We start from the raw sequence: 100,189 nt of genomic DNA on the forward strand, positions 1-100,189 counted from the left end.
CGAAGGCGGGCACATCATCGTCTCCTTCACCATCAACACCGCAGCTCAGCGATACGAGATCAATACACTGTTCCCCGTGCCACCGAAACAGCAGCCAACGGCGCTGTGATCCGGAGAGGATCCATATGTCCGACATCGATATGTATTGGCTGACAGACAAAGACGTGCCATTCGCAACGTTTCTGAATGTCGTGCAGGCGCATTACCATCCAGAGGTTCGCAATGACAACTATCGACTGCTCGTTCGGTGGGCTCGGGATGCCGGCCCGGACGACGTCAGGATGGCGACCTTCAAGTCGGAGCTGACTCAATTGCTGCAGGGGCAGCGCGACGGCTTACGTCCGGGCGCGATCGACGTCGCCGCGGCGTACGACGACTGGGACACGGACGACGAGTTTCTCGCTTGGCTTTGGCGTGAGCTCTACCCGAACGAGCCGGTTCCGACGCCGGCCTCGTCTGAGTGATGGCAGGCGTCAACGGCGGGAATGGTTGGGTGCCGCTGGCTGGTGCAGGTCGCGGATGCCGCGGGGCGGTCGTACGGCGGTGATAGCCGCGCTGCGCGGGCCTGCGCGCGGGTGCGGTGGGGGTGAGGCGTAGCTAGGTGGCGGATGAGCCGTGCGTGGTGCCGCGTGGGATGTTCAGGTTTCTTCTTGCCGCGCGGATTACAGTGTGCGGCATGGCGGAGTTGGTCGGTCTTTCGAGTGGGCGGACTGACTGGCGGCGGGGGTTTGCGGCGCCGATGCGGGCGTTTTTGCGGACCGAGGCGGGTAGTTCGGGGGTGCTCGCGGGTGCGATCGTGCTGGCGTTGGTGTGGGCGAACGTGTCGCCGGGGACGTACGACGAGGTGTGGCGGACCGATCTGTCGATCGGGCTCGGGCACGACGTACTGAGTCTGGATCTGCAGGAGTGGATCAACAGCGGGCTGATGACGCTGTTCTTCCTGGTGGTGGGGCTGGAGGCGCGGCGGGAGTTCGATCTCGGGGATCTGCGGGAGCGCAGCCGGTTCGTGTTGCCGATGCTGGCCGGGGTCGCGGGGATGGTCGCGCCGGTGCTGATCTACCTGGCGTTGAACGCCGGCGGTCCGGGGTCGCACGGCTGGGGTGTCGCGATGTCGACCGACACCGCGCTCGCGCTCGGTCTGCTCGCGTTGGTCGGCCGTGGCGTGCCGGATCGTGTGCGGGTGTTCCTGCTGACGGTGTTCGTGGTCGACGATCTGCTCGCGCTGGTGGTGATCGCGGTCGTTTACAGCAAGGACATTCAGCTGATGCCGCTGGCTGCGGCGATCGTCGCGTTCGCAATCGTGCTGACACTCTCGCTGTTCCACGTCCGCAAGGCCTGGGTGTACGTGATCCTCGGCGTACTGATGTGGGCCGCCCTCCTGAAGAGCGGCGTGGACCCGGTCGTCGCCGGGCTCGCGATCGGGCTGACGGCGCCGGCGTACTCGCCCGGTCGTGAGCAACTGGAGGAGGCGACCGGTCTGTTCCGGTTGTTCCGTGAGCAGCCGACGCCGGAGCTGGCACGGTCCGCGACCGTCGGACTGACGACGACGATCTCGCCGAACGAGCGCCTGCAGTACCTGTACCACCCGTGGACCAGCTACCTGATCGTCCCGCTGTTCGGCCTCGCGAACGCCGGTGTCACGATCGACGGGGCGTTCCTCGGGCAGGCGTTCACGTCGCCGATCACGCTGGGCATCCTGCTCGGGTACGTCGTGGGCAAGCCGCTCGCGGTGACGACGGTGTCCTGGCTGCTCGAGCGCGTGAGCGGCGGGCGGATCCGGTCGGGGGTCGGCTGGGCCGCGGTCATCGGCAGCGGGACGATCGCCGGCATCGGGTTCACGGTGTCCTTGCTGATCGCAACGATCGCGTTCGACGGGCCGCGGCTGGCCGAGGCGAAGGTCGGTCTGCTGTCCGCCGTGATCGTCGCGTCGGCGCTGACCTGGGCGGTGTTCCGCGCAGCCAAGCTGCTGTCTCCGCCGAAGAAAGCGCTAGCACTGCTAGGGGACGCGGAGCAGTTGGTCGACCTGACCGACCCGGTGGATCCCGAGCGGGACCACATCCGCGGCCCGGAGAACGCGTCGGTGACGCTGGTCGAGTACGGCGACTTCGAGTGCCCGTACTGCGGGATGGCCGAGCCCATCGTCCGCGACATCATGCAGGACGACGACCTGCGCTTCGTCTGGCGGCACCTGCCGCTGTCCGACGTACACCCGCGCGCCCAGATCGCCGCCGAGGTGGCGGAGGCGGCCGCCGCGCAGGGGGCGTTCTGGGAGATGCACGACCTGCTGCTCGCGAACCAGGAGAACCTGCAGCCGAAGGATCTGATCGGGTACGCGGAACGGCTCGGTCTGGACGCCGATCGGTTGCACGATGACGTGAAGCGGCACGTGGCGGCGGCGCGGGTCGCGCAGGACGTGGAGTCGGCCGACACGAGTGGTGTCTCGGGTACGCCGACGTTCTTCGTGAACGGGCAGCGGCACTACGGGGCGTACGACGTGGAGACGCTGAAGCAGGCGATCAAGGTGGCCCGGGCGCGAGCCAAGATCACGTCGCGCCGCAGCTGAAGCGGTGCAGCTGAAGCGGGCATGAGGTTTGGCGGAATCTTGATGTACTACGTCATTTCCGCCACTGTCGCCGTACGGGGTGGATCGCCGACGCTGGTGGCTCCCGATCATCAAGGAGGCATCACATGACGACCTCGGCCGTACTGCGGACCCCGGCTGCCGGGCGGGACGACGCCGTCGCACATTTCGCCGGCCGGCTCTCGCTCGAAGTGGACGCGGCCGATGTCGCCGCGGACATCGGCGCCGGCGTCACCGGCTGGGTGCTGATCGACAGCCGGAGCCAGGAGAGCTGGGACCAGGGGCATGTGCCCGGTTCGATCCATCTGCCGCATCGCGAGATCGCGCCGCGCGCGGCGGACGTCGTACCGGACGGAGTGACCGTTGTGACGTACTGCTGGGGTCCCGGTTGCAACGGTGCGACGCGGGCGGCGCTCGCGTTCGCGCAGCTCGGGTATCCGGTGAAGGAAATGATCGGCGGATTCGAGTACTGGGTGCGCGAAGGCGGGCCGATCGAGACCGCGGACGGGATCGAGCGCCGGGAGTCCGACCCGCTGACAGCTCCGCGCGGTGTCGCCTGCGCATGCTGAAACCCCTGCACCCGTTGAGGTTTTACACAGATTGAACTCGCCGTGGTGAAACGCTGACTCTGTGTGCGTTACCCTCGTAGTGAACGTGTGCCCCCGCGTCGCGAGGAGACGGTGTGACCGATCAGCCGATGTACGACGGTGGGCTGATCGCGCACGGGATCGACACCACCCGGCCGAGCGTCGCCCGCGTCTACGACTACGCGCTCGGCGGCAAGGACAACTACGAGTCCGACCGTGAGCTGTACCGGCAGATCATGAAGATTGCGCCGGAGACGCCCGTGTGGGCGCGGGCGAACCGGCGCTGGCTCAGCGAGGTGGTGACCTGGCTGGCCGACGAGGCCGGCGTACGGCGGTTCATCGACGCGGGCTCCGGCCTGCCGACCGTCCAGAACACGCACCAGATCGCGCAGAAGGTGAGCGCGGACGCCTCGGTGTTGTACATCGACAACGACCCGGCCGTGGTCGCCCACGGACGGGCGCTCCTGCTGGACAACGACCGGACCCAGTTCACCGCGGCGGATCTGACCAAGCCTGACGAGGTGCTGGCGGACCCGGCGGTCGCGGGCATGCTGTCCGACGGCGAGCCGGTCGCGCTGGTGATGGCGCTGATGCTGCACCACATCGCCGACTACGACGAGACGCTGGAGATCGCCGGCAAGTACGTCGACGCTTTGCCGCCGGGCTCTTATCTGGCGATCACGCACGCGTGCAACCCGGGCGACGGCGGGGCTGTCGACGTGCTCGTGACCGAGCTCCTCGAGAAGGTCAAGGACGCTTTCCCGACCTTGGCGTTCCGTTCGGTCGAGCAGATCTCGTCCCTGTTCCACGGGCTGGAGATCCTCGAGCCGGGGGTCGTCCGGCTGGCCGATTGGCACGTTCCCGGCGGCCGCGTCGACGACGACCCGCAGGTCGGCGTCCGCGACGCCATCTACGGCGGCGTCGCGCACAAGGCCTAGCTGCACACCTAGCTGCACGCCTACCTGTACACCTAGCCGAGGCCCGCCAGGTATTCGGCGTTGCCGCGGATCGCGGCCTCGTAGCGCTTGATCTCGGCGGAGTCGACCTTGTCGGCGATCACCAGCAGGAGCGTCGCGAGCGCCTTGTCCTTCATCCCGGCCGCGTGCAGGGTCAGCGCCTTGAAGACCCGGAGCGAGTCCGACTCGGGGAATTCCGCGCAGGCACCCTTGAATACCGCGAGCGACTCGTCGAAGCGGTCGAGGTTACGCAGCGTGCTGCCGTACTGCAGCAGGCACTTGCGCCGGGTCTCCCCGGTCAGCCCGGGCAGTGCACGCTCGTAGTACGCGACCGCTGTCTCCTCGTCGCCGGCGGTGTCGTACGACCCGCCGACCTCGTACAGCACGTAAGGATTGTCCGGGTGCTCGGTCAGCAGCTTCTCGAAGAAGGCGATCGTCGGGCCCATGTTCTCGCGGTCCCGCCGCGCGAACGCCGCATCGATCGTCGCCGCCAGTTCCGGCGTCAGCTCAGTCGTCACAGTTCCATCATGCCGCGTCGGCCCGGCGCTTCTGCCACGGCCACGATCCGGAGATCTCCACTTCGAGCGCGAAGCTGAGCACGGTCCGGATCACCACGATCAGGCCGAGCACCAGCACACTCTGGACGGAGGTCTCGACGATGATCGTCCGGATGATGTCCCCGACGATCAGGATCTCCAGCCCGAGCAGGATCACCCGCCCCAGATTCACCCGCAACTGCTGGTAGCTCCCGAGGCCTTCGGCCCGGTTCTCCGACGAGCTGGGGCCCCGGCTCGGGCGGACGACGTCGTAGCAGTACCGCACCAGGACGACGGCGAGGCCGATCGCCATGATGACCACGCCGGCGCCCTCGATCGTCCGGGCGACGTCCGCGAAGACCTGCTCGAAGTCCATTCCTCACAGTTACCAGTCAGGCAGCGGACTCCGCGGTCGGCTCGCCGGGCCGGATGTTCTGGTTCAGGTGGAACACGTTGGCCGGGTCGTACGCCGTCTTCAGCGCGACCAGCCGCTCCAGCGTCGCGGGCGGAAATGCGCGGTGGATCGGGTCGTCGTTCAGCGTGTTCACGTACGCCCCGCTCGCGTACGGCGCCAGCGTCGCGGCGTACCCGCGCAGCCGACCGATCCACTCCTCGTCCTCGGCCGGATCCTCCCACCGGGTCGCGGTGACGAACTCGAACAACGTGTCCCGGTGACTGAATGCAGCGTTTTCCGTGGGTACGTCGGCGATCGCGCCGCCGTACGCCTGCAGACTCGCGGACACCCCCGGGTTGTCCAGCAACGCGCGGATCGCCTGGTCGGGCAGCGACTTGAAGTAGTGCCCCTTCCAGTACCGCCGAAAACGGTGTCCTTGGACGTTGTCGTCCCGTGTCTGCAGCTTCAGGTACGTCGTTTCCTCGACCAGCTCGTCGCGCACCGGACCGAGCGCGCGGAACGCCGGCAGCAGGCCGTACCCGCCCTCGCCGACCCACACGTATCCAACCGTCAACGAGTTCGCCGTGATGTTGGCGGTGAACGTCGCCTCCCGTGGCGCGTCGGCGTTCAGCTCCCGCCATCCGCGCAGTACGTCGAACCCCGCCGACACCGGGTACGTGAACTCGACGATCAGCGCCCGCGTCCCCACCTGGTGCAGCTGGAACTCGAACGACGTGACGATTCCGAAGTTTCCGCCGCCCCCGCGCAGCCCCCAGAACAGCTCGGGGTTCTCGTCCGCACTCGCCCGTACGACGTCACCGTCGGCAGTCACGACCTCGTACGAGATGACGTTGTCGCAGGCCAGCCCGAATCGCCGTGCGAGCCAACCCATTCCGCCGCCGAGTGTCAGCCCGCCGACCCCGGTGTGCGAGACGTTCCCGGCCGTCGTCGCGAGCCCGTACTCCTGCGCCGCCTTGTCCAGCTCACCCAGCAGCGCGCCGCCTTGCACCCAGGCGCGCCGCGCCGAGGGATCCACGCGGACCGCGTTCATCGGCGTCAGATCGATCATCAGCCCGCCCTCGGGCACGGCGAGACCGGCGATGTTGTGCCCGCCGCAGCGGACCGCGATCTCCAGCCCGGCCGCGCGCCCGAACCGGACTGCCTCGGCCACGTCCTCGCTCGAGGTGCACCGGGCGACCACGGCGGGACGGCGGTCGATCATCGCGTTCCAGACGGTGCGCGCCTCGTCGTACCCGGCGTCGCCGGTGCGCAGAAACTCGGTCATCTCAGCTCCCTGGTGGTTTCGTCGTCTCCACCACCCTGACAGCGAAGCGGTACGTCGATAAGGTCCAGTTCTGTGAGCCGAATGAGGACCAGTTCCGGAGCAGGCGAGCTCCTGGTCGAGTTGCAGCGCGACAGCGGCGTCCCGCTGCACCAGCAGCTCGAGAGCGGAATCCGGACCAGGATCCGGGCCGGACTGCTGCGCGCCGAGACCGTGATGCCGTCGACGCGCGCCCTCGCGCAGGACCTCGGCCTGTCCCGCGGCGTGGTCGTCGAGGCGTACCAGCAGCTCGTCGCGGAGGGGTATCTGATCAGCCGCGCCGGCGGGTACACGCAGGTCGCCGACGTCGCCGTGGTCGAGGCCGCGTCCGCCGCTCACACCGCGAGCGGTCCGCCGCGGATCGACTTCCGCTACAGCCGTCCGGACGTCTCCCAGTTCCCGCGCGCCGCGTGGCTCCGATCGGTACGGCGGGTGCTCAACGAGACGCCGTACCGCAGCCTCGCCTACATCGACGGACGCGGCACGATCGAACTCCGTACAGCGCTTTCCGACTACCTCAATCGGGTCCGCGGTACGGCGGCGCGCCCGGAAAACATGCTGATCTGCAACGGGTTCGCGCAGGGCTCGCGGCTACTGCTGCAGGTGCTGGCCGCGCACGGGCGTCGGCGGCTCGCGGTCGAGGACCCGTCCGACAACGACCTGCGAGAGGTCGCGCGCGCGGCCGGGCTCGAGGTGGTCGGCGTACCGATGCTGGAGACGGGCATCGACGTCGACGCACTGGAACGATCCGGCGCGGACGTCGTACTCGTGACTGCCGCGCATCAGTTCCCGACCGGAGCGGTCGCGTCGGCGGAAACGCGGGCGGCGCTGGTCGCGTGGGGCGGGCTGGTGATCGAGGACGACTACGACGCGGAGTACCGCTACGACCGGGAGCCGATCGGTGCGATGCAGGGGCTCGCGCCCGATCGCGTCGCGTACGCCGGAACCGCGAGCAAGACGTTGGCGCCCGGGTTGCGGCTGGGATGGCTGATCCTGCCGTCGTGGCTGGTCGAGCCGATGGCGCAGGCGAAGCTGATGGACGATCGAGGGTCGCCGGTGTTCGATCAGCTGGCGTTCGCGGACTTCGTGGCGCGGGGCGAGTTCGACCGGCACCTGCGGCGGATGCGGCCGCGGTACCGGACGCTGCGGGACACGCTGGTCGAGCGGTTGGCGGTGCGGCTGCCGGAGCTCGAGCCGGTCGGCGTCTCGGCCGGACTACACGTGATGACGTGGCTGCCGCCCGACCTCGGCGAGGATGCGCTGCGCGACGCGGCGTTGCAGCGGGGGCTCGGCGTGTACGGGCTCGCGCCGTATTGGGTGTCCGGAGAAGGGCCCGCCGGGCTGGTGTTCGGGTACGGCTCGCTCTCCCAGAAAGAAGTTGTCGAGGGCATCGAGTTGCTCGCGGACGTGGTCGCGACGATCCGCAGTCGATGAATAACTATCCTATCAATTGCATTTCGATCCGGGCGGTTCTAATCTTGGTGAGTGATCGCCACAGCTAGTATCGACACCCTCATGAACCAGGGTTGGCCCGCCGCGGACAGCACCGAGCTCGACGGCTGGCTGGTCCGCCGCAGCGCAGGCGTCACCATGCGAGCCAACTCCGTCCTGCCCGCGAGTGCACCGTTCGACCTCGACAGGGCCTTGGAATACGTGGAAAACCTGTACGCCGCGCACCAGATCGCGCCGTCCTTCCAGATGGGTCCGGCGGCCCAGCCCGGCGACCTCGACGAGTACCTGGCGGCCCGCGGGTACGAGCTTCGCACACCGACCCTGGTGATGTGCGCCGAGATCGTGGACGTGCTCGCGAAGCTGCCCGAGCCGACGAGCGCAGTGAATATTTCCTCGGCGCCTGACGACGCCTGGATGGACTTGTGGTGGACGGTCGACGGCCACGGCGGACCGGCCGCGCGGCCCGTTGCCCGGCAGATTCTCGACCGCGGTCGTGCGCTGTACGCCACGATCTCGGCCGGCCGGCAGACCCAGGCCGTCGGCCGCCTCGCTCTGGTCGACGACTGGGCCGGCCTCTACTGCCTCGCTGTCGATCCAGCCCACCGCCGCCAGGGCCTCGCCCAGGCGACCATCCACGGCTTGTTGCAGAAGGCAACAACTCTCGGTGTCAACCGTGTCTGGCTCCAGGTGGTCGAGGCCAACGCCCCGGCCCGCATCCTCTACGACCGCTTGGGTTTCCAGGCCGTCTCGCGCTACCACTACCGCGTCAAAGCGTGACCTGCTGCAGGTGATCGAGTACGACGAACTCGGCGCCCGTCTTCTCGACGGATGTGCGGAGCGGGGTCAGGTCGGTCCATGGGATGCCGGGGTCGTCGAGCGGCTTGTCGAAGTCGTCCCAGTGGGTGGCGATCACCTTCCGGACCGGCTTGATCGTCTGCAGCAGGCGATCGGTGATGCCCGGCTCGCCGCCCGGAGCCGCCAGTACGACGTCGACCTGGAGGCCGCGCAGTGCGTTCGGGTCGAAGTTCGCCGTACTGAGGCTGAGGATGCGCAGGCCGCCGATCGTGATCACGAACGCGAGCGTGCCGCCCTCGACCAGGTCCTCGATCACGCGCGGGCGCGGCGGGACGTCGTACCGGTAGCCGGGGTACGCGTACGTGTGCCGCTTGCCGCCGCAGGAGTGCAGCGATGGGAACACCTCGATCGCGAAGCCCTCGAACGGCAGGTACTCGCCGCCACGGACCGGTGACAGCAGGCCGTTCGGCGTCTTCATCGCGCGCAGCAGGTTGGCGTGCGTCTCGGTGCAGAGCACGGTGGCCTGCGTCTTCGTCGCGACGTACGGTACGTCGGCCATGTGGTCGTAGTGGCCGTGGTGGACCAGGATCGCGTCGGCGGTGCTCAGGTGCCGGTCGATCACCTCGGGCTTGATCACCAGCTTCGTCTTCGGATCGGCGCCCTCCGGGGTGAACGTCCCGGTGTGGAACCGGGTCAGCCACGGATCGGTCAGTACGACGCTCTTGCCGCACCGGATCTGCCACGCGTGCGTCCCGAACCAGGTCAGCTCCACCGACTCCCGGACGGCCCCGCCCACCTCCTCGGCCCTACCCGCTGCCTCGGTCCCGCCCGTCTGCGCGGTCGCCGCCTCGCTCCGGTTCTCGAGGCCGATCGCCCCCGCCACGCCCGCGGCTCCGGCGGCCGCTGCTCCTGCCAGCATCCCTCTCCGACTCACCTTCACGCTGTCTCCTCTCGTCGTCGCTGAGGCCTCAGTCAAGGCGAGGTCGCGAGGGCATGTCGAATATGCTCTTGCGCATGGAGCGATTGGCTGGACATATCACCGCAGGTCAGTCACGTCATGATCACTGAAAGGCATCTGCAGATCTTCATCGCGCTCGCCGAGGAGCAGCACTTCGGCGACGCGGCGCGGGCCGTAGGCATCACCCAGCCGCCGCTGTCCCAGGGCCTGCGCCGCCTCGAGGCTCTGGTCGGCGCGAAGCTCTTCGAACGCGGTGCTGGTGGCGTCGAACTCACGCCCGCCGGCGTCGCGCTGCTCCCGTACGCGCGGCGCGCACTGACCTCGATCGAGGAGCTGCACCAGGCGGCCGTCGCGCGTGATCCGGAAGGACCCGAGATCCGGATCGGTCTGGCGCCCGAGGTGCCGCCATCGGCGGGCGCGGCAGTGGCTGCGGCCTGCGGCTCGGTGATTCCGGGCAGTCGCGTGACGGTGGTGACCGCGCCGACGAGTTCGCTGGTCAATCAGGTCAGCACGGGCCGCTTGACGTTGGCCGCCGTACAGCATCCCGTCGTACTGGACGGTCTGGAGGCTGGACCAGTAACGCTCCTGCCGACCTGGGCGCTCGTTCCGGCCTCGGCCGTGGACGGTGAGGTTGTGGCGTTGCGGCAGTTGAAGGGGCTGCCGATCGCGGTCCGGCCGCGGGCCGAGGCGCCGGCGGCGCGGGACCTGTTCCTCGATACGCTGGCACTGCACCGGCCCGACGGCGGCACGGTCGTGGTGACGGACGAGCGCGCTGGATTGGCGATGGCGGCAGCCGGTCAGGCGATCGTGGTGACCGCCGACCCGGCACTGATCGCACCGGGCGTCGGGCGCCACCGACTGGCCGACGATCCGTTGCCGTTGCGTCTCCGCCTCGTCTGGTCGAGGACGCGTACGCCGTTCCTCCGCCCGAACGATGTGATGGCTCGGCTCACGGAAGCGCTGGCGTCGTGAACGCCCGGATCCGTGGGATCTTCGAGGACGCCGGTGTCCGCGGCTGGATGCATGCGGTCTCGCTGGACGAACCTGAGCTGAGCGTCGAGCTCGATGCGGATGTCGTCGTCCCGCTGGCGTCGGTCTACAAGCTTCCGCTGCTCGTCGGATTCAGCAAGCTGGTGGACCAGGGAGAGCTGGATCCGCGCGAACGGGTGACGCTCGAGCCGTCGGCGCGAACCGCTGGACCGACCGGGCTGTCCGCGTTCGCGGACCCGGTGACGGTGTCCCTGCGCGATCTGGCCCTGTCGATGGCGACGGTGTCGGACAACGCGTCGGCCGATGCACTGCTCGACATCGTCGGACTGCGCCGGCTGGCCGGAATCCTGGAGTCCTTCGGCCTGCGCCGTACCTGGGTCCGGCGCGGTACGGCGGCCAACCTGCGAGACCTGCAACGCCGTACGGGCGCGGACGATGCGGATGCGGCGCTCGCCGTACTCGCGGACAACGATCGGACCGATCCGGTCGGCGTGTACGAGGCAGCGAACGGGTCAGCGGCCAGTGCCCGCGACCTGACCCTGTTGCTGCGGCGGTTGTGGGCGGGGGAGTTGCTGTCGGCCGAGCAGACCGAGTTCGTGAAGACGACGATGCACCGGCAGGTCTTCCTGCACCGGTTGGCGTCCGGTTTCCCGCACGACGGCGTACGCGTCGCAGGAAAGACCGGAACGTTCGGTGCGTTGCGGCACGAGGCCGGCGTGGTGACCTTGCCCGGCGGGGCGGCGTTCGCGATCGCTGTCTTCACGCTCGCCGCCCGCGGCGACTTCCGCCAGCCCCGCGTCGACGCCGCGATCGGCGAGGCCGCTCGAGTAGCGGTCGACGTACTGCGCTAAATGATGGCGAAGGCCTCGATCTCGATCAGGGCCAGCGGGCTGAACAGGGACGCCACTTGCACCGCCGAACTCGCGGGCTTCGGACCCGGGACGTACTTGTCGCGGATTACGCGGATTTCCGGCAGGTGGCTGATGTCGGTGACGAAGTACGTCAGCTTCACCACGTTCGCGAACGTCGCGTCGACCGCTGCCAGGCAGCGCTCCAGGTTCGCGAACACCTGTTCCGCCTGCGCTGACGGATCATCGCGGCCGACGAACTGCCCGGCCTCGTTCAGCGCCACCTGCCCGGAGATCGCGACCCACTGGCCGGTCCCGGTCACCACGTGGCTGTAACCGTTGCCTGGGGCAACGCCTTGCACCTGCGGATACTCCAGCTCACTCATGGACCAGATATACCGCGGACAGGGGTTGAGAAACCGGTTTCCATCGGGAGAGGATACGGGGGTGGGACGGACACCGAAGGACTCGATCACGATTGCCGACGTCGCGCGGGCGGCGGAGGTGTCGCGAGCGACCGTGTCCCGGGTGATGAACGGGCGCCTCAGTGTCGCACCCGAGATCGTCGCCCGGGTGCGCGCCGCGGCGGAGCGGCTCAACTACCGGCCGAGCGACCTGGCCCGCAGCCTGTCGTTAGGCCGGACGAACATGGTCGCGCTGGTCGTCCCGGACCTCGGCAACCCGCTGTTCCAGCAGATCCTGCGCGGTATCACGAACGCGTCCGCTGCGGCCGGGTACAAGGTGCTGGTCGCCGAGACCGACGAGGACCCGGACGCCGAGGCGGCGATCGCGATCGAGGCCCGGCGGCGCTGCGACGCCTTGATCATGGTGTCGCCACGGATGGACGAGGAGCGGCTGCTCGAGCTCCTGCCGCAGGTGCAGCCGGTGATCCTGGTCAACCGCCAGGGGCCGGCGGAGGTAGCGTCGGTGGTGGTCGACTACGGCCGCGCCGTACGGATCGTCGTCGATCACCTGGTCGGTCTCGGACACCGGCGGCTCGCGTTCCTGTCCGGCCCGGCGGCGAGTGCGTCCAACGTGCTGCGGCTGCAGGCGCTCGCGGTCGCCGAGCGGGAGATCCCGGGACTGGAGCTCGTCCGGCTCGAGTGCGGCCGGTCGATCGAGGACGGGTATGCCGCGGTGGAGCGGGTGCTCGAAGCTCAGGTCACCGCGGTCGTCGCGTTCAACGATCTGGTCGCGTTCGGGTTGCTGGCGCGGCTCAACGAGGTCGGGGTCGCCGTACCGGCTGATCTGTCGGTGACCGGGATGGACGACATCGGGCTCGCGCGGTTCGCCGTACCGTCGCTGACGACTGTGCGGGTGCCGCAGAAGGACCTCGGGGAGCTTGCGTGGCAGCGGTTGCATGCTTCGATCACGGCTGGGGCGGGCGAGGCGGACGCCGTACCGGAGCTCCGGCTGGCGGTTCGGGCGAGCACTGGTCCGGTGCCGCAGGAGCCGCGTTCGCAGGCGTCAGCTGATCAGATCGGGTGGCAGCAGCAGGGGGACATCTTCGCGCTCGAGAGTTCGGCTGGGTTGCTGGCGCGGTACGAGTTCGGACGGCGGATGCCGCAGGTGCACGCGCCGCGGCCGTACCTGCATCCGGTCCGGACGCTCGGCGGCCACCCGCTCACCGAGGTCAGCCCGGTCGACCATCGGCATCACTACGGCGTCTCGCTCGCCGTCGCGCAGGTCAACGGCACGTCCCATTGGGGCGGGCGGACCTACGTGCGCGGCCAAGGCCCGACCCTCCTCACCAACCACGGTCAGCAACGCAGCCGCGGCGTCACCGTCAACGACCATGAGCTGGTCGACGACATCACCTGGTACGACGAACAAGGCCGACCGCAACTCGTCGAACGTCGACGCCTCACCGGCGATCTCGCCTTCGGTGGTTGGCGACTCGACTGGCGCAGTGTCCTCACCGCCCGCTACGGCTCGATCCAGATCGAGAGCCCGGCGACTTCGGGTCGGGCCGAGGCGGGGTACGGCGGTCTCTTCTGGCGACTGCCGGCTGCGGAGACGACTGTGCTCAATGCCGACGGTGACGGGGTGGATGCCGCCTTCGGGTCTTGTAGCCCATGGCTCGCGTTCGTGCAGGGTGATGTCAGCCTGCTGTTGCTGCAGCCGGATCAGGTGTGGCCGTGGTTCGTGCGATCCGGTGAGTACGTCGGCGCGTGCCCGGCGCTCGCGTGGGACCAGCCGTTGGTGCTCCAACCGAATCAGGACCTGACGTTGTCGCTCACCGCGCTGCTGCTGGACCGGGCGGTGGACGCGGCCGAGGCTAAAACGCTGGCAGGCCAGTTGTAGGCGACGACGCCAGCGCCGACTGCCATCTCTTCGGCACGCGGCCGGCGAGGCGCGCGTTCCGGCCGGCGGAGACGGCGTCGCGCATCGCGGCGGCCATCAGGGCAGGCTTCTCTGCGCGGGTGACCGGGGTCGCGAGCATGACCGCGTCGCAGCCGAGTTCCATCGCCAGCGCGGCGTCACTCGCCGTACCGATGCCTGCATCCACGATCACCGGGACGTTGGCCGCCTCGGCGATCAGCGCGATGTTGTGCGGGTTCCGGATGCCGAGCGCCGAACCGATGGGTGCGGCCAACGGCATGACGGCCGCGCAACCGGCCTGCTCGAGACGGCGGGCGAGGATCGGGTCGTCGTTCGTGTACGGCAGCACGGTGAAACCGTCCGCCACCAAGGCTTCCACGGCATCGAGCAGCTCGAACGGGTCCGGCAGCAACAAGTGGTCGTCGGCAACGACCTCGACCTTGATCAGGTCGGTCTCGAGCGCCTCGCGGGCCAGCTTCGCGGTCAGCACGGCCTCGGCGGCGGTGTGGCAGCCGGCCGTGTTCGGCAGTACGGCGATGTTGTGCTTCTTCAGTACGTCGAGCACCGAGCCCTCGTGCCCCGTACCGAGGCGGCGCATCGCGACCGTGGTGAGTTGGGTGCCGGAGGCAATCAACGCCTCCTCCAATACTTCCAGGTTGGCCGAACCGCCGGTCCCCATGATCAGCCGCGACGTGTACGTGCGCCCGCCGAGCTCCAGTGGATCATCCATGTCAGCCTCCCTGCGTCGCGCTGACGATCTCGACCCGGTCGCCCGCGCGCAGGGTCGTCTGCGCCCACTCGGCCTTGGTCAGCACGCTCTGATTCACCGCGACCGCGATCCCGGTGGCGCGATCGGAGTACTCCGCGATCAACTCGGCCACCGACTTGCCCGGCGGTACGTCGACCGCCGCACCGTTCACCCACACGGACTCCATCGCTTCCTCCCTACGCCGGAATTACCCGATTCAGGTTCAGCGGTCGGTGACGGATCGGTCACCCTCTCAGCCCACTTCCTGCGAGCTCCCGCGGACGTTTCGACTATAGCTGACGGCTCAGTCGACTTGCGTGCCGGTCAGGAGCGCTGCGAGTTCCGTCGGGCGGTAGAGGACCTGTTTGCCGGTGCGTTGCGGTTCGACGAGTCCAGTACGGCGCAGTAGTTGGAGGTGCTGGCTCACCGCGGACGGCGTCACCTGCAGTTCGCCGGCCAGATCAGTCGTCGTACGGGGATGGGTCAGGAGCTGCAGGATGTGCGCTCTCGGCGTACCGATCAACTGGGCAAGGTCGTCGCGCGACGGTGGCTCGACGACGGACCACAGGTGGGCCTGGCCTCGTGGCGGGTAGCCGAGGAGCGGTTCGGCGCCGGGGTCGAACGGGATGACGGCGTGCGGTCCGAACAGGGTCGGCTGCAGGACGAGCCCGCGGCCGTCAACGTGCTCGGTGCGGCTCTGCTCGGCGACGCGGTCGACCTTGAGCAGCCCGTCGGCGTACGTGATCGCGGGGCCCAGCCCGTTGAGCATCGCGCCGGTTCCTTGCTGGGTGACGACGTGACCGCGGTAGCTGATGTCGGCGGAGAGGAGGGTGCGCATGCGGCTCCAGTACGGCGCCATCACAGCGTCCCAGTACTGGTTCAACGCCACGACCACCTTGTCGACAGTGAGGTCTTCTGGCAGCTCTCCGTTGACTGCTACGAGTTGCCGTTCGAACGTTGGAGCGGTGACGTTGGCGATCACGTCGAGCTCGTCAGAGAGTTGGGTTAGCGGCGAGGTCGGTCGCGGGGTCAGGAAATCCGGGCTGCCCATGGTGTCGTTGACGAGCCAACGCAGTACAGACCAGTCGAGGGCGGCGACCTGCGGCTGTACGGCGCGGACCCACCCGAGCTGCAGCGGGAAGCGCCCGGGATCCCGGAGGGCCCGCAACGACAGGACCATCTCCGCCACTGGCGACACCGCGAACCGGACGTCCGCCAGATCCTGCGAGTTCAGGACGTACGTGAGCACCGCGCCTCGCTTCCCGTCACGACACATCAGTATGGCGGAGTTGTGTCGGTGGCTGGTGGGAACGTGGTTCTCATGGGTTTTCGAGCGATGGACGACGACGAAGTAGCAGAGTTCCTGGCGCGGCCGCTGGTGGCCGTGCTGGCGGTCGACGACCCGGGCTGGTCGCCGCACGTGACGCCGGTGTGGTTCCGCCACCTGCCTGACGACAACAAGTTCCAGGTGATGACGCCGGCCAAGTCGAAGAAGACCAGACTGCACCGGACCGGCACAGGTCAGCTGTCGCTCTCGATCCAGACCGCGGACGGGCCGACTGCGAAGTACGTCAACATGCAGGGTGTGGCGCGGCTGCTTCCGCTCAGCGCCGACCTGCTGAACGCGATGGTGGAGAAGTACCTCCCGGAGGAGCACCGCGCGGCATACCTGGCCAACCCACCCGAGGACTCGATGTTCGACATCACCCCGCGACGCATCACCACAGCCGTCATCGACTAACAGCTCGCCGCGCCTTGTATGAGCCCGAGGTGAGTGACCTACTCGCAGGCGATCCCGTCATGGTCGGCGTCGAGGCGATAGATATCGGAGCCGACGACCTCGATCGGACCGTCGACGTACTCAGGCCCGTTACCGCTCCCGCCCGAACAGTCGACGTCACTGGCGATCGGAACGCAGCCCGAATAATTCGGATCGCACCCACCCGACTGCTGCGGCTCCTCGACCTTCGTACCCACCGCCGTCACCTGCGAACGCGGCTCCTTCGCCACCTCCTGCCGAACCAGCCGCTTAGCCGTCTGTACGCCGTTCACATGCGTGACCCGATAAACCAGCCGCCGCGTACCGTCCACCCCCACGGTCCGGACCTCCTTCTCGCCCTTCGGCAGCGAACTGTCCGTCACCGTCTTCTTCTTGAACGGAATCACCCGAAACTCCACAACCTCCTTCGTCGTGGTCACCGACGGCCTGACGCTCACCTTCGGAGCGGATGTGGTGCCCCGCGTCGCCGTGCCGCTCGGCGTGGGCGTCACACTGACCCGCACGCTCGCGATAGCAGCCGGCTCACCCGCCCCCGACGTACCCGGATCCGCCCCGCACCCTCCAACGACCGCCACCACCGCAACCGACCCCAACGCAGCACGCAGCAACAACACGATGTATCCCCCCAAACCCGCCGTCGGTTCCCCCCGCGGCAGGACTTGTCAGCACCCGGACAACCCGAGCGAATTCCGATCTGTACCACCACCCGCCGCCCCACGCAACCCCTCGCCCCAACCCCCCCACCAAGCAAACCCCCACCAAACCTGACACACTGTTCCCCTCACCAGATGAGGGCCTCTAGCTCAATTGGCAGAGCAGCGGACTTTTAATCCGCGGGTTGTGGGTTCGAGTCCCACGGGGCCTACAAGTTTCCGCAGGTCAGAGGCAGATCGGCGCCTCGACCTGGAAAGTTGGGTCTGCGCAAACTCTGCCAATACTCAGAGTGGCCGATGCATGCCCGTCTGAGAGGACTCGGCGGCTCCACGCAGCCAGCTGGCTGCGCGTTGCTGAGCGACGTTTCGCATCGCGTCGCACTGCTCTCGTTTCGCCCGATCTCCGGCCCGCCCAACCGTTGAGCTCCCACGTGCAGCTGGACTGTGGACGGCTGAGATGAGCAGACCGCACCTTCCGATCGGAACGTGGGGCAACGTCCGATCCCCGAGCCGAGAGGAAGGACGACAAAGGCAAAGTGGTCGCCTGGCGCGCCGCCGCGTACTTTCGTGACCACGACGGGCATACCTGTGAGGTCACCGCCTCCGCCAAGACCAAGACCGCAGCCGAGCACCGCCTACTCACGAAGCTGCGAGACCGCGCAAAGCTCACACAGTCCGGCGAGCTGAGCCCAACGGACAAGGTCAACGACCTCATCGACCTCTGGATCGAGAAGTTCGAGGAACGCATCGCCGAGGGCCGGCGAACACCGACGACGTACCGCACAGCCATCAAGAATCACGTACGGCCCGCCCTCGGCGAACTCCTGATCGGTGAGGCAACCACACCCCGCATCGACAGAGTGATCGGAACCATCAAGCGCAACGCCGGCCGATCTACAGCGAAGACCTGCCGCGCAGTCGTCTCCGGCATGATGCAGCTCGCCGTCCGGTACGGCGCCCTGACCGTCAACCCGGTCCGCGAGGTCGAAGCGATCGAGGCCCGCCCGAAGGACCCGCCCCGAGCACTCACCAACGAAGAGATCGCCGGCCTACGGCAACTCCTGACCACCGACGAAGCCGCCGAACGAGCCGACCTGCCGGACCTCGTCCTCTTCATGCTCGGCGCAGGCGTCCGAATCGGCGAGTCGCTCGCCGTCCGCTGGTCACAGGTCAACCTCGAGTCCGGCGCCGTTGAGATCACTCACACCATGGTTCGCGTCCCAGGCCAAGGCTTGATCCGCAAGGCCCCGAAGTCCAAGGCCGGCGAACGCGCTCTACCCCTCCCAGACTGGGCCGTCGCCATGCTCCGCCGACGCCACGCAGCCGGCGTCCGCCTCGACGAACCCATCTTCGCCGACTCCCTCGGAAGTTTCCGAGACCCCTCCAATGTCCGCCGAGCCCTCCGCCGAGCACTGTTCCCCGTAGCCAGCACCGCCCGCCGCGACCTAGGCAAGACCCTCCGATCCGCCCGCCTCCAAGCCGGCCTTACCCGCAAGCAGGTCGTCATGAAGCTCGGCTGGCCAAAGACCAGACTCGAGCTAATCGAGAACGGCCGCATCAAGCTCGACCGCGAACTGGTAGCCACCCTCGTCAAGACCTATCGCATCAACCTCGACACATCACCCGCGCTCAGCGCCCAGGTAGACCAAGCATCCCAACCCTCACCCTCAGACGCCCTAACCTGGATCCGCTCCCACACCTTCCGCAAAACCACCGCCACCGCCCTAGACCGCCGAGGCCAATCCGCCCGCCAAATAGCCGACCACCTAGGCCAAGCCCAAGTCTCCATAACCCAAGACGTCTACATGGGCCGCCGAATCCACAACCCCTCAGCAGCCGCGGCCCTAGACCAAGAATTCGCCAACCTCGACCTCTGGTGAGAGCCGGATCGCATCGCCGAAGCAGGCGGAGACCCACCGCGGTCCGAAATTTCTGGAGACTCGGTGTCACAGACCGACCCAAGTTTCGGCCTTCTTTGGATAGCAGCCCGAGATCAACAGGATCTCGAGTGCGAACCTGGAGGGACGATCTATGTCGACGACTGACCGGAGGCCGACGTCGAAGAGGACGCGGCGGTCCGCGCGAGCGCGGCTCAAGGACGTGACCATGCTGATCAGCGCGCTCACCCCGCTCCTCACGGCGCTCGCCCCGCTGATCCGGGCACTCACCTCGCTGGTCGTGGCGGCCCTACGCTGATCGACCAGGTTCCACGCCCAGCAACGAACCGATGATCGCCTTGCGGGAGGGTACGCTCCGGTCGCCCTCCCGCAACGGTGGCCTCAGTTCGGCTGCACAGTAATGCCGACGACCAGCTGTCAGGACCCGCAGCGCGGCTGCGGCCTAGTCCTGATTGTGAATGGTTCACATAGCTGACCGTAACGAAGTGGGAACTTCCCGCGATTGAACAGGCGACGAGTCCGCCCTCTCTGTCAGGAGCCTGTTCTGTGAGAAGACTTCGCATGGCCGCAGGTGCCCTACTGTTCGTTTCCGCCTCCATTGCGAGCGCGTCGACCACCTCGGCCGGGGCCGAGCAGGCTCCGCGTCAGGCATCTGCCTCAGTAGTTACGGCACCGCAGCCGGTCGCGCTGGCACCACCAAAGCCGGTGCCGTCCATGAAGAAGCTGCCGGCCGGGGCGACCGCGGAGGACTTCCAGCGCGCCATGAATGCGTACGCCGCTCAGACGGTGCAGAGCTACAACGTCGATGCGAGCTCCGTTGATCCAGCGACGGCAGGGAACAGCAAGTTTGCCGCGGCTAGCGAACCCGACGTCCCAGACATCTTTACATACCTAACAGTCGATCAGTGCCGCCGTCTCGGTCAGGGGAGTTACTGGGCGTGGCAGTCCAACAACGGACCCGGGCGGATCTACAACCACTACCAATGGTGTACCTGGACCGAGGTCGACCTGTACAAGTACGAGACCATCAACAACAAGACGTACGAAACTGGCAAGGTCAGTTACCGACTCACAGTCATCGGATGGGGATCGAAGAGCACCAACGAGGTCGTCGTCCGCATCTACGTCGACCAAGCCCATTCCCCAGAACGCAGCAAAGTCACACCTGGCACCACGACACTGATCGCCAGGCTCTCTTGTGACTTTGTGTACGGCCACGAGGGAGACGGCGCAAGCTGCGGCAGCCAGCCCAGTTCATCGCAAGACGCGATCTTGGCCGATCTTGATGCCGGCCAGATGCTGGAGTTCAAGACGACCGTCCCATTGCCGACCGAGACAACAGACAATCCGGACCGAAAGACCGGACTCAACCTTCGGGTGAAATTCGAAGCGACGAACCCGGCGAACCCGGGAGCGATCGCAAACCTGGGTACTCTGCAGACCGTCGTCAGATGCGATGGCTCTCAGCGGTCTGACTTCACTCCGTCTGCGTGCATCTTCGCGGGCGTGGTTCCCACCTGGTCGCTGTCGAAGGCCGACCCTGTCGTTGACGAAGTCGCCAAGCATATCTACGACGCGCTGAACAACCCGAACTCAACCGCGCCGCCGCCGAACCCGCCTGGCAGCAACAAGATCATCCCGTACAACCTCACACGAACCGTCGACGGCAACCTGAACAAGGCCCAACGTGATCGTGCGGTGTATCAGTGCTCGAAGTGGTTCCCGAAGCAGTCCGACGAATCCTGTGATGAGTATCCGTTCGCATCAACGTACGAAGGAACATTCAACGACCCGGAGACCAACTACTCGGTTAAGTACATCACCGCGAAGAAGAACACTGACGAAGGCAGGTTGCGCGGCACCTGGTACCACTATGACCGCATCCTTGAGATGGACGGGTTCAGGGTCTTCGTGTACTAGGGGTTAGAGATGAGCATCCAATCAGACTGGCAAGCAATCGAGGGCGAGCTCCGTCAGAGGAGCCCGCATATCCTGGCAGACCTCCGACCGCCGATCACAGAGAGCGAAGCGCTCAGGTGGGCCGCAGCGGTCGGCGACCTGCCAGCGTCACTACGTGAGCTATACGATCAGCATGCCGGCACAGGAACCCGCGGAGCCGGAGGATTCTGCTTCATCGGCAATTGGTATCCGCTCACGATCGACGAGGCTCTTGTCCGTTATGAAGGCTGCCGGACAATGACCGATCTCTGGGGACGCGATCCGCTCATACCGTTCGCGTTCGACCCAAGCGGGTGCCACCTGGGAGTCCGCCCGGGTGGCGACGGCGGCCTCAACATCATGTTCGATGACACGCCCGAGATCCCCCATGAGACCTACCAAGATGTCGAGACGCTCGTCGCCGCGACAGTCGCCGGACTCCGCGGCAATAGCACGGAGTACCGCGCCGAATTGACGGATCAGTACCTGGACTGGATCAATCTGGAGGAAGAGGCGGATGACCTTGGTTACTAGGCGCTCGAAGGTGATCGCGCGGCCCACTGCCCTACTGCCTCTGACGGTGCTGCTAGCTGCAGGGCTCCTGTCCGCTGACGTGTCTTCCAGTGACGCTGTCGGACAGCGGGCAGCCGCAGCGTCGTGCACCCTGAATGTGCCCACACGAGTGCACATCTCAGCTCCTCAACAGTCCCCGGCGGTCACACTCGGCGCGGACTGCGCTGCAGCTGGTGTCGTCGACGCACGGTGGGAGGCGAAACGCGCGGACGGAGTCGTGACGAACAAACTGTTCTTCAACTTCAACTATCCCGAGTCCTGGAGCGTCTACGACAACGCGAGTCTCGCACCAGTGACCTGGCAACCCGCAGGGGCCCTCTCCCCGACGAACCCAGCGATCGCCGTGCGGAGCGAGACCCCTGCAACCGGGACCTCGACACCAGCCGAGAACCAGCCAGCCGACGCATCAATCCCCCAGAACGCCCCCACAACCGACATTCGCATGATCTCGAAGGTTGAGGGACTGCCGACCACCGACGACGATTGCGCTGCCGGCGTCAACTCCGATGTGTTTGCACAGCGCTACGCCATAGCGCCGCATGGGCTCATCAACTATGGCGGACGCACCGGCTCCGTTCAGCAACTAAATACGAGCACGGGGGGATGGTTCGTGCTGCAGAGCTTCACGACGGACAGCACAGGTCGTTGGAGGGGCAACACGAAAACTCCGAGCCCCGTTGGGTCAACGGTTTCATACCGCGTTGTGATCTACGACGGGCAGTACATCTTCGGCAGCATTAGCCCCACCTATACAGGAACCGTTTTGCCACCTTGCCCGACCGTCGCGCCGGCGAGCAGCAGCGATCGGCCAACGAGCCTCGGGTTGATCGATCCGAAAGTCGAAGCCAGCAAGGAAGATCCCGGCCCACTCCCTGAGCCGTCTGAGCGATAGGCGCCGCAGACAAGCTAAACGAAACAAGGCAGAGCACACCCGCTCGCGGTCGCTGACGACTCACGGTCGATAACGGAGCGATATACGGCGGTCAGCGTGACGCCAACTCCGTCAGCGATGAGACGCGAAGCATGTGGCTGTCTCAGTGGCACGGTCTACCTACACGAGACGCGCAGCCGTCGACTCCTGCTGAACCAGTTGTTTCGCGTGAGACAGAGCAATCTTATGGAGGCGCGGTCAGCCCCAGGAGATGCTGGTGGGGTCGCGGTCGATCTCGGTCAGTAGGTCGTCGATGCTCTGAGACGGGCCGACTTGGTCGTAGGCGTAGAGGCGTTGGTGCTGGTCGGCCCAGTACAACGTCCAGGACTTGTCGGTGGCGTTGTAGCGCAGGCGGGCGATTGCGGAACTGGTCCAGTCTGGCCCGGGATCCTCGCGCCAGGATGGGCGCCGTTCAACGATCGTTAGGTGCCGCGGAGCGAGCTCGCATTCGACGCGTAGTTGGTCGCGAGCGTGCTCAGAGACCCTTGCGGCGCACCATCGTTGTACTCGTGCGACCCGTCGTAGAGCCCGTCGAGACGCCCATGGCGACCGCCTCCTCGAGAAGTGCTGGGACAACTACGCTACGTCATCGGAATGTCTCTCGCAGCAGTTCGCGTGGCGCAGGCGGCTCCCAGCGACTAAGGATCTGGCGGGGGGCATCTCTGCCGGGCGAAGGCGTCTGATTTTGACGCTGTGCGCAGTGTCGGAAGCTAGCGTCCTAGGGACGTCAGCGAAGATCCGCGTGGTGAGGCTGAGGGCGGGTTGCGAGTCAGTGCAATTCTGCGCCGTGAGACCTGAAGCATCGCCTCCGGCCCTGGCAAGGGGAGTCAGGGCATCGTCATGATGCGGGCCCCAGTGACTGCTTCGAAGGACGGCTTGATCCAGCGTGGTGAGCCGAGGGCTGTGAAGTGCAGCATGCTCGGTAGGAGGATGATGTCGACCTGGTCGCGGATGGTTGCTTCGAAGAGGCGTTCGAACGCCGACAGGCACAGCCAGTCGTCCTCGACGAAGACCGCGGCGAGTTCGAGGCCTGCGTCGGCCGCGTAGGTTGTCAGGTGCTCTCTGATGCGAGTGATCTGGGGTTGGCAGATGAGGAGAGGCCCGCACACGTAGGCATAGGCGCGTGGTCCTTTGACTGCTTGCTTGCGGTCAGCGGGTTCACAGTTACAGGTCAGCGAATAGCAGTTGCCGGCGGTGTGGACGCGCCGACTGCGCGCACTTTGCTTGGCAGCCGATCCGTCGGCTGTGCGGTCGCGACGTCGTACTGGCTGGTCCATCGGGATGTCAGCGGCTCGGGTCAAGGGATGCGTGCGCGACAAAGCCTTGTGCGATTGCGGCTCCTGCCGTGCGGGCGTGCTTGTGGTCGAAGAGGGTGTGCTCGATCGCCCCGATTGTGTGGACCGTGAACTCGCGCCACCAGTGGTCTCCGACCACGGTCGTGGGCAGATCGGTTGGTGATATCACGCCTGCGCCGAACGAAACGGTCCGCGGTAGGCCCGCGCACAGCTGGTCGCGCAAGCCTCCGACGTGGGAGAGAAATGATTGCTCATCCGTCGTCGTCGCGAGGAGAACGATCTCGTCGCCCCCGAAGGTGGCCAGGCAGCTGTGTTCGAGGCTCGAGCACCAGAGCCAGTTGCGGGCCAGGGTACCCAGGCGGCCCATGAAGGCATTGCCGGCCAGGTGGCCGAAGGACTGGGCGTCGACGGCCTTTGCGCCTTCGACATAGTCCTTGAGATTGTCGACATCGCCGATCGCCAGGCCCACCCTGTCGCCGTGACCGATGGCGTCGGCGATCAGGCCGGGCAGGCGGGTGAAGAAGCCGGGCCAGGCGACCAGACCTGTGATCGGGTCGTCGCGCGCGTCTTCGCACCAGCCGCCAACGGTCGGCGGAGGGAATCGATCGTGCCGAGCGTCAGCGGCCGGTGCGGGCTGGCTCAGTCGGCCCGGAAGCCACGTCGGGGTGCTCATCGGCCACCCCAGCTACCCGGAGCTCGTCCATCGAGCCGATGGCGAGGGCCGCGAGCACTGGGTCTGCCTCCGGCAGTGGGACCGCAGGAAAGCGCGGGCTCCAGAGCCATCGCAGCCTTCGGCCATTCGGTCCTCGTGACGGTGGTGCAAGGACCGGCGCATCCTCGAGGACCAGTTCGACGTCGGCGAGCGCAACGCGCTGTTTGGTCGGTGCCGTGCAGAAGATCCAGCCTTGGTCCGGTAGCCGCATGACTGGCGGCCAGATCGTCAGGCGTTGCTGCTCGAGTCGACGCATTGCGTAGGAGCCGGGCGCGAGTGGAACTCGCCAGATAGCAACCTCCGGGCCCGACGCGATCAGGAGGTTCGGAGTGGCGGCTACGTCGTAGGCGGCCGATACCTGCCTCAGCTGAGTCAGCGGTTCTGTTTTCAGTGGGTGTGCGCCAGGAGTCTCGCAGTACCGGTCGCCGCAACCGCACATCCACGTGGTACGCCAACTGGTACCAGCTGGGTCGGGCACCATGGGCGATGCTGGCATGACGGCGATTCCACGCTCGACGTACGCGCGTGCCGCCATGAGCAGCCTGTTTGTTCTGCGAACCATCAAATACACCTCCAGTGGGAACCATCATGGCCCACTGACCCCCGTCGGCAGACATCTGCCTCACGAAGTCCTCCTTGAAATGGAGCGCCGTCGTTGGTTGTTGGTGGGCGCGACCGGCGCGGGCTCAGGGATCTGCCAGCACGCCGGCCGCGCTGTCTAGGTGTGACGCTTGCCGGCTGCCGTCAACGCACCGTAGCCCTGGTGGCATTGGGTGGTTTCGGCGCTGGACTCCTCGGATTGGTCGGCCTCGTCAGGGTCGAGCCAGAGAACCTCGGCGGCGCCGAGGTGGCCATGAACCTCGAGAAGATCGTCAACGCTCGGCCAGAACGCGATGCCTGGATTTGCGCCGAGCCACTTGAGCGCAACCCAGGCAGTGCCCTGCTCGTCGCTCGGGAACTCGACGCCAATGGCAACAATCCCCGTTCCGACACCGCCGGAGGGATCGCGCTTGCTGAACAGCTCGAATCGACGCATCAGTGAATCACCGCGGAGTCGATTGCAAGTCCACGGGTCATGTGGAGACCGGGGAACTGTCTGGAGAGAAGTGCCGCGTAGTCCTCGGCCTTCGCGCTCGGTCCGGTCCACTCGGCGATCAGATGAGCGTCGAGCCACAAGCAGACCTGGCAGTCAGGATCGCCGGATGACTCCACATCGAGGGCGGGCGTCCGTGGACGGGCGCAAGGCGTGGGCGGCGCCGCAACGGCGCGGTGGCAGTGCCTGGGACGATCAGTCACACTACAGAGAGTGCAGGTGCGGCTACCGTGGTCACGATGCGTATCCGCATGAGTGGGTGGCCGCGTTATGCACGCTTGCATAGCGCCAACGGAGAGGGCTCGCGACAATAGTTTCCGTGCGACGATGCGAACACTGTGAGGCACCACTGAGCCGGCACAACCGCGGCTCGGCCTGTGGAGCGTGTGCCGTCGCACGTCGTGACCTGCCCTCGAACGCGACGTTCAAAGTGCCGGCCGACGTACTGGTTCATGAAGACGTCGTGGATGCCTTGAACGACTGGGACTGGTCTGCTGCACTTCGTGCCATTAGCGCTGCCACGGGTGTCACGCAGATGAGGATGAGTGAGGCCACGGGCCTGACTCAGTCGACGATCTCGCGGTTGATGAACGGCAAGATCCCGACCCCGACCATTCAGACCATCCGGTCGCTCTGTGATGGTCTGGGTATTCCACGCGATCTTGCCGGCCTTGCACCCAAAGCTGGTCCGGCTCGGGCACCAAGCAAGGAGGACGCTACGGACAGACGGCAATTCCTCAGTGGTGTCGGCGCGTCTGCTGCTGCCTCGGTGTGGAGCGCGTTTGGCGAGCGTCCGGACAGAATGCGATTCGCCGATGCCGAGCGAGAACTCGAGACACTTCGAGCGACCGTGCCGCGGCTCCAGCAGTTGAGTGATGAGTACGGCGGGACCGATGCGCTGTGCACGCTCGCGGTCAAGCTGGCGGGGCGAGCCGACGAAGTTGTCCAATCGCGACTTGCCTCGTACGAACTGACCCAGCAGGCACAGTCCCTGGCGGCGCAGTTCTCGATGATGGCTGGGTGGCTCAACCTGGACGGGGGCGACCAGACGGTCGCCCGCCTCCATTGGCAGCACGCCTTGTTCCAAGCGCAGTTGGCCAACGACCTCGAGACAGAAGTCTTTGCGCTCAGCAGCCTCTCGAATCAGGCAACGTTCAGCCTGAGCCGTGTCCCTGAGGGCCTGCTTCTCGCACAACGGGCAACGGCAGTCGCTAGTGGTTGGGCATCGCCCAGGCTGAGGTCCCTGCTGCTCATCCGTGAGGCCGCTGCCTGGGCCGCTCGTCACGAGCCAACGCAGTTCGATCGCTTGCAGCGCCAGGCGGCCAATCTGCTGCCGGATGCTCCAGCCGATGACGACCCGAAGTGGCTCGACTTCTATGACCGCGCGGAGTATGACGGCCTTCGAGCGCTGTCCTACGGGCTACTCGACGATGCAACTCGCTCCCAGTCGCTCTATCGAGACATGATCGACCGCATCCCGCTGCACCTCCAGCGGAATCGACTCCTCTATACGACGCTGCTGGCTAGGTCGATGGTCAGCTCCGTCGACGTCGTCGGAGCTGCCGAGGTCCTCACGCCACACCTCGAGTCCGTGGCCGCGACTGGTTCACGACGCGCGCGTCATCACGTCAGGGCGGTAGCCCGGGCAGCACGCGCATCGCGGACCTCACGAGGTGTCAGTTTTGCCGACCAGACATGTCAAGCCGGACTCGACTCGGAGAGAGCATGACCCTGACGCTGACCCGCCATACGGGGACCGAGACGCTCGATCTCATCCCTAGACTCAAGCCGCTCTACGCGAACGCCTACTCCGAACCTCCCTACGAGATGTCGGACGATGACATCGAGCAGTTCGAGATCCGCATCACGAAGCATGCTGGCCTTGACGGCTTCGTCCTGGTCGCGGGAGAGACCGACGGGCGGCTCGTGGGGTTCTCGTACGGCTTCACCTTTCCTCCTGGACGATGGTGGACCGGCGTCAAGACTGACCCGCCGCCGGACGATATTGCTTCAGGCCCCCTCTTCGCGGTGATCGAGCTCGGCGTCCACACGGACTTTCGTGGCCGCGGCTTCTCCCGCCAGCTCGTCGACGCTCTCCTCGCCGACCGACCGGAAGCCTTCGCGAGTCTCATCTCCCGCCCGGGTGCACAGGCTCATGCGATGTATCAACGCTGGGGATGGAAGAAGGTCGGCACCACGCAAACCTACGCACACTGGCCCGTTGAGGACATCGACATCCTCCCCTTGAACGACAGCAAATCCGACTGACCTCTCGAAGAAAGGCCTCGATCATGAGCAACCGTCCGTTCGGTATGTCCCACCTCGTGCGTTCGACCGTCGACCAGACAGCGTCGGACGAGGCGCAGTACGACCCTGAAACACAGATCAGCACAACCTCCGACGGGCAGCCCTGGGCAACCCAGCCTGGCGTGCTGGCCGCCGAGCACTGCCGGCCGGGGGACGGCAACGATGACGCGAACAGCCTGCTCGCCTGATCTGCCGCGCTGATGAGCGACGAGTCGGCTGTCCTGGTGCTCACCAACCCGAATGACGTGACGGCCGACCTTGTTGTTCAGAAGCTCGACGAGTCCAAGACCCCGGTCCTTCGTTGTGACGTCTCCGATTTCCCGATGGATGTCGTCCTGGAGGCTCACTACGACGGCCGGTGGACCGGGGTCATCAAGCATGGTGGCCGCGCGGTCGACCTGACGAGTATTCGGGGCATCTACTGCCGCCGACCGACGCAGTTTCGGCTGCCGGGCGACATGACAGACGAGGAGCGTGAGTTCGCCTCCACGGAGGCGCAGGCGGGATTCACCGGAGTGCTCATGGCCTTGCCGTGTCGCTGGATCAACCATCCTGCCGCCGAACGCATTGCATCGTACAAGCCGTATCAGCTGAGACTCGCCCATGCGTCGGGTCTTGTTTCGCCTCGCTCGATCATTACGAACGATCCGACGGCGGCTCGGGTGTTCGCGTCCGAGCAGGTCGGAAAGGTGATCTACAAGGGCATCGGACGCGACTTCGCCAACGGTCCCGTCAGCACGCCGACGGTCCGCTTCGTGGCGCCGCATGAGATCGACGACTCTGTTCGGCTGACGGCACACCTGTTCCAAGAGTTCGTCCCCAAGCGCCACGACGTTCGGCTCATTGTGGTCGGATCGCAGATGTTCGCAGTCGAGATCCACGCGCACAGCCCGCAAGCGGCACTGGACTGGCGTACAGACTATGACGCCCTGACGTACAAGCCTGCCCAGGTGCCGGACGAGATACGTGTTGGCGTCGGCCAGCTGATGGCTCGCCTCGACCTGGTCTTCGGCGTACTCGACTTTGTAGTTGCGCCTGACGGCCGGTGGTACTTCCTGGAGATCAATGCAAACGGCCAGTGGGCGTGGCTTCCTGGTATCGCGGATGCAGTCGCCTGTGCGATCGCTGACGAACTCACGGCACCGAGCGAGTCGGGTTGATCAAGGCCGTCGCGCAGACGTGTGGCCTGGGCCTGACTGGTCTGACGCGCGACCAGTAAATCAGAGGCGATCTCCGGCCCAGCGGACGGTACTCTTCGTAGCGAAGGCGCTACATCTAGTTCTGGCCTGCGTGGACTGCGGATGGGGGATGGAGTGCCCGAGTTGAGAGGTCGTCGCGGCGACGACCCAGGGCAGGGCGATCCACAAGGCGAGGGTTCCAGTCGATCTGACGATGCTCGCGGTGGCGAGGATGAGTCGCCAGCCTCCGCTGACGCAGGCCGATCTGATCGGCCGACGAATCGCGTGGACAGTCAAGCGGCAGTCGAGGGCGGCGCCGCCGATCGCGAAACGCCGCGGACGTTGACTGCGCGCGAGAAACTCGAGCAACGGCTCGACGAGATGTACTGGCCGGACTACTCGAGTTGGTCGTCAGCGCAGCGCAATGAGACGAGTGACCGGCGGCCGCGAGCCGAACCGTCATCGACTGCGGCAGATCAGCCGGCCGATGCCCGGTCGGAACACGAGGACCCATTCGCGTCCTACTCACCAGAGCTTCAGGCGCATATGCGCCACGATGACACCCTGGCCCGACTCCAGTATCTCAGCCCGCGACATTACGAAGCGGACGCAGAGTCGCCGATCTCAATTGAGTCCGGTGACGTTGACGATCGGAGCAGCGAGCAGGGCTCGCGCGACGAACCGACAAACGGCGTCTCGCTGGCCGACAGCAGCAGCCCAGCAACGTCACGGCCGGCCGTCGAAGCTGACGGGTGGTCCGCTCTCAGCCAGCCGGAGCCTGACGATCCGGCCGACGGCGTCGGGAGGGTCGAACCAGCGAATGAAGAGCTGGCCACTGATGAGGTTCTGGCAGGTGACAGTGCCCCGCCAAGGAGGGAGGATGTTGCCGTCGGCATCGACTCCACGCCGGAGCAGGCGGTCGGCACCGACGAACCTGCCGAGGCCGGTCACGAGTTCGTCGAAGACGCGACGCCGGAGGAGATGGACAAGTACCGACGCATCCGCGAGACCGATGACTTGGACGCGCTCGCAGAGAACAGTGGGCTGCCGCGCGATGTGATCGATGAGGCGAAGCAACACCTGTTCCAGCGCGAACACGACGTGGCAGTCGGACCAGGCGATGTCAGACACGGCTACTTCACACCGAACGCGGTGTACGGCGACCTGTGGGAACGAGTCGCGTCCGGTGTCGATGTCACGGACGAAAACCGAGTCCAATTCTGGTCTCTGCTCGCGCACGAGTACGTCGAATCGAAGCTGATGGAGGCTGGTTTGCCATACCTGTCGTCCGAACCTGGCGCTTGGAGTGAGGACGGGTGGCCGGAGGTGCTCGCCGGGTACCCGTCGGCGCACAACACAGCACCGCTGAGCACACAGTCGCAAGTAAAGGATCTACTGCGGCATTGGGCCAAGTTGGACCTCCCGACAGATGACCTTCAGGTGGCACCGGACTTGTCGAATCTGGACAATGTCGTACGAGTAGCGAAGGAAAGGCTGGGGTTGTGACAGACACAGCGGCATGCGAGCGCCTGCTAGCGCGGCTGGTAGCGGCCCACTGGGACGACGACGAGGCTGACGACCGCCATGTAGCGTCGCGTGGACGCTTGGCGGTTGAGTACCTGCGGCGGACGGCGGTCTGGGCCGATGCGCTGGGCGTTCCCGGGCAATGGCCATTCTTCGATCTGGCCGTGGTGTTCGATCCTTCGGTCGAGAACGATCCAGTCTGGATGGACCGCCTGGAGGCTGACAGCGGCCACAAGCTGTGGACGCTGTCCAGAAAGGTCGTCACCGACATGTTCCGCTGGGCCTCCTTCGGCGATCTCCCGCAGGAACGGTTCCCCGAGTTCGACGACCCATACGAGCCGATGATCCAGCTACTCGAACGCGGCGGCGAGATCTGGCCGGGCCACGGCTCGATCGAGTTCTACCTAGGCTCCGTGCCGTATCGCGGAATTGCCGACCGGCTGTCCCAGCCCCCTCGTCCGATCGACCCAGCCACCTTGGACGCCTTGGACGAGGACTATCGGATCAGGTCTGAGGAGTCCCGTGCCCGTGCGGCTGCCCAGCGAGCGGCCCAATCAGCGCAGCCGCCCACGCGAGAGGCGCAATGACGCGGACGCAGTATGGCCGACCCTTCCAATGCCTCGACTGGATGCGCTACGACGACTCGGCGATGCCGAACAGGAGGCACGCTCCAGGGTGGCTGGCGCGGTCGCCGGCCACCGCCACGATGCCCAGCTGTTGCGCTTGAACGAAGACACCTCGGCATTCGTGTCCGTCGAGCGCTCGCCGCTGTAGGAATCTCACCCGTCCAAGGAGCAACGCTGTTGTCGAACGAACAGGGCCGCATCTTCCGTGACGCATGGATCGCAGGCGTGACTGAGCACTACCCCGGTGAACCAAAGCCCGGGTACGTTGCACCTTGGGAAGACACACCTGATTGGGAGCGGGAGAGCGCCGCAGCCGTCTACGAGCAGGTACGGGCGTTCGTAGAGGTCTCTGAAGGAAACACGAGCAAGCTCACCCGAGACCAGAAGGGCCGGTTCGTGGCACTCTGCTGGATCGCACAGATCCACCGCCACATCCCCGACCCCAAACCCAGCTACGTAGCCGATTGGGACGACCTACCCGCCTGGCAGCGAGAGACCGACGCCGACATCTTCGAGCGGATCGAACGCGCGGTCTGACACCCGCTGCATCTGTGCAGTTCCAGTGCCTACAAACGCGGTCGACCTACAACATGGTGTTCCTGGCAACGATCCTGGCGGACCGACGTCGGCTCAGTGAGTCCTTCACCGCCGATGCGGAAGTTGCGGATGAGGCTATGTCAGTTCGGTCCGAACGTGGAGCTGAGAGGTCGTCGTGGCGGTGACGACCGGACGAAGTGGTACGTGTAGCGAAGAAGGGCTTGGCTTGTGACGGACATTGCGGCGTGCGAGAGGCTGTTGTCACGCTTGGTTGCGGCGAACTGGGACGATGATGCCGCCGCGTTGCGGTGTGCCGCGTCCCGCGGGCTGTTGGCGGCTGAGTACCTGCGCCGAATGGCAGTCTGGGCCGACGCCCTGGCCGTGCCGGAAAGGTGGCCGTTCTTCGACCTGGCTGTGACGTTCGAGCCGGCGGTAGAGATTGATCCGGCGTGGATGCAGCGGCTGGAGGCCGGCATCGGGCATCGGTTGGGCACGATGTCGACAAAGGTGGTCACGGACATGTTCGGCTGGGCGTCGCTAGGCGACCGGACGACGGAGCGTTTTCCGGCGTTTGAGGATCCGTACGAGCCGATGGTGCAACTGTTCGAACGAGGTGGCGAGATCTGGCCCGGTCACCGGGAGATCGAGTTCTATGGCGGCTCGTTGCCTTTCCGCGGTATTACTGAGCGGATGGCCCAGGCGCCGTTCGAGATCGACGCAGTGAGTCTTGACGAGGTCGACGAGGAGCAACCCATTCGGGCCGAGCAGTCACGCGCCCGTAGAGCTCTGAACCCGCCGAGTCACGAGCCGATTGGACCAGCCATCGACTGACTCGTGATCGACTTGGGAGGCTGCTCGACCGCTCAGTTGGTCTGCGTGCAGATCGACAGGTGGAACCGCCCGAACAGATCGCGACCGACCTGGTCGGGCGCGACCAAGCTCGACCCACCTGAGCTGCGGCGCCATCAGTGCGCAGGAAGGCGCTGTTCAGCGACTTCCCCGGCCGCCCGCGCCATGCTCGCGTTCGATGGTGACATTGCGCTGGGCCTCGCGGTGAACCCGTTCCTCTGGCCAGCCGTCGGAGTGACTGGCTCTATCTCGAGGAGTTGTTCATCTCGCAAACTCACCAGCGCCGTGGCATCGGCCTCAGGAGGGCTTCTGGGTCGCGGACGGCCTGTCGAATCTGGACGAAGTGGTAAGCGTGGCGAAGGAAGGCTGGGGTTGTGATGGATACCGGAGCGTGCGAGCGGCTCTTGGCGCGTCTTGCGGTGGCGGGCTGGGATAACCATGGGGCCGAGGAACGGCACTCAGCATCGCGGGGCTTGTTGGCGCTTGAGTATTTGCGGCGGATGGCGATCTGGGCCGAGGCGCTTGGTGTGCCAAGGCAGTGGCCGTTCATCGACTTGGCGGTGGTGTTCGATCCATCGGTCGAGACTGACGCAGGCTGGCTACGGCGTCTGGAGGCTGAGGTTGGGCGCGAGCTCGGGAGTCGGACGGAACAGGTGCTTACCGATATGTTCCGGTGGGCTTCTTTGGGCGATCGCCCGAAGGAACGGTTTCCTGATTTCGACGATCCGTACGAGCCGATGGTGCAGGTGTTCGAGCGCGGCGGCGAGATCTATCCCGGCCACGGATCGATCGAGCTCCTCGCTGCCTCGATTCCGTATCTCGGCATCAACGAACGACTCAATCAGCCACCCTTCCCGATCGACGCCGCCACCTTGAATGAGGTCGACGAGAAGGAACGGGTCAGGGTCGAGGAGTCACGCGCACGCCGAGAGGCCAAACGTGCGGAGCACGAGCCCACATAAACAGGCCGCCGAGGCCGAGCAGCCGTCAACTGACTCGTGATCGACCTGCGCGTGCAGGTCCGGCCGTGCAGTCATCCGTGCGGATATCGGCAGGTGGCATCGGCGAAAGAGGAGGGAGCGGCGCTTTGACCGATTTGGTCGCGTGTGAGCGACTGCTGGTCCGGCAGGCGGGCACGAAGTGGGACGATGACGAAGCTGAGGATCGCCACGTTTCGTCGCGCGGGCGGATGGCGGTTTGGGTCGGTGCGCTGGGCGTTCCCGGGCAATGGCGATTCTTCGATCTGGCCGTGGCGTTCGATCCTTCGGTCGAGAACAATCCCGTGTGGATGGAACGTCTGGAGGCTGACAGCGTGCACAAGCTGTGGACGAGGTCCAGGTAAGTCGTCGATCGTGAGTTCCGCTGGGCTTCTCTGGGCGATCGCCCAAGGGAACGATTCCCTGACTTGGACGACCCCGTGCGAGCCGATGATTCAGCTTTCCGATCGGGGTGGCGAGATCTGACCGGGCCACGGCTCGATCGAGTTCTAGCTAGAGTCCATGTGCCGTATCGCAGCATTGCTGACTGGCTCTCGCAGCCCCTTGTCCGTCCGATTGACCCGGCCACGTTGGAAGCCCTGGACGAGAACTACCGGATCAGGGCCGAGGCGTCGCGTGTCCGTGTGGCCGGCCATCAAGCGGCCGAGTCAGCGCAGCCGCCCTCACGAGGGGCGCGATGACACGGGGCAGTCTGGCCGACCCTCCCGTTCCTCGACATGTGCCTTGACGGCTGGCCGATGTCGAACAGGAGGCGTACCCCAGCAGCTACAGCGCCCAGGAGTTGTACGTAGCCCTCACACAGGCATTGCAGTCGATTGCGGGCATCAGCGACTCAAGTGTGCTCCACCTGCCAAGATGGCAACGCGCCTAGCAACCTGACACGACCGTCGCATCTGGAGTCGCCTACCATTCGTCGAGGGACAGGTGGCCGCCGTAACCAGGTTCAGAACCTGCCGGACATTGTCTTTCGCACCAGACGCATTGTTGTTGAGGTAGCTTGCACCGGGTGGACTGACCGCGATGCAGGTGACAAAAGCGTCCGCCGAGATCTCACTCCGAACCGCCGTGAAGGAATACGACGGTCTCCCGGTCAAGTGGCAACCCTTCGACAGAACCTACGGCTGCGTCCGCGAAAGCTACTGACGCGACCGACGATGCCGCGGGCCAGATGCGGAGCTGGCACACGTCTCAGCTACGGATTTCTTCGACCGTTTGTGGGGTTGTCGAGTTGCTGCATCCAGTACTCAGGCGGCCGAGAGCGTTGCGCGGGCAGCGCCCAGTCTGAAGTGGAGACAGGGTCCCGTGGGCTCCAGTTTCGTGGCGGAGCCATTTGGCGGACAGCATGCACAGTTCGTACGATCCCTGACTGTTCGAGGTCCGCGGTGACGTTATTCAACAGGAGCGACCGACCGTGGTCATCGAGCTGCGGGTCCCACGTACGGGCGATCACTTGGCAATGGTTGATCGCCTGAAAGATCGCGATTCGGCACGCGCGACCGTCGGCGCTGGGGCGTATCCAGATCAGTCGGGTTCCTGCCGGCAGCCGTTCTCGGCCGAAGAGTGTGCCGTTCGCGACCTTCGTGGCCGGGTTCAGGAACGGAACCGGGTCGACATCGCCTTCGGGATCACCGTCGCTGAAGCCTGCGGTAGACCCAGCATCGTCGGTGCCCATCAACTCGAGCAGATCACCATTTGCGTGAGCCTGCCAGAGATCGACCAGATCCGTCGTCCGCGCCATGAGATGCGGACGCGAGAAGAGCGCGAACAGATCGTTCGCTTCGAGCGTGAGTGCAACTCGGTCGCCATCGGCGATCATGTACTCCTCATCGCTATCCCACGCACTCAGCCCTGCGGCCTGCACCAGAGCAGTCCTCACGGCGTCAGTTGCGGCGGTCGGTGTGACCTCGAAGAACTCTCGGCCAGAGGAAACCCGGAAGCTGGCGAGAGTCTCGTGCGCAGCCGCCTCGACAGCTTCAGGCTTCGAGGTCAGCGCTCTGAATTCGACCTTGAACGCGACCGGTACACCGGTCGTCTGCAGCTTCTTGGCTCGGCTCTCGGTGAGCTTTCCAGTCCACCCGACCTTGACCAGGCCCGGCATGGAGGGATTGCTCAGAACGTAGACGAATCCGACGGTGTGCTTCGGCATACCTTCTCTCCGACTGCTGTGTCGACGTGCCGGTCGCCGACGTGCCTGTCCTGCTCGAGTCAAGCGCCCTTTCCACGGCCGCGCTCCTCGCTGCGCGGTCTTGGAGTCGGTCCTATCCCACGCCTGCGGTATCTGTCGCGATCCCCCGTACCTTACCGAACGAGTCGAGACCGCTCCGGTAAGGCGAACTGACCCGGATTGAGCGCGGAGCAAGGAGCCATCAGGTCAGCGCGGAGCTAGATGTCCTTGAAGGTGCCGTTGATGCCCAGGTCACTCAGTCGTTGCTGGATCTCGCTCGCCGCTGACGCATCAACGACCAGCTGAAGTGTGCCCTGCAGGTAGCTGATCTGCCGTTCGTCGAGCGCCATGTAGAGCGCTTTGAACAAAGCGGCAAAGGTGTCAGCGTTGTTGGGGTTAGCCAGGAGATTACTGGTGAAGGAGAAAGCCGCCTGCTGCTCCTTCACAGTCGGCGTCGCGCCTTCGGCGCCGGTTGGCGTCTCATCATCGGAACCGGTGGATTCGGCAGCACCCTGGGTCCCCCATGTTGGTCCAGTCCCGGTCTCGATCCCGCTGTCGCCGCCAGCGCCCGCAGCTGGACATTGACCAGTGTGCGCCGGCTGTCCGCACTCAGGGCACGTCTGTGGCTGCGGCTTCGCAAGCCGTAGACCTGTGCTGGTGAGATTGACCTGCCCGGGAGCCGTCACGGCTACCTCGGTGCCGCTACCATCGACGATCGTCACCAGCCCTTCGGTGACGGCGTCATAGATCGCCTGCTGCAGGTCCCGGTCGCCGGCGTACAACAAGGGGAGCCGTGGTGCCGCGTAGAAGGCGGCTCGGACGTCGGACAGTGTTTTGCCGTAGTCCTGCTCGCGCAGGTTGTGCATCAGTGCCCTCGGCCCGAACTGTCCCGTGTCGAACACTTTGTCTCGGTCCGCGAGGCCCTTCCAGACGATGGTTCCGTCAAGAGCGGTGAAGTTGTCATCGTCGAATGTGATCTGGTCGAGGTACCGCTCGCCCTCTGGATCCGGCTGGGCGAGGTAGGCCACGTGCTGGTACGCCCGTTTGAGGGCCTTCTCGAGCTGGTCCTTCGCGGTTGCGAGCTCCTTGGTTCCGGTGGCTTTGAGTTCGTCGTCGTTCTGGACCTCGGGGGCGGCCAGTGCCTTCTGGCGGGCGAGGTACTCGACGGCCAGACTGCGAGCAAGGCCGCGGCGTTGAGTGTTCACGACTGCGTAGACGGCGCTACTGGCCCACTGGACAGGTAGTTTCTCTGTTCCTTTACCCAGACCCAAGGCGACGGTGAGCGCGGCGACCGTGGCGTCTTCCATGCCGTTTCGGAGGCTGTACTGGGCGGGGTCGAGCACGATGAGACGGCTGGTGTGTGCGGTGTCTAGGCCTGCGGTGGCCAGGACGTCGGTGGCGCTTCTGCTCGAGTCGGCATTGACGAATTTCAGTTCGCGGAAGGGCCCGCTGCTGGAAAGACGCTGCGCAAACTCGGCGAGGATTTGATCGCGCTCGGTGTCGGTGATGGTGCGCCGGATGTTGTTGACCAGCATTCGGTGGGTCAGTCGGGTCGACAGGAAGTAGCGGGCCGGCTTGTTGTTGCCCTGGCCGGGAATGATCTCGACTGCGCTCATGCCATGGTCGGGATTGACGAGCCCCTCGACGACGCTGTCGGCGTCGGTGAGGCTGTAGTTCGTGTCCGGGACGCTGGTAGCTGCCCTGACTTCGGGTGCGCTGGCGCCCCGGCCGCGGCCGGGGCGGAGTGTGCCGACGATGCTGGCGAGGAGGATGAAGGTTGCGGCCCGTTCGGCCGCCCTCGGGTTGCTGTCGCTCCACATGACCGGCTGGCGTTCAAGATCTTGTCGGCGGGCGGTGCCCGCCGTGCTGTCGTGGTTGACGACTTCGATCTCGGCTAGGCTGCGATAGTTGGCGATGGTGCGCTCGTCTTCGACGAGCCCACTGCCCAGGAGGGCCTCGCGTACTGCGCTGTCGGACAGGGGCAGGTCACCGGGCCCGATGAGTGCCGGGACCCATTGGCCGGCCTTGCCGCGCTGTTGCTGGGCGTAGACGGTGGCTGCGAAGATGCGGATGGTGGACCGGACCCGCTGGAAACCGGTGACTTTGCTCCATTCCTCCTTCGCGACGCTCATGAGCATGGGGTGGAAGGGGTAGCAGGCCGCCACCTCGTCGTCCCAGCGCCGCCGCCAGTCGGCGCCGGTGGCTTCCCAGACGCTCTTGGTCCATGCCTTGTCGTCGAGCACTGGCCGATATAGCGCGGCGGTTGCGGCGAGGACCTCTGCCGGCGGGTCGGCGTCGAAGAGACGCCGCCGCAGGATGTTGGCGAAGTCGCCGACCTCCGTGACGGTGGCTGGTTTGCCATTGCGGTCGAGTTGGCTGTTGAGGTCTTCTCGACGCTCCTGGGCGCCGGTCGACAACGCGGTCTTGTCGTGGTCTGAGGCGATCATCACAACGAGCATGGCTACGTGTGGAACGTCGTTGACGACGTCGAGGATTGCACGGAGGAAGGCGATGTCTTGTGCAGTGAGGTCGGGCTTGCCGGCGCCGTCCAGGCCGTTGCCGACGTAGTCCATGATTTCGTCGACGATGATCAGGACTGGACGGTTGACAGCGAGGATGGCCTCACCGATCTTGTGCTTGTCGCTCCAGTAGGGCTGGTAGCGCTCGTAGAGCGCATAGTCCTTGCTGAAGAGCCGCCAGAGAAATCGCTCGTAGAGGCTGACGGCCGGGCCGTCGTACTGCTGGACGCCTGCCCCTGGTGTCATGTTGTCGCAGGGCATCACGACAACGTGTGGTCGGCCGAGCTCGGCTGGCAGGTCTCGTCCGGTCTTCGCCTTGGCGCGGGCGGCGACTCCTCTGCCAAGCTCGGTGCTGAGTAGAGCTTCAGGGTTGGCGGCGAGGTGGTACGCGCCGATGCATGCGTGTGACTTTCCGCCACCCATGCCCTGGTCGAGGCGAGTGACGGCGCGGGCCTTGAGGTAGTCGCTCCCGCCGCCGATTCGGACGGCGATCTCGGCGAGCAGGTCGGTGAGTCGCTCGGTCGGGTGCGTGATCTCGCCGTAGTAGGCCGCGTCGGCGTACGGTGGTGTGTCGCTACCCATCCCGTGGACGGCTCGGAAGAGTGACATTTGCACATCGTCGATCTGACCAGAGGCGTTGAGGATCTCTTGGCGGACCTTTAGTGCCTTCCACCACGGCGTGACGGACGTCGTCATGGCAATCTCCTCCAGTTCTCTTGGGCTCTGACAGACCATGCGCTGCCGGTGCTCTGGCGGGTCATCACAAGAGCCTCAGCTGATTGTCGTCGTCCCTCTGTCGTTCGCGCTGCTGGGCGCCTGTTGTGGTAGCCATCTCGGCCGCGGCCGAGATGCCACTGCGTGTACGCAGCACTCGGGTGAAGGCGATGGAGTCGGGATCATTGTCGGGAAGCCGGTCAGCGAGGAACTGCACCGCGGCCCACAGGTAGGTATCGTCCGCTGACCGCTCGGAGGCCGCGAGGACCTCTCCCATCGCGTTGAGCCCGTCCTCGGAGGCCGCGGCAAGAGCAAGGGCCACATCGATCACAGCGGAGTCGCCGGTGATCTTGCCGGTGAACTGATGGGAGGTCGTGAATCGGACTCCCTTGTCCGCGTCAGGCGCCAGGTCGCGGACGGTTGCCAGGTCGAGGGACGAGGCCAGGGCCTGCCACCGAAGCTCCGACTTTGCCTGAGGCTGCCGGCCGTATAGACGTACCCACCACAGGCCGAATCGGGTGCGGGCGTCGAAGGTCTCGAGAGGCTGGTGGCTGATTTCGACGGCCATCGCTTCCTGAACCGCGGCGCGGGCGAGAGGCAGGAAGGTGTGGATGTCGACGATCTCGCCCCTGGCGTCCAGGACTTCGCTGTAGCGGCCAACGACCTCCATCGCCGGTCCTGCGGCTGCCATCAGCATGTCAGCTGGAGCCAGGCCCCACCGCTCCCAGTCGGGGTAGCGTTCTTTGACGACTTCCTTGATCTCCGCCTCGACTGCGCCCTTTCGACCCGGGGGTCGGCCTTCGGGTGCCGGCCGGCAGGCCATGGTCAGCGTCGTCACGATGTTGGTAAACCCGACCTTGCCGCCCGGCTCGGTCTTGGCTGGCCAGGCGCCGGTTAGGACAAGGCCGGCGTCGCGGATCGCGGTGAGTAGCCGCTGCCAGACCTCCGGTTCACCGTGGCCGAAGACGATCGTCACGACCCCATCAGCCTCGACGACACGCTGGGCCTCGTGGAAGGCCTCGGTGATCAGCTTGTCGTAGTGCTGGCGGTTGCGGTGGTCGTTGTTACTGGTGCCGCCCTTCTTAACGATGATCTCGTCCTGCTTCTCCTGCACCCCAAACTTGTGGGCTGTCATACCGAGCTCTGGCCAGGACTCAGACAGGGCGCGCTTGATCCACACGTAGAACAGGTCGCTGGCATCGCTGTAGTCGATCATTGCGTCGTACGGCGGGTCGGTGACAACAGCGGAGATGCTCCGGCCCCGGAAGGGAAGGCTCGTCGCGGATCCCCGGACGACCTCTGTGGGTTGTGCGGTGCGCGGGGGCATGGTCGACCGCAGCGAGCTGAGGGTGCCTGCGGCGACTGAGCGCCAGCTGCCCGGTCCGTCAGCCAGGCCGACCTCGAAGTAGTCGAAGGAGAAGTTGAGGCTCGACTCCGTCGCGAAGATGTCATGAACACCAGCTCGGCTGACGTCGAGTGTGCAGCCGCGGGTGGCGCGTCGGATCTTGCGGGCCAGTGCCGCTGCCGCGTAGCCAGTCAGGGCTCGCACGTACTCGTCGCTGTTGCCCTGCTTGGCCAGCTCGGCGCCGATGTCTCGGATCGCCCGGGCAAGGGTGACGAAGGAGAGGGACTGCCGGGCATTCATCATGTCCCCGTAGATGCGGGCACCATACACAGTGGCCTGAATTGTCCAGGTGTTGCCGGCGGGGATCCGCTCATCAGGAACGGCGGTGAGGAACGGGCCGAAGCCCGGCTGCTCTCGAACAGTCGCAGTGGCTGCTTCGATTGCGGTGAGCTCCTCCGGCTCCAGCGCGCGGTAGGATTTGCCCACGTCAGGGTCGATGTCGGCGGCAAGGAGCGGAGCGTCGCGGCCCAGGCCCTCGTCGAGAATCCTCATCTGGACCTGCCGATCGTGGGCATGTCCGCAGAACGAGCACACGGCAAGCCGTCCGTTGCTGTCGTACTTGCTTCGCCCTGGTGGCACTTGCCGCGTGGGAGCTCGCCGAGGGGTGCCCTCGTGAACGACTACATCCCAGGTGCCTGTCGCGACGTCGGCGTCGATGTAGTACGACTGACCCGGGTCGTGGAAGGCGGACTTGGTGGCCCGGTTCTTCCGGGCGCTCGGTTTGCGGAGATCCAGCTGACCGATGAGCGGGAAGTGACGGGAGCACTCCTGGCAGGGGATCGTGACCGCCCACAGAGTGCCCCACGCATCGCGACCGTTGATCGGTGGATAGTAAGAGCCCATCGCGTTTCGGTGGCGTACCTCGATCTCGTCGATGATCCGCTCGACGTCATTCACCAGCCGTGGTGTGGTGTCGACGAGTGCATCGCTGGCCTGCCCATACGGCAGCTCAGGCTCGTCGTCCCAGTCGCGGAACGGGTAGTCGGCAAGCAGCCGTGAGGCGAGAACCGCGACAGGGCTGTAGTCGATCGCCTGTGCGGGGAGGCCGAGACGTGCCGTCTCCAGCGGGATCATCCCGCGGCCGGAGAATGGGTCGAGGGTGCTGACGGCTTCCAGTGAGCTGCGCAGGATCTCAGCGCGGAGCTCAGCAGCCTTCTCGTACCGGCCGGTCATCGCGTCCCGGACCAGCTGCTGCAGCCGAGCTTGCTCGGTGACGTCGTCAGGCCACGGGAGGAGCGAACAGATCGTGGCCGCCTTCGCCTGGGCGGTCGGCCGCTTGGCGAACCAGGTCATGATGCCGACCTCGGCGTTGCCGCTGCCCCACCCGGACTTGCTGTTCGCTGAGACCTCAGCGCAGGGGAACCAGCGTTCGATCATGCGGGTCATACGTTGCTCCCGGGGGCGTTCTTGAGACTGCTGCCAGGCACGCGGAAGATCGCGTCGCCGGTCATGTCGGTGGCGAACAGGGTCGCGGGATCCTCGTAGGCGCCGAAGAATCGGCCTATGCCATCGGCGCATGCGTCGACGACGTACAGCCAATATTCCTTGCGGTGCTGGGTTGCGATGAGGACTTCGTTGCCGGTCATCCGGATGCCATCGCTGGCGGCGCTGCCGAGCACGCCTTTTACCTCGACGTGGCGAGCCTGGCTGTTGCGGCGGGCGTCGAGGTCGTAGCCGCGGCCCTCGGTGTGGACGTCCTCCACGGTCCAGCCGTCGTTCTGCAGCAGCTGTTGGACGTGCTTCATCGAGACCATTTCGGCGTCGATCTCGGCCTGGATGCTGGGGTCGGCGGCGGCAAGGACGCGGAGCCGGCCTACGAGCTTTGGTTCGGTGAGCTGGACGTCGACCAGCCGCTCGAGTTCCCCGAGCCGCTCAATCGTCTGCTCCTGGAGTCGTTTACGGAGGGCGAGTCGGGTGTCGCGGTCTTTGATGCTGTCAGTGAGGCTGAGCGGCAGGTTAGTAAGGTCTTTGCGGGCTTGGGCGAACCAGTCTGTCCGGACACTGCGGTGCTGGGCAACTGTATCCTCCGCGACCGCGGCAGCGGCTTGACCGGCACTGTCCTGCCGGGCGGGATGGGACCCTGTGCCGGGCCCGGTGGTCGAAACGAGGTTGGCGAGCGTTTCCCAGCGCACTGCGCGGGCGTTGCCGCTATCGTCGACCTTGATCAGGGCGGCCCAGATGCTCGCACGTTTGCCGTCGCTCTCGGTCATGGTCGCCTCATAGGCGTAGAGGTCGTACGGGGTGAGACTGGTTGGGTCCTCGGCCGCGCCGGACTGGTAAATGTCTTCGGCGAGAACGTGGTCAGCGAGCTTGATGAGGTCGGTGAAGCCTGGCTCGCCGGGGCCGAGTGTGACGGTGTCGCCGACGTCGATGTGCTCGGCGGCCTCACGCACCACATCGCCACTTGTGGCGATATGGACCTCGTCCCCGCCGCCCAGGCTGGCAGGGAGCGTGCCGCTGGTGAGGGCGAGCCGCCGGAAGCCGGGGCCAGCGGCGGTGGGCTCAGCGCGCAGGAGGTTGGCTGCGGCGAGCCGGTCGAGGTAGGCCTCGACGATGGCTGGGTTGATGCGGGCGAACAGGTCGCGTTGCAACAGTGTGAGTGCCGCGACGGCGTCGACCTGGCTGGCGAGCTTGCGCTCCGTATCTCGCACTTGACGGGCGGCCCGGGTCAGTTCGTGCGCCTGGATCGCCCTGGCCGCCTCGATCGCGTTCTGCTTCTTTGCCTCGTCGTTGCCGTAGAGGTCGGATAGCCACTTGTCGTAGTCGACGCCGGTGATCTCGGCGACAGCCGACAGACTGTCGAACATCTGTCCGCGCAGCTCGTTTGCGGCGGTGACGAAATTGTCGAGGAGACGCAGTAGTGTCTCGCCTTCTCGAGTGTCGGTGGCGACGAGGTTATAGAGGAAGACATCGCGGTGCTGGCCGACGCGGTGGATGCGGCCCATGCGCTGCTCAAGCCGGACGAGCGACCAGGGAATGTCGTAGTTGACCAGGACGTGTGCAGCCTGCAGGTCGATGCCCTCGTTGCCGGCGTCGGTAGTGACGATGACCTGGAACTCACCGCGCATGAAGGATTTGCGAACCTCGTCGCGGTCGGCTTTGCTCTGGCGGCCGGAGTACAGCCGTGCGGTGTACCCCTGGGTCCGCAGTCGTTGGGTGATCCACTCGGCCGAGTCGGCGTACTCGGTGAAGACGACGGCCTGTTCGGTGTTGCTTGGGTGGATGCCGTGCTTGCCGAGGCAATCGTCGGTGAGTCGCTTCCATTTCGACGGCTGCACGGTGGGGTCGTTGACTGTGGCATCGATCTGGTCGACGAGGGCCTTGATGCCGGCACGCTCGGCGCGACTTGCGGTCGAGGCCGCGTGCACGACCTTGGCCTCATCGATCTCGGTCTCGTCACCCTGGTCTTCTCGGTCGGCATTAAGTGCGGCCTCGGCTTCGCTCATCTGGCCCATGTGGGCATGTCTGCGGCGCAGTGTCTCGGCGAGGGCGTGAAGGCTGGAGGCGGCACGTTTGCCGTAGACCATGCGGGCCAGAGGCTGCGCGGTGGGCGGGAAGTATTGATCGACCATGTCGAGGGCGGCTTGGTAGTAGCCGTACTCGACCTGCGACAGCGGCACGCTGTAATTGTGGGCCGTGCGGCCTTTGAACAGCCGTGTCTTGCCGTCGTAGTCGACCAGGTCCTCTTTCATGCGGCGCAGGAAGTGGATCGGCCCGGGGCGGAGCGCACTCAACTCGATGTTCGGATCAGTGCCTGGGTCGGGATAGATGGCAGGGTCCACCAGGTGGAGTAGGTGCCGGAACAACCACTCCTTGCCGCGGTGCGGTGTTGCGGTCATCAGCAGCGCGCGGGGGGTGTTCTTAGCAAGCAGCCGACCGACCTGATGAAAGCCTGCAGCGGTCGGGGTGAGCCGGTGCGCCTCGTCGAAGACCACGAGATCCCATCCTGCCCGGTCCGGTCGGATCGCGTCCTGGACAGCAGGGTTGACTGCGGCGAGTTCGAGACTGACTACCCAGAGGTCGTTGCTATTGAGTGCGTTCTCGCGCACGGTCGCTGAGGTAAGCTGCCGCAGGCCGCCGCCGAGGAGCCGGTGGAAGTCGTCGACCCACTTGGTGGCCAGGTTCGCCGGACAGACGATGATCGCTCGCTTGACCAGGCCGAGTCTTTGCATCTCCCTCAGGTAGAGCCCAGCCATGATGGTCTTACCGGTGCCCGGCTCGTCTGCGAGCAGGAACCGCAACAGTGGCTGCGGCAGCATCGCCCCGTATACGGCAGTGGTCTGGTGCGCATACGGCTTGAGCGGAGTGGACGCCATCGCGCTCGATTCCGCGTTGGTCGCTGCGGCATCCATCCACCGCGTCCACATGCCGGCCAGGACCCTGGCCGAGTCAGCCTGCCCGTCGCTGACGAGAGCCCGGACCATCGCCGTATCGCCGGCGGCCAGATTTACCTCATGGCGTCTTTCGTCGTCGTCAATAAGGATCAGATCGAATGAGCCCGGCTGCTCGCCGGGGATCACGAACCGGACCGTGGCGAAATCGGGCACGCCGGCCGCGGACACACGGACCCGCTGCCCCTTCTCAAACACCGGCTGCCCCCTTCCAGTACAAGGTGTCAATGTAACCGTGTCCAGCGATCCGCTGATTGCCTGCGAGGCCGACACCCAGGTGCCGAGTGCCGGTCTCTCGGGCCGGCCTAGTTCGACCATGTCATCACTGCTCGTAGTCGGTACACCTTACTAACACCGCGCCGCCGCTTGCTCCCACACCATGGCGGGAGGTTGCCACATGGAACTCCGCATGAAGCGGGGCGTGTGGAATTGACTATGACGACGCTATACGTGCTGACGACTTGCGCCAGCTGCTCCGCGACCGCAACCCCGTTGTGGTGGTTGGCCGCATCCGGCCGGACCTTGGCGCCAAGAACATCGTCGACCTCAACGGCGAGCCCGATGGTGCACTGCTCCTTCAGTAGGAGGTGGGGGCCACCTGCGCCCGCAGGCCTTGGCGAATAGCTGGCGATGTCGGCACTCATCTGACATGAGGAGCAGGTTAGGCGGGCGATAGCTGACCTCGCAGTCGTGGAGTGTCTGAGAAGCCAACGGATCTCAGTACCTGGTAGCGCAGACCGAATCGGCCCTTGCGCACTCGCCGCGCGCGATGTGTCGGATCGCTATCCCCATGGACGCCTGTGCTTAGCCTTGCGGCACTGATTCCGGAGATTGGGTGCGATAGCCCGCACAGGTGCTGACGGGATCCCGAACACCTCTATGAGACGGCAACGATCGCGTGGACACACAGCGCAGGTCATTAAGCACGCCGAGCCGGTCTACCGCGTCCAGGATCCATATGCGCCACGACGGCCGAGCCGCTCGGAGCGTGGGAGCACAAGCGTGCCGACCACCGTGCAGACCCGTTTGGTCTGCCTGCGTGCCGAGTCAGACCCGGATAGGCTGCCACCGGCTCGAGCCACTCATCATCACATCGCAGCGCGTTCGGTCCGTTGACGAGAGCAGCGAGCTCGATCTCCTGCAGACCCTGCAGACGGCGGACCACTTCCGCGGCGTACGGATCCGGTGTTGTAGACCGACAGCGTCGCATTGTGGACTCCTCCCCTGGGGGATGTATCGGGATCTCAGCGCCGTTTGTTACATGGCGCTACGGAGCCAGGAGCCGCGCTCAGTAAACCGGCTGATGCCGGCACCGTGTGCCCGAACTTCTCTGGCGCTCGCAGCCTGGCCGAGTCCAGTGACGCGTACGCCAGGACTTTTCAGTCAGCCGATATCAGACCAGAATCGCAGTGTGATTGTTGCTCTAAGGGTCGCCCGTGCGCTCCTACTGACTGCTTCGACGGTGGTCGTCACGCTCGCGCAACTCAATCTGCCGAGCGGCTTCTGGGCTGGTCATAAGGAGATGCAGGTCGCGAGCGTAATCGTGCTCGCGGTTGTCGTCCTCGTTGACACCAGCAACGAGGTGAACTACCTCCTGCAGGCTCGCGAGATCCAGGACTATGACAAAGATCTGCGGTCGGTTCTCAGCGCTGCAGCGGGCGGCATGGTGGACTTGGGCGTCCCTTGGGACGAAGCCACAGTCCGCTGTTACCGCCGTCGTAGCTGGCTGTTCGGACGGCGACTCGGATTGGTGGGCGGGATCAAGGCCGGCGCCGACGTCGAAGAACCCCGTCACCTCATCAGGTCGGGTGTAGGACTCGTCGGTACCGCCTTCAAGGATCAGGAAATCGTTGCTGAGGAGTGGGCTGAGTTCGTTCGACAGGGAAAGGCCGAGGGACGTGCTCTCTGGGAGAGGCGCGCATCACAGGAACGCTTTGGAATGACCTGGGGACATTTGCAGCATCAAACCTCGCAGCCCGACGGCATGGTCGCGAGCCCAACCTTCCCGGCCAGCGGCAGACCGAACGGATGCGTCTTACTCAGCGGTCCCCTGAAACGTCCTGAGCTTGAGAGTGAGGGCATCCGGCGCATACTGGAAGACCTAGCAACATCACTCGACCGCATCGGGCCGCCGCCGAGGGGATGGTGGAGAGCACATGAACGCTGATCGACCCGGCATGAGGCAGCCTGCGGTGCGGCCGGGACAGGTTTCCGCGGCATTCGTTGATCGGGCGAGCAAGTACGGAGCTTCACCGCGACTGCTTCGCAAACTAGGCGAGGTCGCCACAGATGATCCGATGCCAAGAGATGATGCCCAGCCTTCGCTGGCCAGCGGCTTTGAGATGTCCGAGGAATCTCGGTTGGCTGAGGCCCCGAGCAAGATGGCTGAGAAGCTGATCACGGCCATCAAGCGAGGAAACGTGGGTCGCGCGATCCCGCTCGTTCGAGGGATGCACATTCGGGACATCGAAGTCCAAGGTCTTGACATCATCATCCACGACAAGATGGTCGGCACAACTGGCCTCTACGAGGTGAAGCGTAACGCGTGGATCGACTCAGGATCGGAGGGCGAGAGCCCCAAGCAGGACCTCGACCTACCAGTGGGACGTCCATTGACTGTATTCATTTCTTCCGCGGACGACGACGTTCACGTATCCGATCTGACTGCCTTCATCCGTGGGGATGCTGGTCACTACCGCGGGGCTCTCATTGATGACGCCGGCCGCGTCATCGCGGAAGGCGCCGATGTCCCCACGAAGCGAGCCGCGCTCGACAGCCTCGACATCCTGATCGATGAGGCTGTCGACTTGGACGAATGACGGCGCCCGAAGGAACGACCTCTCTCGCTCGCCGTCGGCGCGCTGGAGTCGTTCTGGGATGGCTGGGCACGTCGGGTCCCCAACGAGCCGCCGGTAGCGCTGTGAGCTCGCGCATCGCCAGTAGCTGGGCGTGTTACTGAAGCGATACCTGGCAACGGTCCGTTAACCCGTCATCCCGAGGCTGCCGGGCGCATCGATCCCAGCTTCGTTGGCGTCTTGCGGCCGCCTGTCAGGCGCGAGCGAATTATGGCACCATTGTGCCGATGTCCGAGGGGGCCTGGGCATGGAACTGTCTGTGGTGCGAGATTGTTGTCGGCAACAAGAAAATCGCTTGTAGTGTGCCTCGGCGTTCACGGATGAGCGTAGGTAGAGACTATGGCAGGCGGGCCCTGCGCAGAGTCGTCAGACGACCTGCGATCGTCACTTGTTGACGGAGCCCGGTACGCCACCTCCGCTTGCCGGCCGTCTGCGGCCACAACGAGCTTTGTGGGCAACGAGCGGGCAACTTGTGCCGGGCACCGCACTTAAGTAGGGGCCGAGCCGGTCACCTGTCCGATTCCACGACGTAGGCCGAGCCCATCTAGGCGCTACTCTCGGGATCGTCTGAGTCAGACTTCTCTACATCCGCGCCCGTGGGGGGCTCGTCTGGCTCTTTCGACACCTCCAAGCCACGTTCAATGTCGATGAGGAACTGGTCACTGGCTACGTAGCCCCGTAGGTCCTCCACAGTCCCTACTGCTTCGTAGTAGGACGCATCGATGCGTCGTGGAAGCACCCATGAACCAAGATCTGTACTCAAGTCCGATCGCCACCCCTCCCCCTGATCGTCTGAAGCATTGCGCTCAGCCATCTCGCGATCCTCTTTAGTTGTTATGAAATTGTAACACGCCATCATAGTTCCGCCTCGGCCTATCTTTCAAGGAGTCGACCCGCGCGATCGGTTGGGCGGTCGAGAACTGCGGCGTATAGCAGTGCACGACGAAGCCAGCTGTAGCTGATCCACCAGAAGTTCAACAGCGCTGCTCCAGCGAGCCAGGCCCAGACACCTCTGGCTCCAAGGATGTTCAATCCGTGCATCCAATGCGGGCTGCTGATCGCTCCCAGGTAGTACGACGCTGCAGCTAGAGATAGCAGGAAGCTCGTGACGGAGCTCAGCCGGGCAGCAGCTGTCCCGCCAAAAGGCAAGCTACCTCGATCGAGACCGACCCAAGCGGCCGCGACTCCCGGCAAGGCCAGCAGGATGGCCATGAGGTCGCCTCGAGGTTCGGCATCGGGGAACGAGCTCGACGATGCGAGAATGCCGGCGATCGTAATGAGCACGGCCGACGCGAGAGCCGAGACCGTTGCTGCACCGAGCGAGCCCGGCGTCCTTTCAAAGAATGCTATTCGCAGCACCTGCTCGATCGATCCGCGGGACGCATCTCTGACATAGAGGTGCGTATATCTTTGCCCCAGTCGAGACCTAAGTCTGGCATATCCAGAGTGCTCGGAATCGTAGCCATCTAACGTCTGCCGAGCCAGATACGTCGACGGCGGTCCCATGAACTCCATGTGATAGCTCTTGGAGAGATGTGATTTTTCAATCGGGATATCGAACTGGGCGGGACGAACTCCAACGAAGCGTCGAACATGTTCAATTACCCATGCAACATAAGGCCATCTGAAGCGAGGGCGATTATGTGGCAAGATCCGGCGTTCAGTTGTGATAATAAGGCGATGCTCCGAATGGCTCGTCTTAACCGTAGTTTTAGCGTCGGGCTTCGCTGCGGCTTCACTCTCATTCATAGGCTTCACTTCAGCAATGACGGCATAGTGAACCGTGAGAATATTTGCGATCGCTATAACTAAAGCTTTGGTCTGCCCGTTCTTCCAATCTAGCGCCGAGATTGCTTTTACAACCTCCCCCTGCTCCGCGCGATCTTCGTCAGTACTAGGCGCTCGGCTGACGATCAGATTCATCAGGCGTTCTTCGACATTCGCCCTGAACTCCTGCCCCACCAGCTTGCTCTCGGAGTTGGCGAGCGAGCGCAGCAGCGCGGCTACCAACTGAACGTAGTCCCCATACGCCAGTGTCGGCAGCTCCGAGCCATCGCCCGTGGTGATGTGGAAGTCATCGAATAAGGTCCCCTTCTCCACCAGTGTGAAGGGGACGTATCTGGCTCTCGCGTATGCAGCCGGCAGTCGGAGCGTGTAGGCGGTGCGAAATTGAGTGGAGCGAGCCAAGGGCGTTAATGATTCGCGAATTCTGGAAAAAAGGAGAGACGGAAAGAGTATCGCTTTGCAAAGCAGTGCAACCTCAACCCCAGCTAGCGTGTCATCCTTCCATTCTTCAAAGTCGTGGACCTGTACAGCACGCCCCGGTCCAAACTGCTCTTTCTTGAAGCCGAGAGCAAAGTCGCGCTGTACCACGATGGCCGCGGCCATCGCGCACGCCACTGAGGCCACCAGGGTCAATACTCCCGACAGCCACACCTTATATGCGAGACAGATGACTCCGACTATCGATAATGAGAATGCTAACGAAAGGAGTGCAAGTTGCGTCCCTCGCTTACCACCAAAACCTGCCTTATCGCCTGAACTTGCCAAGGCTCGACACCGCCCTCACGTCGGATTCACGTGCCACCCATTCACCCGACCGACACTGAGAGTATTTGGCGCACCCCAGAGCATGCTTCCGCTGCTTAGCCATACATTCCCCCCACAGGAACCACGATGGCGAGTGCCTCGACCATCGGCTATGCAGGCACTATGCACCGGTCACACAGCGTTGCCAAGAGGACGGTCGCAGAAAGTAGTAACGAATCAACGCACCGACTGCGACTCCGGCGATCCGTGTATTCATTGCTCGCCTCAACCAGTCAAACGCTCGATCACGAGGCGATGCAGAATCTTCGCTGCCGGACGCCGAGGCGGCATTGAAGCCAGTACTCAGCGCGACATGCACGGCTACCCACATCACTCTGGTCAAGGAGCGCAGCCCGCTGCAAGCTTGCTGCGGGGCGGGCTGGGCGGGACGCCTCGTTGGTCGCCGTACTTATATTGCCCGACCTTGTTGGTCACGAAGTCGTACGTTCCGCCGGAGCATGACTTGGCGGATCGTCTCTCCATTGACGCCGAGCCGCTCGCCGACGCGCTTAACGAGAGCCCTGTGGCGTATAGCCGCTCAGCCCCGTCCTCCTGGTCCAGTGAGAGTCTTTTCGGTCGCATCTCAATCCCGTTCCGCCGCAGGATCAGCTCGGCCACCTGCGGGTTGATGCCGAACTGCGTTCCGAGCTCCCGCAACTTCGGCCCCTGCTCGGTAGCCGGCGATCAGCTGCTCGGTCTCCTGGGCGTTGAGTGGCTTCGACGTTCGTGCCCGATTCCGCGGTTTGGCCGCTGGTGCATGCTCAGTTGCCTGCTTCGGCAGCTCCTTGACCAGTCGTTCCGGGTCTCTGATCTGCGCGTTTGTGTTGTAACGCGGTCCCCGCAGGTCCACCAAAGTGTCCTACTCACACCCGACCTCGGCGAATCTCGCCGGGGCTTCGTGTTGTCCATGCGTTCCTCGCAGCCGTCTGGTCATCCGTGGAAGGGGTTTGGGCGCAGAGAACGGTTCGTTGAGCTGGGCGTCGGCACGCTTCGGTCATCGCCGATCAGCTGCTTCCTGAAAGCCCAGGTTGATCTGACCGCGGACGCCTGGGGGAACGCCGTCGTAATGGTGCGGTGGGCGGCGCTAGCCAGGGTTGCATCGACTAGCGACACGGTGTCCTGGCTGGTGGCGCCAGCGGCCTCGACGAGGTGAGTGCGGCTGTGAGGCAGCGCAGCCGCTGGTCAGCAGTTCCTTGGGAACGCCTCGGCGTACGTATTGTCGAGTAGATCCAATCGATCGTTCTGCAGTTGCGTCTTTGCGACGTCGGGGCTCACGAAGCTGAACCACCTGCGGCTTCAGCACACCGAGCCGAGCGGGGTCGTTGCGGTCAATCGAGGCTGCGCCGGTCAGTAGCATCGGCGGGCTTGCGGTGACGTCTGCGGACCCACCGGTGGGTCTTTTGAGTCGTCAGGTGTCCGCCTTAACTCAGCAGAATCAGCAGAAGGCGATGGCAATGTATGGTCACCGATGCGCATCCCAGCTGCGTGAATCTGCAGATCACGGGTAGATTCCATAATTGATGACGAACGATGAGCGAATTCTTGCCAGTTTCCGCGGGTTGTGGGTTCGAGTCCGACGGGGCCTACAAACTCGCCTGGGCGCGGTGCACGTGGCTTCTGGCAATTGGGTGGCCGCGATCGAGGATTACAGGTCCGGGCGTGTGGCTGGGAGAGTGCGCGCCCCGCGATCGTCGGGCGGGTGGGTTGCCCAGCCTAGGAGTCGAGCGGGCGAGGGATCCGGCGGGTTTGCATCGTGCACGCAGTGGTTGGCGGGGGCTCCTTCAGTTGCTCGGATCGGGCTTTAGGGCGCGGACCAGCGTAGGTGGCCCTCGTCTACCTATGACAGGTGCGGAGAAAGGCGTTGGGTCGGGCGCAGGGCTGTGTTTGCGTGGGGTTGGAGGGCAGGGCCGTCCTTCTGTGAGGGCGCACGCGGTGTCGTTGATTAACTCGTTCACGCTGGTCCAGCACGGCGCCGGTGCTGTGCCTGCCTCGACGTACCACTGGCAGACGCATCCGAACCGGTCGTTGTCGCGTAGGTCGACGTACAGGGGGTCGGCGTCGGGCTTGTCGGCGAACGGGAGGGAGCTGTCTAGCCAGTCCGTTGTTGGGCGCGCGGCCGGCTCGCTGTTTTCTGGCCAGGGGCGGGACCGGAGAGGTGCGCTGGATCTCTTGCAGCATTTGTCTGATCGACGGCATGTCCATCAGCGGGACGAGGTTGTAGAGCGTTGGGATGAGCGATCCTCGGACCGCTCGGTGCTCCTTGCAGTTGGCGAGCCCTAGCAGCTTGACCAGGTCGGCCGGGAGGGGACGATTGATCGTGGCCTGGAGGTCGCGGACGCCGCGGGTGGGTTGATGAGTGCAGCCTTGGCCGGGTGGTTGGTGGCGAGCCAGCCGGCGATCCGCGAGCAGGACGTGGTGACGGTCACCCGAGGGTCCTGGCCTGGTTCGGTGCAACATTCGGGTGACGGGCGGACTGCGGGCGAAAGACATGCCGTAGTTGTGCGCTCGGCCTCTGTGCAGGCTGAACAGCAGGGCTGGTAGGAGTTCGTGCAGTACGCCGGCGTCTGGCGATTCGTGGATGATGTGCCGTGGCGGTCGCATCGCTCATGGCGGCTCAGGGGGCGCGAGCCGGCTCGGGCGACGGTCGCCAGTCTCGTTTGATCAGGCCGTAGACCCACGAGTCGGAGACTTCGCCGTTCACGATGCAGTCTTCCCGCAGCGTTCCTTCGCGCAGGAACCCGAGCTTCTCCAGTACGCGGGCGGATGCCGCGTTGCGTGTGTCGGCCTCAGCTTGAACGCGGTTCAGGTCCAGCGTGTCGAAGGCCCACCCGAGCATGGCGCGCGCGGCTTCTGTCGCGTAGCCGTTGCCCCATGCCGCCTCGTTGAAGCAGTAGCCCAGCGATGCGCTGCGGTAGTCCGGATTCCACCGGCTCAGGCTGCACCAGCCGAGAACGCTCCGTCGGAGACGCGATCTATGGCCAGCCTCGCCCCGGTGCCTTCTTCTGCCATCTGCTGGCAAGCCGCGATGAACCGCCCGGCGCGCTCGCGTTCGCTCCACGGCGGTGAATCCCAGTAGCGCAACACATACGCGCTGCTGTGCATCGCGAAGAGGTCGTTCGCGTCCGCGTCATCGAACGGACGTAGCCGAATGCGGGCCGTGAAAAGCGTAGGTGTGGGCAGCGTCATCTTTCGTCCTGTGATTGGTTGCCGATCAACAAACCATCTGATCCAAAGAGTTACGGGAGGAGGGTTTCTAGGGCTGGGAGGTGGGTGAACATTTCCGGGAGGCCGGTTATGCCGTTGTGGGCTGACTCTTGGGACAGGGCTCGGTCGGGGCCGGTGGTTGTTGTCGTGGCGGATAGGCAGCGGAGGATGTTCCATCTTGTGTGGCCCAGCCAGCCGCTGATCATGAAGACGAACCAGCTTGGGCCGGATGGCGGCAGTTTTCCGCCGGCTGCGACGTACCCGTTGAGGACGGCGTGGAAGATTGTGGGTTCTATGTGGTCGAAGCCAGGGCCTTTTGCGAGGCTTAGTGCGGTTGAGCCGAGTTCGCCGGACAGGTCGAGCATCCCTGAGAGTTCCCAGTCGAGTAGTACCGGCCTGCCGTCTCGAGCGAGTAGGTTCCAGGGTTGGATGTCCTTGTGGGTGAGTACGACGGGGCCTGGTCGTTCGCAGGTTTCGACGAAATCGGCTATCGCGAGGAAGGTCTCGACGTGGGAGGCGAGTTCGTCGGCCCATGGCTGTCCGGTCGCGGCTGCCCGTACGGCGAGTTCGGGCCAGTCTCGTGGCGTCGGCTCCTCGATCGGTTCGTGGGGCCACTCGACGTCTAGCGCGTGGATGCGCGCGAGGATCTCGCCGATCTCGAAGGCGTAGGCCTCCGACACTGGTTCTTCGGGTACCTTCTCGCCCTCGACCCATCGGTGGACGAGTGTGTCGTCGCCGGCCGCGATCGGCTCCGGCATTGGGATGCCGGCCGCGAAGGCTGCTTGCTCGAATCTGAACACGTCCTCGACGGGGTAGGGCCAGCGGCGGTCGGCGAGGTTCAGTTCCTTCACCGCGAACGAACCCTGGTCGGTGTCGAGCCGGTACATCCGGTTGGCGAATCCGCCATGGATGCGGACCATCGGCCCGACCGGAGCGCCGAGCTGCGAAAGGTTCACGGCACGCAATCTAGGCCTCGCAGTTCGGCGATGCACCGGAATTACAGCGTGACGATGATTCTCCCGCGGGTGCGCTCCGCGAAGGTGGCGGGTACGTCGGCCAGGTCGCGGACTGCTGTGACGAGGGGTGTGAGCCTTCCATCGCGTAGGCGTGCAGCCAATTGAGCTGACTGTTCGCGGTCGGGCTCGACGACGAAGAAGATTGCGCGGCCGTTGTCGGGGTGGACGGTCGGCGGGTCGGCGACCGTGACGAGGGTGCCGCCGGGGCGCAGCAGCGCGGTGGATCGGTCGCGGATCTCGCCACCGATCACGTCGAACACCACGTCGACCTCGCCGGCGTCCTCGAGGCGATCGCTGTCCAGGTCGAGGAACTCGTGAGCGCCGAGCGTACCGGCCAGATCCCGGTCGGAAGCCCGGCCGGTTCCGATGATGTGGGCCCCGGTCTCGCGGGCCAGTTGTACGGCGACCGAGCCCACGGAACCGCCCGCGCCGTGGATGAGGACGGTTTGGCCTGCTTGCAGGTGAGCGTGGTCGAACAGCGCTTGCCAAGCCGTCAGGCCAGGCATCACAGCAGCGGCACCGGCGAAGTGGTCGACGTCGGCGGGGAGCGGAGCCAGGTTGCGGGCCTCCACCGCGGTGTACTCGGCGAGCGAACCGTTGCGGGCCCAATCGGTCAGCCCGAAGACCCGTTGGCCGACCGTGAGACCGGTGGTGCCGTAGCCGAGCTCGACGACTACGCCGGACAGTTCGTGGCCGAGGACGCTTGGTGTGCGGTCGCGGCCGGCGCGGTCGACCCAGGTCCCGGGCCATTCCGGCTCGCCTCGGAGGAAGCCGGCGGCGTGGACCTGCACGATGACGTCGTTCTCGGCGGCGCGTGGGTGGGGCAGCTCGGTCAGGGACAGCCCGTAATCCTCGGCCTCGCGGTCCCGGACAGTGATGGCACGCATGACAATCCTTTGCAGTGGTGGATGTGATGGTTCTCTTCGACCGTAGGCAGCTGCGGCCTGCGATCGCTGGGCCATTCGAAGGCGGTTTCGATGGGCCACCTGTTGCGCTGGTGGCTTGTTACGGTCGGGTGGTGCATGTGCGTCGTCGGACTGTTCTTCTTGGTGTTGCCTCTGTGCCGTTGCTTGTGGCGTGTGGGGAGACTGCGGACAAGGCCGCGCCGAGACTGAAGCTCGAGAAGGTTTGGCAGGCGCCGGTGGTGACGCCGTGGGAGGCGATGCCGGGGCGGGTGCGGTTGGTGGGGGACACCGTCGTGGTCGTTGACGGCACGGGGACGGAAAACGCTCGCGTCTGTTGTTTCAGCGCGGCGGACGGCGCCAAGAAGTGGGTGATCGACGGCAAGCAACCGATCGCGGTTCCGGAGTTGGGGGCCGTCTGGGTTTGTGTCGTCGGTCCTGGATTTCTGGGCTACTCGTCGACGCTGATTCAGCGGCCGGCAGTCCGTGCTGCCGGCGACGTTCTGCCGGTTTCCGCTGCGTCTGCACCCAGGGGTACGGCGACGAGTGGGGTCGTCGGCGTCGACGTACGGACGGGCGATCCGGTCTGGGGTTTTCGGGCCGTGGTGACCCCGTCCAACGATCGCACGATGGTCACGGCGGTGGCCGAGTCCGTCGTACTCGCGACCGTCAGCGCACCGTTCGGCCCTGGCTGGCCGAACCCGGCGCAGTCGCCAACCACGATCGCGCTGGACGCCAAGACCGGCGCCGAGCTGTGGCGTGACGCAGATGTCGTCGGAGTCTCGGGTGACGGGAACTCGGTCGTCGTCGTGAAGCGAACGAACGGGTCCTGGCACATGGAGGTCCGGGATGCGCGGACCGGAGAGGCTCGGTGGACCGGTACGCATCAGTCGCGCGGACCGTACGAACACGGGGGAACGGCCGCGGACCACACCGTGCTGCAACACGCGGACCGTACGGATGTCGACGTGATCCGGTTGTCCGATGGCAAGCCACTCCCTTTCGATCTGGACAACGTGCCGAAGGTGGTGGCGAGCGATCCGCCGTTGCTCGTGTGGGACGGCGGGGTCGCCTGGTGGGCCAAAGGCCCGAACGGCTTCGTCACGCAGACCTTGCCCGAAGGCTCGCCTACGAAGGGGAAGCACCGGCCCAAGGGCCTCGAGTTCACCGCGACGTACGGCGTCGGGCCGTACATCTGGGGCCTCTTCGGCGACACGCAGGCGACCGACAAGAAGGACTACTACCTCGTTGGGACGGGCGCGGTGGACCGCACCGGTGCACCGTGCTCGCCGAGCCTGCAAGGAGTAGCCCTCGCCGACGTCTCCGAGAAAACGCTGGTCGTCGGGCGCAAAGGGTACGTCGAGGTCCACCGCATCACGAATGCTTGAGCGACTAGTTGCTCTCGGCAAAGGAGTCTCGGCGGGCTGTTCCGCGGCTCAGGGCGAGATGTCCGCCGAGGAAGCCCGCAGCTGCGATGACCAGGTTCCCAGCTAGCGCAAGCTTTGTGCCGGTGCGGTGCCTGCCGCGTAGACGCGCGACGAGCGAGCCGGTGAAGAGGAAGATTGCGGTGTCGGCGCCGAGTGCGTGGATCGCGCCGATCCGGCGTTCGGCGCCTGACAGGTCCGCCCAGTCGCCGGCGCCTGCGATGGCTGTCGGTACGGACGCGAGTACTCCGAACCCGGCGAGGAGCGTGGCCCCGCGGCGCGATTGGGATCCACCGGCGAGGTCGAGGAGTGATGTGCCGAGCCAGCAGCCGGTGGTCACGTCGGTCAGCGACGGATGCACGGAATGACCTAGTACGTCGGTGTGCATCGGACTGCGTCGTACCCAGTCGATCAAGGGCGCGTAAGCCAGCTCCTGAGCGCGGGCCACGCGCTCAGCGAGTGAGCTTTCTCCGACCGCGCGAACCGCGCGCTGGGGCAACGGTCTTGACGCCACGCTCTCAAGGTACGGCAAAGCGTGTCGCGCTCGGAAGGACCGCAGTCAGGAGTCATTCAGCAGGGCAGTGCGCTGCTCTGACCCAGTGTTCCGGTTTGATGGGAGTGGCGCGGGTAACTACCTTCTGTAGCGAAACGTGGGCGGTGGGTGCGGAACCGCCTGGTGGGTCTTTGCGTCGGAGTGGTTCGGTGTGAGTCCAGCGCAGGTGGAGGTGGTGCGGCGGTGTTGTTCCGGGTCCTGGGGCCGGTGGAGATCGATGGCACCGATGCGGTCAGCTATATCCGTGCCGACAAGCCCCGTGCGCTGCTGGCGTTGCTGCTGGTGAAGGCGAACACCTGGGTCGCCGTGGGCGAGATCATCGACACGGTCTGGGCCGGTAGGACCCCTCCGGTGTCGGCAGAGCGCAACATCGGCACGTACATCTGGCAGCTCCGCAGGGACCTCCCACCGCTCGGTGCGGACGGCCAGCGGATCGAGAGCCGTTCCAAGGCGTACCGGATCCGCGTGGAGACCGGCGAGCTCGACTCCGATCGGCTGCAGGCGTTGCTGGCGGCAGGCGATCGGGCTCTGACCGCGGGCGACGCGGCGACGGCGCTACAGCACCTGGAGACGGCACAGTCGCTCTGGCGAGGTACGCCGTACGAGGGGCTCGTGACTGACGGGCACCAGCCCGAGGTGGTGCGGCTGGCCGAGCTGCACTGGTCGGTCCGGGAGCGGCTGGCGGATGCGTTGATCGGTACGTCGCGATTCGCCGACGCGATCGCGCTGTGCAAGAGCCTGACGACCGAGGACCCGCTGCGGGAGACGAACTGGGTGCGGCTGCTCGTCGCGTACCGGGACGCGGGGCGGCGTGCTGACGCGTTGGCGACGTACCAGAAGGCGCGGGCCGCGCTTGTGGACGAGCTGGGTACCGAGCCGGGGCCGGAGCTCCGTGCGCTGCAGCAGCAACTGCTGGCCGACGTACCGGAGCAGCCGAAGCCTGAGGCACCTAAAGCCAAAGCCGAGGCGCCTGGACCTGATGCGTACGTGCGGACCGTGCTGGACGCTGCCGCTGCCCTCAACGGACAGCATGCGGCCGCAGCCCGCCACTGGTTCACCACGCGGCAGGTCGAGTTCACTACTGCCATCAGCCAGCTGCTGGCGGCGGATGAGCTCGCCAACGCGTGGCTGCTGACCAGTGCGGTGCACCAGTTCATCGAGACCGGTGCTGACGTGCAGGGCTGGGCTCCGCTGGTCGCTGAGGTCGCTGCTGCGACCAGTGCCGGCAAGGACTGGTACGGCGAACTTATGTCCCGCAACATCCTCGGGATCGCGCAGACGCGGGCCGGTCGGGTGCACGACGCCCGTGCTGAGTTCACTGCCGCGGTGGCGATCGCCTCGGTGCACGGCGACCGCGAAGCCGAAGGTGCTGTGCTGGTCAACCTGGCTCTGGCTGAGGCCAGCGCTGGCGCGCGTCAGCAGGCAGCCGAGTACCTCCGCCGTGCCCTGCGGCTGCTGCCCGAGTCGCCGACGGCAGCCGAGGCCCGTGCGGCTCTGGCCGACCTGGGCGAACCAGAGGACCAGGCACAGTCGACGGTCGCCTCGTGAGGCGGGCTGACGACCGCTTCCGGACGACTCATGGCCGGATGTATCGCCGCTGTACCGCAGCTGGACAAATGAGAGGCACCGTCAACCCATGACCCGCATTGCTCGTGCGATTCGTCGGCCTGTTGCGTGGTGGACGGTTGCGGCCCTGATCCTTGGGACGTTCGTCGGTCTGTCCGCGCTGGGTCGTGGTGCCCCGGCGGTCGCCTTCCAGCAGGCCGGCCACTGGGTCTACAACGCGACCGTCGGCTCGGTCTTCCGGGTCGACGGCGGCGGCAAGAGCGTCGACGCCGAGGTCCGCGGTGTCCAGACCGAGGCCGGCAGCCAGGTCGTCCAGGGCAGCACCAACGGGTACGTCGTGCGCGCGGACGGCGTGATCGTCTTCGGCAAGTCCGACCTGACCGTGAAGAGCACGGTCCGGATCGGGATCCCGGAGGAACCGATCGGTATCGAGGCGCAGGGCGGGCCGTACCTGGTCTACCGGCAGCACGGCCAGATCGTCCGGCTCGGTGACCAGCAGCAGACGATCACCGTGGGCAGTGTGGTGTCCAGTGCGATCGCCACCGCCGATGGTGCGCTGTGGCTGCGCAACGCCGAGCAGTTCTGCCAGCTGGCGCCGGGCTCGACCGCACTGGCCTGTCAGCTGCCCGCACAAGCTGGTGATGCCGGTGCGCTGCTCAGCGTGGCCGGTAAGCCTGCGTTCGCCAACCTGTCCAAGCGGACCCTGACCCCGCTGACAGGTGACACGGCCGGCCGTGCGGTGCCGATGGACGTCACGGGTTCGCTGCCGACCACGTCTGTCGTAGCTCAGTCGGACGTGAACGGCCGCATCCCCATCCTGGCCGGTCAGCGGCTGTTGCTCGTCGACGCGGCTGGTGCCAAGAAGGCCGAGAGCATCAACCTGCCCCCGGGGCGGTACGACGCTGTTGCTGCGACCGGTGCCGCCGTCGCCGTACTGGACACCGACAAGCGGGTCGTGCGGACGTTCGCACCTGACGGCAAGCCGCTGCACACCCATGAGCTCAGCAAGAAGAAGGGCGATCACAAGGGCGGTCCGCGGGTGACTGCGGGGCAGGACGGCCGGATCTACATCGACGACGAGACCGGTGAGGTCGTGACCGTGGTCGACGGCGACGGGACCGTGAGCGAGGTGGACGTCGACGGCGGCAACAAGCCGGTGTCACCCGCGGCCACCGAGAAGCCGACGCCGAGCCCGAGCACTCCGACCCCCAGCAGTACGCCGACGTCGACGCCGACCTCCACACCGCCGACCCATCGGCCGATCCTGCCGCCGATCCAGGTGACCGTCGGCCCGGAGAAGCCTCGCGGTACGGAGACCGTCGGGCCCAGGACGCCGGAGCGCAGGCCCGGGAGGACTGAGACCACCAGGCCGACCACACCGCCACCGAGTAAGCCAACGGCCAAGCCGACCAGTAAGCCGACGACGAAGCCGACCTCACCGCCACCAGCCGCGCCGGGAGCCCCCGGATCGGTCTCTGCCAAGCCAGGGGACGGCAAGGCGACAGTCAGCTGGACAGCGGCGCGGGCAAACGGAGCTGCGATCACCGGCTACAAGGTGAGCTTCCGGACCGCGCCAGGGACGTACGTAGTCGGCCTCCCAGCCTCGGGGTCGGTCACCGTCGCCGGCAGCACCCGGAACCACAACTTCACGCAGCTGCTGAGCTTCGGCAGCTACATCTTCACGGTGGCCGCGACCAACCGGGTCGGGACCGGACCGGCCGTGGACTCGAAGGTGACTTCGATGAGCGGGGGTGCCGGGCCGCCGAGTGCACCGACCAAGGTCAGTGCGGCTGCGAAGGCGGACGGCTCAGTGACCGTCTCCTGGACCGCGCCGAGCACCTCCGACTACACGATCTCCGGGTACACGGTGCTCGGCTCGGACGGGTCGAAGACCCAGGCGCAGACGTACCAGACCTCGGTGTCGCTCAAGCCGGCGCTGGGCAAGGGCGTGAGCTACCGGATGACCGCCACGAACAGTGGGGGCACCTCACCGCGTTCCGCGGCGACACGCACCGTCTACCCGTACTCTCCGGCCGCAGCGCCCAAGGTGACCGCCACTCCGGGCAAGGGCTCGGTGTCGCTCACCTGGACCGCACCGAACCTCAACGGCGGTCAGCTCGTGCACTACGTCGTCTCTGCCGCCGGTCAGGCCGACCGGACCGTGACAACGACCAGCACTCGCTACACCGGTCTGAGCGCTATGCAGTGGACTTTCACGGTCAAGGCGATCACGCGGGAGCGCAGCAACAGCAGCAGTCCGACCGCTACCGGTGCAGCCGGCTCCACCACGGCTGCTCCGGCATCCGCGGCCCCGGCGAGTACGTCGGCAGCACGTGTACGACGTACCTCGCGTCGACGGAAGGTTTCTCAGTGGTGATGCGGGAGGTGGGGCACGGGATGGAGCCGCAGCAGGCGTACGAGTTGATTTCCGCGAACGTCCAGCGGGTGATCCGCGGCAAGCCACAGGTGGTCCGGCTGGCGATCGCGACGCTGTTCGCGGGTGGCCACCTGCTGATCGAGGACCTGCCCGGACTCGGGAAGACGAGCCTCGCTCGCAGCCTGGCGCGCAGCATCGGCGGCCGCTGGAGTCGCATCCAGTTCACCCCGGACCTGCTGCCCGGCGACATCACCGGCGTCGTCGTGTACGACCAGGGGCAGGGCAAGTTCGTGTTCCACCCCGGTGCGGTCTTCGCAAACGTCGTACTCGCCGACGAGGTGAACCGCGGTACGCCGAAGACGCAGTCCGCTCTGCTCGAGGTGATGGCCGAGCGACAGGTCACCGTCGACGCCGACACCCGTCGCGTGCCGGACCCGTTCATGGTGCTGGCGACGCAGAACCCGATCGAGATGGAAGGCACGTACCGGCTGCCGGAGGCGCAGCTGGACCGCTTCCTCCTCCGGATCGAGATCGGCTACCCGGATCTGGATGCCGAGATCGAGGTGGTCGCGCTGGACGGCGCGGGACCGACGCCGGACGACCTGGAGCCGGTGATCGATCCGGACACGCTGCGCGGGGTCATCGCCGCGGTCCGGTCGGTGTACGTCGACGAGGCGGTGATGGCCTACGCAGTACGTCTCGCTGCGGCGACCCGGCTGCACAGTGCGGTCCGGTACGGCGCCAGCCCTCGCGGCAGCATCGCCCTGATCCGCGCGGCCCGTGCGATCGCCGCGACGGACGGGCGGTCGTTCGTGACACCGGACGACGTGAAGAGCATCGCGCATCCGGTACTGGCGCATCGCCTGGTGCTGACCGCGGACGCCACGCTGGCCCGTCGTACGGCGGAGAGCGTCGTGGACGATGTACTCGAAGACACCCCTGCGCCTGGCAACCCGGTACGCCGCGATCTCAAGCGGGCTCTTGGCGTCGTGCCATGAGGACCAGGCTCACGCCACGAGCCTGGGGAGTGTCGGTCGGCTCGATCGCCTTGCTGGTAGCGGGTCAGCTGCTCGGCTACCCGATGCTGCAGGTGCTGGCCGGAGCTGGTCTTGCTGCGGTGCTTGTCAGCGTGTTGACCGTCGTACGTCGTCCTAAGGTGACTGTGGAGCGTGTGCTGTACCCCGACCGCGTTGAGTGCGGTCAGCCTGCGTTGGCGCGGCTCATGGTGCGCAACGAGTCCACGCGGCGACAGCCGGCGTTCGTAGCCGCGGACACCGCTGGTGCACACCAGTCCGAGGTTGCTGTCACGGCACTGGCACCGAACGGCGTCGCGACGTACCACTACGAGCTGCCGACCGCCCGTCGTGGGCCGCTGCCGGTCGGGCCGTTGCTGCTGCGCCGCTCCGACCCGTTCGGCCTCGTGTCCTGTCAGGTGTCAATCGGTAGCGCAGCCACGCTTCTCGTCCACCCGAAGCGGTACGCCGCTCGTACGGCGACTGGTATCCGGCAACGGCACCACTTCGAGGGGCCGGTGTCTGCTGGTCCGCTGCGCGGCTCGATCGATCTGCGCCGGCTGCGCGAGTACGTGCCCGGTGACGAGGTCCGCCACGTGCACTGGAAGGCGTCAGCGCGTGCAGGTCGGCTGATGGTCCGCGAGTACGTCGACCCGGACCAGCCGCGGCTGCAGGTGGTGCTGGATACGCGTACGACGGCACTGACTGCGGACCAGTTCGACACTGCGGTCTCTGTTGCGGCGTCGATCCTCGTCGTTGCCGCACAGTCCGGTCAGCGGCTGCGGCTCACCACACCGTGCGGTACGGACCACGACGTACAGTCCGTCAGCGATCTGCTCGACGAACTGGCCAGGGTCGAGCAGTCGACGACCACCACGAACCTGCTCGAGTCGTTGCCAGTTGCGCGTGACGGTGGCGCACTGGTCGTGCTGACCGGTGACAGTGCGGGGCTTGCGGAGGTGCCGAACCTCAGGTCGAGCTACCGCCCAGTGGTGTGCATCGACCTGACCCATGACGAGCCGGCGCTGCACACCGGTGCCGGCGTCCACGTCATCCACTCCAACGCGGCACAGAATGCAGTAGACGCCTGGAACGCCGTACCGGCATGACCCGACGCCTACCCATCCTTGGAGTGCTTGCTGCTGGTGTGGTGGCGGGGCTGTTGTTCTCACCGCTCTTTGGTACGTCGGCTGTGCTCTGGCCGATGTTGGCGGTCGCCGTAGTTGCTTACCTGGTTGAGGAAGCGATCCTGCGTCGACCACAACTTGCTCGCTGGCGGGTGCCGCTGACGCTGGTCGGTGGAGTCGTCGCACTGCTGGCCGTTATCCCCGGTGCTGCTGGTCGCCCGGTGTCGCTGTGGGAAGCGGTGACGTCCGGTTGGCGCCGTACGCTCGAGTCGACGTGGCCGGCCACTCCGTCACCGGATCTGGTCGCGTTTGTGCCGGTGCTGGCTCTGCTCGCCTGTCTGCTGGGTGCACGCGTGTTGCAGCGTTCGCGACTGTTGGCGTTGCTCCCTGCGGTTGTGGTGGCTGGACTGTCGCAGGCGTACGTCACTGTGACCGGACTGGACGCAGTACTCGTCGGACTGGCGCTCGCTGGCTGCTTCGCGCTGGTGCTGCTGCAGTGGCCGGGTGAGCGGGCCGCCTGGGTCCGTCTGGTTGCTGCACTCGCTGCTATGGCTGTTGGCGGCAGCACACTCGGACTGGCGTTGCCGGCGTCCACTGCGATGCATCTGGCGAAGCCGAGCCCGCCTGACTCGCCCACTGTGCTCAGCAACCCGCTGACCGAGATCGCCGCGCGCCTCCGCTCGCCAGACACTGTGGTGTTCACAGCCCGTGCCGACGGCCCAGTGGATCGCTGGCCGGTCATTGCCCTGGACAACTTCGACGGAGTCACTTGGACGGCCGCACCGAAGTTCCAGCGCCTCGGACGCGAACTGCCACTCGACTCACACGTGACGGTGCCGGTACGACGGCAGTCGGCGGATGTTGCGCTGGCGGACTGGTCGCTGCCGTGGCTGCCCAGCCAGACGCGCACGCTGTCGGTGGTGGATGACCTGCCGCTGCTGGTGGACCCGGCGTCCGGTGCGTTGCTGGCCGAGCAGCAGCGGCCGTCGCGGTACCGGGTCACCTGGGCCGAGCCGACGGTCGACTCGGACCAACTGGCGTCGTCCGGCGTTGACGCGGACCCGAGCAGCGGCGCGGACCTCGGTGAGGTGCCGGAGGGCATCGACGAGTTGGCGCGCAGCATCGCCGGTGACGTACGGCCGTCGTTCCAACTGGCCCTGGTACTCGAGAAGTACCTGCGGACGAACTACAAGCTGGCCACCGGCGAGAACCTCCCGACCGGCCACGGGTACCCGCAGCTCAACCACTTCCTGCTGCGCAGCAAGCGCGGTACGTCGGAGCAGTTCGCCGCGTCGTACGTCGTGATGGCGCGGCTGCTCGGCTTGCCCGCGCGGCTCGTCGTCGGGTTCAAGCAGCCGGACACACCGAGTCCGGACGGGACGTACGTGATCCGCAACCGCGACGTACTCGCGTGGCCCGAGGTCGCGGTGACAGGTGTGGGCTGGGTCCCGCTCGACCCGACCGGTACTGCCACGTCCAAGGCGGGCGGTGGGCTGGCAGGTGCGGCGGAGACGGTGCGGAAGCAGCTGCCGTCCAAGAAGGAGATCGAGCGCGAGCACCAGTCCGAGCCGACGCTGCCGGTGCCTGAGGACCCGCACTCGGCTCCGCACTGGCCGGGGTGGTTCGCACTCGTCGTGGTCGCCGCTGTGCTCGGAGCCCTGGTGCTGTCGTGGATTGTCGGTGTTCCATTGGCCAAGGCGGTACGTCGTCGGCGGCGCCGGCGACACGGAACGCTCGGAGCGTGGGCGGAGGCGCGTGATCTGCTGCGGGATCACGGGATGCGGGTGACGCCGGCTGCCACGGCACGGGACCTGGCACGTGACTCGGAAGGACCTGTGTCGCAGGCGATGACGTTGCTCGCCGGGTGCCTGGACCGGGCGTTGTGGTCGGGGCAGGACTCCGATCCGGACCGGGAGTTCGCGTGGTCCGCCGTACGCAAGGCTCAGCGCGGGCTGGCCGACGGGCGGTTGTCGGAGCGGATCCGTACGACCCTCAGCGCGCGCAGCCTGATCGGGTGATCAGCGCTCGCACTGGGCGTCGCGGACCGGCTGCGGGTCGGTCTCCATCTTGTTGATGCCGTCGGTGGCCTGTACGGCGAAGCAGTACTGGATCCCAGGGACGACCGCGACGTGGTACTTGGTGTGCTTGTAGACGAGCCTCACTTCCGCGGGCTGACCTACCTGGGCGATGACGACCGCGTAGTTCACGTCTGACGGTCCGCTCCAGCTCAGCTCCACGTAGGTGCTGTGGTCGGCCGGTGGGTTCAGCTTGACTGCTAGCACTGGTGTGGAAGCTGTGGTCGGGGTCGGGCCGCCGAGTGGGGGCGTGTCGGTTTGGCCCTTGCGGTTGACCAGAGCGAACGTCGTGATGACAGCCGCCGCTACGACAACAGACGCTGCCACAAGCAACCAGTTACGCCTCTTGGGTCCAGGTGCCTGGCCGGTAGGTGGTTGAGGGACGGGGGATGGTGGCGTCGGTACAGCAGGGGGTGGTGCGGCCGGTGCTGGTGGGAGGGGCTGTTGCTGCGGAGCCGGCGTGGGCTGCGGGGCGGGTGTAGGCCACGTGCTGAGGGAGGTGCGGGGCATCACGTGCGGCCGCGGTAGGGGTCGTGTGGCTGGAGCGGTCTGCTTGGTTGGAGTGGCGGTGACGGGACGCACCGGAGGGATCGGCGGGGTCGTCGGAGTCGCCAACGCTGCGAGAGCTGCGGCGACGACCTCCGCGGACACAGGCCGCTTGGCCGGGTCCTTCTCCAGCAGCCGCGCGATCAGCCCGGCGAACGAATCCGGCAGTACGTCGAGGCGCGCGGGCGGCTCGTTCAGCACGCGCAGGATGTGCTCACCGGCCGTCTCACCCATCCGTGCAGCCAATGGTGGCTTGCCGCTGATGGCGGCGTACAGCACAGCACCGAGCGCATACAGGTCGGACGAGGCAGCGAGCGTCCCATCCCGCAAAGTCTCGGGGGCGATGTACAGCTGGCTTGGTGAGTTCAAGGCGGCGTGGCTGGTGTGTTGACTGAGTCCCAGCGTCAGTGCGGACAGCTGTGGTCGGCCGTCGGGCAGTAGCACCACGGCACCAGGCGTGAGGCCACCGTGGACCAGTCCGGCCGCATGGATCGCCGCCAGTCCCTCTGCCAGTTGCCGGCCGAGTATGGCGAGGTCCGCAGGAGAACGGAGCTGATCGCGCAACTGGTCCGCCAGCGTGCCGGTGTCGGCAGTGGTGATTAGGTACGGGTAGCCGTCGGTCAGGCCCGGCCCCAGTACGCGGGCCACGTGCGGGTGGTCCACGCCCTGCAGGGCCTTGGCCTGCTTGGTGAACGCGGCAGAGGTACCCGCGTCCACGCGGACCGGGTACACCAGCGCGCTGACGGTGGTCCCTTGCCGGAGGCATCGGTACACCTGGGGGATTCCGGACCGGACCAGCTCCACGTCAGAACAGCCTGGAACGGCAGGCGTGGCGCCAGGTCCTTTGTCTGTCACGGAACCCATCTTCCCGCGTGAACAGGTCGTCTGCGGCGGCAGCGGCCGCTGCGGCCACACTCTGGCCACATGCTGCAAGCAGTCCCCCGCCGTACGCCGTGACTGTCACCGTGAGCTGTATGACCACGCTGATGTTCCCGATCGGCCACTGCCTCGGGAAGTACTACGCCGACACCGGTCACATCCACCAGGTGCGGCTCGGTGGTGAGATCGTGGGGCTGACCGACGACGAGTTCGCGGTCTGGTCGCTGGCGCACGGTCTGACCGACGACCGGAGCCCGTGGGAACGTCACCGGATCGTTGACCTGCTGGCTCGCCGCGAGATCCCGGACGGTATCGATCAGTTGCTGGCCAGGAAGCTGCTGGCCGAGGTGGACGTGGACAGCCCAGACGACTTCGCCGCACGTCACCGGCTGCTGCCGCTGCACCTGGGGCTCGGCAACACGCCGGAGGTCACCGCGGTCTTCAGATCGGGCACGACCGAGCTCCCACTCGCCGTCATGACCCGCACGCTCTACGACCTCTGGCTGTCGTCCCACCTGTCTCCCAATCTGCTGGTCGCGTGCAAGGAACACGACGTGGACCCCGCCGCCGTACTGACAGCCCTGCACGCGCTGCTCGCACCGAGCGCCGCCTGTCTCGACCTGGCCACCACGGAGGACCAGCCATGATCTTTCCGATCGGCCACGGCGCCGGCCCGCACACCGACCAGCACGTTGTTCGCGTCGGCCGTACGGCGGAGCAGTTGTCTGAGTCCGAGTTCGGGGTCTGGGTCCTCGCGCACCGATCGGCCGACAAGGACGAGCTGCTGGCGACCTGTGCGGACGCGGGCATCGACGACGCCCAGCGGCACGTGGACGAGCTGCTGCGCCGCGGCGTACTGGCTGCGGTTGAGGACGCGACCCGCTTCGCGCAGCAGTATCGGTTGCTGCCCTTGTTCATCGGCCTCGGCAATCGTCCCGACGACCCGGAGCAGTTCGCCATCGGCGTACCGGGGCTGAAACCGCTGGCGATCGTGGGGGCGACGATGTACGAGTTGTGGCAGTGGGGCTGGGTGGCGCCGTCGCTGTGGGCGCACTGCGAAGTACTGGCCACCATCGGCGACCAGCCCCCACTCGACGTCGTACTCGGCGGCGTGTTCACACTGCTCTCGGACTTCGTTGCTGTGCTGGACCCTGTGTCATGAAACCGCTGCGGTCACATCGTCCAGCCGCAACGTGCGCAGCTCGCTGAGGTCCGGCATGGTGCCCAGCCTGCGCAGCCGCTGCGACTGGGCCTTGCGGACCCGGTCGACCAGTCGGCGCGCGTCACGGGCGTTGCCGAAGTTCGCGGCCTGCGAGACCACGGCGAAGTGCCGCTGCAGGATCGGCTCGGCGCCGTCGTCCAGGTCGTACTCCTGGGCTGTGACCATCCGTTGCACGATCAGCGTGAGCTCGTCGGGGGAGTAGTTCTCGAAGTCGACGGTCTTCGAGAACCGCGACGCCAGACCCGGGTTCGCGTCCAGGAACCGCACCATCTCGTCGCTGTACCCGGCGACGATCACTGCCGCCTCGTCGCGGTAGTCCTCCATCAGCTTCACCAAGGTGTCGATCGCCTCCTGGCCGAAGCTGTCGTTCTCGGCACCGGCCCGGGACAGCGTGTAGGCCTCGTCGACGAACAGCACCCCACCGGTCGCGCCCTCGAACACCATCGTGGTCTTCTCGGCGGTGTGACCCAGGTACTGCCCGACCAGGTCCCGCCGTGCCACCTCGTTGAACTGTCCCTTCGGCAGTACGCCGAGCGCAGCGAGCAGCTTGCCGTAGATGCGTGCCACGGTGGTCTTGCCGGTCCCGGGAGCGCCGGCGAACACCAGGTGGTGGCTCAGACTGCCGACAGGGAGCCCGGCCCGCCGCCGCCACTCGTTGACCTGGATCTCGTCGATCAGGCTGCGTACTTCGTCCTTCACGCTCGCCAGGCCGACCATGGCATCCAGCTCGGCGAGCAGCGACTCCACGTCCGCTCCGGTGGGCTCGTCCGTGGTCGCACGCGTATCTCGCTGCTCAGCAGCCGTCACTGCGACCAGCTCGGGCTCCGCCAGCTCCAGCGCCGGCTCAGCGGTGTTCTCCCAACGGCACGACACCACCTCCCCCCGGCAGCGTCGCCCGTACGCCACGGCCGGTCCGGCTGCGTCGCGGACCACTGTGTGGCGCAGTACCGCTGTGGAGTCGTAGGCGATCAGGATGCCCGCTTCCGACGTACCGGAGACTTCGCAGCTCTCGATCGTGGGCCGACCGTACTGGTACGTGTAGATACCGCGGCGTCCGCAGTCGGTGATCTGGCAGTTGTGCAGTACGACGGTTGCGCCGAGGCGAACGATGACGCCGTCGGCGGACACCCCGGTCACCTTCGTGTGCTCCACCTTCGCCGTGCAGTCCTCCAGCACCAGGCCGTGCTCGCCGCCGTTCACCTTGCAATGCGACACCAGCACCTCGGCCGGGCCGGTGACCTGCACGACCGGACCGAAGCCGGCCGACAGCATGCACCGCTCCGCTCGTAGCGTGCCGCCGTCGAGCTGGAGCGCTGGTGCGTCACCGGCCCGGACGGTGAGGTCCCGCAGCGTGAGCCGACCGCCGGTCGCACGCAGTACGGCGGTCTGTGTCGTGGCCGCGTCGATGATTACGTCGTCGCCGTCCGCGGTCAGCGTCACCGACCGGTCGGCCAGGTCGATGGTCTCGCGGTAGACACCTGGTGCGATCGAGATGACGGCGTCGTCGGGTGCGTCGAGTACGGCGGCGCCGATGCTCGGGTACGCACCTGGACGGTCCGGCGACACGAGGAGCGTGCGGCTCATCGCGTTCCCACCCAGCCGCGCTCGGATGCCTTCAGCCCGGCCTGGAACCTGCTCTGTGCGCCGAGACGGGCCATCATCTCCGACACCATCCGGCGTACGGTCCGGACGGAGACGCCGAGCTGTGCAGCCGCGGATGCGTCGGTGCCGCCGTCGCCGAGCAGCGAGAGCACCTCGCGTTCCCGGACGGTCAGCCCCGAGGCATCGCCCAGGCCGGTCGGCTGCCGGAGCGGGGTGGCTGCGTGCCACACACGTTCGAACAGCTCGGTCACAGCGCCGACAGCGGCTGCCAGCCGGAGGACGCTGACCGCGCCACGACCGGTCCGGTCAGCAGGCAGCGCGACCGTCGCTGTGTCGACGATCAGCGCGCAGAGCGGGACCGTGGTCGCCGTACGGACCTGTGCGCCGTTACGGGTCAACTGCTGCAGCCGCCGAGCCAGCATGGGGTCTGTCCGCGCTGCGTCCGGGACCAGGATGCGGTACCGGACCGGTGGCGCCAGGACCCCTGTGCCGAGCTCACGTAGTCCGGCGATCGGGTCCGCGAGCGCGGCCGTGGCCGGCGTACTGATCAACACCTCGGCGGCCGCCGACTTGAGCAGCCCCTCGATGGTGCGCTGTGCTGCCGCCGGGCTGCCGGCCCAGTCCAGTGCGCCGTTGCCGTCGCCGAATGGCGCTGGGTGCCGGCGGGCGAACTCACCGGCGATATCGGCCGCGGCCACCCGGCTGCGTTCCAGGTCGCGAGTGACGCGGGCCAGGTCGGCCTCGCGCTCGGCGAGCAGCGCGGTCAGGCTGAGCCGCGGGTTGAGCGGCCGGACCACGTCACCGGAGCTGTCCCGGGCCAGGAGGCTGAGAGCGGTCAGGTGCCGGATGACCTCGTGGGTGGCCTCGTCGTCGAGGCCGAGCCGCTGGCCGAGCTCCGCGGCGGTCCAGGACGGCCGCTCGAGCACCACCAGGTAGGCGCGCTCGGCGATCGCGTCGACACCGAGGTGGGCGAGCCGCAGTCCGGTACTGCGGACCTGCGGACTGGCCTTCAAGGAACTGGTCTGCACGGCACGCGGGTAGCGGGCCGCACGGGGGTACGAAGCTCCTTCGACGGGCTCTGACTGGGACACGGGACACCTCGCTGGGATCGGTCAGTCGGACGGACTCTGGTGGCGAACACCAGAACCATCGCGACCCGCCGTCCAGCGGGAATCTTGCGCCGGTCCACGCCCGATACAGCCGATACAGCGACTGTCCAGCACGCCTGATACAGGCGCTGTATCAGGCGCTGGATCAAGGCAGCGCCGCCAGGAAAGCGGCTCGGTGCCGACCGGTCTGCGGTACTGCGGCGAGCGCCAGCGGAGCGTCCGCGGGAGCCAGGACCAGCGCATGGTCCAGGTCGCTGGACGTGCTGACAGCGACCGCACCGGCCTGCTGTAGAGCGAGGTGGGCGGGTACGGCGTACATCCGGAAGCGTCCCGGACCGACGGCCAGCGCGTCCCACTCCTCGGTGAGTTGGTGGGGGATGAGTACGGCGAGTACTTCGGCCAGCTCGTCCGGCCCGAGCGGTACGGCCCGGAAGCTGCGACGGCGGAGCCGCCTGGTCAGTCGGCGGACCGTGTTGGTGAGGAGCACCTCCAGTTCGGTGTCCTGCGGGCGGTCGGCGGACCGGAGCGCGGTCAGCGCGATCCAGGCCCGGCCGGGGCGGCGCAGCAGCTTGAGCCGGAGACCACTGTGCTCGTCCAGCAGCTCGGCCGGGGTCAGCTCGGGCGGTACGTCGGTCTCCAGCAGCACCGTGATGCCGTCGGAGCGGACGATGGTGCCCGCTCCGTCCTCGAGCTCGCCCCGTGCGCCTTCCGTCGCGACGAACCGGGTGCCGCGGACGACGTACGCCACTGCCAAGTGGAGCCACTGGTAGGACCACAGCCCGCGCCGCCAGCTCGTTGTCAGGACGACAGCGACCAGCCCGACCAGCCCGGCGACCGCGGCTGCCACCCATCCCCGGCCAACGGATGCGCCGACGACACCGGCCGCCAGTTGCCAGCAAACCACCTGACCTACCCGCACCCGAGGCACCCGCCGCTCCTCGACCGGAGGCACAACAGGGGCGGCCGGAGCAGCAACAGGTGCCACGGGCGCAGCAACAGGTGCCTGTGGTCGTACGACGGGGCGGGCTGGCTGCTGCACTGGCACAGTCCGCGGCGGCGCGACTGTACTCGTGACAGCTGTACTGACAGTCGACCTGACAGCGGCCGTCACCTGCGGGGCTGATGTGGGTGTGGTGGTCATGTGAAGAGCTCGTCGTCCAGGACCGGACCGGCAGCGGTTCGGCGGCGTACTGGCGGCAGAGTGAACTGTTCGGGCGACTCCTGTGCCAGGCGGCCCTGGAGGTCGGACTGCACGCCGGTGCGCCGCAGAGCCTCCTCCGACCTGCGCTTCCGGTCGCCGGAACGAGGCTCGTTCGACCCGCCGCCACCACCGCCTGCGCCGGACATCGGCGGCGCGATGGTCGGCATCGCCTTGGCAGCTGCTGCCGCAGCACGCGCTGTACTGCCCGCGAGCGCAGGCTCGGTCCCAGCCGCGATCCGCGCACCGGCCGACCCCGTGCTGCCAGCCCCAGGCACCGTCGGGCGTACCGAGTTGGTCAACGCCCCGAGCGACCCGGCGAGTACCGCCGCCGGCATCCCGGTCGAGGCGGTCGCGGACACCCCGACCGTGGCCGGAAGTGTGGTCGGCATCGTCGTGGTCCCACCCGCGAGTGTCGGCAGGTCCGGGTGGATGAGCGTCCCGGGCAGGTCATTGAACTGCGGCAGCTTGCTCCGCGCGTCCTGGACGCTCCCGAGGCCGCTACCCGACTGCATCATCCCGGTGACCGTCTGGACCAGACTGGCGCCCTTGCTCATCGCACTGAACAGCTTGTCCGTCGCATCCAGCACATCGGTCACCGGTACGGACGGAGCGGGCGAGGCAGGGGTCGGGGCCTCGTTACCGCCCGGGCCCTGCCACCCCTGAGTCGGTGCAGGTACCGCAGTCGGGGCCTGCATGACCACACCGACCGCTTCCATCATCCCGGCGCCGACCTGCTGCAGACCGAGCGCGACCTGTGCGGCGAACGGCCCGATGATCGGCACCGCGCTCAGCGACACGGCCGTGTCGTACCCGCTCTGCAGAGCCGGCATGACCGCCTGCGCCGCGTTCAGCGCCGTACCGCCGAGCCGGAGCGCCGCGGACATCGCACCGGTGTACGCCGCCCACTCGCCGAGCGATGCGAGGCTGCCGATCACCTGGCCGCTGAACGCCAGCTGCGATGCCGAGCTGATGCTGAGCGGCCACATGGTGATGGCGGCGTTCGCTGCGCCGAGGTCGCCGTGCGTGGCGAGCAGTTGCTGGCAGGCCGAGCCCCACATGTCGGCGCCCGCGTGCCAGGGTTCGGCGCGCTGCCCGTACAGCATCCCCGCCATCGCATTCAGTTCCATCCCGAAGTACGCACCCATGGTCGGCCCCGTCAGCTCGGCAGCTCGTTGGCCAGGGCGCGGTGCACGGTCGCGTTCGCCTGGTCGGTGGACTCGAAGGTGCTCGCCATCGACAGCGCGGCCTCGATCAGTCCGGCGATGCCGTCGGTCGCCTGCAGCGTGACCGTGCCGGTGTGCTCGACGCAGAACCGGACGTGTGCATCGACGGTCGCGCTTTCCGGCATCGGGCCGGCCAGCGGCGGTGTTGCCTGCACCGTGCCGGAGACCGGAGTGACGGTCGCGAGTGGTGCGAGCGTGGCGAACTGCCGCAGCTCGCCAGGCACCACGGTCAGTGTGCCGATGTCCATACTTCCTCCTGGGTTGTGGGATTGGTCAAGGGCCGGTCGGGTACGTCGCAGCGGCCGGGGCGAGCGCATGGCCGGCAGGGAGCCGGCTGACCAGTTCGGCCGGCAGCCGCACCACAGGTGCCTGGTCGTAGCCGAGAACACCCAGTACGTCGCGACTCGCCAGCTGGTACCGCCGCCCGAGATCACTCACGAACGACAACGCCCCGGAACCAGCCGGCTGCGTGGGCGACGCCATCGACTCGACAACGGCCCCGTGCCCCGGCGGTACGACGACCACGTCGGCCAGTGGCAGTCCGCCGGCGCCACGTCCTGTGGTCGCTCCCGCATCACCAGTTGAGGGCAATGAGCCAGCCAGCGTGAACCGCGGCCGCATCTCACCACCGGAGAACACTGCGCACACGGACGCACCAGAGGACTCCGGCCGCGCAAACGTCGGCCGGGTTGGCGGCAGCGCCGAGTCGGAGGAGGTCGTCGTACCAACACCACCGGCAACCTGTGCCACCACAGCCGGATCCAACCGAACCGCCTGCGGCACAGCACCCGGGTACGCCTTGCGGGTAGCGGGAGCCGTGCGCTGTACGTCGTACTGCAGGGAGCTGATCGACACCAGGCGGTCCCGTTGCAGCAGGTAGTATTGACCCTGCCCGGTCGACGTCTGTACGACGTACAACGTGCCGATCCGGCCTGGTCGGAGCAGCGCCGACGGTGTGCCCGCACCGGGTACGGAGATCGGGCCGAGCGATGGACCCGACGGAATGAGGTCCAGCCAGACAGACGGCACCTGCAGCCACGCCTCGTCGTTCAGAGCGAGTGCCGCGGCCACGGTCGCCTGCTGCTGGATGAGGTGCCGGTAGCCGCGCCAGATCAGGTACCTGCGACCGTCAGGCCCGACGGCCAGCAAGGAGTCCGCTGAGGTGCCGGACTGCTCTGTTCCCACGAGCAGAACCGACTGCACGATCGGGCTACCCGACGAGTCGGCAGTTGGCTTGGCGCACATCGACCACCCACTCCCGAGCAGCCGTCCCTTGGCCGGCAACGAGTCCGGTGCGTCCGGGATCCCCACTCGCTGGCCACGCGGTACACCGAGCAACGACTTCGCCGACACCATCAACGGTGCGCTGTACTTGTTCGCCAGCAGCAGGGCCGACACGTAGTTCGCGGCCGGGTACAGCACCCCGTCGCGGTACACGTACCGCGTGCCCGTCTCCTTCTCCACGATGACGCGATCGCCCGACTTCCACGACGTCTTGCCGCCCGGCGACAGCTGCCCGTACACACCGGATCCCACCAGCACGAGGACCGCGAGCCCGATACCGACCAGCATCGCCACGATGCCGCGACGGAACGGCGGGTACTCCGGATCGGTCTCCCGCAACAGCAGCGCATGCGTCATCCGCTGTTTGACGAACTGATGCGACTGCAGCTGATCCCGCTTGGAGGCCATCGGTCACCCACCCAGTCCACGCACGTACGCGTACAGCCCGAGCACCCACAGCACGATCGGCACGACCAGCAACACCAGTACGACCTCAGCAAGCTCGGCGTACCGCGCCAAGTACGCCCCCGGCCTGTGGCGTGCGTACCAGAGCCCAAGGAACGCAGCCAGGGCAGCGAACACCAGCAGGCTGTACGGCGACTGCACGAGCAGACAGCCGAGTCCAGCGAGACCAGCCCCGATCAGACTCAGCCGATGCGCCACCGCCGGCAGCAGCCGCGCTCGTAGCAAGCAGATGCCGATGACCAGCACGACCAGCACATGACCAGGCGTCGACGTGGATCGCGCCAACACGTACAAGCAGCAGGCCAGTCCAACAGCGAGTCCAGCGAGGATACCCGTGTAGAGAGCAGCAGACCGCAGTACTGCGGCGTGCACCAGCCGGCGTGGTGGCTGTGGTGCGTCAGCCAGCAGGTCCGCAGTACTGGTAGGCAGAACGGGTTTCGGCAGCCGCCCGATCCGCATGGCCAGCGGCGCGGCGACTGGTATCAGCGCCACCGCGATAGCGCCGACAACAGCAGCTGACCGCGTACCGTCCAGCGCTCCACCCAGCCATCCCGCTACGAGCCCGAGCACACCTGCGGTCACTGCAGCGACGAACACCGCAGTATGGCGGGCGATCCCGACGTACCCGAGCAACCCGAACAGCAGCAGCGCTGCACCACCGGCGGTGAGGTGTGGCGCACCGAACTCCGGCAACTGCACAAGCAGGGCCCCGCCGACGACAGCGAACACCAGTGACACCGCACCGGCCGTCGCAGCAGCTGCGGGATCACCAACTGCACGTGACAGTGCGACGCCCACGACCATCAACATGCCTGCGACAGTCAGCGCGAACACCGCATCACGCTGGAGAACAAGGGCGGCCAGCAGCGCGACCGTGCCCGCGACCAGCCCGCACCAGCGGCTTGCTCCGGGTGTCCACGCGCGGCCGCCGGATCGGGCATCGGTGGCGATCGCGTCCACCAGATCGTCGTACTCGAGCTCCGGCCAGTGCTGGTGCGCCGGTGCGAGATGCAGGATCTCTCCGTCCCGGACGTCCTGCCCGGCCAGGTCCCGATGCGTCTCCAGTGCCTCGCCGTCCGGGCGTCGCAGGATCCAACCGCCTTGCAGCGCGCCGAAATCGGCCAGGTCGTCCCCGGCGTGCCGCAGGATGCCGGGCAGCACCTCGGCCACCGTCGACCGTTCCGGCAGTGCCAGGTCGATGCGGCGTTCGGCTGCGTCGATGGTGACCTTGACCAGTCCACGAATGCTCACGTTCGACACCGTGACACGCACTGCACCGCACGGCCCGGTGCTTGCAGCTTGTGGACAGTCAGCAAGTGGCCGCCGACCTCCGTACTCCGGCAGCGCCACCTAACGTCCTGGAACATGTCGACAGTCATCGTCAGCAGACCACCGCGGCGCGAGGGTCCCGCCTTGCCGGCCGGCGACGTCACGCTCGACCCGCCGCCGGCGCTGCCCCAGCCTGCGAGCAAGCAGCTGTCGCAGTACGTGATGATGGTGCCGATGCTCGCGGGTGGTGCCGCGATGGCGTTGATGTACTCGACGCTCGGCGGTGGCGGCCGGATGAGCTACATCGTCGGCGGGCTGTTCGGCCTGTCGGCGCTGGGCACCGCGGCGGTCGCGTTCGCCGGGCAAGGCGCACCACGGCGCGAGATGGCCCGGGCACGGCGCGGGTACCTCAGGCATCTGTCCCAGCAGCGCATCCGGGCCCGGCGCGCCGTCGTAGAGCAGCGGAAGGCCTTGTCGTACCTGCATCCGGATCCGACGCAGTTGTGGACGTTGGTGGAGAGCTACCGCCTCTGGGAGCGTCGCCGCAACGACACCGACTTCGCAATCGTCCGCGTCGGCACCGGAGCGCAACCGCTGGCCACACCGGTCGCTCCACCCGACACAGTGCCGCTGGAGGAGCTCGAGCCACTTTCTGCCGGTGCACTCCGCCGCTTCATCACGACGTACTCGTCTGTCCCCGGGCTGCCTGTGGCAATGGCATTGCGCGGTTTCGCGAGGGTGTACATCGACGGTGAGCCGGACCGCGCGCGCAGCCTGGCACGTGCACTGGTGGCGCAGCTGGCGGCGTTCCACTCGCCTGACGATCTACTGATCACGGCAGTCATCGGTCCGGAGACCAGGGCGGACTGGGAGTGGCTGAAGTGGCTTCCGCACGCACACCACTCGGAGAAGTCCGACGCGCTCGGTCCCATCCGCCTGATTAGCAAGAGCGTTCCGGACCTGGAGTCAGTACTAGGGGACCTGCTCGCGCAGCGCCCGCGCTTCGACCCAGCGACTACCAGCCGCGTGGACGGCCCGCACATCGTCGTGCTGATCGATGGCGGGGACGTGGTCGGCTCGGACCACCTGATGACCGGCAACGGTGTCGAGGGTGTCAGCGTCATCGACCTGACCACACAGCCGCCGCGACTGCTCGACCGCTCCACTGTGCTGCTGGACGTGGCTGACGACGGCACGCTGACCAGCGTCACCATGGACGGCGAGTCCGAGGTCGGTACGGCGGACAGCTTCACGATCCCTGACGCGGACGCCTTGGCCCGTCTCCTCGCACCGTTGAGACTGTCTGCGGGGAGTGAAGAAGAGAGCTTCGCATCGGTATTCGGCCTGACCGACCTGCTCGGCCTCGGGGATCCGTACAACTTCGACCCGGCGCGGCACTGGGGACCCAGGCCGAACAGGGACCGGCTGCGAGTCCGGTTCGGTGTCACTGCGGACGGTACGCCGGTAGACCTCGACCTGAAGGAGTCCGCGCAGGACGGCATGGGGCCGCACGGTCTGCTGATCGGTGCGACCGGCTCCGGCAAGAGCGAGCTGCTCCGCACCCTGGTACTCGGACTGGCCGCGACGCACTCGTCCGACAGCCTCAACTTCGCACTGGTCGACTTCAAGGGCGGTGCCACGTTCACCAAGCTGGACAGGCTGCCGCACACCAGTGCGGTGATCACGAACCTCAACGAGGAGCTGGCCCTCGTTGACCGGATGGCCGACGCCATCGGCGGTGAACTGATCCGCCGGCAGGAGCTGCTGCGGCGGGCGGGCAACTATGAGTCCGTCCGCGAGTACGAGCTCGCCAGAGCGGCAGGCGCCGACCTGCCGGAGGTACCCACGTTGCTGGTGATCTGCGACGAGTTCTCCGAGCTCCTGTCGGCGAAGCCGGACTTCATCGACATGTTCAACCAGATCGGTCGCCTCGGCCGCGCACTCGGCGTACATCTGCTGCTGGCGAGTCAGAAACTCGAGGAGGGTCGGCTGCGTGGTCTGGACGCGCACCTGTCGTACCGGATCGGTCTGCGGACGTTCTCCGCGATGGACAGCCGCGTGGTGCTCGGCATTCCGGACGCGTACGAGCTGCCGCGCGCACCCGGGCACGGGTTCCTGCAGATCGGTACCGAGACGCTGGTCCGGTTCCGGTCCGCCTACGTGTCCGGTGTGCACCGGCCCGCGGTCAGTTCGGTTGCGGCCGGCAACGACGTCGCCGACGACGTGGCGGAGTACACCAGCGCGTACGTGTCGATGCCGGCCACCGAGGACGACGACCAGCCGGAGGACGACGGTGTCGGCGAGAAGCTGCTCGACATCCTCGTCGATCGCCTGGAGAACAAGGGCAAACCGGCCCACCAGATCTGGCTGCCGCCACTGGACGACCCGCCGGCACTCACCAGTCTGCTGCCGGCACTGACCGTCGACCCCGACCGCGGTCTCACCGTCGCGGCAGCCGGAGCACGCGGCAAGCTGCGCGTGCCGATCGGCCTGGTCGACAAGCCGCTGGAGCAGCGGCGTGACCCGTTCGTCGTGGATCTCTCGGCCGGCGCCGGGCACGCGGTCGTGGTCGGTGGACCACGCAGCGGCAAGAGTACGGCGATCCGCTCGCTGGTCTCCGCCCTCGCGCTGACCCACACGCCGCGCGAGGTGCAGTTCTACTGCCTCGACTTCGGTGGCGGGTCCCTCGCTGCGCTCCGCGAGCTCCCGCACGTCGGCGGTGTGGCGCCGCGCCTGGACGTCGGCGCCGTACGCCGGACGATCGCGGAGGTACAGCAGTTGCTGACCGTTCGCGAGCGCTACTTCGCCGAGCACGGTGTGGAAAGCATGGCGTCGTACCGGGAACGCCGCGCGGCCGGCGAGTTCGCCGACGATCCGTGGGGCGATGTCTTCCTGGTGGTCGACGGCTGGCCGGTACTGCGCTCCGACTTCGAGGATCTCGAGCCGGTCCTCGGTGAGATCGCCGGTCGCGGTCTCGCGTACGGCGTGCACGTGATCGCCAGCTGTTCGCGCTGGTTCGACCTGCGCGGCACGGTCCGCGACTTGTTCGGCACCCGGATCGAGCTGCGGCTGGGCGACCCGTCCGACTCGGTGGTGGACCGCCGCGCCGCGATGAGCGTGCCGGCCGACAAGCCCGGCCGCGGTCTCGCCGACAAGGCACAGCACTTCGTCGTGGCCACGCCGGACGGCGATCTCGGGCCTCAACTCGCCGCCGCGTGGCCGGTGTCGGGTGCACCGCGCGTACGGCTGCTCCCACTGCAACTGCGTGAGGACGAGTTGGCCGCCGTACTGCAGAGGACGCCGGCCAAGGGCCTGCCGATCGGGCTGGCGGAACGCGATCTCGGCCCGGTGTCCATCGATTTCGACGCAGACCCGCACTTCTTGCTGTTCGGCGACACCGAGTCCGGGAAGACCGGCTTCCTGCGCCGGCTGGCCCGCTCGATCACCGAACGGCACGAGCCGACCGAGGCGCGGATCATCCTGGTCGACTACCGCCGCTCACTGCAGATCGCCGGTGAGCACGTGATGGGCACGTTCTCCGAGCCGCGCGGCGTCGAGGCGATGGTCGCCGACCTGATTCCGGTGCTCAAACGCCGGCAGTCCGAAGAGTGGACCGGACCGCACATCCACATCCTCGTGGACGATTACGACCTGGTCGTCGGTCAGACCTCCAACCCCCTCGCCGGCCTCGTCGACTACCTCGCCCACGGCCGCGACATCGGACTGCACCTCGTGATCACCCGCCGCAGTGGCGGCGCCGGCCGCGCGATCTACGAACCGCTGATCGCCCGGCTGCGCGACCTCGGAACCCCCGGCCTGCTGATGAGCGGGGACAAGTCCGAAGGCCCGTTGCTCGGCACCACCAAACCCGAATCGCTGCCACCAGGTCGCGGACGGCTGGTCGGTCGCCGCGGCGACGCCCAACTAGTCCAACTGGTGGAGTGCCCCGACCAACCCGACGACACCGACGAACCGGATGGAGAACGATGAGCGACGACCTGGCCTTTTCATCCCCTGAGCTGTACCAGTTCAGTACCGACGCCGGCGCCGTCCAGGTCCCCGGCTTCGCCGACGACGGCGGTGGCGACCTGCAGGGCGGCGTGCGCGGCAGTGAGGTGGCCGCGGCCACCTACGGGAAGGTCGCGAACGCAGCCGAGTTCTACCTGGACCGGGCGCGTCGTGGCCTGCTGGCGTTCCAGCAGCTGTCCCGCGACATCGCGCAGCGGTTCGACGGCCAGGACCACGTCAACGCGACCGACTTCAAGAACGCCTGGGACCCGGAGCACCAGCAGCTCCGCGGCAACCGGAACGGGGACACGCCGCCGGCGGTGCCGGTGAGCTCCGCGACGGGGGACGTCGTTCCGACTTTGGAGCAGCTGATGCTGGGGAACACGCGATGAACTTCCCCCTCGAAGCGGCTGGACCGTATGCCGGCGAGCGAAACGTCGAGACCATGTACAAGGACTTGGTGGCGCAACCGTCCGGGAACTGGCGCGCGCACGCCCAGCGGTGGACGGATGCCGGTACGGCGTTGCAGAAGGCGCACGACGACCTCGACGGCGCGCTGAAGAAGGTCACCGTCTGGCAGCAGAGCACGGGCTCCGAAGGCTGGACGACCTTCCGCGACGAGGTTTCCGCCGGCGTGACCTTCTTGCAGAACTGGCAGCAGCTGACGACCGGTGTCGCGCAGCGCCTGAACCACGCCGCGGAGGCTCTCGAGGGCGCCCTCGGGCCGATGGACCAGTTGCTGCAGTACTGGAACCAGGCGAAGGACAAGGCCAACTCCAGTGAAGATCCGGTGATCAAGGCCGGCCTGAGAGAGATGGACGACGCCGGGATCCAGGCAGCGATCCAGATGAACTTCGTGTCCGATGCGCTGACCCGCGCGCTGGACGGCGTACAGGCAGACTTCAGCAAGCACGACTGGACCGGGCCGGAGGTGGCCAAGGAGCGCGCCGGCGGGCCGCAGCCGCAAGACCAACGGAACGGCGCCAATACCGCCGGGGACGGCGCTGCGCAGACCAAGGCCGCACCGGACGAGAAGGCGCCCGACGAGAAGAAGCCGGACGACAAACAACCGGAGGCCAAGGACCCGGTCGAAGAGGCCGGGAAGCTCATCGACGTGGTCGGCAAGGGCATCGACCTGATCGGCAAGGTCCCGGACAACCTCGACAAGTGGATCACCCTGGCCCAGCACGCCAGGGACCTGGCAGACCCAGCCACGACCGCCACGACTCCGGACCCGACCAAGTCGTTGACGGACGGCCTGACGACCGATCAGCCCGCGCTCGCCGGCGGATCCGGAACCACGACCGCGCCGACGTTCCATGCGAGCGCGTCGTCGCCGCCGTCGACCAGCGGCGTCGGCCATCTGCCGATCGGCTCCCTCGGCGGTACAGGTGCCCTGGGCAACGGTTCGCTCGGTAACATCTCCGGTACGCCGGAACGCACCACAACCGCACAGAAGTCCGCGACGGTTGCCGGTACGGCCGGCGCCGAGCCGGAGCTGTCCGGGAAGACCTCGTCCGCGGTGACGACGAGCAGCCAGCAGAGCACGCCGCCGATGTATCCGCCGCAGTCCGGCGGTATGGGGGCCGGAGGCAACGGTGCGCGCGACGTCAAGCCTGGTGGCGGAGCGGGACGGCGCCCCGGCTTCAACGTCCCGGCCGAGCAGAGCGAGGGCGAACGGCTGCGGCGGCACGGCGTGCAGTCCGACCTGCAGGGCCGTACGAACGGTGAGTCGCGGACCGCGTCCGGCGTACCGCCACTGCGCAAACGCAAGCGATCCGCCGCCCGGCCGGTCGAGCGCGAGGTACTCGACGAAGACCTCTGGCGGATTTGAGTAATACAGCACAACCGGCCATCCGATGGCCGCAACCGGTACGCGCCGGGAGACCGGCGCGCATCGACCTAGCGTGACACCGACCGGTGATCACGCACCGGCAACCCAGCACAGGAGGAAACACCATGGCCGGTGTGGAGACCGAACTCGACCGAATGGTGCGGACGGCAACCGAAGCCGCACGGATCGGCGACGCCCTGAAGATGGTGATGACCACGCTCGACAGCGCGATGAGCAGCCTGACGCCGATGGACGGCGAGATCAAGAACACGTTCTGGCAGGGCCACCACAACCACCTCGAAGCGGTGGACAAGCTGTGCACGAAGCTGCACGGGATGTCCGACGGGATCATCACGTCGAAGGTCGCGTACGAGTCGCAGGACGCCAGCAGCCAGTCGGCCTTCAGCCGGGTCGGCGCCGGTGCCGGCACGGCCATCGACACCACCGTTCTCTAGGAAGGGGATCCGACATGTTGCTCAACTACCCGTTCGACAGGATGGCGCAGGGCGCCCTCGACATGGTCACCGCGAACCAGCAGGTGACCGACCTGCAGGGCCAGTTCCAGACCGCCATGCAGCAACTGCTGGCCGCCTGGAGCAGCCAGCAGGGCTCGCCGGAGCTCCAGGAAGTGCAGCGGCTGTGGGTTCAGGCCAACGAGGAGATCAACCTGGTGCTACGCGGCCGGGGCGACGCCATGGACGAGTCGTGGATCGGGATGAAGCGCGCCGACGTCCGCGCCGCCGACGCCGTCCGCAGCTGCTGATCCAACCGACAGCCCGGCCCCGGTGAATGCCGGGGCCGGGCTTTGTCATGCTCGCCAATGGCGCCGTCGACCGAGCGGTACGACGACTGCTGCGACCACCACCAAGGCGGCGAAAACCCCTGCCAGCAAGGCGATTCGGCGCCCGTCCCGTCCCGCCGCGTTCCAGGCCGCGGTACGCCGTTCCGCCACCGGATCGACCTTGACGGGACGAACCCGCGGCAGTACGGCGGGCTTCGCCGTACCGAGGACGTCCTGCACCGCGCGGTACGGGTTCACCACGCCGCCGCCGTACTGATCCGCCGGACCGGACGCGGGCGTGGCCGTGGCGATCAAGCGGTTCGCCACCGCGGCGGCCGAAAGTCGCGGGTCGGCCGAGCGGACGAGCGCCGCCGTACCGCTGACGAAGGCGGAGGCGAAGCTGGTGCCGTCGTAGTACCGGTGGCCGCGTACACGGGTCGCCGCGAGGACGCCGCCGCCGGGCGCGGAGATGTCGACGTACGGGCCGACCTGCGAGCTCGGCAGCCGACTGCCGTCGATCGTCATCGCGCCGACGCCGAGGACACCCGGGTACGCCGCCGGGTACGTGACCGGGTCCGGGCCCTGCTGCGCGTGCGCGTTGCCGGCCGCCGCGACGATCAGCGCGTCGTGCCGCTGGGCGTACCGCACGGCCTCCCGGACGGGTTTCTGGTCGGCGTACATCGACAGCGAGATGTTGATGACCGAGGCGCCCGCGTCGACGGCGTACCGGATCGCTCCTGCGAACACGGTTGCGTCGACGGCATCGCCCTGCTGCTCGCTCGCGTCGCGCTCGCTGACCCGGATCGGGAGGATGCGCGCACCCGGAGCGATCCCGCGGAAGCCGATTCCGCTCACCGGTCGCGCGGCGATGATGCTCGCCACCGCCGTACCGTGTGAGACGCAGTCGAAGTTCGCACGCGTGTCACCCGGCGTCAGCAGGTCCCGCCCGGGCAGCACCGCGCCGGGTTCGCGCAGTTGCGGATGGTCGGCGTCCACGCCGGAGTCGATCACGGCGACGGTGACGCCGCGGCCGGTGATCCCCGGGGGTACCCGTTCGGGCGCGAGCCAGGTCTGTGCCCACGGCAACTTGTTCACCGGGGCCCCGCCGGCTTCGGCGTACTGACACATTCCGGCCGGCGGTACGGCGGACGCGGCCGACGCCGACGTGATCGTCGGCAGACCCGCGAGCAGCGCACCGGCGGCGGCCGCGGTCAAGCGGCCCGCTCTGACATTCATCACGCTCCGGACGGTAGGGCCCGGCCCGATCGGGCCACGGGTTCTGACCCCTTGTGGCCAAGGGCTGACCGCGATCGCCGTCCGAACAGACCCTGTACCCATGGAACCGTCGGAGCTCAGACTCGGCCAGGAACTGGCCGCGCTCGGCCTGCACAACGAGCTCGAACGCTCGCTGTCCGCGATGAACGCCGTCCAGGCCGAGCTCGAGGCCGTCACCGCGACCGCGGTCTCGCGCGACCGGCTGATCAAGGTCACGATCGGCGCCCACGGCGACGTCCGGGAACTCGAGCTCGACCCGGACGTCTTCCGCACCCAGGACCCACAGGGTCTCGCGGCCGCGATCCTCGCCACGCTGTCCGCGGCCAGTACGACGATGGCCGGCAAACTCGCCGCGCGGTACGCCGACCTGGTGGAGCGCCTGTCATGACCGAGGTGAATCTGCCGGACGTGTACAGCGCTGCCGAGAAGCTCCTGCGGATCGGGGTGGACGGCGGTACGGCGCTCACCCAGGCGCTGAGCGCGATCACCCCAGGCGGGGTCGATGCGGCCTGCGGCGGCGACGAGACCGGTCGCGCGATCTTCGAGGGATTCACCGCCCGGGCGGCCGGCCTGATCGACGCCGGCACTGCGCTCCGGGAGAGCCTGACGAACATCTCGGACAGCATCTCGGCAGCAGCCAACCTGGTCCAGCAGGTCGACGGACACAACGCGGACGCGCTCCGCGCCGCCGACCTCGGCCTGCAGGCCAACGGCAGGCCACTGCCACGCGCCGCGGCGACTCCGGGCGGCTGACGTGGGCTTCTGGCATCCGGTCGTCGAGTTCCTCGGCGCGATCGTCGGTGTCGACCCCGACGACTGGCCGGGGGGCGACGAGGACGCTATCCGCGACTACGCGCGGCGGTACGACGCGATCGCGACCGAACTGCGCACGACCGTCGCCACCGGGTGCCGCGAGGGGTCGGCCGCGATCGGCGCGGCCTGGAACGGCGAAGCCGGCCGGGCGCTGTCCGCGCAGGTCCTGGCCTATGGAACCGACAAGGAGTTCGGCGGCGCCGAGTCGATCGCGGACATGGCCGCCGACCTCGCGCAGTACCTGCGGGACCAGGCCGACACCATTGCCCGCGCCAAGGCGATGATCATCGCCCAGATCGTGGTCGGTGTGCTGATGTTCGCGATCCCGGCGGGCAAGGCACTCTCCCCGTTGATGCGGCAGGCCTTCCGCCAGGCGCTGAAGAAGTTCATCCACAACCGGGCGCGGGCTGTCCTGAAGGAGGCGGTCTCCGCACTCGCGGCGCGGGCCAAGAACGCGCTGACGATGACCCCGGCCAAGTTCTTCCGCGGGGCGGCGCTCGCCGGCGTCGGCGCCGGCGTCTACGGCCTGGCACCGAACACGGCCGCCCAGACGTACGGCGTACTCACCGGGCAGTCGGGCCGCACCACACCGGACGGCGGGCACGCGGACGGCTGGGACTGGGACGAGACCAAGAAGTACGCCGCGATCGCCGCGGTGGCGACTCCGATCGCGATCGCGACCGGTGTCGGGATGGCCAAGCTCGGCGGCGTCGCGACCCGGAACGTGAGCGCGCTGACCGGCCGCGTGCCGCGGTTCGTCGGCCGGCGGGTCGCGGGCGCCGTGACCATGGGTCTGAGCATGCCGGCGGCCAACTACGCCGTCACCCGCGAGACGCCCACGTTCGAAGACGTCTGGAAGGCCGGGGTGATGGGCGCGGCGGTCCCGGGCGGCGGCTCCCACGGGCCGGCCGCCGGGGTGCCGAAAGGTGACCCGGTGGAGGTCGCGCCGGTCCGCAACCATTCGACGATCGGTGGCGCGGACCACCCGCCACCCGACCCGCCGCAGACAGCCGTCAAACCCGGCCTTTCGGAATCTCAGGCAACAGCCGACGCGCCCGCTGCCGCGGACGTCACTGCATCAAGCCAGACCGCGAACACACACAGCACCAGTGCGGAGTCCCGCACGGAAGCGGGCGCAGCCACCAACCTCAACAGCGTCCAGCCCGCTGCCGGTGTCATCGCGCCGGAAGCCCGCTCCGCAGCTCGAGCCGCCACGACCGATACGCCAACCTCGACCCCGAAAACCGCAACCACCGAACAGCACGCCAAGTTGGCCACCGAGGAGAAGCCCCCCGCCCCGGCGAAGGCAGCCACACCCGACAAACCCCCATCCGGCCCCGACAAGCCTCTGACACCCGGCCAAGACGTCGCAGCCCACAACCCAACCGACAAACCGGCCGGCGCCGACAAGCCAGCCGGTGGAGACAAGCCGACTGCTGCTGACAGGCCGGGTACCGCGGAGAAGCAGGTCGTTCCGGCAACGGGTGCGAACGTCGCCCACGCGCCCGAAGCCCCAGCACACCCAGGCGACCACCCAGCCGGCAAAACCCCTACACCCGAAGCCGCACCGTCCGGTTCGCGGGCGGCTGCGGCTGAGGTGCGGGACTGGTCTCACGGGCGTGAGCACCAGGACGAGGTACAGCGCCGGGAAGCCGAGGCGACCAAGGCACACGACGAACATCAGCGTGCGGTGGATGCCCGGGAGCAGAGCCCGTCGGTCAAGGAGACGGAGGTCGCGGCCAAGCAGGCGGATAAGGAGCTGAAGGCCGCCGAGCGTGCGCTCGAGAAGCACGAGGCCAAGTACGGGAGGCTCGACGACAGCGCTCGCGCACCCGACCTCCGCGAACGACTGAGCGATGCCGAGACGAAGCACAGCGCCGCACACCAGGAGTGGAGTGCGGCCAAGCACGCCGAGGCGGAGGTGGGAAACACCAAGGTCGCGGCCGAGGCCCGGCGGATCTCGTATCTGACGGCGAAGCTGGACTACGCGATGTCGCGGCTGAGCCCGGCCGAGATCCGCCAACTCGGTGAGGGAAAGGTCGACGTCCTCAAGGAAGCGCTCCCGGAGAACGTGAGCCGGGAGGAGGCGCTGCAGCTCGCGATCCACGAGATGATCCACCGGACCGAGGACGGCTGGGGCTTCGCGCTGAAGTGGACCCAGCTGCAGGCAGAGCTCGCCCTGCGCGACGACCTCCTCGTCCAGATGATGACCGGCGAAGGAAAGACGGCGGTCGCCGCCGTCGCCCTCGGCATGATCGCGGCCGACCGCCCGGTGCATTTCATGACCTCGAACCGGAGCCTCTCCGCGCAGGCCTACACGAAGTTCCGCAAGGTCCTCGAACCACTCGGGTACGACGTCATCCACGTCGATCCCGCCGTACGGTATCCGAAGACCCGCGGCCGGACCGTGTACGTCGGTGACGTCGCCGCGTTCGGGTGGAGCATGGGCCGCGGCCATCGGGTCCCGGGCAAGGACGTCATCGTCGACGAGGTCGATGCCGTCGCGGTCGAACTCGCGGCGCAGACCTATACCCACAGCTCCGGCGCTGCCGGCAAGGCGTCGGCGAAGACCGAAGCCGAGGTGATGCTGGCGAAGCGGGCTCTGGACAGCGGCAAGTTCGACCACGCCGACCTCGGGCTGACGACCGACGGTGAGCCGGTCAACGGCGTACGGCCGAAGCTCACCGCCGAGGGACGGCAGAAGCTCGCCGAACTGACCGGCGTCGAGCCGACATCGCGCGGGTTCGCGAAGCAGGTCAGGCGGTTGGAGAACGCGGCGCAGGCGCACTGGGGACTGCACGAGGGCCGCGACTACATCCGCGCGTCGATCGACGGCAAAGAGACAATCCTGATCGTCAGCAAGCACTCGGGTGAGCCGCTGGTCGATCGGGAGACCCTGCTCGAGCAGCGCTGGACCGACGTCGCCCAGGCGCTCGAGGCGCGCCACGGCCTGGAGGTGCGGGCCGACCCGTCGCACACCAACGCGGTCAAGACCAAGGAACTGCTCGACAGCTACGACCACGTGAGCGGGATGTCGGGTACGGCGAAGGACGCCGAGCGCGCGATCCGCGACCTGTACGGCGAGGACAAGGTCGGCCGGGTCGTCGAGATCGACAGGTTCAACGATCCGAAGCTGGACGTGCGGGCACCGCAGCACTTCGCGACCGTGGAGGAGAAGTACCAGGCCATCGTCGATCAGGCGATCGCGGACCTGGCCAGGGACGGGGACCTGGCGACCGGCCGTCCGCAGGCTATCGTCGTCGAACACAACGACGAGGTCGCGCTGGTCGAACGTCTCCTGACCGAACGCCTCGAGCACCACCAGCTGCCCGCCGACCGGATCCGGATCCAGAAGGTCGACGCGGAGCGGATGGCAGGCTTCATCGCCGACCGCACGTTCGACGCGAAGATGGACTCGATCTGGAAGCAGGCCGGCGAACCGGGCACGATCACCATCGGGAACAAGGTGCTCGGCCGCGGTATCGACATCGAGGTGCACCCGGACGCGTTCACGTACCGCGACCGGCCCGACGCCAACGCCCAGGTGTTCACGGTCAAGAGTCGCGGCGGTCAGGAGGCCGCCGCCGGCGGGCTGGCGGTCCGCGTCGGCTTCCACGATGCCGAGTCGCCCCGCGGCACGATCCAGGCCCTGAACCGGGCCGGCCGTCAGGGCGCACCCGGCGAGGCCTCCCTGTACGCGTCCCACCAGGACGAACTCTTCCGCCGCCGGCCGAGCGCCCTGGAAGCCGCCGTCGCGTACCACGACGCACCCACCACGGCAGCCCACAACGAAGCCCTCCGCGCCTACACCGACGCAGCCGTCGCGCACGCAAAAGCCACCGCTCTGGGCGAAACCACCGACACCTTGAAGGCAGCGACCGAAGCCCTCAGGAACGCAGAGCGGGCACTACCGGCCGCCGACTACTCCGCCGCAATCGAAACCGCCCAAGTCGCAGCCCAGCAGGCCACCCTCACATCCCTCGGCGTAACCCACACAACCGCAACCCCGCACGAGAACAACGCCCGTACGGCGGACCACCCGGACGACACGTCCCGCAGCCGCCGCGTCCGCGAACAACCCGGCGAGCCCGAGGAGCCCGGCGTACCGGCGTACCGCCAACTGTCGGACGCCGGTCAAACAGAAGTCGCAGCGATCATCGCCACCGTGACCGCGAACGATCCGGTCCGGCTGGAAGGTCTTCGGCCGCTGCTCGAGAGTCCGTGGCTGCGGGCGCTCGATCCGGAGAGCCTGCTGCGGGAGATCCGGAGCTGGGAAGGGCTGAGCTATCCGGAGGTGTTCAGCAAGAGCGTCGTGTCCGGCGCCGCGATCGCCGCGGCACCGGTTCCGGCGCCGATCGCGCGGCCGTCGCAGGACTTCGCCGACGCGACGGACTTCGGCGTACGCGAGCGCTTGCCCGACCGGTTGAGCAGTGCCGGCAAGGCCGGGCGCCTGGCAACGGAAGCTCCACACTCGGGCGCCTACCGGATGACCGGCCCGGACGGCCGCGACTGGGTTGTCAAGCTCTATGCCGAGAACGAGTTCAACAAGGAGCGAGCGCAGTCCGAGCTCGACGGCCTCTACGGCGCCTACCTGACCGGCTTCGGGCCCACGCCGTACGGGCTGGTCCGCGTCACGGTCGACAACCAGCGGCACGTCGGTGTCGGGATGGCCCCGGTCGCCGGCGGCCTGATCGAGGCGGAGGAACGGGACGCCGGAGCGGAGGCGATCCGCGAGGCCGCGCACTGGCGGTCCCGGGTGACCTTCCGGACCGCGCATCAGCTCGACCTCTTCGGCCGGGCGCTGCTGGCCGCGGGCTACTCGTTCCGTCGTGACCTGGAGTACTTCGTCGACGACGCCGGCAACTTCCGGCTGATCGACCTGGCCGGTGTCGAACCGTTGCCCGATGACCCGTTCTACCGGGAGTTCTGGATCGGGCGGCATCACGAAATCATCGCCGATCGTCGGACAACGCTGCTCGCCGCAGCCGTCGAGAACGGGGTCGCCCAGGACCAGGCGGCGGCTCAGGACGATGCGGCGGCTCAGGACGAGGCGGCGGTTCAGGGCGGGGCTGCGGCGCCGGATCCCGCCGTTGCGGAGGCGTTTCGGGGGCTCCCGGCGTACCGCAGTCTCACGGCCGACCAGCAGCGCCGGATCGTCGCGATCGTCGCAGCCGTCACCGAGAATGACGCAGTACTGCTCGACGGCCTCAGCCCGCTGCTCGAGAGCCCCGGGCTCCAGGCCCTCGACGCCGATGGCCTGCTGGCGGAGATCGGGAGCTGGAAGGGTCTCGAGTACGCAGACGTGTTCGGCAAGGGACCCGAGTTCGACGTGGCCGTGCCCGGATCGCCACAGCTTCCGCACGGTCTGCCGAGGCACTCGAAGAACTGGGGCGAAGCGACCGATCTGAAGGTGCTGCCGACAACGGTCCAACGGTTGAGCAGCGGCGGATCGGCCGGGTCCGTCGCGACGCTCGGTGAGCACTCCGGAGTCTTCCTGATCGACGGCCCCGACGGCCGGAAATGGGCCGTGAAGCTCTGGCCCGCCGGACGTTACCACCAACAGATCATGGACGAGTTCGACGGCCAGTACGGCGCGGCGCTGACCGGGTACGGGCCCGCGCCGTACGGACTGGTCAAGGCAACGATCGGCGGCCGCGAATACGTCGGTGTCGCGATGGAGCCGGTGCCGGGCGGTTTCATCACCGCGAGCAGCCCCGACCCGGCGGCGATCGCGGAAACCGACAGGTGGCGCGCGGCCGTCACCTTCGACACCGTTCGGCAGCTCGACGAGTACCTGCACCGCCTGCTGCAGGTGGGCTATCACGTCCGCCTCGATCTCCAGTGTTTGGTCGACGGCACGGGAAATCTGCACCCGATCGACTTCGAGTTCGTCCGCAAGCTCCCGGTGGACCCCGCAGCCCGCGCAACCGCGATCCAGGAGCACGGCATGGGGTCGTTCGTCGCCCGCGGGGTGCGGGACCGCCTCCTCGCGGCGGCCGTCGAGAACGCCCGCCATACGGAGCCCGGTCGCGCCCGGCTGCACCAGGGGTCATCGGCCGGGATGACCGTCGAGGCGACGGAGCCGGTGGTGCAGACCGTGCGGCGGCGGATGCGGTTGCCCCGCGGGCTTTCAGTGCGGTTCGTCGTCGGCGCGGACAGTCCCACGCTGGTCCGCGAGTACGGGATCGAACCGCCGGACGGCACGCGCCCAGCGTACATCCGGATGGAGAACGGGGTCGGCGTCGTCTACCTGTCCGCCTACGATCACCTGTCGGCCAAGGACGTCGAGGCGTCCGTCTGGCACGAGGTCATCGGGCACTACGGCTGGCGCCTGTTCAGCCCGGAGACCCGCAGCAAGATTCTCGCCGAGGTCCACGAGCTGCGCGTCCTCGATCCGGAACTCTCGGCGAAGATCAACGAGCTGTACGCCGACCAGCCGACGGAAGTCCGCGACGAGGAGTTCCTCGCCGTCCTGGCCGAGGACGGCCTCCCGCCGCGCCTTCTCCAGGCCTGGAACGGCCTGTTGTCCACCCGCCTCGGCGATGCCTTCGCCCGGATCGGTGCCATTAGCAACGAAGCGCTGGAACAGGCGCGGCGCGAGCACCAGCTCGAGCCGCTGTACAAGATCCTCCGCACCCTCCTCCGCGCCGTCCGCCAGAACCGGCCGGTGTACGACGCATCGGCCGTCGGCAACGAAGCGTCCCGCGATCGCCGTGTCCATCGGGATCAGCCGCGTGGTGGAGTGGGCAGTATCCATCGCAGTGACTTCCGCGGTGACGGTCGCCGTACGCCGAATGCTGCCGCCGTCTGGGCAGCTGTCGAATACGCGCTGCCGCGAATGGCCGCAGCCGTCGCGACGGTTCGCGATGATGTACGGGCGATTGCGCTCGACGCGAACCGGATCACGATCACGCTGTGGGGTGGGGCGGAGCTCACCGCCGAACTGAAGGTGGCCGGCGACTTCACCAACGCGGGGCCGGTCCGCTGGAAGCGCACTGCCGAGTCGATGCACTGGGCCCGGATCACCCTGTCCCCGCAGACACGGGACGAGGTCGTCGGACGAGCGCTCGCCGACGCGCTCACGAGCATGCTGTCGGCGCACGGCGGCGCGACGGCGGCTGAACAGGAGCAGGCCGGCCGGTACGCCGAGGTGGGCTACCTGGTCGACCGAGTGGAACAGGGCGAGGCGCCGTACCACCATCGCAAGGAACTCCGGCTCCTCCTGCGGCACCTGGACAAGCTGGGAGGCCAGGTCCCGCCCGGCCTGGAGCATCGAGTTAGAACAGTGCTGCGGCAAGGCGGCCAGCGGGCGATGGCCCGGGTGGACGAGGTGGAAGACGGCTGGACCGACCCGGCCGCGTTCCGTCCGTCCCGGCTGCCGGCACTCGATGCCAGTCAGCCGATCGCGCCTGATCCGGCCGTGGATCGCTTTGTGCACAGGCTTTTCCAGCACTTCGCCAAACAGCCAGAGGTGTCACCCGAGCAGGGCAACTCCGTCAGCCGCCTGACTGTACTGCGCGAACAACCGATGCTGCGGCAGTTCGTCAACTGGCACGGGGTGCAGGCCGCCGCAGAACTGGGCAGGCTCGATGCGGACCAGTTCGCGGCCCGGATCAACGCGTCCGACCAGCAGTCCGTCGCGGCGGCGTTCGCGCGACTCCGCAGCCTGCTGCAACAACGTGAGACCGGGCCGCAACGCCGTACAGCCACCAGGCAGTTCTCTGAATTGGCCAACGCGCTCGGCGTGGTCGCCCACGACGACCTGCGGTCGGCCCTTCCCCACGACCTCGCGGCCGCGGTCGCCGACTTGGAACCGAGCCTGCTGCAGCGGGTCAACCAGCCGAAGTCGCTCCCAGGCCTGCGCGCCGACCTGATGTTCGGGTTCCTTGAGACCGTCCCGGCCGGTGCCGCGTCTGCCGCCGTACTCGCCGGCAGCGGCCGGGTCGGGCTCGCCGCAGCGGTCCTAGCAGGCGCCGTGGTCGCCGCACCGGTGCGCACCGTCGTCAACCGGTACGTCGAAGCGCGCGAGGAAGAGGTGAAGTCGGACCGACGGAACTACCGCCGCGCCCTCGACGAGCAGGCGCGCGAGCCTCAACGAGCCGAGCTCACCAACGCGGTACGTACCGCCTACCAGCGAATCCTGGCGCCCGCTCGACGACCCGTACCGCGTGCGGACCTGGCTGCTCCCGAAACCAAGGCACCGGCACTCATCAGCCCGTGGTGGACCTTCCCGCTGCGCAGCTCGATCCCGGTCGCGGCGGCGGCGATCCCGATGGCAGTGGCTGTCCCGCCTCTCGTCATCGGCGCCACGATCGGCCTGGCCGTCGCGGTCGTCGGCTCCGCGCAGTACTGGTTCGCACGCCACCAGGCCACCCTCGACGACGAACGACGTACCCGCGACTACGAGTGGCGTAGCTGGCGTCAGCTGGTCGACGAACTCCGAAGTACTGCCGACTACCTCGTCCGGTTGGAGACCCTCGGCAACCAACTCGGCAACCCGAGCGCGACCGTGCCCGCCTTCGACTTCGAGGCGCCGACGGATCACACGGGGCGTGGCGTGATCCCCGCCAGGAGGTACTTCGCTGCGCGTGAGTTGCTCCTCGGCGTCATACCGATGGCGCACCGCATCACCAGCGTCTACGTGCAGCAACAGCTCGCCTCCTCGACCGCCGCCGTACTGGAGGCACTCGCCCGCTTCGGGGCGATCGGCGCCGTCTCCGGGATGGTCGAGGCCTTCCACGCCGAGGCGAACCGGCACGCGTTCGACCGCCGTATGCACAATTGGCTGGAGCTGCTGCGCGTCGAGGTGCAGGCGCGGTCCGACGAGATCAACGAACCGGTCCTTGCCCAGCTGGATCAGCTGCTGACTGCGGAACCCCAACGAACGCTGGCGATTCCGGCGCTCCCGCCGTGGTCTCCGGTCCTGCACTCCGACCGCGAGGCCACCACGGACCGCCGCTGGTACGCCGTCGGCGCCGCGGCGATCGCCGGCTCAGGAGTCGGCGTGGCGGCCTGGATGGTGCACAGCTTCCACCTGGATCCGCTGTACATCTGGCAGGCCGCGGCGGCCAGTGCGTTCCAGCCGGTCAGCTTCTACGCGAAATACCTGCGCCGCCGGATGCGGGTCAAGGCCGACATCGCCGAACGGGACCGCGGCGCCGAGAAGCGGGCCGCCGACGAGCTCGACCGCGAGCGCGCGAAGGCCGCCGACGCGGCGCACGAGGTCGGCCGCCTCGAGGACGCCGTCGCCGGCAAGGCACTGCGAACCAGGCCGGAGCCGACCACCGAACTCGGACTGTTCATCGCGTCCGAGCGCCGCGACGACCACGCCTCCGCCGAACTCAGCCGCCTGCTGTCACGCTTGGCCGACCTGGACGCGGAGCGGCAACGCCTCCTGAAGCGGTACGACGATGGCGAACCGACCGAGCTGCACGAGCTCACCGAGGTGCTGGTCGCGATCTCGGCCACGCTCTCGCAGTACGCCGACGCGCTGCACAAGCTCGGTGTCGACCCGCACATCCGGCTCGCCGGCCCGCAGGATCGCCCGCTCAGCGACTCGGTACTGCACCACGACCCGGTCCACGCCCGGAACCTCCGTGACCGCACCTGGGCGCCCGGCCTGCACCACAAGCCGAGCGTTCTGGCGGAGGATGCGGCCCTGATCGCCGCCAGGATCCAGCTGTCTCTCGGCGACCGCTACGGCCCGTTCTCGCTCCCGCAGATCAGGTCTCACGCGGCCACCGGCAAGCTCCTGGTCGACATTGCCGCCGACGTGGTGTCGGATGCAGAACGACGCCGTACGCCGGCCCGCTCCGCCGCCGGTCGCGCCCTCGCGGCTCGGGTCGAGTTCCACCGCAGCCTGACCGCCGACCAGGCCCGAGCCGTCCCGGCGCGACTGCTCCAGCAGGAACAGATCCCGCTCGACTGGCCGACGTACGCCCGAATGCGGTTCAACGCCATTCACCGTCAGCAGGCCGAGCTGACCACCCGAGCCGCTGCCCGCACCCAGAGCGCGACAACGACCGAGGCGGAGGCGGCCGCGATGGACGACGACGCGAAGGCGAAGGGTGAACTGGCCAAGGCGGCCAGGCACACCGCGATCGCAGCGGCCTGTACGACGGCTGCGCGACAGGCCGATCAGGCGCTCCAAGCCTGGCAGGCGTATCGCGCTCAGCCGACTGCGGAGACGCTGCAGACTGCCAGGGACCAAGATGTCCTGTATGAGCAGCGGCGGGCGGAGAGTTTGCCGTCGAAGGATGTCCTGCAGACGGCCACGGTCTCCGGTCAGCTGCCGCACCTGACCGCGCTGACCAACCAGCTCAACGAAGCATTGGCCCAGCAAAACAAGACGTTCCGCTTCACCCCGGAGCTGCTGCACCGCACCCTGCGAGCGGAGACCCGCCGGCTGCTGTCGCCCAGCGGACTGGTCCTGACCGTGGGCAACGATCCACGAGCGGACGTGACCGAGCTGACCCAGTTCGAGCTCACCCTCGATCCGAACGAGCTTCAGGAGGTCCTGGACCACCCGGTGCTCATCGAGGAGGCACAGCTCGGCCAGTTGGTGCAGGGTGGTTACAGCGTCGGTACGACCGCGACCCAGGCGTTCGGCGTCAACGGCGGTCTGAAGCTCGCGCCCTTGCTGTCGGCGCTGCCGGACACGAACCCATTGAAGGTCGCGGCGCTGGTCTCGCCGACTATCGAGTACTCGAAGAACGTCGGTCTGAGCGTCACGGGCGGCGCGACGGAGTACGGGCTGCCGGGCGCGGTCGAGGTCATCCAGGGCGAGATCCACCGCTTCCGCTCGTCGCGCCCCAGGTGGTCGTGGCGGATGCGGACGTCCGCCGTCGAATCGTGGTCCGAGCGTCACGTGGTCGCGGGCGGTGCGAAGGAGGACACCGCGACCCTCGAGCTCGGAATCAGCCACGCGTACGCGGTCGGCGCGCCCACGGAAACCGCGAGAATCTCGTCGGACGAACGCCGTACCGACCTGCCGGAACACGTCGCCACCCGGGTCGACGGCCTCAGCAAGCTGGCCGATGAGGCGATTGCGGGCCTCAGGCAACGACTCGGTTCGCTCGACCGGGTCGGGCACGACCAGCTCCGTGGCCTGCTCACCGAGGACGCGCCGGGCCGGCTCGCCGAGGCGACCCGTCCGGGCGGTCTCACCCGGATCATCACCAGCGGCGGTCGCGTGGTCGCGTACGCGCAACTCGAAACGGTCGCGGTGTGGGAAGAGGCGACCTTGCTCGGTGACAGCTCGAAGGACCACAAGGTCGAGCGGCTACGGGTGGGCTTCTCGGGTACGTCGGGCGGTCAGACGTTCTCGGCCGGCAACTCGTACTCGGTGGCAGCGGGATACAACGGCACGGCAACGCAGGATCTGGGTACGTGGTCCTGGGACCTCGGACCGGGTGGAAAGGCCGGCCTGAGCACAGGACACGACACGTCGGTGAACACCGGCGACACGGCGATCCATCCGAGCGTGCAACGCATGCAGCCGACCGTCGGCGTGAAGCTGCGCCTGGAGCACACCCTCACCATCCGTCGCGTCGACCGGGTCGGCGAGTTCACGCTGACGACCGCGGGTGATGCCGTACTTCGAATGCCCGAGAACGACGCGTACCGGTACGGAGTCCCGGTCCCGTCGGCGGCCATCGTCCTCGACCAGGACGGACAACCACGGTACGACGCGGACGGGCGGCAACTGCTGCGCGGCGACCCGCAGCCGACCGACGAAGACATCCAGCTCCCGGTGTGGATGCACAGGGGCTTCCGGGACGGATCGTCCCAGAAGCAAGAGGGCGCGTTGCCGATCCGCGGTGCGGGACCGGCGCTTGTGCAGGAGCTCAGCGGCGCCGACGAGGCTCTGCAGCAGTTCCTCGAGCATCTGTCCGCGAAGGGCCTGATCCCGAACGGCGAACTCGGCGGCAAGGACCCGGCGCTGGCAGCGAGCCAGCTCGCGAACCTCGAACGCGTCAGTCAGCAACTGGCCCGGCACCGCCTGGAGACCGGCTACGATCAGGCCGCGCAGGAAGGCATCGTGCTCCGTCTCGACCGGCACCGCACCGGGTTCCCTCCGCAGCAGCACAGCTACCGGATCAGTCTCCGGTCGTACACCGGCGAGGCCAGGTTCCTCGGGCTCTCCACCGGCGAGACCGTGGTCAACCTCGACATCGGCTCGAACACGACCAGTCGCTCCGGCGGATCGTCCAGAAGCCTTCCCTGGCAGGCCAAACTCGGCTTCAGCGACAAGCCTGAAATTGGCCAAGAGGGGTCGACGCCGGAGATCACGCCGAGCTACGGACGCTCCTCTTTCGGCCGGTTCATCAGCTGGGCCACCGGAAGTACGGTGAACCGCGTCTCGCTGACCGAGAGCACCGCGCCGGTCGCGGTCTTCGACGTATCGCACACCATCGTCATCACCGAGGTGGGTCAGGAGTCGAACCCGATCGCCACCGTCGACGGCAGTGCCCGGCTCTCGATCGACAGCGAGTTCTGCCGCCGTGGTGACGCCGAACCGACGCTGTCGAAGGAGGGCGAGATCGACCCGTTCTTGTTGCGTTCAGCAACCTTCCAGGCGATTGACGTCGGCGACCTGGTAGGGCGGCTCACCGCCAAGCTGCCGGAGCTCGCTCGCGGCGACAGCTCCGCGCTGCACCACCTGAGCGCCTTCCTGAACCCGCGCAACCTGGCGGCGCGTCCCGAGTTGCTCACAGCGCCGTACCGCACGAACCTGCTGATCACCCCCGCGCCGTCGAACGTCGGCCAGGCGCTCGCGCAGCGCGGCGTGACCACCGGCCGGGCGCGGCTGGCGGTCACCACGACGCTGCTGAACCTCAGGTACGTCGGCTCCGGGCATCCCGTGATCGGCGAGATCAACCTGACCCTCGGCAGCTCGACGCTCACCACCGGAACCTCGTCCAGCGGGACCGGAGGCGTCGGTGGCGGCGACGGCGCGGTCGAGACGGACGGGTCGTCGTACGGCGGATCGCTCAGCGGGAGCCGTTCGAAGGACAAGTCGGCGAGTAGTACCGAGACGCAGATCGGTGGCGTGGAACGGCTCGCGATCCGTGACGGCGAGCACTACCAGTTCTGGGCCGACCTGGGAGTTGTCGCGGAGCTGCACGCGATCGGCGCCGAGCCGCGCGCGGCCGAGGTACGCAGCGGCGCGGTCATGCTGACACTGCCGGAACGGGACGCGCTCTGGCTGTACGGAATGCGCAAACTCGACCTCCCCGCCGAGAAGGTGAACGAGGCCGTCGAACGTCTGCTCAAGGGCAAACTGGACCTCCCGCCGCGGACCGTACAGGCGCTCGGCCGCAGGCAGACGGACGCCGTTCAGCGCGAACGGTTGGCAGCGCTGCTGCAAGAGACGGTCTCGCGCATGCGCACGAACTGGTGGCTGAACTGGATTCAGCTGCACCGGGCAGGGCTGGTCTCTTTGCTCGACGCCGCGATGCCGACGGCGAAGGAGCTGATCGAGCGCGGGACGAAGGTGCGGCTACCGGACTACTACGACACGACGATGGGCGCCGCGGTGATCGACGTCATGTCTCTGCGGGACCCGGACGGCAACGAAACCGATCTGTACCGCGAAGCACTCGCCGCCTTCGAAGACAGTGCACCGGAAGCGCTCGACGACCCGGTGCTGGCAAGCGGCCTGCGCGGGGACCTCGCCGGGCGGCGTGGAGAGGGGCATATCGACAACGTGCTCAGCGAAAGCGGGTTTGTGACCGAGTACCCGACCGGCGACGGTCGGCAGGAAAGGCTGCGAACGAAGCTGGAGTACGTCGGGCCGATCACGATCGACGGCGTACCGGATGCCGGCGGCAAGCAGAATGCCTCCATCATCTTCCACACCTACGACTACCACGAGCAGGGCAGCAGCGTCACCGGCGCCACGACGTACACCCCTCAGGTCGGCGGCGCACTCGGCGAAGGCGGATCGGGTACGGCGGGGGTCGCGACGGATCTCGGTACGTCGACGACCGCGTCGAGCACCGAGCAGAACACCCGGATGACACGCGCCCTGTGGAACCGGACCATACGCGTGACCCGCGGCTTCCGGATGACGCTGCAGGTCAACGAGTCCGAGCCTCGCATCCTGACCGGTGAGCTGACGCTGCTCGTCCCCGCGTCGGTGGTGAACGCGCCGACGCCACAGGCCGCCGACCAGGGCAAGGTCACGCTCCCGCGCGGGACGGTCGTCGAAGGGACGATCGCGCGCAAGCTGTTCAAGACCGTGTACGCACGGCTCGGGACGCCGGACATGCTCACGGAGGAAGGCGTTCGCGTCCACCGGACCGCGTTGGAGAACATGCTGTCCGCCGCGACGCGACTGGCCGCGTTCGAGCGGATCGCCTCGCCGGAGGGCCACACGATGGTGCAGTTGCCGGTACCTGGTCGGCGATCGCGACTGGTCGCGGTGCAGGTCCGCGCCAAGTTGTCGAACCTGCAGTTGGTGGCGGAGGGCGACGCGCAACTCGGCCAGATCGACCGGCAGCAACGGATCACGCAGCTCACGACGAAGAGCAACCGAATGCTGCCGGCCGCCCGGTCGGTGAGTGGGTCGAACCCGGCCGGGATCCAGGTGGCCCTGTCCAACGGCGAGCAGGTCAGCGAGAAGGTCTCGGACAGCACCGGCAACCGCAACGAGACGACGATGAACGAACGCGGCCAGGTCGTCACGGTCAAGGTCGACGTCGAGTACCACCTGAGCTACGAGGACCGCCGCGTCGACCGGAACGGCGGCTTCCAGGTCGCGGCGAAGGACACCGGCTCCACGCACGGAACGGCGTACCTGACGATGTTCCGCCACGAATACAATGCCCTCCGCGGCAAACCCTCCACACCGCCGCCCCCGACAGTTGCCAAAGGCAACCCCCACACCGCCGGCAGCATCCCACCCCCAAACCCCGCGGGAGGCAACTAGAGGCGCCGCGCTGAGGAACCCTACCCACCTAAAGCAACAAGCAGAACTCCCCAGGCTCCCCAGCCCTCCGCCCGCGCCCAACCACCGCCCACGCGAGGGGCGATCCGGTCCTCCGTTCCGATGTGTGAGGTGTTGGCGGCGGCATCCGGGGACCCGAGACAGCCCGCGGAGGCCCGGAACCGAACATGTCCCGTCTCCGCCCACCGACCCCTGTCCCCAGTCCCCACCGCACCACCACGCCACTCGCCCGCACCGCAGGCACTGCACGCACCGCAGGCACCGGACCCGGCCTGCACCGTCCGGTCCGTGCCACCGGCCGCCGCCGGGCGGACGCGACGAGACCCCCGCACACGAGGGGATATCCGATGGTGTTGTGGGGCGGGCTCAAGGGGTGATTGCAACGCCTTCTGGTTGAAGGGGTGTTGTGATGGGTGGTCGTCCTCGGTTTCCGGTGGAGTGGGAGTACGGGTTC

At 67.1% G+C, this 100,189-nt stretch carries 77 protein-coding genes, 1 tRNA gene and 1 riboswitch (1 of these 79 cut by a window edge); of the genes, 45 read left to right on the top strand and 33 right to left on the bottom strand.

Annotated features, from left to right (window positions below; all coding sequences use genetic code 11):
* The 5 genes from ACWF0M_RS13980 to ACWF0M_RS14000 all read left to right on the top strand — a co-directional run.
* Nucleotides 1-109, top strand: partial view of a hypothetical protein gene (locus tag ACWF0M_RS13980; protein ID WP_452236022.1) — the end only. 1,424 nt of this gene lie to the left of the window's left edge; only the last 109 of its 1,533 coding nucleotides appear in the window; the start codon falls outside the window, past its left edge; the stop codon is at nt 107-109.
* Between the two features lie 16 nt (nt 110-125).
* A complete protein-coding gene (locus ACWF0M_RS13985) occupies nt 126-464 on the top strand; it encodes a hypothetical protein (RefSeq protein WP_452236023.1) in 339 nt (112 codons plus the stop codon).
* A 212-nt stretch (nt 465-676) separates the two neighbouring features.
* On the top strand, nt 677-2,563 hold the full coding sequence (nhaA, locus tag ACWF0M_RS13990; RefSeq protein ID WP_452236024.1) for a Na+/H+ antiporter NhaA: 1,887 nt from the start codon (nt 677-679) through the stop codon (nt 2,561-2,563).
* Nucleotides 2,564-2,688: 125 nt separating this feature from the next.
* On the top strand, nt 2,689-3,150 hold the full coding sequence (locus ACWF0M_RS13995) for a rhodanese-like domain-containing protein (protein ID WP_452236025.1): 462 nt from the start codon (nt 2,689-2,691) through the stop codon (nt 3,148-3,150).
* A gap of 113 nt (nt 3,151-3,263) precedes the next feature.
* Nucleotides 3,264-4,106: an SAM-dependent methyltransferase gene (locus ACWF0M_RS14000; protein WP_452236026.1), complete on the top strand. Its 843-nt coding sequence runs from the start codon at nt 3,264-3,266 to the stop codon at nt 4,104-4,106.
* Between the two features lie 32 nt (nt 4,107-4,138).
* Here ACWF0M_RS14000 and ACWF0M_RS14005 read toward each other — a convergent pair whose 3' ends face one another.
* The 3 genes from ACWF0M_RS14005 to ACWF0M_RS14015 are packed head-to-tail and all read right to left on the bottom strand — an operon-like array spanning nt 4,139 to nt 6,339.
* Nucleotides 4,139-4,642, bottom strand: a complete 504-nt coding sequence (locus tag ACWF0M_RS14005) for a tetratricopeptide repeat protein (protein WP_452236027.1) — start codon at nt 4,640-4,642, stop codon at nt 4,139-4,141.
* Nucleotides 4,643-4,649: 7 nt separating this feature from the next.
* The gene (locus tag ACWF0M_RS14010; RefSeq protein WP_452236028.1) at nt 4,650-5,036 is read right to left on the bottom strand and encodes a DUF1622 domain-containing protein; all 387 of its coding nucleotides are present in this window, start codon (nt 5,034-5,036) and stop codon (nt 4,650-4,652) included.
* 16 nt (nt 5,037-5,052) lie between these two features.
* Nucleotides 5,053-6,339, bottom strand: coding sequence for an FAD-binding oxidoreductase (locus ACWF0M_RS14015; protein ID WP_452236029.1), 1,287 nt, complete (start codon nt 6,337-6,339; stop codon nt 5,053-5,055).
* 81 nt (nt 6,340-6,420) lie between these two features.
* Here ACWF0M_RS14015 and pdxR point away from each other — a divergent pair, with 81 nt between their 5' ends.
* Together pdxR and ACWF0M_RS14025 are read left to right on the top strand one after the other, a co-directional pair.
* Nucleotides 6,421-7,809, top strand: a complete 1,389-nt coding sequence (pdxR, locus tag ACWF0M_RS14020; protein WP_452236030.1) for a MocR-like pyridoxine biosynthesis transcription factor PdxR — start codon at nt 6,421-6,423, stop codon at nt 7,807-7,809.
* A 51-nt stretch (nt 7,810-7,860) separates the two neighbouring features.
* Nucleotides 7,861-8,604 (top strand): GNAT family N-acetyltransferase, encoded by a 744-nt coding sequence (locus ACWF0M_RS14025; protein WP_452236031.1) that lies wholly within the window; start codon nt 7,861-7,863, stop codon nt 8,602-8,604.
* Here the strand turns inward: ACWF0M_RS14025 and ACWF0M_RS14030 are convergent.
* Nucleotides 8,594-9,562 (bottom strand): MBL fold metallo-hydrolase, encoded by a 969-nt coding sequence (locus ACWF0M_RS14030; protein WP_452236032.1) that lies wholly within the window; start codon nt 9,560-9,562, stop codon nt 8,594-8,596. The genes ACWF0M_RS14025 and ACWF0M_RS14030 overlap by 11 nt on opposite strands.
* A gap of 117 nt (nt 9,563-9,679) precedes the next feature.
* On the opposite strand from ACWF0M_RS14030, the gene ACWF0M_RS14035 reads away from it, so the two are divergent.
* Together ACWF0M_RS14035 and ACWF0M_RS14040 are read left to right on the top strand one after the other, a co-directional pair.
* Nucleotides 9,680-10,552, top strand: a complete 873-nt coding sequence (locus ACWF0M_RS14035; protein ID WP_452236033.1) for a LysR family transcriptional regulator — start codon at nt 9,680-9,682, stop codon at nt 10,550-10,552.
* Nucleotides 10,549-11,421, top strand: a complete 873-nt coding sequence (locus tag ACWF0M_RS14040) for a serine hydrolase (RefSeq protein WP_452236034.1) — start codon at nt 10,549-10,551, stop codon at nt 11,419-11,421. The genes ACWF0M_RS14035 and ACWF0M_RS14040 overlap by 4 nt, the downstream gene beginning before the upstream one ends.
* Here the strand turns inward: ACWF0M_RS14040 and ACWF0M_RS14045 are convergent.
* Complete coding sequence (locus ACWF0M_RS14045) at nt 11,418-11,804, bottom strand: RidA family protein (protein ID WP_452236035.1); 387 nt, start codon at nt 11,802-11,804, stop codon at nt 11,418-11,420. The genes ACWF0M_RS14040 and ACWF0M_RS14045 overlap by 4 nt on opposite strands.
* Before the next feature lie 61 nt (nt 11,805-11,865).
* Here ACWF0M_RS14045 and ACWF0M_RS14050 point away from each other — a divergent pair, with 61 nt between their 5' ends.
* Nucleotides 11,866-13,722, top strand: a complete 1,857-nt coding sequence (locus tag ACWF0M_RS14050) for a DUF6807 family protein (RefSeq protein ID WP_452236036.1) — start codon at nt 11,866-11,868, stop codon at nt 13,720-13,722.
* Here the strand turns inward: ACWF0M_RS14050 and ACWF0M_RS14055 are convergent.
* The 3 genes from ACWF0M_RS14055 to ACWF0M_RS14065 form a co-directional block, all read right to left on the bottom strand.
* Entirely contained in the window at nt 13,697-14,470 is a 774-nt protein-coding gene (locus ACWF0M_RS14055) for a thiazole synthase (protein WP_452236037.1), read from the bottom strand. The genes ACWF0M_RS14050 and ACWF0M_RS14055 overlap by 26 nt on opposite strands.
* 1 nt (nt 14,471) lies before the next feature.
* The gene (gene thiS / locus ACWF0M_RS14060; RefSeq protein WP_452236038.1) at nt 14,472-14,675 is read right to left on the bottom strand and encodes a sulfur carrier protein ThiS; all 204 of its coding nucleotides are present in this window, start codon (nt 14,673-14,675) and stop codon (nt 14,472-14,474) included.
* Nucleotides 14,666-14,777: riboswitch (TPP riboswitch) on the bottom strand. Its footprint overlaps the gene before it by 10 nt.
* Nucleotides 14,778-14,792: 15 nt before the next feature.
* A complete protein-coding gene (locus ACWF0M_RS14065) occupies nt 14,793-15,737 on the bottom strand; it encodes a DUF5937 family protein (protein ID WP_452236039.1) in 945 nt (314 codons plus the stop codon).
* Between the two features lie 72 nt (nt 15,738-15,809).
* Between ACWF0M_RS14065 and ACWF0M_RS14070 the strand changes: the two genes are divergently transcribed.
* Nucleotides 15,810-16,229, top strand: coding sequence for a pyridoxamine 5'-phosphate oxidase family protein (locus ACWF0M_RS14070; protein ID WP_452236040.1), 420 nt, complete (start codon nt 15,810-15,812; stop codon nt 16,227-16,229).
* Nucleotides 16,230-16,267: 38 nt separating this feature from the next.
* Here ACWF0M_RS14070 and ACWF0M_RS14075 read toward each other — a convergent pair whose 3' ends face one another.
* The gene (locus ACWF0M_RS14075; RefSeq protein WP_452236041.1) at nt 16,268-16,705 is read right to left on the bottom strand and encodes a G5 domain-containing protein; all 438 of its coding nucleotides are present in this window, start codon (nt 16,703-16,705) and stop codon (nt 16,268-16,270) included.
* Between the two features lie 355 nt (nt 16,706-17,060).
* Here ACWF0M_RS14075 and ACWF0M_RS14080 point away from each other — a divergent pair.
* From ACWF0M_RS14080 to ACWF0M_RS14105, 6 genes are all read left to right on the top strand, one after another.
* Nucleotides 17,061-17,133, top strand: a tRNA-Lys gene (locus ACWF0M_RS14080).
* Nucleotides 17,134-17,457: 324 nt separating this feature from the next.
* Nucleotides 17,458-18,801, top strand: a complete 1,344-nt coding sequence (locus ACWF0M_RS14085) for a helix-turn-helix domain-containing protein (RefSeq protein ID WP_452236042.1) — start codon at nt 17,458-17,460, stop codon at nt 18,799-18,801.
* A gap of 151 nt (nt 18,802-18,952) precedes the next feature.
* The gene (locus ACWF0M_RS14090; RefSeq protein WP_452236043.1) at nt 18,953-19,117 is read left to right on the top strand and encodes a hypothetical protein; all 165 of its coding nucleotides are present in this window, start codon (nt 18,953-18,955) and stop codon (nt 19,115-19,117) included.
* Between the two features lie 263 nt (nt 19,118-19,380).
* Nucleotides 19,381-20,739, top strand: coding sequence for a NucA/NucB deoxyribonuclease domain-containing protein (locus ACWF0M_RS14095; protein WP_452236044.1), 1,359 nt, complete (start codon nt 19,381-19,383; stop codon nt 20,737-20,739).
* A 9-nt stretch (nt 20,740-20,748) separates the two neighbouring features.
* On the top strand, nt 20,749-21,291 hold the full coding sequence (locus ACWF0M_RS14100) for a hypothetical protein (protein ID WP_452236045.1): 543 nt from the start codon (nt 20,749-20,751) through the stop codon (nt 21,289-21,291).
* Between the two features lie 256 nt (nt 21,292-21,547).
* On the top strand, nt 21,548-22,222 hold the full coding sequence (locus ACWF0M_RS14105) for a hypothetical protein (RefSeq protein ID WP_452236046.1): 675 nt from the start codon (nt 21,548-21,550) through the stop codon (nt 22,220-22,222).
* Nucleotides 22,223-22,459: 237 nt separating this feature from the next.
* Here the strand turns inward: ACWF0M_RS14105 and ACWF0M_RS14110 are convergent, their stop codons facing one another.
* The 5 genes from ACWF0M_RS14110 to ACWF0M_RS14130 form a co-directional block, all read right to left on the bottom strand.
* Entirely contained in the window at nt 22,460-22,837 is a 378-nt protein-coding gene (locus ACWF0M_RS14110) for a DUF3024 domain-containing protein (protein ID WP_452236047.1), read from the bottom strand.
* A 251-nt stretch (nt 22,838-23,088) separates the two neighbouring features.
* Nucleotides 23,089-23,538, bottom strand: a complete 450-nt coding sequence (locus tag ACWF0M_RS14115; protein ID WP_452236048.1) for a hypothetical protein — start codon at nt 23,536-23,538, stop codon at nt 23,089-23,091.
* Between the two features lie 7 nt (nt 23,539-23,545).
* Complete coding sequence (locus tag ACWF0M_RS14120; RefSeq protein WP_452236049.1) at nt 23,546-24,229, bottom strand: hypothetical protein; 684 nt, start codon at nt 24,227-24,229, stop codon at nt 23,546-23,548.
* Nucleotides 24,174-24,830, bottom strand: coding sequence for a bifunctional DNA primase/polymerase (locus tag ACWF0M_RS14125; RefSeq protein ID WP_452236050.1), 657 nt, complete (start codon nt 24,828-24,830; stop codon nt 24,174-24,176). Before ACWF0M_RS14125 ends, ACWF0M_RS14120 begins: the two co-directional genes overlap by 56 nt.
* 156 nt (nt 24,831-24,986) lie before the next feature.
* Nucleotides 24,987-25,304: a hypothetical protein gene (locus ACWF0M_RS14130; protein ID WP_452236051.1), complete on the bottom strand. Its 318-nt coding sequence runs from the start codon at nt 25,302-25,304 to the stop codon at nt 24,987-24,989.
* 520 nt (nt 25,305-25,824) lie between these two features.
* Between ACWF0M_RS14130 and ACWF0M_RS14135 the strand changes: the two genes are divergently transcribed.
* From ACWF0M_RS14135 to ACWF0M_RS14180, 10 genes are all read left to right on the top strand, one after another.
* Entirely contained in the window at nt 25,825-27,090 is a 1,266-nt protein-coding gene (locus ACWF0M_RS14135; RefSeq protein WP_452236052.1) for a helix-turn-helix domain-containing protein, read from the top strand.
* A complete protein-coding gene (locus ACWF0M_RS14140) occupies nt 27,087-27,629 on the top strand; it encodes an N-acetyltransferase family protein (RefSeq protein WP_452236053.1) in 543 nt (180 codons plus the stop codon). Before ACWF0M_RS14135 ends, ACWF0M_RS14140 begins: the two co-directional genes overlap by 4 nt.
* 23 nt (nt 27,630-27,652) lie before the next feature.
* The gene (gene tgmA / locus ACWF0M_RS14145; protein WP_452236054.1) at nt 27,653-27,856 is read left to right on the top strand and encodes a putative ATP-grasp-modified RiPP; all 204 of its coding nucleotides are present in this window, start codon (nt 27,653-27,655) and stop codon (nt 27,854-27,856) included.
* A 12-nt stretch (nt 27,857-27,868) separates the two neighbouring features.
* Nucleotides 27,869-28,828, top strand: coding sequence for an ATP-grasp ribosomal peptide maturase (gene tgmB, locus ACWF0M_RS14150; RefSeq protein WP_452236055.1), 960 nt, complete (start codon nt 27,869-27,871; stop codon nt 28,826-28,828).
* A gap of 303 nt (nt 28,829-29,131) precedes the next feature.
* Nucleotides 29,132-30,352, top strand: coding sequence for a hypothetical protein (locus ACWF0M_RS14155; RefSeq protein ID WP_452236056.1), 1,221 nt, complete (start codon nt 29,132-29,134; stop codon nt 30,350-30,352).
* A 98-nt stretch (nt 30,353-30,450) separates the two neighbouring features.
* Entirely contained in the window at nt 30,451-30,957 is a 507-nt protein-coding gene (locus ACWF0M_RS14160; protein ID WP_452236057.1) for a hypothetical protein, read from the top strand.
* 264 nt (nt 30,958-31,221) lie between these two features.
* Nucleotides 31,222-31,533, top strand: a complete 312-nt coding sequence (locus ACWF0M_RS14165; protein ID WP_452236058.1) for a hypothetical protein — start codon at nt 31,222-31,224, stop codon at nt 31,531-31,533.
* Nucleotides 31,534-31,761: 228 nt separating this feature from the next.
* A complete protein-coding gene (locus ACWF0M_RS14170; protein ID WP_452236059.1) occupies nt 31,762-32,364 on the top strand; it encodes a hypothetical protein in 603 nt (200 codons plus the stop codon).
* Nucleotides 32,365-32,756: 392 nt separating this feature from the next.
* Complete coding sequence (locus ACWF0M_RS14175; protein WP_452236060.1) at nt 32,757-33,344, top strand: hypothetical protein; 588 nt, start codon at nt 32,757-32,759, stop codon at nt 33,342-33,344.
* Between the two features lie 125 nt (nt 33,345-33,469).
* Nucleotides 33,470-33,724: a hypothetical protein gene (locus tag ACWF0M_RS14180; RefSeq protein ID WP_452236061.1), complete on the top strand. Its 255-nt coding sequence runs from the start codon at nt 33,470-33,472 to the stop codon at nt 33,722-33,724.
* Between the two features lie 848 nt (nt 33,725-34,572).
* Here ACWF0M_RS14180 and ACWF0M_RS14185 read toward each other — a convergent pair.
* The 4 genes from ACWF0M_RS14185 to ACWF0M_RS14200 all read right to left on the bottom strand — a co-directional run bounded on the left by ACWF0M_RS14185 (nt 34,573) and on the right by ACWF0M_RS14200 (nt 44,771).
* Nucleotides 34,573-35,526, bottom strand: a complete 954-nt coding sequence (locus tag ACWF0M_RS14185) for a GIY-YIG nuclease family protein (protein WP_452236062.1) — start codon at nt 35,524-35,526, stop codon at nt 34,573-34,575.
* 236 nt (nt 35,527-35,762) lie between these two features.
* Nucleotides 35,763-38,759: a DUF499 domain-containing protein gene (locus tag ACWF0M_RS14190; protein ID WP_452236063.1), complete on the bottom strand. Its 2,997-nt coding sequence runs from the start codon at nt 38,757-38,759 to the stop codon at nt 35,763-35,765.
* 64 nt (nt 38,760-38,823) lie between these two features.
* Nucleotides 38,824-41,256 carry a hypothetical protein gene (locus tag ACWF0M_RS14195; RefSeq protein ID WP_452236064.1) on the bottom strand — a complete coding sequence of 811 codons (2,433 nt, stop codon included), beginning with the start codon at nt 41,254-41,256 and terminating at the stop codon, nt 38,824-38,826.
* 308 nt (nt 41,257-41,564) lie between these two features.
* Nucleotides 41,565-44,771, bottom strand: coding sequence for a helicase-related protein (locus tag ACWF0M_RS14200; protein WP_452236065.1), 3,207 nt, complete (start codon nt 44,769-44,771; stop codon nt 41,565-41,567).
* Nucleotides 44,772-45,984: 1,213 nt separating this feature from the next.
* On the opposite strand from ACWF0M_RS14200, the gene ACWF0M_RS14205 reads away from it, so the two are divergent.
* Together ACWF0M_RS14205 and ACWF0M_RS14210 are read left to right on the top strand one after the other, a co-directional pair.
* Nucleotides 45,985-46,740 carry a hypothetical protein gene (locus tag ACWF0M_RS14205; protein ID WP_452236066.1) on the top strand — a complete coding sequence of 252 codons (756 nt, stop codon included), beginning with the start codon at nt 45,985-45,987 and terminating at the stop codon, nt 46,738-46,740.
* The gene (locus ACWF0M_RS14210) at nt 46,730-47,392 is read left to right on the top strand and encodes a hypothetical protein (RefSeq protein ID WP_452236067.1); all 663 of its coding nucleotides are present in this window, start codon (nt 46,730-46,732) and stop codon (nt 47,390-47,392) included. The genes ACWF0M_RS14205 and ACWF0M_RS14210 overlap by 11 nt, the downstream gene beginning before the upstream one ends.
* Nucleotides 47,393-48,301: 909 nt before the next feature.
* Here ACWF0M_RS14210 and ACWF0M_RS14215 read toward each other — a convergent pair.
* The 5 genes from ACWF0M_RS14215 to ACWF0M_RS14235 form a co-directional block, all read right to left on the bottom strand.
* The gene (locus tag ACWF0M_RS14215) at nt 48,302-49,816 is read right to left on the bottom strand and encodes a hypothetical protein (RefSeq protein WP_452236068.1); all 1,515 of its coding nucleotides are present in this window, start codon (nt 49,814-49,816) and stop codon (nt 48,302-48,304) included.
* Between the two features lie 2,815 nt (nt 49,817-52,631).
* The gene (locus tag ACWF0M_RS14220) at nt 52,632-53,036 is read right to left on the bottom strand and encodes a GNAT family N-acetyltransferase (protein WP_452236100.1); all 405 of its coding nucleotides are present in this window, start codon (nt 53,034-53,036) and stop codon (nt 52,632-52,634) included.
* The gene (locus ACWF0M_RS14225; RefSeq protein ID WP_452236103.1) at nt 52,949-53,203 is read right to left on the bottom strand and encodes a GNAT family N-acetyltransferase; all 255 of its coding nucleotides are present in this window, start codon (nt 53,201-53,203) and stop codon (nt 52,949-52,951) included. The genes ACWF0M_RS14220 and ACWF0M_RS14225 overlap by 88 nt, the downstream gene beginning before the upstream one ends.
* Nucleotides 53,204-53,253: 50 nt before the next feature.
* Complete coding sequence (locus ACWF0M_RS14230; RefSeq protein ID WP_452236069.1) at nt 53,254-54,177, bottom strand: phosphotransferase family protein; 924 nt, start codon at nt 54,175-54,177, stop codon at nt 53,254-53,256.
* Between the two features lie 41 nt (nt 54,178-54,218).
* Nucleotides 54,219-55,124: an NADP-dependent oxidoreductase gene (locus ACWF0M_RS14235; RefSeq protein WP_452236070.1), complete on the bottom strand. Its 906-nt coding sequence runs from the start codon at nt 55,122-55,124 to the stop codon at nt 54,219-54,221.
* A gap of 173 nt (nt 55,125-55,297) precedes the next feature.
* On the opposite strand from ACWF0M_RS14235, the gene ACWF0M_RS14240 reads away from it, so the two are divergent.
* Nucleotides 55,298-56,527 carry an outer membrane protein assembly factor BamB family protein gene (locus tag ACWF0M_RS14240; RefSeq protein ID WP_452236071.1) on the top strand — a complete coding sequence of 410 codons (1,230 nt, stop codon included), beginning with the start codon at nt 55,298-55,300 and terminating at the stop codon, nt 56,525-56,527.
* Between the two features lie 4 nt (nt 56,528-56,531).
* Here ACWF0M_RS14240 and ACWF0M_RS14245 read toward each other — a convergent pair whose 3' ends face one another.
* The gene (locus tag ACWF0M_RS14245; protein WP_452236072.1) at nt 56,532-57,011 is read right to left on the bottom strand and encodes a DUF2231 domain-containing protein; all 480 of its coding nucleotides are present in this window, start codon (nt 57,009-57,011) and stop codon (nt 56,532-56,534) included.
* Between the two features lie 288 nt (nt 57,012-57,299).
* Here ACWF0M_RS14245 and ACWF0M_RS14250 point away from each other — a divergent pair, with 288 nt between their 5' ends.
* The 5 genes from ACWF0M_RS14250 (at nt 57,300) to ACWF0M_RS14270 (ending at nt 65,217) form a co-directional block, all read left to right on the top strand.
* The gene (locus tag ACWF0M_RS14250; protein ID WP_452236073.1) at nt 57,300-58,664 is read left to right on the top strand and encodes a BTAD domain-containing putative transcriptional regulator; all 1,365 of its coding nucleotides are present in this window, start codon (nt 57,300-57,302) and stop codon (nt 58,662-58,664) included.
* 88 nt (nt 58,665-58,752) lie between these two features.
* Complete coding sequence (locus tag ACWF0M_RS14255; protein WP_452236074.1) at nt 58,753-61,059, top strand: fibronectin type III domain-containing protein; 2,307 nt, start codon at nt 58,753-58,755, stop codon at nt 61,057-61,059.
* Nucleotides 61,059-62,057: an AAA family ATPase gene (locus ACWF0M_RS14260; protein WP_452236101.1), complete on the top strand. Its 999-nt coding sequence runs from the start codon at nt 61,059-61,061 to the stop codon at nt 62,055-62,057. The genes ACWF0M_RS14255 and ACWF0M_RS14260 overlap by 1 nt, the downstream gene beginning before the upstream one ends.
* On the top strand, nt 62,054-63,181 hold the full coding sequence (locus ACWF0M_RS14265; RefSeq protein ID WP_452236075.1) for a DUF58 domain-containing protein: 1,128 nt from the start codon (nt 62,054-62,056) through the stop codon (nt 63,179-63,181). Before ACWF0M_RS14260 ends, ACWF0M_RS14265 begins: the two co-directional genes overlap by 4 nt.
* Nucleotides 63,178-65,217: a transglutaminase family protein gene (locus ACWF0M_RS14270; RefSeq protein WP_452236076.1), complete on the top strand. Its 2,040-nt coding sequence runs from the start codon at nt 63,178-63,180 to the stop codon at nt 65,215-65,217. Before ACWF0M_RS14265 ends, ACWF0M_RS14270 begins: the two co-directional genes overlap by 4 nt.
* On the opposite strand, the gene ACWF0M_RS14275 is transcribed toward ACWF0M_RS14270, so the two are convergent.
* Nucleotides 65,218-66,624, bottom strand: a complete 1,407-nt coding sequence (locus tag ACWF0M_RS14275) for a serine/threonine-protein kinase (RefSeq protein ID WP_452236077.1) — start codon at nt 66,622-66,624, stop codon at nt 65,218-65,220. It lies immediately after the preceding gene.
* 170 nt (nt 66,625-66,794) lie between these two features.
* Here ACWF0M_RS14275 and ACWF0M_RS14280 point away from each other — a divergent pair, with 170 nt between their 5' ends.
* Nucleotides 66,795-67,346, top strand: coding sequence for a hypothetical protein (locus tag ACWF0M_RS14280; RefSeq protein WP_452236078.1), 552 nt, complete (start codon nt 66,795-66,797; stop codon nt 67,344-67,346).
* Complete coding sequence (locus ACWF0M_RS14285) at nt 67,343-67,861, top strand: hypothetical protein (RefSeq protein ID WP_452236079.1); 519 nt, start codon at nt 67,343-67,345, stop codon at nt 67,859-67,861. The genes ACWF0M_RS14280 and ACWF0M_RS14285 overlap by 4 nt, the downstream gene beginning before the upstream one ends.
* On the opposite strand, the gene ACWF0M_RS14290 is transcribed toward ACWF0M_RS14285, so the two are convergent.
* The 7 genes from ACWF0M_RS14290 to eccD form a co-directional block, all read right to left on the bottom strand.
* The gene (locus tag ACWF0M_RS14290) at nt 67,856-69,505 is read right to left on the bottom strand and encodes a right-handed parallel beta-helix repeat-containing protein (protein WP_452236080.1); all 1,650 of its coding nucleotides are present in this window, start codon (nt 69,503-69,505) and stop codon (nt 67,856-67,858) included. The genes ACWF0M_RS14285 and ACWF0M_RS14290 overlap by 6 nt on opposite strands.
* On the bottom strand, nt 69,502-70,551 hold the full coding sequence (locus ACWF0M_RS14295; protein ID WP_452236081.1) for a LuxR C-terminal-related transcriptional regulator: 1,050 nt from the start codon (nt 70,549-70,551) through the stop codon (nt 69,502-69,504). The genes ACWF0M_RS14290 and ACWF0M_RS14295 overlap by 4 nt, the downstream gene beginning before the upstream one ends.
* A gap of 226 nt (nt 70,552-70,777) precedes the next feature.
* Nucleotides 70,778-71,560: a type VII secretion protein EccE gene (locus tag ACWF0M_RS14300; protein WP_452236082.1), complete on the bottom strand. Its 783-nt coding sequence runs from the start codon at nt 71,558-71,560 to the stop codon at nt 70,778-70,780.
* A 209-nt stretch (nt 71,561-71,769) separates the two neighbouring features.
* A complete protein-coding gene (locus ACWF0M_RS14305; protein WP_452236083.1) occupies nt 71,770-72,978 on the bottom strand; it encodes a hypothetical protein in 1,209 nt (402 codons plus the stop codon).
* An 11-nt stretch (nt 72,979-72,989) separates the two neighbouring features.
* Entirely contained in the window at nt 72,990-73,304 is a 315-nt protein-coding gene (locus ACWF0M_RS14310; RefSeq protein WP_452236084.1) for a hypothetical protein, read from the bottom strand.
* A gap of 25 nt (nt 73,305-73,329) precedes the next feature.
* Nucleotides 73,330-74,748 (bottom strand): type VII secretion protein EccB, encoded by a 1,419-nt coding sequence (eccB, locus tag ACWF0M_RS14315; RefSeq protein WP_452236085.1) that lies wholly within the window; start codon nt 74,746-74,748, stop codon nt 73,330-73,332.
* Between the two features lie 3 nt (nt 74,749-74,751).
* Complete coding sequence (gene eccD, locus ACWF0M_RS14320; protein ID WP_452236086.1) at nt 74,752-76,056, bottom strand: type VII secretion integral membrane protein EccD; 1,305 nt, start codon at nt 76,054-76,056, stop codon at nt 74,752-74,754.
* 114 nt (nt 76,057-76,170) lie between these two features.
* Between eccD and eccCa the strand changes: the two genes are divergently transcribed.
* The 5 genes from eccCa to ACWF0M_RS14345 all read left to right on the top strand — a co-directional run bounded on the left by eccCa (nt 76,171) and on the right by ACWF0M_RS14345 (nt 82,679).
* Entirely contained in the window at nt 76,171-80,064 is a 3,894-nt protein-coding gene (eccCa, locus tag ACWF0M_RS14325) for a type VII secretion protein EccCa (RefSeq protein ID WP_452236087.1), read from the top strand.
* Complete coding sequence (locus ACWF0M_RS14330; RefSeq protein WP_452236088.1) at nt 80,061-80,474, top strand: hypothetical protein; 414 nt, start codon at nt 80,061-80,063, stop codon at nt 80,472-80,474. The genes eccCa and ACWF0M_RS14330 overlap by 4 nt, the downstream gene beginning before the upstream one ends.
* A 53-nt stretch (nt 80,475-80,527) precedes the next feature.
* Nucleotides 80,528-81,916, top strand: a complete 1,389-nt coding sequence (locus tag ACWF0M_RS14335) for a hypothetical protein (protein ID WP_452236089.1) — start codon at nt 80,528-80,530, stop codon at nt 81,914-81,916.
* A gap of 125 nt (nt 81,917-82,041) precedes the next feature.
* Nucleotides 82,042-82,371 carry a hypothetical protein gene (locus ACWF0M_RS14340; RefSeq protein ID WP_452236090.1) on the top strand — a complete coding sequence of 110 codons (330 nt, stop codon included), beginning with the start codon at nt 82,042-82,044 and terminating at the stop codon, nt 82,369-82,371.
* Nucleotides 82,372-82,385: 14 nt separating this feature from the next.
* Nucleotides 82,386-82,679 carry a hypothetical protein gene (locus ACWF0M_RS14345; protein ID WP_452236091.1) on the top strand — a complete coding sequence of 98 codons (294 nt, stop codon included), beginning with the start codon at nt 82,386-82,388 and terminating at the stop codon, nt 82,677-82,679.
* Between the two features lie 45 nt (nt 82,680-82,724).
* Here the strand turns inward: ACWF0M_RS14345 and mycP are convergent, their stop codons facing one another.
* Nucleotides 82,725-83,933, bottom strand: coding sequence for a type VII secretion-associated serine protease mycosin (gene mycP, locus ACWF0M_RS14350; protein ID WP_452236102.1), 1,209 nt, complete (start codon nt 83,931-83,933; stop codon nt 82,725-82,727).
* Nucleotides 83,934-84,033: 100 nt separating this feature from the next.
* Here mycP and ACWF0M_RS14355 point away from each other — a divergent pair, with 100 nt between their 5' ends.
* From ACWF0M_RS14355 to ACWF0M_RS14365, 3 genes are read left to right on the top strand one after another with little or no spacing between them, the layout of a single operon-like run.
* Complete coding sequence (locus tag ACWF0M_RS14355; protein ID WP_452236092.1) at nt 84,034-84,360, top strand: YbaB/EbfC family nucleoid-associated protein; 327 nt, start codon at nt 84,034-84,036, stop codon at nt 84,358-84,360.
* Nucleotides 84,357-84,725: a hypothetical protein gene (locus ACWF0M_RS14360; RefSeq protein WP_452236093.1), complete on the top strand. Its 369-nt coding sequence runs from the start codon at nt 84,357-84,359 to the stop codon at nt 84,723-84,725. The genes ACWF0M_RS14355 and ACWF0M_RS14360 overlap by 4 nt, the downstream gene beginning before the upstream one ends.
* 1 nt (nt 84,726) lies before the next feature.
* A complete protein-coding gene (locus ACWF0M_RS14365; protein ID WP_452236094.1) occupies nt 84,727-99,717 on the top strand; it encodes a WXG100-like domain-containing protein in 14,991 nt (4,996 codons plus the stop codon).
* Nucleotides 99,718-100,189 lie beyond the last annotated feature (472 nt).

It is taken from the genome of Kribbella sp. NPDC055110 (assembly GCF_053607525.1).

Bases quoted from the DNA above. Each gene is read 5' to 3' on its own strand.
- ACWF0M_RS13985 (WP_452236023.1), top strand. From the start codon at position 126: ATGTCCGACATCGATATGTATTGGCTGACAGACAAAGACGTGCCATTC.
- nhaA (WP_452236024.1), top strand. From the start codon at position 677: ATGGCGGAGTTGGTCGGTCTTTCGAGTGGGCGGACTGACTGGCGGCGG.
- ACWF0M_RS13995 (WP_452236025.1), top strand. From the start codon at position 2,689: ATGACGACCTCGGCCGTACTGCGGACCCCGGCTGCCGGGCGGGACGAC.
- ACWF0M_RS14010 (WP_452236028.1), bottom strand. From the start codon at position 5,036: ATGGACTTCGAGCAGGTCTTCGCGGACGTCGCCCGGACGATCGAGGGC.
- ACWF0M_RS14015 (WP_452236029.1), bottom strand. From the start codon at position 6,339: ATGACCGAGTTTCTGCGCACCGGCGACGCCGGGTACGACGAGGCGCGC.
- pdxR (WP_452236030.1), top strand. From the start codon at position 6,421: ATGAGGACCAGTTCCGGAGCAGGCGAGCTCCTGGTCGAGTTGCAGCGC.
- ACWF0M_RS14035 (WP_452236033.1), top strand. From the start codon at position 9,680: ATGATCACTGAAAGGCATCTGCAGATCTTCATCGCGCTCGCCGAGGAG.
- ACWF0M_RS14045 (WP_452236035.1), bottom strand. From the start codon at position 11,804: ATGAGTGAGCTGGAGTATCCGCAGGTGCAAGGCGTTGCCCCAGGCAAC.
- ACWF0M_RS14055 (WP_452236037.1), bottom strand. From the start codon at position 14,470: ATGGATGATCCACTGGAGCTCGGCGGGCGCACGTACACGTCGCGGCTG.
- thiS (WP_452236038.1), bottom strand. From the start codon at position 14,675: ATGGAGTCCGTGTGGGTGAACGGTGCGGCGGTCGACGTACCGCCGGGC.
- ACWF0M_RS14070 (WP_452236040.1), top strand. From the start codon at position 15,810: ATGGGTTTTCGAGCGATGGACGACGACGAAGTAGCAGAGTTCCTGGCG.
- ACWF0M_RS14090 (WP_452236043.1), top strand. From the start codon at position 18,953: ATGTCGACGACTGACCGGAGGCCGACGTCGAAGAGGACGCGGCGGTCC.
- ACWF0M_RS14095 (WP_452236044.1), top strand. From the start codon at position 19,381: ATGGCCGCAGGTGCCCTACTGTTCGTTTCCGCCTCCATTGCGAGCGCG.
- ACWF0M_RS14100 (WP_452236045.1), top strand. From the start codon at position 20,749: ATGAGCATCCAATCAGACTGGCAAGCAATCGAGGGCGAGCTCCGTCAG.
- ACWF0M_RS14115 (WP_452236048.1), bottom strand. From the start codon at position 23,538: ATGGACCAGCCAGTACGACGTCGCGACCGCACAGCCGACGGATCGGCT.
- ACWF0M_RS14120 (WP_452236049.1), bottom strand. From the start codon at position 24,229: ATGAGCACCCCGACGTGGCTTCCGGGCCGACTGAGCCAGCCCGCACCG.
- ACWF0M_RS14125 (WP_452236050.1), bottom strand. From the start codon at position 24,830: ATGGTTCGCAGAACAAACAGGCTGCTCATGGCGGCACGCGCGTACGTC.
- ACWF0M_RS14130 (WP_452236051.1), bottom strand. From the start codon at position 25,304: ATGCGTCGATTCGAGCTGTTCAGCAAGCGCGATCCCTCCGGCGGTGTC.
- ACWF0M_RS14140 (WP_452236053.1), top strand. From the start codon at position 27,087: ATGACCCTGACGCTGACCCGCCATACGGGGACCGAGACGCTCGATCTC.
- tgmA (WP_452236054.1), top strand. From the start codon at position 27,653: ATGAGCAACCGTCCGTTCGGTATGTCCCACCTCGTGCGTTCGACCGTC.
- tgmB (WP_452236055.1), top strand. From the start codon at position 27,869: ATGAGCGACGAGTCGGCTGTCCTGGTGCTCACCAACCCGAATGACGTG.
- ACWF0M_RS14185 (WP_452236062.1), bottom strand. From the start codon at position 35,526: ATGCCGAAGCACACCGTCGGATTCGTCTACGTTCTGAGCAATCCCTCC.
- ACWF0M_RS14190 (WP_452236063.1), bottom strand. From the start codon at position 38,759: ATGACGACGTCCGTCACGCCGTGGTGGAAGGCACTAAAGGTCCGCCAA.
- ACWF0M_RS14195 (WP_452236064.1), bottom strand. From the start codon at position 41,256: ATGATCCCGCTGGAGACGGCACGTCTCGGCCTCCCCGCACAGGCGATC.
- ACWF0M_RS14210 (WP_452236067.1), top strand. From the start codon at position 46,730: ATGAACGCTGATCGACCCGGCATGAGGCAGCCTGCGGTGCGGCCGGGA.
- ACWF0M_RS14215 (WP_452236068.1), bottom strand. From the start codon at position 49,816: ATGGCCGCGGCCATCGTGGTACAGCGCGACTTTGCTCTCGGCTTCAAG.
- ACWF0M_RS14225 (WP_452236103.1), bottom strand. From the start codon at position 53,203: ATGACGCTGCCCACACCTACGCTTTTCACGGCCCGCATTCGGCTACGT.
- ACWF0M_RS14235 (WP_452236070.1), bottom strand. From the start codon at position 55,124: ATGCGTGCCATCACTGTCCGGGACCGCGAGGCCGAGGATTACGGGCTG.
- ACWF0M_RS14255 (WP_452236074.1), top strand. From the start codon at position 58,753: ATGACCCGCATTGCTCGTGCGATTCGTCGGCCTGTTGCGTGGTGGACG.
- ACWF0M_RS14260 (WP_452236101.1), top strand. From the start codon at position 61,059: ATGCGGGAGGTGGGGCACGGGATGGAGCCGCAGCAGGCGTACGAGTTG.
- ACWF0M_RS14265 (WP_452236075.1), top strand. From the start codon at position 62,054: ATGAGGACCAGGCTCACGCCACGAGCCTGGGGAGTGTCGGTCGGCTCG.
- ACWF0M_RS14270 (WP_452236076.1), top strand. From the start codon at position 63,178: ATGACCCGACGCCTACCCATCCTTGGAGTGCTTGCTGCTGGTGTGGTG.
- ACWF0M_RS14280 (WP_452236078.1), top strand. From the start codon at position 66,795: ATGACCACGCTGATGTTCCCGATCGGCCACTGCCTCGGGAAGTACTAC.
- ACWF0M_RS14285 (WP_452236079.1), top strand. From the start codon at position 67,343: ATGATCTTTCCGATCGGCCACGGCGCCGGCCCGCACACCGACCAGCAC.
- ACWF0M_RS14290 (WP_452236080.1), bottom strand. From the start codon at position 69,505: ATGAGCCGCACGCTCCTCGTGTCGCCGGACCGTCCAGGTGCGTACCCG.
- ACWF0M_RS14305 (WP_452236083.1), bottom strand. From the start codon at position 72,978: ATGGGTGCGTACTTCGGGATGGAACTGAATGCGATGGCGGGGATGCTG.
- ACWF0M_RS14310 (WP_452236084.1), bottom strand. From the start codon at position 73,304: ATGGACATCGGCACACTGACCGTGGTGCCTGGCGAGCTGCGGCAGTTC.
- eccB (WP_452236085.1), bottom strand. From the start codon at position 74,748: ATGGCCTCCAAGCGGGATCAGCTGCAGTCGCATCAGTTCGTCAAACAG.
- eccCa (WP_452236087.1), top strand. From the start codon at position 76,171: ATGTCGACAGTCATCGTCAGCAGACCACCGCGGCGCGAGGGTCCCGCC.
- ACWF0M_RS14330 (WP_452236088.1), top strand. From the start codon at position 80,061: ATGAGCGACGACCTGGCCTTTTCATCCCCTGAGCTGTACCAGTTCAGT.
- ACWF0M_RS14335 (WP_452236089.1), top strand. From the start codon at position 80,528: ATGTACAAGGACTTGGTGGCGCAACCGTCCGGGAACTGGCGCGCGCAC.
- ACWF0M_RS14340 (WP_452236090.1), top strand. From the start codon at position 82,042: ATGGCCGGTGTGGAGACCGAACTCGACCGAATGGTGCGGACGGCAACC.
- ACWF0M_RS14345 (WP_452236091.1), top strand. From the start codon at position 82,386: ATGTTGCTCAACTACCCGTTCGACAGGATGGCGCAGGGCGCCCTCGAC.
- mycP (WP_452236102.1), bottom strand. From the start codon at position 83,933: ATGAATGTCAGAGCGGGCCGCTTGACCGCGGCCGCCGCCGGTGCGCTG.
- ACWF0M_RS14355 (WP_452236092.1), top strand. From the start codon at position 84,034: ATGGAACCGTCGGAGCTCAGACTCGGCCAGGAACTGGCCGCGCTCGGC.
- ACWF0M_RS14360 (WP_452236093.1), top strand. From the start codon at position 84,357: ATGACCGAGGTGAATCTGCCGGACGTGTACAGCGCTGCCGAGAAGCTC.